Raw genomic sequence first — 114272 nt, forward strand, 5'->3', positions numbered from 1 at the left:
TTCGCCCTCGGCAATGCCTACGCCGACCAGATTTCGCAGGCCACCGGCGGCAAGGTGAAGGCGACCGCGGCCGAAACCGGTGCGTCGGTGCAGAATATCCAGCAATTGGTGGCAGGCACCTATCAGGTCGCATTCTCCCTCGCCGATACCGCCGCCGACGCGGTGCTCGGCAATGCTGGCTTTGACGGGAAAAAGCAACCGGTGCAGGCACTTTCGCGGCTCTACCCGAATTACACCCAGGTGATCGTGCGCACCGGCGCCGATATCGAATCGGTCGCGGATCTGCGCGGTAAGCGGGTCTCCACCGGCTCGCCGAAGTCCGGCACCGAGGTAATCGCCCAGCGGATACTGCAGGCCGCGGGCTTGAACCCGGACAACGATATCGAGGCCCAGCGCTTGGATCTCACCAAGACGGTGGACGGTATGAAGGACGGCTCCATCGACGCCATGTTCTTCTCCGGCGGCCTGCCGACACCCGGTATCACCGATCTATTGACCTCCGCCAACGGCAAGGTGCGTTTCCTCGATATCCCCGAACTCACCGGCAGTATGCACGCGGTGAATTCGGTCTACGAGGAGGGCACGATTCCGGCCACCGTCTACGGGCTGTCCGCCGATGTGAAGACCATTGTCGTGCCGAATCTGTTGCTGGTGCGCGATGATCTGGACGCGAATCTGGCGTGCGTCCTGACCAGGACGCTGTTCGATCGCAAACCCCAACTGGAGCAGGCCAATTCGGCTGCGAAAGGGATCAGCCGCGATTCCGCGACGATTACGGCTCCGGTGCCCTTGCATCGCGGTGCGGCGTACGCCTTGACGAAATAGCTCATGATGCCAATGCTTCCGTTAACGACCGCGCGATATCGACTGTGGCGGATATGAATTCGTCGCGCTCGGATTTGGTGGTCGATGCCCGCAGCGGCCCCGATTGGACTTCATACGCTGCCGTACCTTTCGCATCGAAAACCGGTGCGGCGAGGTAACTCAGCGGGAGTTCGGCATCGGAGTCGAGTTCGGCCTTGGTGAATGGCCGCGAGGTGAGAAATGCGAGGCGGCGTAGGGCCCGCGTGCGCAGGTGCGGTTGTACGAGTTCGGTCCCCATCGCACTCAGTAGGTCGGCGAGGAGTTCGACTGTGCCCGCATCGTCGGTGCGTGGACGGAACAGCGCAACGCCACGATCGCGCACGAGGGTGAGCAGTCCGCTGGCGATGCGGCGGTCGGAGTCGGGTGCGGTGGCCAGCCAGGTGTTCTGCTCGGCCGCCGAACGCCACGGCATCACGCTCGCCCCGGCCGGAAACTGCATCGGGATGCGATGGCCGACGGGGATGCCGGGGACGACGCGTTCGGGTCCGTGGCGCACCTCGAGCACCGTGAGGTGATCGGGCTCTATGCGACTCAATGTCGCGCCGTAGCCGGTTCGGGCGGTGAGTTCGGCGAGGATATCGCCGAGTGCGTGCGGCAGGGCGGGGCCGTGCAGATTCGCCAGTCTCGGACCGAGCCTGTATCCGCGGCTCGAATCGCGTCGAACCCAGCCCGCCGAATCCAGTTCGGCCAAAATCGCTGTTGCGGTCGCGCGGGCGATATCGAGCCGGTCCGCGATGCCCGCGACGCTGATCGGCTCCGGTGTCGCGGCGAGCAGCGACACGATATCGATGACCCGGCGGGTCGGCGGGGAGGGGGACCGGTCGGACATTTGCAACCCCTTGTGCGGTTCAACAGGACAGCTCTACGATGACGAATATTACGACAAGTAGCCGTCGAATATTCGACAGTTGGAGCGCGCATGATCCTGGACAGATTCCGAATCGACGGACAGGTCGCCGTTGTCACCGGCGCGGGGCGCGGCCTCGGAGCGGCGATCGCGGTGGCCTTCGCGGAGGCGGGCGCGGACGTCGTCATCGCATCCCGCACCAAGAGTCAGCTGGATGAGGTCGCCGAGCAGGTGGCGGCGGTGGGTCGCCAGGCCCACGTGGTGCCCGCCGATCTCAGCGATATCGAGGCGACCGCCGGGCTGGCCGCTGCGGCAGTCGAACGCTTCGGGCGGCTCGATATCGTGGTCAACAATGTCGGCGGTGCGCTGCCGTGCCCGCTGCTCGATACCACGCCGGACGCGCTGGTGGAGGCGTTCAACTTCAACGTCACCAATGCGCACGCGCTGGTCCGGTCGGCGGTGCCGAAGATACTCGAAACCGCCGGTGGCGGTTCGATCCTCAATATCACCTCGACCATGGGGCGGCTGCCCGGCCGCGCCTTCGTCGCCTACGGAACGGCGAAAGCGGCGCTGGCGCACTACACCCGGTTGGCGGCGATGGATCTGAATCCGCGCATTCGGGTGAATGCCATTGCGCCAGGGTCGATTCTGACTTCGGCGTTGGAGATCGTGGCGGGCAATGACGCGATGCGCACCGAGCTGGAGGCCAAGACGCCGCTGCATCGCATCGGTGAGCCCGAGGACATTGCCGCCGCCGCACTGTATTTGGTGTCGCCCGCCGGAAAGTACGTCACGGGCAAGGTACTCGAACCCGACGGTGGTCTGATCGCCCCCAATCTCGACCTTCCTCTTCCGGATCTGTCATGAGCTACCGCGTAGTCCAATGGGGCACCGGGAATGTCGGCGCACATGCGCTGGCGGGTGTCATCGCGAATCCGGATCTCGAGCTGGTCGGGGTGTGGGTGTCGGGTCCGAAGAAGGACGGGCTCGATGCGGGAACCATTGCCGGATTGGAGCATTCGGTCGGTGTGACCGCGACGACGGATGCCGAGGCGATCCTGGCCGCGAAACCCGACTGTGTCGTCTACTGCTCGATGACCGACAATCGCCTGCTGGAGGCTGTTGAGGATCTGCGCAGACTGCTGAGCGCGGGCATCAATGTGGTGGCGTGCGCGCCGGTGTTCTTCCAGTACCCGTACGGCGTGCTGCCAGACGAACTGCTGAAGCCGATCCAAGAGGCCGCGGCACAAGGGAATTCGTCGCTGTGGGTCAATGGCATCGATCCCGGTTTCGCCAATGATCTGCTGCCGCTCGCGCTCGCGGGCACCTGCCTGCGCATCGATCAACTGCGGTGTCTGGAGATCGTCGACTACGCCAGCTACGACAACCGCGAGGTCATGTTCGACATCATGGGGTTCGGCAAACCGCTGGACGAGATCCCGATGCTGTTGCAGCCTGGGGTGCTATCGCTCGCGTGGGGCGGCACCGTGCGCCAGCTGGCGGCGGGAATCGGTGTCACCCTCGACGCCGTCACCCAGACCTACGAGCGCATCCCCGCCCCCGAATCCTTCGACATCGCCACCGGCCACATTGCCGAAGGTACCGCTGCCGCACTGCGTTTCGAGGTCCGCGGCATGGTCGGCGACCAGCCCGTGACGGTTCTCGAGCATGTCACGCGGCTACGCCCCGACTTGTGCCCGGACTGGCCACAACCCGCACACCACGAGGGCTCCTACCGCGTCGAGATCACCGGCGAGCCGAGTTACGCGATGGACCTGGTCACCTCGAGTCGCAATGGCGACCACAACCACGCCACCCTCCTGGCGACCGCCATGCGCATCGTCAATGCCGTCCCGGCCGTGGTGCAGGCCCCAGCGGGCATCCTTACCGCCCTCGATCTCCCACTCATCACCGCACCCGCCACTCGCCCGGCGTAGTTCCTCGGGGATTCGCACCTGAGGTGGGACACCTTCGGGTAGCGAATCCCCGAGGGCTGGTTGTTACCGGGCTGCCTGGGCGTGTTACTGAGCGAGGGCGGAGAGGGCGCGGTCGACGTCGGCGGCGCTGTTGTACAGGTGGAACGAGAAGCGGAGGCCGCCGCCTCGCGCGGAGGTGAGTACGCCTGCCTCTTCCAGACGCGCTGCCGCATCGCCCGCACCCGATACGGCGACAATCGCCGAATCGGCGGGCACGGACTGAAAACCCAACTCCGCCAAACCGGTTCGGAATTGTGCGGCGAGTTCGCGATTGTGCGCGCCGATCTTGTCGACGGTCAGCTCTTCGATCAACGACAGCGCCGATAGTGCGACAATGACGCCGAGCCAGTCCGGTGTCGAATCGAAACGCCGGGCGGTGATCGGCAGCGCGATCGGCTCGTACAGCTCGGCCCAGCGGTCGGCCGCCGCGTACCAGCCGGGACTGATCGGGCGCAGCTGCGCGGCCGCTTCCGGCGGTGCGGCGAAGAAGGCCACGCTGCGCGCGCCGATCAGCCACTTGAATGTCGCGCATACCCAGTAGTCGGCATCGACGAAACGCAGTGGCACCCAACCGGCGGCCTGGGTGGCATCGGCGAGCAGTCGGGCATTATGCGAAAGAGTTGCCGCGCGCAGCATCGGCAGATCGACGGCTCGACCGTCCTTCGACTGGACAACGCTGACCGCTACCAACGCTGTCTCGGGCCGGACCTCGTCGGCGATACGCTCCAACGGCACGAACCGGACATTCAGATCGCCACGGTGTACGAATGGCATGGAGACAGAGGAGAATTCGCCTTCCGCGAGCAATACCTCTGCTCCCGGCGGCAGCGCGGCGACCACCGGCGCGATCAACGCGGCCACGGTACCGCCCAGCGCGATATCGTCGGCCGAGGCACCCGGGAGTAGTCGCGCGAATCCGGCCCGCAATTCGGGTACCAGATAGTCCCGCGTCGTCGGTGCCGCACGGCCGGCCGCCCAGAGCGTGTTGAACTCCTGCAATGCCGCCAACGTTCGCGCGGCCGGCAACCCGTGGGAAGCGGTGTTCAGGTAGGCGGTCTCGATCGTGAATTCGGCGGGCGCAAGGGAAGACATGCTCCCACCCTCCGCCGCCGCTGTGGCTCGAGTCGAGTGCCACCGGGAAGATAGTGGCCTCAAATCCGCCGCGCTCTGCTATTTCTGTGTCGCCCACATGTTGGTCAGCAGCTGGTAGCTGGGGGTGTCGGCGAGGGCCTGCATCGATTCGTAGATGCGCTGGTAACTGGTCGAGGTGATGCGCCAGTGGCCGTCCGGATCGAGTCGGTAGGTGTCGGAGTAATAGCCCGCACCGCGGATGAGGATGCCGTATTCGGTGGCGATCACGGTGTCCTCGAAAGCCCATGAGCCCGTTGCGGTATCGCCGTCCACGGTGATCTCCGGATGGTTCGCGATATGGGTCGTGACCACGGAGGGGCCGAGGTTCTCGCGCATGAATGCGGTGACAGCGTCGCGGCCGTCGAGGGTGAGCGGTTCACCGAGGGCGTGGGTGCCGTAGCGACCGGCGACGTCGACGGCGAGGGTATCCCCGAAGTCGTCCCATTGTTTGAGATCGAGGGTCCGGAAATAGCGGTACTTGAGCTGGCGGACGGCTTCGATGGCGGCGAGATCCATCCGTTCAGCTTGGCATTTACCGAGCCCTCAGACAAGAACCTGTTCTACTTTGCTCGGGCTTCGGCGGCATGATTCGCCAACGCGTCGAGTACGGCGATCCGGCTGGCGGGTACCTCGATATCCATCGCAATCGCATCAGGGGCCGCGGCGACGAAGCTGAAGTCGAAGAATCCGCAACAGGAGCTCTCGCGGGCGGCGAGGTCGCGAGCTGTGTCTTCGTGGGCTGCGGCCAGTTCCAGCCGTAGGCGGGTCGGCGCGATGCGTTCGATTCGACGCAGTGCGGCCGCGAAGAGATCGGTGAATTCGGCCACGCGCAACGGCTGCTCGGTCGTGGGCAATGTGCACGCATCGGGCACCCAGAGCAGGTTCTCGCTCATTCCGGCCACCTTCGTAAGTCTGTTGGCATATATCGAAAGGGTAGTCCCGGGTGCGTCCAAAGTCCCGGGTGTTCGTCGCCGACGCATCGGGTACTCGATCGACTGGACACGGCTTTCGACCGCCGTCCTCGCACTGGAAGTCCCCGACCAGGAGTCCGCAATGACCGAAGGTCCAGTTACGCACCCGCCCCTCCACGAACCGTCCCTCGATCAACAGTTCGCACTGAGGGCCGCCGCGCGCCGCCTGGAACGCGAATTCGAAAGCACCCGCGACGAAGCCATCGAACGATGGCTGTACTCCGCTTATGACTACCTCGCGGACCACGCCACCATCGACAACTTCCTGCCCCTACTCGCCGAGCGCTACACCCGTGAACTGCTCCGCGCCTCGACCGAGGAACACGCGGACTAGTCGCATTGCGCCGCCGCTCGCCGCAAGACCTGTTCGGCGTCGGTGCTGATACGCCGCACCAGATCAGCGGCGGATTCGAGACTGTCGATGAGGTCGACATTCTCACCCGCCCAGATCGGCGCACAGTCGAGATCGGCCTGCTCGGCAGCCGCCCGATAGCGTTGCCGGGCAAGGGGATCAGCCGCGAGTTCGGCCTCCCGTCCGGCCCATTCGTCGAGGAAACGGTTGCGCAGTGTGCGTGCGGTGTATTCGGCGGGCCACGGGGATTCGCGAGCGATATCGATAATGCGATTGCGTTCGGTATCGCCGCCACGTGCGGCGATGATGGCCTTGGCCTCTTCGGCCGAGAGCAGGGATTCGTGTGTCGCCTCGAAGCGAGTGCCGATCAGCGCGCCCGCCGCACCGAGTACGAGTGCGGCCGCGAGTCCGCGTCCATCGGCTATCCCACCTGCGGCCAGCACCGGCGTACCCGCTGCCAGATCAACGACCGCGGGTACGAAGGGCAGCGTCGCACGCCCACCGCCGTGCCCGCCCGCCTCCGCACCCTGGGCGATCAGCACATCGGCCCCGGCCTCCAGGGCACGCGCTGCCTCGTCGGTGGTGGTGACCTGGACCAGCAGCGGAATCCCGGATTCCCGGACCACGGCGGCAAACGGAGTGGGATCGCCGAACGACAGCAGGATCGCATGCGGTCGGCGCTGCACCGTCCTGCGCACCGTATCGATATCGATGGCCCAGCTCAACAAGCCGATGCCCCAAGGCTTTTCGGTGCGAGCGGTAAGCAACGCACATTCCTGATCCAGCAGCTTCTCATCCCCGCCGCCGCCACCGATGAGGCCGAGTCCACCGGCCTCGGAGACCGCTGCGGCCAGTTCGCCGCCCGCGACGCCACCCATCGGTGCGAGGACTACGGGATGCTCGATGTCGAGCAGGTCGGTGAACTCGGTGCGCAATGCCATCGCCAAACCCCTTCCGTCGTTATCGACGATAGTCAGGGGTTTCAGGCCGCGAGTCGTCGCATGTGCTTGTCAGTCTCGATTCCAGTCGTGACCCCAATAGCTATCGGCGGTCATTTCCTCCGCGGTATAGGTGTTCTCGTCGACCAGCACGCCCTCAGTGCCGAATTCGAGATCCCAGCCACCGGGGGTGCGGACATAGAAGGAGATCATCTTGTCGTTGGTATGGCGGCCCAGCGTCGAGGACAGGTGATAACCGGCCTTGTTCACCCGATCGAGTGCGCGGCCGACATCGTCGAGACTGTCGACCTCGACCATGACGTGCACCAGCCCCGAGCCCGCCTTACCGCCGGAGGGGATCAGCGCCAGGCTGTGGTGGCGCTGATTCACGCCGAGGAAGCGGATGCGCACCGGACCGTATTCGGGCGGTGCGGGGAGCCGGAACGCACCGCGCGGCAGGAATCCGAGCACGTCGGTATAGAAATGGAAGGCCCCGTCGAGATCGGGGACCGGCAGCACCGCGTGGCCGAGGCCGAGTCCCGTAGTGACGAAACGGTTTCCGTATTCGCCGACGACCGGGCTATGGTCCAGGACCGGGCCGTGGAAGATTTCGACGCTGGTGCCCGCGGGATCGCGGAAGGTGAATGCCGCCTCTACGCTGCGGGCATCTGCCTCCGTCACGGTTAGCGCGGTGACCTCGATTCCGGCCTTCTCCACAGCTTCGCGTGCCGCGGCGAGCGCGCGATGGTCGCGGACCTCCCAGCCGATGGCGAGCACCTGATCGGTGTCGCCGGGCACCAGGACCAATCGTGCGACGTGCTCATCCATGCGCAGATAGATGGCGTCCGGATCCGGACCCGCGCCCTCGGCGAAACCGATCACATCGAAAGCGAAGGTGCGCCAGGCGCCCGGATCGCTGACCGCCACCCGCACATAACCGAGCGAGCTGATGATTGCCATATTCTCCTCATTCATAGGTGACCCGGACCGCATCAGTGACCGGCACCGCCTGGCAGGCCAGTACATAACCGTCGGCCAGGTCTTCGCGTGCCAGAACTTCGTTACTCAGCAACTTCACTTCACCCTCGACGACACGACAGACACAGGCGCTGCAGGCGCCTTCGCGACAGGAGTACGGAGCTGCCATCCCGCGCGCTAGCAGCACGTCGAGTAGTACGGTATTGCGCGGCCAGGCGAATTCTCTTGTGGCGCCGTCGAGCTCGATTTCGACCAGGGCAGCGTCGTCGGTGTCCTCGACCTCGGTTTCGGCGAAGGGATCACCGCAGATCGAGACGAATTTCTCGACGTGCACCCGGGATATGCCCAGGTTGTCGGCGGCTGTGACGACAGCATCCATGAAAGGCGCGGGGCCGCAGATGAATAGCTCGCGACTGATCCACGGTGTGATCAGGGTGGTCAGTGTGGGCACCGACGGTAAGCCCTGAACAGCCTCCAACCAATGCAGCACAACGAGCCGGTTCGGGTGCTCGGCGGTCAATGACTTCAGTTCACCTGCGAAGATCACCGATTCCTCGTCGCGATTGGCGTAGATCAGCGTGCACCGTCCAGCGCCCTGCGCTAGTACCGATTTCAGGATGGACAGCATCGGCGTTATCCCACTGCCCGCAGCCAGCAGCAGCAGATCGGCGTCGAGTGAATCGGGTGTGAAAATTCCCGCGGGCGGCAAGCTGTCGATCGTCATGCCGGGAACAGCGTTGTCGCACAACCAGTTCGATGCGTATCCGCCCACCGTCCGCTTGACGGTGACCTCGAGTCGGCCCTCATGCGGCGCACTGGACAGTGAGTAGGAGCGCGCCACCGAACCCGTTTGTTCGCTGGGTATCCGCAGTGTCAGAAACTGGCCGGGCCGATAGGGAAATGGTCGCTCCGGTTCGGCGACCAACTCCAGTGCGACCGCATCCCGGGTTTCGGCGGTTACTCGAACAACTCGAAGCGTCACCGCCGCGCTCACAACAAATCCCCATCACGGGTAGTCAACCCGACTTCGCCTGCGGTGACCGCTTTTTCGATACTGTCGCGCAATGCCGCGCACCCGCGCACCGGACCGCCGCCCGTGTGGGTGAACTCGGCACACCCCGCGCGAGCGGCGGAACTCCACTGCACACTGATGTGCGCGGGGCTGAATTTGACCACCGACACCTGATTTCGGCAGGTATGGCAGGTGATGCAATCCATTACAGATCCGTTCAGGCGTCCGCGCGCTGCGCGGCCAGATTCTCGGCGACCTCGGCCTCCCACGCCGTGACCGCACGCGTGGTGTCGACCTCGAATTCGAAACGGTCGGTCATCTTCGACTCCACTTCGGCGATATCGGTGTAGAACTGCTCGTACCAGCGCCGCAGCTGATAGACCGGCCCGTCCTCCTCGCACAGCAGCGGATTATCGATGCGGGTCTTGCGTTCCCAGATCGCCACATCCTGCTCGAAACCGCGCCCGAGACCATCGGCGAAGCGCACCGCCATCGCATCGGCCTCTTCCGGCGACAGGCCGGGCAGCTTCTTCACGATCGCGCCGTACTGCAGCACGAATTTGGTGGGCGAAACCGGGTAGTGGCAGTTGATGAGCACGGATTCGACCGTCTGCCCGCTGGATTCGTTGACGAGGTAATCGATCATGTAGGAGGGGCCGTAGTAGTGCGCCTCCGAATGCAGCGTGTTCTCCGCGCCCGCCTCCTTGGCCAATTCGCCCTGCACATCCGCGCGTCCGATCGAGGTCATGTACTGACTGGCGATATTGCCCTCGAAGACATTTTTGAAGTAGGTCGGAAAGGCGAAGTGCACGTAGAAGAAGTGCGCCATATCCACCACATTGTCGATGACCTCACGGCAGTTCGCGCCCTCGATGGTGATCTGGTTCCAGGTCCAGTCGCTCCACTGGTCACTGAACGCGCCCTCGAGGCGGGGGATGGTGATATCCGCCGGCGGCGGGTTGCCTTCGGGATCGTTCCAGACGAACAGCTGCCGATTCTGCTCCAATGTAATCCACGATTTGGTGCGGGCCAGCGGAGGTACACGACGCGCGTAAGGGATTGCGGCACAACGACCATTGCCGCGCCAGCGCCAATCGTGGAACGGGCAGGCGATGGTATCGCCCTTGATAATGCCGTCGCCGAGGTTGCCGCCCATATGCCGGCAATAGGCATCGAGCACATTGAGCGTGCCGTCCGCGCTCGCGAAGACGACCAGTTCGGTGCCGAAGATTTCGACGGTGTGCGGTTTGCCGTCGCGGAAGCTGTCGGCAAGGCCGACGCAGTGCCAACCACGGGCATACCGGGTGGGCGGGGCGCCGGTGTCGATCACGCGCACCTGATCGTCGGTCATTGTTCCTCCACGTTCGTCGGGCTGTCATTTCGATGGTTCGGCGCGCCGATGAGCGCGCAAAGGTGTTGTCTCACTGGTCGGGAGACTGGGTTGATTGTTCGGTCGCTGCGCTCGCTCATGCAGTGGTGAGGCGCTCGAATCCGGAGCGATAGAACAGCAGCGGATCGGCATCGCGGCCCGCGCCGAGTGCGGTGACATGGCCGATGACGATGGTGTGATCGCCGCCGTCGAGCTCCCCGCCGAGCTCGCAATCGATCCATGCGATGGATCCGTCGAGCAGCGGTGAACCGTTGGGGGAGCGGCTCCAGTCGAGACCGTCGAATTTGTCGGGACCGCTGCGTCCGAGCTGTCTGCACACCTGCTCCTGATCGGCGGCGAGCACATTCACGCAGAACTTGTTCGCCGCGCGGATCCGCGGCCACGTGGTGGAGGTCCGCGCCGGGAACAGCGCTACCGCAGGCGGATCCAGCGACAGTGCGGAGAAGGACTGGCAGGCGAACCCGACGGGTTGCGCACCGTCCAGGGCGGTGATCGCGGTGACTCCGGTGGCGAATCGGCCGAGGACGGCCTTGAAGTCGAGCACGACGGCCATGGCGCTCCTAGTTTCTACTAGAAATATTCCGTTTCGCCATGAAGGTAAGCGGCGCGCGCGGTGCGCTGTCAATGACCGGTTCCGGCTACCGAGAAGATCCGTAGCGATCTCCGTAGTTTCCGGGATTCGACGTCGTGCGCCTGACGGCACTGTGATTGGGGACACAAGAAGGTATGCCGAAAACGGACATGCCTAATCGAAATACTTCTAAGCTGTATGGGCTACACAATGGAGGTGCGCCATGACGGTCGAGGTGCTGACCGGTCCGGGATCCGACGAGCTGTTATCGGGTCCGGGGCGTCCGACCGCCCGGCCCGCGCAGCCGCCGGTTTCGATGATCGAGCGAATGACGCTGATCCTAGACGCTTTCGACGGCTCGACGCCGACTCTGACGCTGCTCGGATTGGCCGAGCGAACCGGCCTGCCGCGGTCCACGGTGCACCGCATCCTGGACCAGATGATCCGGCTGCGCTGGTTGGCGCACGCACCCGGCGGCTACCGCCTCGGCCTGCGTCCGCTGGAACTCGGTGGACTCGCCGCCGATCATCATGAGATTCGCGACGCGGTGAGTCCGCTGCTGCACGAGCTGTGTCAGCGGACCGGCATGGTGGGCCACCTCGGCGTGCTCGACGGACGCGAGGTGCTGTACCTGGACAAGGCCGGTGGTCGCTATACCGCCAGCATTCCGACTCGCCTCGGCGGCCGGATGCCCGCGCACAGTACGGCCCTGGGCAAGGCGCTGCTGGCCTCGCTGGAGCCGAGCATTATCGAGACCTCCTACCGAGACCGGTTGCCGCAGTTGACGCCACGCACCATTTGCGACCGGGCGGAGCTGCACCGCGAGTTGACGCGGATCCGGCATCGGCAGGGAATCGCGGTGGACAACGAGGAGTCGGTGACCGGGATCTGCTGCGTCGCGGTGCCGATTCGCGGGCGCGGCGCAGCGGTGGGTGCCCTGTCGCTATCCGGTCAAATCGGCGGGGACCGAACGGCCTTGGATACCGCGCGTTTGGCGCGAGTGCTGGTCGAAGCCGCACACGAGGCGGCCCGCGCCCTCTTCCCCCGTCACGCTCGGTGGCGGTGATTCGAGTCTGCTGCGTGGCGTCGTGGTCGGGGCGAGTCGGGGATTGCCGCGCACGGTTTTGCGCGCCACGCATGAATTGACCGGGCAAATTGGTGCGCGTCGTGTGAAGTTGTGCGCGGGGCCTGCCTGCTTCCGAGAAAGCTCAGTGGGGGATGGAGTCGATGATGGCGCGGGCGCCCTGGCGGAGTAGGTCCGCGCCGACGAAGAAGCCGAGGGCGCTCGGGTCCTCCGGGACGCCCCAGTGTTTGGCGTCCAGCCACTGGCTGCCGTCGAGGTTGAAGACCTTGCCGTGCAACGTGAGTCGACCGGTGGGGTCGGTCGTCGCGTGTCCGGCGATCGGGGAGTTGCAGTGGCCTTGCAGTGCGTGCAGCATTGCGCGTTCGGCGTCCGCATGACGATGGGTGGCCGGATCGTCCAGGCGCGCACCGAGATCGAGCAGTTGGGTGTCGTCGGCGCGGCACTGCAGTGCGATCACGCCAGCCCCGATCGGCGGGCACATGGTGTCCAGGTCGAGGGTTTCGGTGATCCGGTGCGCCTGGTCGACGCGGTGCAGACCGGACACGGCCGCGATCAGCACATCGATATGGCCCTCTTCGAGGCGCGCCAATCGGGTGTTGACGTTGCCGCGCAACGGTTTCACCGCAAGATGCGGATAGTGCAGCCGCAGCTGTGCGGTCCGGCGCACCGAGCTTGTGCCGACGACCGTGCCCTCGGGGAGTTCGGCGAGCGGTGCGCCGGTACGGGTGATCACCGCATCGTGCACATCCTCGCGCGGCAGATAACCGGCGAACGCGAGTCCTTCCGGCACCGGAATATCACCGGGAATGTCCTTGAGGCAGTGCACCGCCAGGTCGGCCTCGTCATCGAGCAGTGCCCGATCGATCTCCTTGACGAAGGCGCCCTTACCACCGAGCTTGGACAGATCGCCCATCCAACGATCGCCTGCCGTGGTTACCTTGACCAGCTCGCTCTCGACGCCGAGCCCGGCCAGCAGTCCGGCGACCTGTTCGGCCTGAGCCAAGGCCATCGGGCTGGATCGGGTGCCGATCCGAATAATGCGCGTGCGCGACATGCGGCGAGACTACTCCCGGCGCCCGCGCCCCGATAACCGGGGCGTGTCCTACTGAGCGGGACTTTGCACCCGAAATATGCCTAAGCGGTATAGTCCCATCGTGACCGAAGCGAAGTCTGCGGCGAGCGCCGAAGTCCCCGACCTGCCGACTACGAGTTGGGCCGTGCTCGGCATGCTCTCGCACGCCGATGAACTCTCCGGCTATGACCTGAAGAAATGGGCCGACTGGAGCCTGCAATTCTTCTATTGGAGTCCATCGTTCAGCCAGATCTACGCCGAGCTGAAACGCCTCGAGAAGCACGGTTACGCGACCTCGCGCACCGTGCTGCAGGACGACGGCGTGCGCGGTAAGCGCATGTACGCCATCACCGAGAGTGGTCGCGCGGCCGCGGCGCAGTGGGTGAACCACGCACCCGTGGAGGCGCCGATACTCAAACACAGCGTCATGCTGCGGGTCTGGCTGGGCCATCTCGCCGAACCGGACCGGTTGCGCGAAATTCTCTCCGAGCACATCGGATACGCGGAGCGGATGCGCAAACTGGCCGAGGTCGATGCCGAGGGCGCCGACGAGAACCCGAATTGGGCCTATCCGGGCGCGGTATTGCGCTGGTGCATACGGCATTACGAGGCCGAACGCGATTTCGCCGAGGAACTGCTCGCCGACGTGGACAGACTCGCGACCAAGACCGCTGCGAAGAAGTCCGCGAAGGGTAAAGGACGTCGCGCTTCCTAGTCCCGCTCACTGAGCGGGATGGCGCTTGCCATGACTAATAGAAATACTTCTACTAGTCATATGCGCACCGAATTCGCACAGCAGCGTTCGCTGGACACGATCGAGACGGCGCTGGCCGCTCTCGCCGCGGGCGGCATGGTCGTGGTCGTAGATGATGAAGATCGGGAGAACGAGGGCGATCTGGTAATCGCCGCCGCACTGGCGACGCCCGAAGCCATCGCCTTCATGGTCCGGCATACAAGCGGCGTGCTGTGCGCGCCGCTGCCCGGCGCAGACCTGGATCGGCTCCAACTGCCACCGATGACACCGATCAACGAGGACCCCAAGGGCACCGCTTACACGGTGTCGGTGGATGCGGCTTCCGGTGTGACGACCGGGATTTCGGCTGCGGACCGCGCCCATACCGTGCGCACGCTGGCGGATCCGCGTACCACTCCGGACGAGCTGACCAGGCCCGGCCACGTCTTCCCGCTGCGCGCACATCCCAGTGGTGTGCTCGGTCGCGCGGGCCACACCGAGGCCGCCGTCGACCTGACTCGGCTGGCCGGGCTGCGCCCGGCAGGTGTCATCGCCGAGGTCGTGAACGACGACGGCTCGATGGCCCGGCTGCCGCAACTGCTCGACGTCGCCGAAACCCATGGGCTACCGATCATCTCGATCGCCGATCTGATCGCCTACCGCCGCCGCGCCGAACCCACCCTGACGAGGGTTGTGGAGACCCGCTTGCCGACCCGGTACGGCGAATTCCGGGTCATCGGCTACTGCGACGAGATCTCCGGAACCGAAACCCTCGCACTGGTTTTCGGTGCGCCCGGCGGCGAGTCCGTGCTGACGAGGCTGCATTCGGAATGCCTCACCGGTGACGCCCTCGGTTCGCTGCGCTGCGACTGCGGCGACCAACTCGACGCCGCATTGCGTGCCGTTGCCGAGGAGGGCAGTGGCGTGGTGGTCTACCTGCGCGGACAAGAGGGCCGGGGCATCGGATTATTGAACAAATTGCGTGCGTACGAATTACAGGATCGCGGCGCCGATACCGTTGAAGCGAATCTCGCACTCGGGTTGCCGGTCGATGCCCGCAGGTATGCGGCGGGTGCGCAGGTATTCGCCGATCTCGGTATCCGGTCGGTGCGGTTGCTCAGCAACAACCCCGCCAAACAGGCGGACCTCGAACAGTATGGGGTCACGGTGGTGCGGCGGCTGCCGCTGCAGGCGACGCCGACCGAACACAACATCCGCTACCTGCGCGCCAAGCGCGACCGGATGGATCATCAACTCTCGGGTGTGGACGCCGAACCGGCAAGGGCCACCTCGTAGTAACGGATCTTTTCCGATCTTCGTCGCCGAATGCTGGCTATTTGCCATGAGATTGCCGACACGTGCATGTTTCACTACGGAGATTTTTCGTTCGAGTCATACGTCGCGGGTCGGCCTGCTTTCCTGATGGGGTCAGGATGGAGAGTCCGCGAGTTGGGTGAGCCGGAAGTCGGGGACAGCGGTGCACCGAATACCGATCCAACAGCAGCACTTCCGCTCGGGGTGGCTGTGGTCGTCCGTCGGCGTAATAGTGACCGCGGTGGCGGTCGCGATCTGGGCCGCGAGACCCGAGCAGCAGTCGTCCTGCGAGGCGACACATGCGGTGCCGGATCCCGGAACCGGCACCTCGCGAATGATGGTGGCCAGCAGTAGCACCGGTATCGCCAACTGGCATACGGTGGACGCGTCGCCACCCACGCGCCCGGGCGAGGCACGGTACTACGCATTCGGCCCCGGCGTCGCGTGTTCATTCACCGGACTGCCGACGAACGGCTTCTACGTGGGCGTCTCTACTCAGGAGTATGGGCTGGCCGATCTGTGCGGTGCGTATCTCGATGTGCACGGCCCGCGCGGCGACGTCCGGGTGCTCATCGCCGACCGCTGCCCGGGATGTGCTCCGGGACAACTGGATTTGAGTACCACGGCCTTCGAACAGATCGCGAATCGGTCCGACGGCGTCGCACAGATCCGCTATACCGTGGTCCGTGATCCGCAGCCCGCACCCGAGCTGATCTACGAGCTGAAGCCCGACTCCTCGGCCTCCTGGCTGGCCATGCTGGTGACCGGATCGGGAAATCCCATCCAGCGCATCGCATTACGGTCCGCGGCGGGCGGCCCGTGGCATGAACTCGACCGCGGCATGGACAACTACTGGACAATCAGCGGCGCCGGGCCAGGACCGTTCTCGGCACAGGTGACCGATGTACACGGGAATCAGGTGAAGATCTCGGGGATCTCCCTGCAGCAGGGCCCGCGATACACCGGAATGCGCCTCTACGCCGAGCCTGCCCCGGAACCGCTGCCCACGCCGATGCCGGAGATCGCGACCACGACACCGCAGCCGCTGTCCCGCGTCGCCGCGACGGGCTGTGCGAACTAACTCGGCTTCGTCGCGATGGCCCGTCCCGCGGCACGGCCGGAGAAAATGCAGCCACCGAGGAAGGTGCCCTCCAGCGCGTTGTAGCCGTGCACGCCGCCGCCGCCGAATCCGGCGACCTCGCCCGCGGCATACAGTCCGGGCAGCGGTGTGCCGTCCGGCCGCATCACCTGCGAATCCAGATTGGTCTGCAGTCCGCCGAGCGTCTTGCGGGTCAAGATATTGAGCCGCACCGCGATCAGCGGCCCGTTCGCCGGATCCAGGATGCGATGCGGTTTGGCCACGCGACCCGCCTTATCGCCGAAGTACTGGCGCGCGTTGTTGATCGCCATCAGCTGCGCGTCCTTGGAGTACTTATTGGCGATATCCCGGTCGCGGGCGACGATCTGTCGCTCCAGCTCGTCGAAGTCCAGCTGCGGGCCGCGCGCGATCTTGTTCATGCCATCGACCAACTCACGCAAGGTATTCGCGACCACGAAGTCGACCCCGTGCTGTTTGAACGCCTCGACCGGACCGGGCGCACCCTTGGCCACCCGGCTCTTGAGGGTGAGCTTGAGATCCTTGCCCGTGATATCCGGATTCTGCTCCGAGCCCGAGAGGGCGAACTCCTTCTCGATGATCGACTGGGTGAGTACGAACCAGGAGTAGTCGTAGCCGGTGGCCAGAATCTCCTTCATGGTCGAATTGGTGTCGAAGCCTGGGAAACACGGTGCCGGCAAACGCTTGCCATTGGCGTCGAACCACAGCGAGGACGGACCGGGAATGATCCGGATGGCATGATCGGGCCAGATCGGATTCCAGTTGTTGATGCCCTCGGTGTAGTGCCACATGCGATCGCGATTGACGATGGCGCCGCCCGCTGCCTCGGATATGCCGAGCATCCGCCCGTCCACATGCGCGGGCACACCGGAGATCATGGTCTCCGGTGCCGGACCGAGTCGCTCGGTGGGCCAGTTCCGGCGGATCAGCTCATGATTGTGGCCGATGCCACCGGAGGTGACGATCACCGCCTTGGCGCGAAATTCGAAGTCGCCGACCACATTTCGCGACGAAGCCCGACCGCGTTCCAGATCGGTCGGCTCGAGTACGCTGCCGCGCACGCCGACCACCGCGCCGTCCTCGACGATCAACTCGTCGACCCGATGCCGGAAACTGAAGCCGACCAGTCCGCGACGCTCACCCTCGAGCACCGGCTCCTGGAACACCCGCACCACCTCGGGCCCGGTACCCCAGGTGAGGTGGAAGCGCGGCACCGAATTGCCGTGCCCATCGGCGAAGGCGCCACCGCGCTCGGCCCAACCGACCAGCGGTGTCACCCGTAAACCCAACTCGCGCAAGTAATCCCGCTTCTCAGTGGTCGCGAAGCGCACATAGGCTCGCGCCCACTGGCGGGCCCAGTAGTCCTGGTCCTCGCGATCGAAGCCCGCCGAACCGAACCAATCCTGCAGTGCCAGTTCGTAGGAGTCCTTGATGCCGAGGCGGCGCTGCTCCGGACTGTCCACGAAGAACAGTCCGCCGAGCGACCAAAAGGCCTGGCCGCCGAGGTTATTGCGATTCTCCTGGTCGAGCACATGTACCTTGCGGCCCGCCTTGACCAATTCGTGGGTCGCCACGAGTCCGGCCAGGCCCGCACCGACGACGATGACATCTGCCTCTTGGGTGAATTCGCGGCTCGGGTCGGTCATGATCATCCTTCGGTTTCGGTGCTGTAGGCCAGCACGATGTGGCAGAAAAGGTCGGTGCGTCGGCTGCGCACTGTGCGGCTGCGGGGTTCCATCAGCACCTGAACGGCGGTGCCGTCGTGTGCCGCGACCAGCGCCTGACCCAGTGCGACGGGATCGGCCACCGTCCGGCCGACGCGGGCCAGTGCGTCGACGATCGTCGGCATCAGTGCAGCGACGATCGCTTCCTCACGTCCGGCCATCACCTGCCGCAGGCCGGGAGTGCGCAGCGCGTGTGAGGTGAATTCGGCGGTGATGCGGAACCAGTCCTCGTCGATCGGCACAGCGCGGTCCAAGCGCTCGATCACGGCGCGGATATCGGCGACGCCGTCGAACGAGAAGCCGTCGAGGGTCGCGCGGATACCGGCGATCATGGCGGCCGATCGCTGCTCCCACATGGCAAGAAACAACTCGTCTAGCGAGGTGAAGTTGGAGTAGAAGGCGCCACGGGTGAACCCGGCCCGCTCACAGACCCGTTCCACCGAGGCGCGGCCGAAGCCCTCCTCGGCGAACACCTGGTACGCGGCGGTGAGTAGGCGTTTGCGGGTCTCGGTGCGACGGCGGGTCACCCGGCGCACCGAGACCTCCGTATCGGTGGTCGATGCCAACGCGCACCTCCTCGTACTCCCGGCCATTTCGATACAGCTATGTATTCAATACAGAAATGTATCAGAAGGGCCGACTCACCTTTGGCGGAACGGGTGAACGAGCGTGGTCGGCGGGGATAATCCGAAGAGACCGTTCTCCCTGTCGGTGAGGAGTGATCGGCATGAATGTGAGTGCGGCGACCACGGGCATGATCGGCTGGCGGGTGCGACGGCCTGGGTCGATCGATGGCGGACCGCTCGACTTCGTCCGCGAGGCGGTGCCCGAACCCCAGGCCGGTGAACTCCTGGTGCGAGTGCTGGCCTGCGGAGTCTGTCGCACCGACCTGCATGTTGCCGAAGGGGATCTGCCGGTGCATCGGCCCGGTGTGGTGCCGGGGCATGAGGTGGTGGGGGAGGTGGTAGCGCAAGGGTTGGGATCGGCTGGGGCACCGGACTCTTCGGCACCCGAGTTCGCGGTCGGTGATCGCGTCGGCATCGCCTGGTTGCGCCACACCTGCGGCAGCTGCCGGTACTGTCTGCGCGGCGCGGAGAATCTCTGCCCGAATTCGGAGTACACCGGCTGGGACGCGGACGGCGGCTACGCCGAATATGCCACTGTCCCAGCGGCTTACGCCCACCGGCTGCCCGATGGATACAGCGATATGGAAACCGCGCCGCTGCTGTGCGCCGGGATCATCGGCTATCGGGCGCTGCAGCGTGCCGATCTGCCCACGGGTGGACGGCTCGGGATCTACGGCTTCGGCGGCAGCGCGCACATCGCCGCGCAGGTGGCGCTCGCGCGCGGTGCCGAGGTGCATGTAATGACCAGGGATCCGGCCGCGCGCGAGTTGGCCGCGGACCTCGGCGCCGCCTCGGTGCAGGGTGCGGCGGATCGGCCTCCGGTGCAATTGGATTCGGCGATCTTGTTCGCGCCGATCGGCGAGCTGGTGCTACCCGCGCTGGAAGCGCTCGATCGCGGCGGCGTCCTCGCCATCGCGGGCATCCATCTCAGCGATATCCCGGTACTGAACTACCAGCGGCATCTGTTCCAGGAGCGCGAGATTCGCTCGGTGACTGCCAATACCCGCGCCGACGCGCGCGAATTCCTCGCGCTGGCGGGCGAACACCGTATACATGTGACCACAACGGGGTACTCCCTCGGTACGGCAGATCGAGCCCTCGCGGATCTCGCACACGGACGTTTCACCGGCGCAGCGGTTCTCATCCCGTAGGCGCCCGAATCGTCGTGCGCTGGACCGGATTCCAGGACACGATTCAGCGCTGAACCGGTCTCGCTTCAGCTGAGTTGCTTGACGCAACTCTCTACCTTCCCTACCTTCGCGAATGTAGCCGAGTGACACTTGTCGCTGACAAGCGTCACTCGGCTTCTCACAACGGCGTGAGAGGTGATCACGATGGAAATCCGGAAGGTAAGAAAATTCGAGAAGTGGCGGCTGGCACCGGTATTCGCTGTGCTATTGCTCGTCGCTACGGCGGGGGTGGTGACCAGCATCGGCGCGCAGGCACGGGCGGACTGTGCTGCGGTCGATGTGGTGGTCGCCAGAGGCACCGGGGAACCCGGCTGGCTCGGCTCCGTCGTCGGCGACCCGCTGTATGACACGCTGCTCCAAGCACTTCCGGTGAGCAGCAGCGCTTACCGGGTGGACTATCCCGCGGACCTGCTCGACCCCACTTCGCTCAGCCGCGGCACCCAGGACATGACCGACCATGTCATTCGGCAGTCGCAAATGTGCCCGGATCAGCAGTTCATCCTGGTCGGCTACTCGCAGGGCGCGGCCGTAGTACACGGTGTCGTCGGCACCGGCATCGTGACCGCGCTGCCCGGGATCTACGTGCTCCCCGGCGATCTCGAATGGAAGGTGTCCGCAGTTCTGCTGTTCGGTGATCCCCTCCGCCTGATCGGCTGGGGGGTCCCCGGCAACTACGCCTGGAAGACCGCCGATTACTGCACCGGCGGTGATCCGATCTGTGGTGGCGGCATCGACCCGAGCCAGCACACGAACTACGGCTGGGCGTTCTGGCCGGCCGCGGATTTCGCGGCGGGCCGGGTGTAACCGGGAAATCCGCGCGGCGGGGTCGAGCACCGACCCCGCCGCCGGTGTGTTCGCACGAGATTCATGCCGATGGCACCCGGGCGTGGGACAGTCTGAATATGACAGCGCAGCGTCGCATCGGCATGATCATTGCGGGACTCATGAGCATCGCCCTGGTTGCGGGCTGCGGTAGCGCATCCGACAGCGGTCGACCGACCGCCTCGACGGCGCCGGGAGTGATCCCGCTCATCTCGACCGACGATCTGCGCGGCGCGCAGACGGATGAGGTACATCTGTTCGGGCTCAACGATTTACACGGCAATCTGCAGCCACCGGCGGGTTCCACCGGCAAGATCGCCGGATACGACGCGGGCGGCGCCGCCTACCTCGCCACCCATCTGGCACGGTTGAAGAAGGCGTATCCGGCCAGTGCCGTGGTGTCCGCCGGGGACAATATCGGCGCGAGCCCCCTGGTCTCCGGACTCTTCCACGACGAGCCGACCATTACCTTCTTGAATTCGATCGGACTGGCCGCTTCCTCGGTGGGCAATCACGAGTTCGATAACGGCGTCATCGAATTGGCGCGACTACAGCAGGGTGGGTGCTCGCCCGCCGGATGCTCGCCCGGCACGCCGTTCACCGGTGCGAAGTTCCCGTTCCTGGCCGCCAATGTCACCGATGCGGGCGGTAAATTGCCGCCGACGCTGCGGCCGTGGACGATACTCGAGCTCGGCGGACACAAGATCGGTGTCATCGGCACGGTGACACCCGAGACAGCGAGCATTGTTTTCCCGGAAGGCATTCGGGGCTACACCTTCGGCGATGAGGTCGCGGCGATCAATCGCTATGTCCCCGAGGTGAAGTCGGCGGGCGCGCAGACCGTGGTGGCGCTGCTGCACGACGGCGGGGTGCAGCAGCCGGCCCAGAATGCGGTGGTCGACTACAACGGTTGCGCGAACATCTCCGCCGAGGTCACCGCCTTGGCGACGGGTGTCGATCCCGCGGTGCGGGTGCTGTTCACCGGACATTCGCACCAGCCGTATGTCTGCACCATCGACGGCAAGGTGGTCACCCAGGCCGCCTCCTACGGTCGGCTGATCACCGATGTCGCCCTGCGCTTCGGCGCCGACGGTGTGCAGGCATCGGCGGTCAACCGGGTGGTCACCAGGGAGGTCACGCCGGACGCGGCCACCACCTCGCTGATCGACTTCTATGCCGCGCAGGCCGAGCCACGCGCGCAGCGGCCGGTCGGCATCGCGGCGGCGTCGCTGCCGCACGAACCGGCGGGCTCCGGTGAATCGCCGCTCGGTGATGTCATTGCCGACTCGATGCTCTCGGTCACCGCGGTGGCGCCCGCTGCGGCGGTCGCGGCCTTCATGAATCCGGGCGGTGTGCGCACCGACCTGAAGGCCGGTCGGATCAGCTATGGCGATATCTACAGCGTGCAGCCGTTCGGCAATCAGGTCGTCACCCTCACCATGACCGGCAGTCAGATCCTGCGCCTGCTCGAACAGCAATGGAGCAATGGCAAGGCGACCGTGCTCTCACCAGCCGGGCTGACCTATACCTACGTCGAGTCGAGTCCGAAGGGTAGCAAGGTCGTCGCCGACAGCGTGCGCATCGGCGGCCAACCCCTCAACCCGGTCGCCACCTACCGCATCACCACCAACAGCTTCCTGGCTTCGGGCGGTGACGGTTTCACGGTCTTCACCGAGGGTGCCGACAAGACGGTCGGGCCCATCGATCTTGATGCTTTCGAGACCTATCTGAAGGGGCGCCCACCGCTGGAATCCCCGTCCGCCCGCACCGAGAAGCGCTGAGCCGGTGCGCAAACGCGGTGTCCTGATTAAGGTTTCGCGTTCGAGCATTATCTGAAAACTGTTGTAACACACAATATTAGCGGCACCCATTGGTGACCATTCACACATCGCTCTGGGCTGCCGTTCGCTTGCCCGCAACTAGCTGCGCCCATTAAAGTTACCGACCAGTAGGGCAATGGTGTTCCCTGCTTTGGCTCAGCAACTACTTGGCTGTAAGCCGAATCAATGATGTCCGCATTCACTGCTGCATGTCGGGCGCGCTTGTGTGACAACTCAATTCGAGTGCGACAGCAGGAGGAAATGCGATGACGACTTTCATCGTGACGGGTGGAACCGGATTCTTGGGCCGACGGGTGGTTCAGGAACTCCTGGCAGCCGATTCCGAAGCCATTGTGCATGTGCTGGTTCGCACCGCATCGGTGGCGAAATTCAGTGAACTCACCGCGGGCTGGGAGGGTGGCGCACGCGCCTTTCCGATGCTCGGTGATCTGACCGCCGAAGGCCTCGGTCTGATCGAGGACGCACCCAAGGCCGACCATGTGATCCACCTCGGTGCGGTCTACGACATGACCGCCGACGAGCAGACCGCGCACGCGGCCAATGTCGCTGGCACTCGCTCGGTGCTGGAGCTGGCCCGCGAATTGGGCGCGGTGCTGCACCACGTCTCCTCGGTGGCCGTCGCCGGTGACCACAAGGGCAAATTCTTCGAGGAGGATTTCGACCTGGGGCAGCAGCTGACTTCGCCGTACCACCGGACCAAATTCGCCGCGGAGAAGCTGGTCCGCGAATCCAAAGGGGTGCGCTGGCGGGTGTACCGGCCCGCGATCGTGGTCGGCGATTCGCGTACCGGTGAGATGGACAAGATCGATGGTCCGTACTACTTCTTCCCGGCCATCTCGCGCCTGGGCGCGCTGCCTGCCGAACTGCCGATGCTGCTGCCGGATCTGGGCGCGACCAATATCGTGCCGGTCGACTATGTGGCAGGTGCGATGGTCGAGCTGGTGCGCCGCAAGGGTCTCGACGGGCGCACATTCCACCTGGTCAACCCGGAACCGCAGCCGTTCGGCGAGATCTATGGTGCGCTCGCGGCCGCCGCGGGTGCGCCGACCGGAATCGGCACGGTGCCCGGCAGCGGGTTCGCGCTGAACGGTCTCGCCCACCTCCCGGGTGTCTCCACCGTTCGCGATTTCCTGTTGGAGCAGTTGGGAATTCCGGCCGAGGTCGCACCGCACACCTCGTTCGCCGCGGAATTCGTCTCCGACTCCACCCGGGCGCAGCTGCGCGGGACGGGTCTGGCGGTGCCGTCGTTCGACAGCTACGCCGAGCGCCTGTGGCGGTACTGGGCCGAGAACCTGGACCCGAACCGGGGTCGGCCCGGCGATAGCGGCGACCCGCTGGACGGCCGCGTCGTGCTGATCACCGGGGCTTCCTCCGGTATCGGACTGGCCACCGCCCATGCCGTCGCGCAGCGCGGTGCGATCGTGCTGATGGTGGCGCGCGGTGTGGACGATTTGCAAGCCGCGGCGGAGTCGGTGCGGGCCGAAGGTGGTGTCGCTCATGCCTATCCGTGCGATATCACCGATTCCGACGGAGTCGAAGATTTGGTCGCCGCGGTGCTCGCCGATCACGGTCATGTCGATTATCTGGTGAACAATGCGGGACGGTCGATCCGTCGTTCGGTGGTCAATTCCACCGACCGCATGCACGATTTCGAGCGGACCATGGCGGTAAATTACTTCGGCGCGGTGCGACTCATTCTCGCACTGCTGCCATCGATGCGGGCACGGCGTTTCGGACATATCGTGAACATCTCCTCGATCGCCGTGCAGACCAAGGTGCCGCGCTTCGCGGCATATGTGGCGAGTAAATCCGCGCTGGACAACTTCAGCGAGATTGCTGCGGTCGAAAATCGGGATGCGGGAATCACTTTCACCTCGGTACGCATGCCATTGGTGCGCACCCCGATGATCGCGCCGACCGATCTCTACCGCTCGCTTCCGGTGCCGGATCCCGACCGCGCCGCCGGCATCGTGGTGCGCGCCATCGAGGATCGCCCGCACCGCATCGACACACCGGTCGGCACCTTCGCCCAGGCGGTCGAACTGCTGATGCCGTCGGTCAAGCGGACGATCATGCACCAGGGGTTCCGCTGGTTCGGTGAATCGCATGCGGCACAGGGGAAGCAGACCGTGGCGTCCGACGCGGTCGAGGAGGCGCAGGCGGATCAGGACTCCGGTCGCACCGCGCTGTCCTATCTCGCGCCTGTGGTCCTGCCGCTGATGGCATTGCCCAGCCCGGCCGCGCGGGTCACCCGGGTAATCCCCGGCCTGCACTGGTGATGGATCCCATGATGGGCTGACCCCCGCACCGACCTGGCTGCCGCGACTGTGGGACGTTCGGCCCTGGTGTGGACGATCGGTGTTTCGTATTCTTGCGGTGCCGACCCGCCGTATTTCCCGCGGCGTAGTTGCGGTCCAGTGCCGGGGTCGTGACGAATCCTTGGACAAGGGGACCGTCGACCTCATGGCGGGGATAACGGTCGTGAGAGTTCGTAGGAATGGTGTGGGGCAGTTCGATCAATTGACCGACGAATTTTTGTCGGCCCTCGAGTTTCTGACGAAGCTGTCGGCCGAAGGCGGTGGGATGACCGCCCTGTGCGGCGCCTGTGTGCGGGTGCTGCCGGTGCAGCGTGCCGCGATCCTGATCCAGGAGCGCGAAGCCGGGCTGCAGCTGTGGGCCACAAGTGATTCGGTGGCGGCGCGGGTGGAGGCGGTGCAGGTCACCGCGGGGCAGGGGCCGGCCGTGGACGCCGTCGTCGCCGGTGTACCGGTGCTGGTGGCCGATCTGGCCGAAACCGATGTGCGGTGGCCGGGTTTCGCCGATGAGTTGAACCGGGTCGCGGTGGCGGGTTCGATGGTCGCGGTGCCCTTGCAGTTGGGTGTGGTGCGGTTCGGCGTGCTCGATCTGTATCGGGCCGAACCGGGCAAGCCGGAACCGTATGTGATTTCGGCGGGACTGCATATCGCCGATCTGGTCATCGCGCAGTTGGTGGCCGGATCGGCGAAATCCGCGCATGCCGCCGCGCAATGGTGGGATCAGCCGCTGACCAGTCGCACGATCCACCAGGCGGCCGGAATCGTGCTCGCGCAGTTGGATATCGGGGCTCCCGACGCCTATGCGCGGCTGCGCGCCTATGCCTTCGCGCACGGGTTGTCGCTGGCCGAGGTCGCGGTGCTGGTCGTGGAAAATCGTATCCGCTTCGATACCTGACTCACTCCGCCGCATCGGCACGCAGATCGATCCGCCCTTCGACGATGTCACCGGCGATATCGGTGAGCCGCCGTCCGGTGCCGCGGGCGTATTCGCGCATGATTTGGAATGCGCGATCCATATCCTGGTCGCCGCGCTCGGCGAGCACACCCTTGGCCTGCTCAATGGCTACGCGCGTGTTCAGCGCGGTCGGCAACTGCGCCTGGATCGTCGCGTCCTGCGCGCGCAGCACGTGCTGCGCGATGCCGATGGCCGCGATATCGGCGAGGATCTGCCCGATGCGCAGATCCAGCTGTCCGAGCGCGGCTGCCGAGCCTGCAAGTCCGGTGAGCGCACCGATGCTGTCGCGGTGCAGCCGCAGCGGCACGGCATAGGTGCACAGATATCCCGCGGCCGCTGCCGCATGTGCGAACTCCGGCCACAGCGCCCCGTCGGCACGCAGATCGGGAGCCGATACGGCGGTCCTGCTCCGATAGGCATCCAGGCTCGGCCCCTCGTGCTGTAACAAACCGAGCAGTCGGGCCGACTCGTTTGTTGAGGCCAGTACCTGTAGCTCACCACGTTGGTCGGCTAGCAACAATCCGGCATCAGTCGCGCCAGTGACTTCGGTACAGGCCTCCAGTAGCTGCTGACATAGTTCGACAACGTCGAAATCGCTAGCCAGCGAGTCGACCGCGCGCACAAGTGATCGTAATAACTGGATCGAATCCGGCAGCGGCTCGGATGATCGGTCGCGCTGCCGATCGTCGAACGGAGGCACCATTGCAGTCTCCCGGTCGCGGTGATTGCTATCGCCGCAATGCGGCACATTTTGAGGGCGAGCATTCAGCGAAAATAAGCCTCACCGGGTACATCTTTGTGGCACGGTCAGGTCGAGTCTGTCGTCCATCGTGGCATCCGAATAGTAGTCATGTCGACCACTATCGGATGGCGGCCAACGGAATCCGATGAGTAGCTGGACAATTCAAAGGAGCAAGGTGGTGTCGAAATTGTGGTGTGCGACTTCGCTTAGCCATACCATGGGAATGTCAGCAAGTGCGGCGCGGGACTTGAGGGGACGACCGACTTTCGCGCGTGCGGGGTGATGCGAGTGTCTGACAATGAGGTGCTGGTGGCCGCGGCAGCGCGGCTGGCCGAGCTGCTACCTGCGATCGGCGACACAGCAGAGATGGTGCGCCAACTGATGAACAGCGCGATTGTCGCGCTCGACTTGGTCGGCTGCACCGTCATGCTGATGCCGGACGAGGCGCTCACGCCCGATGAGCGCTCCCGGATGGCCGCCGCGGCTCCGGAGGAGCTGACGGCCATGGAACTCTGTCAGCATCGCAGTGAAAGGGGTCCGAGCGTGGACGCGTTCCGGTCCGGCAAACCCATCGCGATCGACGATATCGGTCGATATGGCGAGCGCTGGCCGGAGTTCGCCGCCGAGGCGGTCCGGCACGGGCTGTCCTCGCTGGCCGAGATTCCGATGCGGGTCGGTGAGACCACGGTCGGCGCGCTGGGCCTGTACGGTCCGAGCCCACGGGTCTGGACCGATCAGGATCTTTCGGTGGGCGGACTGTTGGCGAGCATGGCGACCGGCCACATCGTCAATTCCAACGTGCTGCGCGAGCAGCAGCGTTTGACCGCGCAGCTGCAGCATGCGCTGGATTCGCGGATCGTCATCGAACAGGCCAAGGGTGTTATCGCCAATGCCAGGCGCACCACGCCGGAGGTGGCGTTCGAACTGATCCGCACGCATGCACGCAAGAATCGGGTCGCGGTACATGCGGTGGCGAAGGGGATCGTCGAACTCGGCCTGCGAGTCTGAGTAAATCCATTACCGCGCGAAAGTACATGATCATTTGCGCGCGGCGCGGTAATGTGAAAGTTGGACTATCGGCCCCTGTCCCCGGCCGGATTCCGTTCTCCGCCAGTGCCGTCCATGCCCTCGACGGTCCGCTTCGACGCAGCTTCATACGTCCAAATCAACCTGCTTGTCGCATCACTTGTTTGTCTGGGGGCAATCGTGATCCTGCTCGTTTCATCTCGGTCCGAACGCATTCCACATCGGCCCGAACGAATTCCAACCACGCTGCGGCCCGTTCCGTGTCAGTTTCGTGATCCGATTGATATCGAATCCCATGATGTCGATGCCGAATTGGTACATCGCATAGCCGACGGCGATCAAGATGCGTTCGCGCAGTTCTATCGCCGCACCCGCGGTCTGGTCTACCAGCGCGTGCTGGCGATCGTCCGTGACCGTGGGTACGCCGAAGAGACCTGTCACGACGTCTACCTCGAGGTGTGGCGCTGCGCGATCCGGTTCGACGAGCACCGCGGTTCGGTGCTCACGTGGCTGCGCATGCTGGCCCATCGTCAGGCCGTGGACCGGGTCCGGCACGAACGCGCCACCGTGGACCACAATCACTCCTGGGGCAGTCGCGATTATCAGCCCCCCACCGATGTGGTGGCCGAGGAGGCGGTGCGTCACGACGAGAGGGACGCCCTGCGCCGCAGCCTCACCCATCTGACCGAACTCCAGCACGAATCCATCGCGCTCGCGTACTACTCCGGACTCAGCTATCCCGAGGTGGCGGCGCGTCTCGGCGTCGGTCTCCCCACGGTCAAATCCCGGATCCGGGCCGGACTCGAACACCTGAAGACCGACCTGTCCGAACCCCTCGACTAGCGCCTGGTCGGACCGCCCGTGCCGACGGTGGACGACGCCGTGCACGTCGGTACCCATCATGATCGAATCCTGCAGATGACCATCGCTGGCGATGGTCCAGGGCTGATCATGTGTTTGCCCGAGCGTCGGCAGGTCTGCGCGGGTCGGTCCACCTCGGCGGTGTCGCCGCGAGCCGGCAGCGTCCAACGGCCGCCGTCCTCGGTGCGTGCGGTGAGCCGATTGTCGTGGTCCGCGGATCGACCGAGCACGACGCGATCCAGCAGCTCCCGCAGAACGGGTCGAGATCAACCCCGTGCGGGGCGAATGACCAGGCTGTTGTCGGTCAGCCGAGGTCGAACAGATTGGGCTGACCGGCCTTATAGCGAGCGGCATCCATTTGCCGGAACGGTTCGAAAGCGGGAATCGAATCGCGCGTGAAGAGTTGGACGCGAGCGGCGGGGGAGTCGGATGCGTCGAGGAGTGCGTTCACCGCGGTGCGACCCGCCTCGTTCGCGCCCTCCATGGTCGCCAGATCGAAGTTGGTCCGCACGTAGTCGGCGGCCAGGAACAGGTTCGGGATCTGCGTGTGCGCGGTCGGTCGATCGGCCCACGATCCGATCGTATTCACAAGCAGCGGTTCGTCATTCGTATTCTGCCCGTCCGCCCATTCGACGCCCGGATCGAGCATCCACTCGCCGACGATGCCGTCCTTCAACTGGATTCGGCCGTCGTCGTTGAGCGCGGCGGTCATCTGCGCCCAGGTCTCCTGGTAGATCTCGTCGCGGGTGCATTCCTTGGCGGTCTTGCCGAAAAGAATGCCCGGGGTATCCCAGTCGGCGATATCGATGGTGAGGCCGTCGACGATCGATCCGTCACCGTATTTCGCGGCGTAATCCACATCCCAGAACGCGCGCTGGGTATAGGAGGTCAGCCGCCACGGTGCGTCGAGGTAGATGTTGTATCCCTTGCCGAGATCCAGCTTTTCGGTGACGAACATCTGCATGCCGTTCATCCAGTCGACGGTCAGCGCATCCATTCGACCGAGCGCCGGATCCAGCTCGCGGATCTCCGGTGACCACAGCCGTCGCGCGCGGTCGGTCGGCACCGCGCAGACATACCAATCCGCGTCGAACACCTCGCTGCTGCCATTGGGGCGCCGAATGCGCGCACCGCCGATGCGACCGTCGGCCACCACGAATTCCTCTAGCGCGTGGCCGGGCCGCAATTGCACACCCATGCCCTCGAGCAGCCCGATCCACGGATCCAGCCAGGCCTCATTGGTTGGTCCGTTGAGCACCTCGTAGACCTTCGGGCCGCCGGTCAGTTCCTGCAGCAGCGCGATGAAGAAGCCCTCCATCATATTGCCCATGGTCCTGGTGCTGGCCACATATTCCTTGGCGGCTACCAGAGCTCGGGTCAGGCCGGTGGCGGCCAGCGCCTGGAACTGTGCGGATCTGCTTGCCGCGCCGACATAATCCCACCAGCTGACATGCTCCCACTGGCCGAAGCGACGCTCCTCGCTCGAGGTCAGATACGTGACCACCCGTCCGGCCATATACATGGCCTCCGGCAGTGGAACGAGATTGTTCTTCATGAACACCTCGACCAGGATGCGCTGCAATCCTTCCGGTGTGAGCGCCTGGGTGGGGTCGAAATAGAACCCGAACATCAGCGGGAAGCCGTCGGGCAGATCGCCCGAGCGCGGATAGCGTGGATCGCTCACCGAGAATGGAATCAGGTTGTCGTACACCGACTTTCGGGTGCCCGGCAGTGGAATGCGACGCATCGTGTCGTGCACATGGCGATAGAACGAGGTGAAACCGCGCGCGCCGTGCTCGCCCGGCAGTGGTGCGCGGCCGCCGATCCCGGTGCCCGGCAGCGGAATCGTGCGGGATTTGCCGCCGAGTTCCTTGCGATCGAAAACGGTTACCGCGTAGCCGCGTTCGGCGAGTTCATGCGCTGCGGTAAGCCCACCGATGCCCGCGCCGAGCACCGCGACGGTATTGCGCGCCGGGCCATTTCGGCGTCGCGGCGTCGGCTGGGCCGCCGCGATTCCGGTCGGTGTCGCCCATCCCGCGGTGCTCGTCACCGCAGCCGCGCCACGTAGCAGCGAGCGTCTGCTGAGCTGGTTGTCCCGATGCTGAGTTGTCATTGCACGACCCCTAAATCTGACTATCTCGATCGTCATATTTATCAGATCGCCGGTCGGGATGGGAGACAATGCAAAGATGACGATGCAGCGGCGCCCGGTGCGGACCTATGGCGGTATCGGCGCGGAGGACCGAGTCGCGGCGCGGCGCGGCAAACTCCTGGACGCCGGGCTGGAGCTGTTCGGTACGCGCGGCTACTCGGCGACCGGCGTCAAGGATCTGTGTCGTGCGGCCGGATTGACCGACCGGTACTTCTACGAATCGTTCGCCGGAACAAAGGGGCTGTTCGCGGCGGTATTCGACCACGTCATCGATGAGTTGTTCGCATCCGTGGCCGCGGCGGTCGGGGCGAGCGAGCCGCGTGGGACGCGCAAACTGCGGGCCGGTATCGGCACGTATCTCACCGCATTGGCCGAGGATCCGCGCAAACTGCGCATCGTTTTCGTCGAACCCACCGCTGCCGGCGCCGAATTTCGAATGCGCGAGGCACTGTGGCGCTTCGCCCGATTGGTCGCGGCCACGGCCACCGAGGCGCTGCCGGACGTTCAGCCGCCCGCGGAAATCATCGATATCTTCGCGCTGTCGGTGGTCGGGACGTTGGAGCGGGTGATCGTGGAGAAGCAGGGCGGTCGGTTGGACGTGCCGATGGACAATCTGATCGACTATTGCGCAGCCTTCGCCGCGGCGTCGTTGCGTGCGGTCCACAGCGGCCAGATCGCCGAGCGGACAACGGATTAGCCAGCTGGCCCGGCGCGGATCATGTACAGGTCAGCGTCGAAGCCCAGGAGATTGTCGGGCGGGTGGTGCGCACCCGCGCCACGGAATTGGACGCCGGGCTGGTGCCACTGATCATCTCCGAATACGCCTCCGAGGAACGGCTTTCGACGTTGCCGCTACTGGCGGGGTGGACAAGGTGCTACCGCCGGTCGGTCGCGGTGGCACGCCAGTGGATGTGTTCCGGCAGGTCGGGCGGTGTCGCGTATTGGTCACCAATGCCTATCATCTGGCGGTTTTCGCACTGTCGCAGGGAATTCCGGCCGTCGGCATCACCGCCTCGGAGTATTACGACGACAATTCCACGGCCTGGCACAGATGTTCGGGAGCGGACTGCGCGTGGTGCATCTGAACGATCCCGAACTGGAACAGGAATTGACCATGGCGCTGGACGAGCTGTGGCAGGATGCACCTGCGCTCCTGGATCCGCTGCAGCGGCGAGCCGTCGAACAGATCGATGCCGGCCGGAGTGGTTTGGCGCGGTATTCGGATTGGTGGAAAACGGACCGCTTCGGCCGGTCCCACGATCAGGGGGATGATTGCCGTGACGCTGTCGGTCTACGTTCCGGCCCATCGCTTCCAGCGCCGCATCGCCAATGACTACCCGGACCTGGTTCACCGCGGCGATGTGCTGGCCGGTGATGCCCGCCTGGCCGAGCCCGCATTGCACCGCCTGCGCGTGCGCAGGGTAGCCACTGTCCGCAACCGCTCGGATTTGCCGGTCTGACAGCTGAACCGGCGGTTTCGCCGAGCTGCCGATGTGGTGAATCCCGAATCGGGAACCTAAAGAGACTGTTAACTAATCCGTTGCGGGTGCGCGCCGCGCGGCGAGTCGAAGTAGACAGGTGCTGGGGACTCGCGGCAGGAAGCGTTGGTGTGGATGGTTATTGATCATGTGTCGCGGGGCACGTTGCTAACGAGCACACTTCCGGACGAGCGCGGGCGGTTCGGCGAGTTCGGCGGCAGATATGTTCCCGAGGGTCTGATGGCGGCGCTGCTGGAGTTGGAACAGACCTATGCGCTGGCGCGGGCCGATGCCGGATTCCACGACGAACTACGCGAATTGTTGCGGAGCCGGGTCGGCCGTCCCACGCTGCTACATCAGGTGCCGCGCTTTGCCGAGTTGCTCGCGGTTCCCGGCGTACGGGTGTATCTGAAACGCGAGGATATGGCCCATACCGGTGCACACAAGATCAATAACGCACTGGGCCAGGGATTGCTGGCCAAGCGGATGGGAAAGACCCGGATCATCGCCGAGACCGGCGCCGGTCAGCACGGCGTCGCGGTGGCGACCGTTTGCGCGATGCTCGGCATGACGTGTGTCATCTATATGGGCGCGCACGATATGCGCCGCCAGGCCTCCAATGTCATGCGGATGACGCTGCTCGGCGCGCAGGTGCGTTCGGTGGAGACCGGCAGCCGCAGGCTCAAGGAGGCCATCAGCGAATCGGTCCGGGATTGGGTGTCGAATCTGGACACCACGCACTACCTGTTCGGCACCTCGGCGGGTCCCGCACCGTATCCGATGATCGTGCGCGATCTGCAAACCGTCATCGGCCGCGAGACTCGATTGCAGATCCTGAAATCCGAAGGCCGACTGCCGGATTACCTCGTGGCGTGTGTCGGCGGCGGCAGCAATGCCATCGGCTTGTTCCACCCCTTCGTCGATGAACCGGAGGTCCAGTTGATCGGTGTCGAGGCGGCGGGCCTCGGCGTCGAAACGGGTGATCACGCCGCCACCCTCAGTGCGGGCAGTCCCGGCGAAATGGACGGCGCCTACAGCTATCTGCTGCAGGACGACGACGGACAGGTCACGCCGACCCACAGCATCGCCGCCGGGCTCGACTATCCGGGCGTGGGCCCGGAACTCAGCTATCTCAAGGACATCGGTCGCGTCACCTACCGCACCGCCACCGACGCGGTGGCCCTGCGAGGTCTGCACGCCCTCACTCGAACCGAAGGCATCATTCCCGCCCTCGAATCCGCCCACGCCGTCGGCTATCTCCTCGAGCTGGCCGAGTGCGGTGAGCTCCCCGCCGATTCGATCGTGGTACTCGGTCTTTCCGGTCGCGGCGATAAGGATCTCGCCATCGCGGCGGAGGGGCTGGCCGGGTAGACAGTTCGCGGATCGGCTCCGCGATGCCAGGATGACCGAATGACAAACGGGGTGAACCGGATTGCCGAGCATACCGTCCAGCTGATGATGGATTACGGCCAGTTCTGCATAGACGGCGGTTTCGGCGATCCGGACAGCGAACTCGACCTACTCGATCAGGCATGTGCGCAGCGGCCGTGCGCGGGCGACGGCACCGCTCTGCTCGTGCTGAGTCCGCATCAGAACAACTTCGAGATGTCGATAACGGTGCAGGTGTGGGATCGCAGGCCGCCGAGCGATCGTGACGACTGGCAGCAAGTTTGCGAGGGTAGGTTGAGCGTGGATTCCGATGGGACGCTGACTATTTCGTCGCCGCCGGGTACCTGGGCCGATCCGTGTCCGGTGCCGCCCGGTGATTATCTGATCGAAGTCAGCGGTCGCGGATTCGTGAGCTACGGATGGCCGGGGACCACGACGCCCGGTGATATCTGGCGGATTCGGTTGTGGCCCGACGACGGTGGTGATCTCCTGCCGCACCGGCAGTGGGATATGCCCGGCTACGGCATCCCGGAAGATGTGCCGCTTTCCGAGCGAAACGCGGCGGAAGATTTCGTGGATGAGCAGTGGGTTCTCCTCATGGACTCCACGGGTTCGCGACGCATCCCGGCCGCTGACCTCGAGGCGGAGATGGCGCGCACGGAATGGAATGGCGAACCGATAGCGGAACTGAGCGAACACTTTTCGGCCGCGGAACTAGCGCGGTTCGACCGCCCGCTCGCCGAGGCGATCGCCGTCATGGATGAGCCGACCTTGCGGCGGCTGGCTCGACAGTGCGCGGTCAAGGCCTGCGAGTTGGCGGGTATCGCCGAAAGAGCGTGGGTGGCAACGGCATTGACGGCATTGAACGAGGGGCGACCGTTACCCCCGCCATTCGATGACATGGCAACCGCCTTCGCGCGTCTGGATGAGGAGGAGTTCGGACCTGCCGAGGACAGGTCGCGCCAACTTGTCGCAACCCTCGGCGCGTCCAGGCGTTCGCAGACGAATCCCTTCGATATCGGTCCCGTGCATCGCCCCCACTTCGCATTGAGCGTCATCGAGCACGCGATGGATCCGGACGCGTTGACCGCGGCGATAGAAGCGCTGCATACCGCCGCGGTCACCTTCGGTGCCGATGCCCCGGTGTTATTCGCCGAAATCGGTAGTGAGTTCGGCTCGGCCGGCTGACCGAAGCAGGGCCAACTCCTCGGCGAGGATCTTGACCGTGTCGCGAATCTGGTCCTCGGTGTGACAGGCAGTAACGAAGAAGCGCAGGCGGGCAAGATTTTCCGGGACCGCTGGGTAGAGGATCGGATTGACATTGATGCCGCGGCGCAACAGCGCGTTCGACAGTGTCAACGTCTGCATCGAGTCGCCGATGATGCACGGGATAATCGGGGTATCCGCGCTGTCGCCGGTGTCGATACCGGCATCGTGAGCGAGCCGCAGGAACAGTTGTGCGTTGTGCCGCAGGCGATTCAGCGGAGCCCGATCGGCGCGCAGCTGGCGGATCGCCGCCACCGACGCGGCCGCATTCATCGGGGTCATGCCGACGCTATAGACGAATCCCGGCGTGGTGTATTTGAGGAAGCGGATCAGTTCGGCGCTACCCGCCACATAGCCGCCGCAGCCAGCCAGCGCCTTCGACATTGTGCCGGACCACAATTCCACGTCGTCGCGATCGACGCCGAAGTATTCGCCGATACCGCCACCGCCAGCGCCGAGCACACCGATGCTATGGGCCTCATCGATCATCAACAGCGCCCGGTGCTTCCGCTTGACCTCGATGATCGCGGGCAGATCCGGAATATCGCCGTCCTGGCTGTAGACGCCCTCGATGAGGATCAGCACACGGCGGTACTGGTGCCGGATCTCGGTGAGCAGCCGGTCGAGCGCCGCGTGGTCGTTGTGCGGGAACGGCCGCCGCGTCGCGCCGGAGAGTTTGCAGCCCTGCAGGATGCTGTCGTGCGCGAGGCTGTCGTGGATCACCAGATCCTGCGGTCCGACGATATGTCCGATGATCGTGACATTCGTCGAATGGCCGCCGACGAGTGCGATCGCATCCTCGGTGCCGAGCAAACCGGCGAGTTCGGCCTCGAGCTCGCGGTGCACCGGCTTCTCGCCGGAGAGCACGCGGCTGGCCGAACACGAACTGCCATAGCGGGCGACCGAATCCTGCACGGCCGTCACGACCGCCGGATGACCGGACAGGCCCAGGTAGTTATAGCTGGAGAAATTGAGCACCGGTGCGCCGTCGATCACCGAGGTGTCCCGGGTGACGCCGTCATTGATCAGGAAGTACGGATTCGACAGCCCGAGTGCCTCGGCACCGGAGAGCCGATCGGCGATCGCCCGCACCTCGGTGAACTCCGAGATCCGATACTCCGGCGCGACGGCGACGCGCTCCGGTTCGGGTTCGGGCGCGGCGGGAGTGGGCGCACCGGTGACCTGATCCGCGACGTAGCCGATGACATCCCCCAGCGTCGTCGCCGCCGTGAACCAGCTCGGATCGATGGTCAGTCCGGGGAGTTTGCGGACGAGTCCGCCGAACAGGTCGGTGAGCATGATCGAATCGAGCCCGAGCCCATCGGTGATCGTCTGGTGGTCCCGCAATCGGTCGGCCGCGAAGCCGCTGACTCTGGCCATCTCAGTGCGCACGATGCCAGCGACCGTCTCCGGGCTGACGGACGACCGGTCGGTATCCGGCAGCGGCGTGCGTATCTCGGTGGATGCCGTTGCGACACTGGCCAATACGGCGGCCTGCTCGCGGAAAAGTGCGATCAATTGATCCATCGTGGTTGTTGCCTCAGGAGTCGTGGAAGTCGTTGTGGGGGTGGGGGGTTCGACCCAGAATCGGTGTGCGGTCGAGAACTCGTAGGCCGGTAGGCGGCGCCGGACACGCTGCGCCGGTCGGTAGAGCTGATCCCAATCGGGGGTGAAACCGTCGCGATACAGTGCGGCAACGGTTTGCGCGAATTCGGTGCCGGTCGCCGCCGGTCCGGGGCTCGGCACGAGGCAGCGCGGTGTCATCTCGGGCCGTGTCCGGCTGACCAGGGCGGTCAGGATCCGGCGCGGTCCGATCTCGATGATATGGCTGGGCTCGGTGTCGAGCGCGGCCTCGACGGCGTCGGCGAAACGTACTGTCGCACGGATGTGTTCGGTCCAATACGCGGCATCCATTGCCTCGGACTCGTCGAGCAGTCGGCCGCGCACGGTCGAGTAGATGGGAATGCTCGGTGTCCGGTAGGTGCAGCGACGGGCGACAGCTTCGAACTCGGCCAGCATCGGTGCCATCAATGGACTGTGGAACGCATGGGAAACGTTGAGCGCCTTGGTGTTCACCCCGTGTGCCTCGAGTGTGCCCCGGATCCGGTCGAGCGCGGCGCCGGGACCGGAAAGCACGAGTTCCGCGCCCGCATTGACGGCGGCTATCGCGACCATGGGTTCGTCGGTGATCAGATCGGCAACCCGGTCCTCGTCCGCGCGAACGGCGAGCATCGCGCCGCCCTCGGGCAACCGCTGCATCAGCCGACCGCGCGCGACCACCAGTCGACACGCGTCGTCGAGGTCGAAAACGCCCGCGACGGCCGCGGCCGCGAATTCGCCGATGCTGTGGCCGATGAGCCATGTGGGCCGCACGCCCGCGTCGGCGAGTGAGCGGGCGAGTGCGTATTCCATCGCGAAGATGGCGGGTTGTGCGAGGTCGGTGCGGTCGATATCGGTGCTCTCATCGAGCAGCAGATCGCGCACCGAGCGATCCAGGTGGTCGAACATGCAATCATCGACTGCCCACAGGGCGTGCTGGAACGATGGGTTCGTCGCCTCCAATGCCCGTGCCATCCCGGCGAACTGCGAGCCCTGACCGGTGAACATCCAACCGGTGCCGACCGCTTGTGCCACACCGATTTCGGGCTCGCCCCGCAGGCGTGCGATAGCGTCGGCGCGATCGGTCGCGACGATCGCCAGTCGCGTGCGTCCGGAAGATTTGACCTGGTTACTGGTCCAGCACAGCTGTGCGAACCGATCCTCCGGCACCGTCGCCAATGCGTCGGCGAGCCGAAGCGCATTGCGACGCAACCCATCCAGGTCATTCGATGACAGCGTGAGCACGCCACCGCCGGACGCCGCCGGAGCTGACTTCGCGGGTGCGCTAGCCAGCACAATGTGCGCGTTCGTGCCACCGATCCCGAAGCTGCTGACCCCGCCGAGTGCCGGTCCGTGCAGCGGCATCGGTTCCGCGACCAAGCGCAGACCATGGTGACTCATCCGCAGCCGGGGGTTTTCCTGCGCGGCGAATCTCGTCGGCGCGACAATACCGTGGTGCAGACCGAGCGCGACCTTGATCAGTCCGGCGACACCGGCAGCGCCCTCGGTATGGCCGAGATTGCCCTTGATCGAACCGATACCGCAGGGTTCGGCTCGGTCGGTCCCGTGCAGTGCGCCGAGCGCCTTGACCTCGATCATGTCACCGAGAATCGTTCCGGTGCCGTGTGCTTCGACGAAGTCCACATCGTCGGCCCGTACTCCGGCCCGCTGATACGCCTCGGTGATCACCTGCTGCTGTGCCCACCGGTTCGGCGCGGTGATGCCGTTGCTGCGGCCGTCGGAGTTGACCGCGCTGCCCTTGATCACCGCGTAGACCGGCAGACCCTCGGCCACCGCATCGGCCAACCGTCGTAGAACGAGCACGGCGACACCCTCGCCGCGCACGATCCCATCGGCGTTGCCGCTGAACGGTTTACACCGGGCATCCGGTGCGGACAGACCCGCCTGGGTGTAGAACACGCCGACAGCCGGGGTGAGAACGAGGTTCACACCACCGGCGACCGCCTGATCGCATTCGCCGGAAGCCAGTGCGCCACAGGCGAGATGGATCGCGACCAGCGATGACGAACAAGCGGTATCGACCGCGATACTCGGACCGCGCAGATCGAGCTGATATGAAAGCCGGTTCGCGGTCATGAAATACCCGTTGCCCGAACCGTGCTGCGGTGTGATGGCGGCATAGTCGCTCATCTGCAGATTCGCCCACTCGTTGGCCATCACACCGACGAAAACCCCGGTGCGCGTGCCGGACTGCGCCCGAGGGTCGAGTGCGGCATCTTCGAAGGCGCGCCAGGTGGACTGCAGTAGTAGGCGCTGTTGGGGATCCATCGCTTCGGCTTCCCGCGGTGCGATACCGAAGAATTCGTGGTCGAACGCGTCCGCGTCGGCGATGAATCCGCCGCTGCGGGTATTGATCGTGCCGGGCGCACCGGCCGGATCGTGGAAGTCGTCGGCATGCCAGCGGTTCGCGGGCACCTCCGAAATCGCGTCTCGTCCTTCGAGCAGCATCTGCCACAGTGCATTCGGATCGGGTGCTTGCGGGAATCGGCAGTCGAGGCCGACGATGGCGATATCGGTCATGCGGCGTGGGCGAATTCGGCGGCGAGGTGGGCGGCGATATCGGCGATGGTGGGGTAGTCGAAGACCAGGGTCGGGTCGACATCGAGTGACCACCGGTCCTCGATCTCACCGCACAGGGTCACCGCTGAAGCCGAGTCGAGACCGAGTTCGGCGAGCGGGACCGCCGGATCCACTTGGTGCGGTGCACGTTCGGTGTAATCCGCGACGCGCTGCACGAGCCAGCCCTGGATCGTTGTCGGGCAGGCGGCGACTGTGTCGAACATATTCGGCTCCTCGGCGATACGGGTCGGTCAGACGGTCAGTGATCGGCTCAGTGCCGGTTCGAGATCTTCGTGCAGGACACCCTCGACGCGATCGTCCAGGAACGCCGCCCGCATCGAGCTGCGTTGGACCTTGCCGCTGGTGGTGTGATGCACCGAACGGGTTTCTACGAGAACGACATTCGGCGCGGGCACATCGAATCCTCGGGCGACCGCGATTTTGATCGCCGAGGTCAGCTCGGTGAGTGTGGCCTCGCCGAGCAGTGCCTTCTTGATGCCATGCAGCACGACCAGTCGTTCCCGGCCACCCGCGTCGACGGATACGGCGACGCCGACGCTGCCGGCGAGTGCCGGATGCAGCGCGCCCACCAGTTCCTCGACGTCCTGGGGATACAGGTTGCGGCCGTTGATGATCAGGAGATCCTTGAGGCGGCCCGCGACGAACAGCTCCTCGTCGTGCAGCAGACCGAGATCCCCGGTGCGCAGGAACGGGCCCTCGGTACCGATGTGCGCGTCGAAGGTCTCGCGGGTCTCCTCGGGGCAGTTCCAATAGCCAGCGGCAACACTGTCGCCGCGAATCCAGATCTCGCCGACAGTGTTGTCCGGCACCTGTTTACGCGTGTGCGGGTCGACAATGCGGATGTCGAGACCGCGCGCCGCGCGTCCGCAGCTGACGAGCCGGGTATCGCGCCCGGCGTCGAGGTAGACCGGTGCCGCGTCGATCCGTCCGTAGCTGGCGAGCAGCGTCACCTCCGCCAGGCCGTAGGCCGGCAGGAATGCAGTGGGCTGCAATCCTGCGACCGAGAACCGCTCGTTTACCGCCGCCACGGTCCGTTCGCGAACCGGCTCGGCGCCGCACAACGCGGACCGCAGACCGCTGAGATCGAGATCGGCCAGCTGCTCGTCGGTTACTCGGCGCACGATCAGGTCGTATGCGAAGTTCGGCGCGCCGGTGTAGGTTGCTCGATACTTGCTGATGGCCTGCAGCCAGCGCACCGGACGCTTGAGGAATGTCATCGGCGACATGAACACCAGATTCCCGCCGGAGTACACCGCCCCGAGCAGAAAGCCGATCAGGCCCATGTCGTGGAAGTGCGGGATCCAGGCGACACCGGTCGCGGTATCGTCCAGCCCGCCCCCGGCGGCGATGGCCGCCTCGTTGTGCATGAGATTGCCGTGCGTCACGACGACACCCTTCGGGGTGCCAGTCGATCCCGAGGTGTATTGCAGGAATGCGATCGTCCGGGAGTCGATATCGGGCATCTGCCAGGCGTCGGGGTCGCCGAGCGGGCCGTCGGTGGCGACGACGACCGCAGTTGTGGTCGCCGCGACCAGTGGCTGGAACTGGGTGGTCGTGAGCACCAACCGGGCGCCGGAATCCGCGATTATGCCCGCTAGCCGGTCGGCGCTGCGCTCGTAGTTCGGCAGCGGCGCGGGAACGGCCACGACACCGGCATACAGGCAGCCGAGAAATGCCCGCAGAAACGCCATACCGTCCTGGTAGAGGAGAACAACGGGCTGCGTCGACTCCGGACGATCGGCCAACCAACCGGCCACGGCTCTGGCGTCGCGATCGAGTTCGCGATAGCTGACAATCTCCTCGACGAGCTCGCGACCGGCCTCACGCAGGTATGTGTAGGACCTCGTATCCCCGTATTCGCATACTTGCTGCCGGACGTGGTGGACGTAACTCGGCTGCATAGTGCGTATTCCTCCGGGGGATGGACGTCATCGGGACTACATATGACTGTCGTCGCTCCGCCCCGCCGAAAGTAGGAACCTCAGGGATCGCCCAGCAAACCCGAGGGTGAGCGATTCTCACCCCAGGATGCCCACGCAGCAGTGGAGCGCCCGGCGCCCCGCTGGCACTGTCGCGGCGCTCATCGAGGCGACCGGCGGCAATCCGGTGTTCTTCAAGATGAAGGACGCTCCGCCGATCACCCGATCGGCAAGACCAATCGCAAGTTCAGCCGCGACGAGCTACCCCAGTTCCCCAACGTGCTGCGCGGTGAGATGGGCATGGTCGGCCCGCGTCCGGAGGTACTGCGCGAGGTCGACACCTACGACAGCAATATGCGGCGCAGGCTGCAGGTGAACCCAGGCATCACCGGTCTGTGACAGGTGATCGGACGCTCGGATCTGTCGTTCGAGGATGCGGTGCGTCCTGAGCTGTCCTCTGTCGAGAACTGGTCGATGATCGTGTATCTGCCGTTGATCGCCAAGACGATTGGTGCGGCGGTCGCGCGCGGAGAGGCGTACTGAGACTCAGCCGGGGCGCCGTGCCGGGAATTCGGCGGCGAGTTCGGCGAATACGGCGGTATTCAGTGCGAAGGCCCGCTGTCCCTCGTCGAGTACGCGGCGGCGTTCGAGATCGTCGAGCGGCAATTGGTCGAGCAGGCCGCGGTATTCGCGTTTGAAGGCCGCCGGATTGCCGAGGGCGTCGAAGACGTAGAACCGCACACCGTCGCCGCGATGCGGGAGGTTCCACAACTTCTCGGCGGTGCCACGGATGACCTGGCCGCCCGAGAGGTCGCCGATATATCGGGTGTAGTGGTGCGCGATATATCCGGCGGGCCACTCGCGGGCGCATTCGTCGATGCGCGCGGCGTAGGCGGCGGTGGCGGGCAGCGCTTCGAGGGCAGCACGCCAGTCGGGTCCGATGAGGTGGGCGAGGTCGCGTTCCAACTCCGCGGTCCTGGCCAGTTCCGGACGGATGAACGGACCCGCGATCGGATCGTCGGCCAGGGCGTCCCAGCGGTCTTCCAAGGCGCGGTAGATGAACCAGAGTTGGGCGGTGTAGCGGTGATAGGAGTCGATGCCGAGTTCGCCGCCGAGCATGTCACTGATGAACGAGGAGTTCTCCGCCGCTTCGTGCTGCTGTGCAGTGGCGGTGCGGATCGCCGTGGAGAACGGGACCGTATCCGACATATCCGAACCACCTCACCGATGCCGACGTTGGCTTTGGGCACCCTAACCATTCCGTATAACCATACCGGCCGCCCCTGCCGGCTACCGGTGCATCATGATCGACGGCCGGATTCGCGACGATGCGGATGGCGCGGAAGTCGGCGCCGGTGCACGATGACCGGTCGGCGGATCGAGCCGAATCGGCTCAGGATGCGCGGACGGCGCACGGTGCGGTCGAACCACTCGCCGAGGGTGACGCCCGCGGCCAGCGCACACCCGACGCCGACCGCGGCGAGAACCTGATTGCCTCCGATCAACAGCTCGTCGTTGAGCAGGGCAAACAGCCCGCGATACACCTTCAGACCCGGGAGCAGTGGCGTGATGCCCGCGAGCGCGACGACCAGCGGTGGAGTCAGCGCCCGCCGTGCCATCAGACCACCGGCCAGACCGACCAGCGTCGCGGCGACCGCGGAGGAGATCACCGGACCGAAGCCCAGATGCTGTACGAGCAGGAAACAGATCGTGCCCGCCGCACCACCGAAGGCGGCCGCGGCGAGTGCGCGGCGTTCGGCGTAGCAGGCGAGTGCGAACGCCAGCGCGGCCACCGCACCAGCCGCGATCTTGATCGGCAGATCGGTGATATCGCGGCTGGAGGTCAGATAGACCGGTGGGATCGTGGCGCCGAGCATATCGCCGATCCGCAGTGCCATCGCGATGCCCGCGATAATGCCGCCGGTCATCATCATGACCTCGAGCATGCGGGCGGTCGCGGTGATCGGCGCGCCGGTTATCGCGTCCTGCACCGCACCGACCAGCTGCAAACCACTGAGCAGCACGGTGATTCCGGCGGCGATGACCAGCGTCGGGTCGACATCGATATGCAGGGTTGCCGCCAGGGTGGCCAGCAGCAGCGCCGGTGTCGCCGCGACGGCGCCGCCCACCACATGCTGGAAGAAGAACGGCAGACCGTAGCGATTCAGCACGCGATTGACGCGGTCGATGGCCAGGGTGGTGCCGAAGCTGACCGCGGCGACCAGCCAGCCGCCGCCGAGCAGCGCCGCGATCGATGCGGCCAGCAGCGACCAGCCGAAGGTGGCGACCCAGCGGTGGTACGGATGCGGCGCTGAGGTGATCGCATCCAAACGAGCGCGCGCGTCCACGGGTGGGACGACCTCATTGCGGATGCGGCGGGTGAGCCGGTCGACCGCGGCCAAACGGGTGAAGTCGAGGGATCGGTATTTGACCACCCGCATGCTGCTGGCGGGCGGCAGCAGTGGACCGCGGTCGGCCCAGATCCTGATCGCGTCATAGGTGACGTCGATATCGCAGCGCGCCAGTCCATAGGTGGCGGCGATGAAACGCACCTGGGTCATCGTGTCGTTGACACCCGTACCCGAGGCGAGCACCACCTCGCCCACCCGCACGGCCAGATCGAGCACCTCGGCGACGCGGGCATCGTCGGTGAGATCGATCGGCTGCAGCGGCGTGGGCGCGGCGACGATGTGATCGGCGGTGGCCGGACGGTCGGCGACCAGCAGATCGACCGCCTGTTTGACGACCGGAACGCGGGGCGCTCGCAGGAAGCGCAATCGCGGCCGCCTGGCCGCCTGATCGCCGGGGGCGGTGTCGTCTCCTCCTGGAAATATGTCCGGACCCATGAGCGCGACCGTAGTCAACCGAGGCCCGGGTTCGCATCCGCAGTGGTCCGAGGGACCGCCTCGAGGGCTGGACGGATGTCCGGACGCTTGGTCGAAGCCGCCAAAAGTGATAGAACTTGTTCTAATTTGCAGATGGGAGCGTGCACGGTGCGGTACGGAATTGTGTTGTTCACCAGTGACCGGGGCATTACGCCCGCCGATGCGGCCGCGGCCGCCGAACAAGCCGGATTCGATGCCTTCTACGTGCCCGAACACACCCATATCCCGGTGGTTCGGGCGGCGGCCCATCCGCGCACCGGGGATGCGAGCCTGCCCGACGACCGGTATCTGCGCACGCTGGACCCATGGGTCGCGCTGGCCACCGCGGCGGCGGTCACCAGCCGGATCACGCTGTCCACCGCGGTCGCCCTACCCGCCGAACACCATCCGATCACCCTGGCCAAAACCCTCGCCTCACTGGATCATCTGTCCGGCGGCCGGGTCAGCCTCGGCGTCGGTTTCGGCTGGAATACCGATGAGATGGCGCATCATGGGGTCCCCGCGAATAAGCGCAGGACGGTATTGCGTGAACATCTGGATGCGATGCGCGCATTGTGGTCAGAGGAGGAGGCCAGCTTCGCGGGGCAATTCGTGAATTTCGGGCCGAGCTGGTCCTGGCCCAAGCCGGTGCAGAAACGGATTCCGGTGATTCTCGGCGCGGCCGGGACAGAACAGTCGTTCACCTGGCTGGCCAAGAATGCCGACGGCTGGCTGACCACCCCCACCGAGGAGGGCCTCGGGGAGAAGATCGCACTGCTGCACCGGGTTTGGCGCGAACACGAGCGCGAGGGCAGTCCGGAAGTCATTGCGCTGGCCGGACGTCACGATGCCACACAACTCGCGCGGTGGGCCGAATTGGGTATCACCGAAGCGGTTTTCGGTCTGCCGGATCGCGATGCCGATGACGTACGCGCATACTTGACCCGTCTCGCCGGGAAACTCGGTCTCGAAGCAGCCCGCTGACACCCGATGGTGCCAGCGGGCTTTCGGCTAACCGCGTCGCCTGCGTGTGACGAGCAATCCGATCAGCACACCGGCCACGCCGATGATCACAACGCAGATCACACCGGTCATGATCCAACCGGTCGGCGAATCCGATTCGGACGCCCGCGATTCCGCGACCGCGGGGGCCGCGCCGGGCGTGCGGCTCGTCGGTGTCTTCACACCGGTGGAATTCTCACCGAAAACGCCCTCGCCGATCGTGCTCGCATACTGCGGGCCGTTCTCTTTGGTGTCGGTGACGGTGAGATCCAATTGCACCGATACCGGGCGGTTTTCACCCTGTTCGAAGGTCGAGCCGAGTTTGACGGCGATGTAGTACCAACCGGCCACCGCCTCCCGCCGTGACTCCAGCTGGTCGGCCTTGCGGTTGTTGTACCGAATCGGCACCGTGGCTATCGCCTTATTGGTCGGCAGGACACCCTCGGTGCCGGTATAGGAGGAGAAGTCCGAATCGATCTCCTCGCGGATCGGGCTGTAGAGGGTGGTTCGGATATTGGAGAGGTTGTCGAGTCCGCGAACGCCGTTGGCCCCGAACCGAACTCGATAGGCGAGGCCCTGACCCCAGTCCAATCTGACGCGATAGAACACGAATTCACCCGGCTGCAGCGCATCGGTGTAGCGACCGCTGCCCGGCAGCGTACCTGCCACGGTGAACGATGAGCCGCCGGATACCGGCGTACCCGCACCGCTCGCTTCAACGAAGGTCGTCGGCGGTGCGACCGCGACCGGACCGGCATCGGTCACCGCGGGTTCGATACCGACGATGAGTTCGATCGGAAGTCGTTCCGGCACACCGGCGGATACCTTCTCCCAGGTCAATTGGAAGTAGTAGCGGCCGCCGCCCTTGCATTTATCGGAGCCGCTGTTGCCCTTGCGTTCCTTGGTCGCACCGTCGAAGGCCTTCGCCACGGTGAGCGCGACACCGTCGCTGGATTTGGTGGAGCTCTCGAATTCGAAGACATTGCAGTCCTCGCCATCCGCACCGTAGACCCGCATTTGCAGCACGTTCAGATCGTCGGTCGGGGAAATATCGCGCAGTCGCGGAAAGGACAGGGTGCCACTGAAGTACGTGGTCGCTCCCGCCGGGACATCGACTGCCCAGTAGCGCTTTTCCTGCTGCCCGATGGTGTCCAGATACTGGCCCGGGGCGGCGACCGGCGCGGCGGCGTAGGTCGGCGCGCCGGTGATCGGTATGCCGACGGCCTTGTAATTGCGCAGGGCGGCCGATGATATGCGCGGCAGTGTCCGTTCGAGTGCGGGACCGTCGGCGGCGTCGCTGTAGGTACCACCGGTGGCCTGCGCCATGCAGGTCAGCTGGGCGCGGGCCTTGGCGTCGACGGCGAATCCGATGGTGTGCACGATGAGATCGAGCCCCTGCTTTTTCAATTCGCGAGCGACTTCACAGGGATCGGGTGGGGAGCAGGTGTCGTCTCCGTCGGAGACGAGGACGATCGAGCGCGGTCCCGATTTCGGCAGTGTCTCTGCGGCCTGGCGCAGTGCCGTGCCCATCGGTGTCCAGCCGCTAGCTTTGATCCCGTCGACCGCGCTGGTCAATGCGGTCCGGTCCAGGGTTTCGGGTTTGTGCAGGACCCGGACGTCACGGCAGCCGGATGCCTTCTCCGCCTCGGTATTTCCGGTGCTCGTGCCGTAAACGGTCAGCCCCACTTTGGATTCCGCGGGTGCCGAACCGACGAAGTTTCGCACGGCGGTCTTGGCGGCATCCATCATGGTGCCTGCCGGATCGGGGCGCTGCATGGAACCGGACGCGTCCAGAATGAGCATTGTCGGCGCGTACTGCGGGTTGTCCGGACTCTGCTGTGCCTGCGCGGGCAACGCCGCCACGGCAAGTCCGATCAAACCCGCGGCAGCGCCCGCGGTCAGCCGGGTAAAGCTTCGGGTAATCCTCGACATATGCCTCGTCTGCTTATTTCGCTTTGATAACGGAGCAGACGTTACCCACAGCTGGTAGGTGTTCCCATTGGTGACACGAACACTTGCATACCCGAATGTCTGTATCGGCTGGTCAAGATGTCAGGGAGAGATTCCAGAACTCGGCGTAGCGGCCGGCGCGGTGCAGGAGTTCGTCGTGCGTGCCCTGTTCGACGATCCTGCCGCCGTCCAGGAAGACGATGCGATCGGCGCGTTGGACGGTACGCAGCCGATGCGCGACCAGCACGACCGTCCGCCCCGCCATCAAGCGCTCGATACCTTCGTGGACGGCTGCCTCGTTCACCGGATCCAGTGCCGAGGTCACCTCGTCCAGCAGCACGATGGGCGCATTCTTCAGCAGTGCTCGCGCGATCGAAACCCGCTGGCGTTCACCACCGGAAAGCAGTGCGCCGCCCTCGCCGACATGCGCTGCCCAGCCGCCGGGCAATCGCTCGATCACCTCGTCCAACCGCGCTGCGGTCGCTGCCGCCCGCACTTCGGCGTCCTCGGCGTCGGGACGGCCGAGGCGCACGTTTTCCTCGATGGTGCCGTCGAAGAGATAGACATCTTGGAAGACGATGGCGATCTGGTCCATCAGCACGTCGGTGGCGATCGCGCGTACATCCACGCCACCGACCCGGACTGCGCCCGCGTCCACGTCGTAGAACCGCCCGAGCAATTGCAGCAGGGTGGTTTTTCCCGCGCCCGACGGTCCGACGACGGCAAGCCGTTGGCCCGCTGGTACCGACAGCGACACATCGTCGAACACGGTGCGATCGCCCCGGCGGAAGGTGATGGATTCGAACTCCAGGTCACCACCCACCGGCTGGATCGGGTCGGGAGCTTGCGGTAGCGGTTCGGTGCGCAATACCGTCTCGAGTCGCGTGAGCACCGAACGCGCGCTGCGGAGTTTGCCGCCGATTTCCGATAGCGACAGCAGCGGCTCCGCGCAGCGGGCGGCCAGCACCAGGATCGCCAAAAGCTCTGCCGCGCCGATGGGAGCGGAGGTTGCGGAGCGACCGGGTAGCCCAGCTCCGCCGAGGGCGAGGTAGGCACCCAGGGTGAGTAGGGCGGTGAATGTCGCCTGCACCGTGATCGCCAGGCCCAAGATGCCCGGTAGCGCCGACAGCGTGGTGCGGCGGGATGTGCGCTGGACTTCGTGCAGTGAGTCGTCGAGCAGCCGGAAGCGTTCGGCGGTCCGCCCGCCCGCCCGCAGCACCGGTTGGGCCTGGAGATATTCGATGACGCGTCCGGTGGCGTCGTGGTCGCGTTCGTGGCGCTGCGCATCGTCGGCGGCCATTGAGCGTCCGGTCCAGATCTGGATCGCCGCAATGATCGGGGCGGCCAGCAATGCGGCCGACCCCAGTTGCCAGTTGAAGGCGAACATCACGGCGACGATTGTCAGAGGAGTCACCGCGGCGGAGATGAACGGGGCCAGCAGATGCGCGATCACGCTCATCGCCTGCAGCACACCGCGGCTGGCCAGGACGGACACCTCCCCGACACGGCCCGGGCCGTACCAGCCCAGCGGCAATCGGGCCAGATGGTCGCCGAGCCGGTGATACATACCGCGCAACAGGGTGGTCCCGACCCGGAAGCCGGACAGATCGCTGCGATAGCGCAGCGCCGCGTAGACCGCGACGGCGGCCGCGAATGCGATCAGCCAGGGCAGGGCGGCTGTGGGTGTGCTCCCGAACAGTTCCCGCAGTACGGGAACCAGCAGTGCGTAGGACAAACCCTCGGCTATCGCGGTCGTCGTCATAAGGACCAAGGTGCGACGCACTGGCTTGGCATACTCGGGTCCCAGCACGCGCAGTAGCATTCGAATCATCGCTCGTCTCCTTGTGGGGCGCCGTAATTACCCGCCCCGCCGGTTGGCATCCCCCAAGGGGTTTCGGTGTCGATTGCCGATCGTTGTGATTGCCAGAACGCCGCGAACTTTCCACCCTGTGCGAGGAGTTCGGTGGGCCTGCCATGCTCGACGATGGACCCGTACTCCAGCATCACCACGGTGTCGGCGTCGGCGATCGTCTCCATGCGATGGGCGATGACCAGAATGGTCCGATCGCCCTGCAACGTCGCCAAGGCCTGACGCACCGCCTGTTCGGTCTGCGGGTCGGCGAAAGCGGTCGCTTCGTCGAGTACCAGCACGGGTGTGTCGGCGAGCAGTGCACGCGCGATCGAAATCCGCTGTGCCTCACCGCCGGACAATCCCGCCTGCGCATCGATCACGGTGTCGTATCCGCGCGGCAGCTCGAGAATTCGATCGTGGATATTCGCCAGCCGGGCGGCGCGCATCACGTCATCGAGGTCGGCATGCGGAACCGCGAGCGCGATATTGTCCGCGACCGACGCACGCAACAGTCGAACATCCTGGAAGACGAAGGAGACCATCCGATAGAGCTCCCGACTGCCGATTTCGCGAAGATCGACACCGCCGAGGGTGACCGAACCGTGCGTCGGATCGAAGAACCCCGGCAAAAGCTGAACCAGCGTGGACTTTCCGCTGCCCGACGGCCCGACGATCGCGGTGACCGTCCCGGGCGCCAGCACCAGGTCGATCCCGCGCAGTACCTCGTGCTCGTCGTCGTAACCGAATCGAACCTCGCGCAGTTCCACCCGATGCCCCTGTGGTGCGACCGGGTGCGCGGGCTCCGGAAGTGACTGCACCGCAAGCACTTCCTGGATTCGTCCGAGCGCACGCCGGGCGGCCTGCACATCGTCGAAGCCGTGGCCGAGGGCCGCCACCGGAGCGGTCAGGCCGAGTCCGAGCAGCAGGAACGGCAGCAGATCGGCCGGGGCCATGCCGCCGTTGGTGATCAGAACCGCACCGCCGATCAGCACGACCAGCAGCACGAAAGGTGGTGACAGCGCCAGCTGCATGCCCGCGGCGATCACGGAGACACCGTGCACCCACCGGTAGAAGGCGGCGACGAAATCGTCTGCGGCCGTGCGGAATTTACTGTGCGCGCGCCCGGATCCGCCGAACGCCTTGACCACCGAGATGCCCTGTACGAATTCGACGACGGAATTCGAAATCCGTCCCATGGCCGCATCGAACTCTTCCTGCTCGCGCTGCCGCGTCGGGGTCATCATCAGCGGGACCAGCGCCACCGCCAACACCACCGGTATCAGCGTGATCAGGGTGAGCCGCCAGTCGATGGTGAACAAATAGATCAGTGACGCCAGTGGCACCACGAAGGCGGCGATGAGCTCGCCCGGGGCGTGGGCGATGAACGGGTGCACGGCACTGACGTCCTCACCCACCACCTTTGCCAATTCGCCGGTCCGGCGCCGGGAGAACCAGCCGATAGGTACGTGCCCCAACCGTGCCGCCAATTGCCTGCGGAACGACAGCTGCACCCGGCCATCGACAATATGCCCGATTCCCGATGATGCGGCCGTGAACAACAGCCGGATCAACAACCCGACCGCACCCGCTATCACGACGATCCAGACGTGACCGTGATCGATCGGTAAGGGCGACAAAAAAATTCGACCCAATTCGACAACAGCCAGCAAAGGCGCCAGACCCGCGACAGCACCGATCGCCTGAAAGATGACAAGAGCGCCGAAACTCCCCAGATAAGGACGCAGCAACCCGGCCACGCTGTGGCCCGCCACGGCATCGGCATCAGGTGATGGTGGGGACTGCTCTCTCGTCTCGGCAACGTCGATGGTGGTCATTGCTGTCCCGTCTTCGACGAACTGTTCACCGACCGCTGCTCCAGCAAGGGGAACTTTGCCTCGCATGATGTGCCCTCCGGGCTGTTCGTGATGCTCTTCATCGGCCGCTGTGTTCCGAACGACGCAGCGATACCCTGGCAGCTGTGACGGTGGGTGCGCTTTCGGAAATATGCGGTCCGGCAATATCGCCGATGGTGTGGCTGCGGCCGGGGCATGTCGGGTACATCGGGCCAGAGCTGGGCGTAGACCCGCATTCGGTCTCGGTAGCGGTGCTCAGCGTGGGCCTGCATGGGCCGTTCATCCTCGAGACAGCCGCACACGGGGACGTACGCACCGGTAGTTCGTTCGCCCCCGCCCACTCGGTGCACCGCGTCCTCGCACCGGGAGAGTGGATCCTGCTGCTGTTCGTCGATCCCGCCGGCGCGCCGGCAACCGCCATCGCGGACGAGATGACGGTGACCACCGGGCCTTACGGTCTCGGCCACCGACGGGAACAGGAGCTCGTCGAGCTGTGCCGTGGCGATGACGTGGATCCGGACCAGATCTTCGCTCGGGCCAGTGCAGGTCGGGCGCCGATTGCCGATCCGCGGATCGAGCGGGTCGCCACCGCGATCCGCCGGGATCCGAATCGCACCTTCCGTGCCGATGCGGTCGCCGCGAACCTGGGCCTGTCCACCCCCCATTTTCTCCGCTTGTTCGCCCAGCGCAGCGGCACCACATTTCGCGGCTACCAGCGGTGGGCCCGGGTCATCCACGCACTGCGAGACGCCGCGGACGGCCGCGATCTCACCCGATGCGCCACAGATGCCGGTTTCGCCACCCCGTCGCACTTCAGCGAAACTTTCCACCGCATGTTCGGGCTGTCCGCCACCGCGCTGCTACGTTCCGGTATCCGCTTCGACCTCGGAACCTAGCCTGCGCCTCCGATTCTGGCCAGACACCGCGTGGCGGTTCCTCGACGACTCCGAACGCGCAACAGCGCCCCGCAACGAGCGGTGAACTCGTTGCGGGGCACTGGTCCGAATCTCAGCGCAGATCGCGGCGGCGGAAGCCCGCGATCCCGACCCCGAGCAGCACGACCACGATCCCGAGCAGCCACAGGATCGGCGTGGCCTCGAAGGATGAGCCGGGCAGCTTCGGCGGGTGGGTGAAGGGAACCAGATCGCGCGTCCACTGGGGGAGCCCGTCGAGCGCGCCGACGACGAAGATGATGATCATCGTGCTCAGCACGCCCCAGGCAACCGGCGTATAGCGGGGCGCGAGACCGTAGACCGCCACAGTGATGGCGGTGAGCACCCACACCGCAGGCAGTTGCACTGCCGCCGCGCCGAGGCAGTCGCCCACCTTGCCCGCCAGATCGCCATCCGAGATGCCATAGATGACTCCGACCGCCGCACCCGCGAGGAACAGCAACACCACCGGTCCGAGCAGCGCGATGCCGATGTGGCTCATCGCGTAGCGTTCACGGCTCACCGAACCGGCCAGCGTGGCCTCGGCGCGCTGGCTGGATTCCTCCTCGTGCAGCCGCAGCACGGCCGAGATCGAGTAGGCCGACGCCGCGATGGCCAGCATGCTGAGGGCGAACGTGATGAACGAATTCTGCAGCATATCGGTGCCGCCCATCCGGTTGATCACGTCGCGGACCTGCTTACTGTTGTCGAGCATATCGCCGACGCTGTTGATGGCGCCGCCCATCAGCGATCCGTAGAGCAGGAAACCGACGGACCAGGCCAGCAGCGAGCCCCGCTGCAGCCGCCAAGCCAGTCCGGATGGACCGGAGAGCGTGGGCGCCGCTACCGGCGCGCCGGGTCGCTCGGCGAGCAGACCCGAGCCCGTATCACGTTGCCGCAGAAGCATATACGCGGCGACGGTGGTAACAATGGCGACGGTGAGCAGCGGAATCAACACCCACCAGCGCTCATTCGCATACGGCCGCAGATTGATACACCAGCCGAGCGGCGAAAACCACGACAGCACACCGTTTCCGGCGTCGCCGACCGCGCGCAGCGCGAAGGCCGTGCCGAGTGCCCCGAACGCCACCCCGCGCGCGACCCGTGCGCCCACGCTCACCTGCGCCGCGATCGCGGCGACCCCGGCCCAGACCAGACCGGAACAGCCGAGAGTTGCACCGTAGGCCAGCGAACCGGCGGCGGGTAGGTCACTGCCGGAGAGCGCGAGGGCACTCAGGATGGCGACGATCAGACAGCCGGTCGCCGTCATGATCATGGCGGCGGTCAACCCGGCATAGCGGCCGATGCTGGTGGCGCCGACCAATTCCGCGCGACCGGTCTCCTCCTCGACCCGGGTGTGCCGGATGACGGTGAGGATTGTCGCGATCGCGATCATCGCGTAGAACGGCCCGGCCTTCCACAGTCCGACCGAGCCGAGATCGGTGCTGAAGACCGGCCCGTACATGGCAACGAGCGCCGGGCTTTCCATGACCGACTTCGCGGCATGATCGAGGTCGGCCTGCGTGGTGTAGACGGCCTTGGCGCTGCCGACATAGGCGGCGGGCAGCAGTCCGAAAGCAAGTACCCACAGCGGCAACACAATTCGGTCGCGGCGCAGCAACAGTCGCAGTAATTGCCCGGTACCGGCGAAGTCGGCCGATCCGCGCACGGCGGGTGTGGCGTAATGCCTGCCGCCCGCGGTTGCGGTTGTCATGATCCCACCTTCTCCATGGTCGCCCTGGCCTGCTCGGATGTCGCGCCGTCGACGTGGTAGTGCCGCATGAACAGTTCCTCCAGCGTCGGCGGCGCACTGGTGAGGCTGCGCACTCCGACATCGCCGAGGATCCGGATCAACTCGCCGAGATGTTCGCCGTCCACCTGGCAGCGCAGCGTCGAACCATCGCGTTCGATGTCCTCGACACCCGTCATTCGGCTGAGATCGCCTGGGTCGCCGAGCAATTCGGCGGTAATGGAGGTACGCGAAAGGTGCCGCATATCCGACAGCGATCCGCTCTCGACGGTACGTCCGGCTCGGATAATGGTCACCCGGTCACACAGCACCTCCACCTCGGACAGGATGTGACTCGACAGCAGAACCGTGGTGCCGCGCTGATTGGCCTCCTCGACGCATTCGCGAAAAACCTGTTCCATCAACGGATCCAGACCTGAGGTCGGTTCGTCGAGCAGTAGCAGGCGCACATCGGAGGCGAGCGCGGAGATCAATGCGACCTTCTGCCGGTTGCCCTTGGAATAGGTGCGCGCCTTCTTGCGCGGATCCAGATCGAATCGCTCGATCAATTCGGCACGGCGCTGCGCATTGATTTCCCCGCGCATTCTGGCCAGTAGGTCGATGGTTTCCCCGCCGGATAACGACGGCCATAGTGTGACGTCCCCTGGTACATAAGCGATTTCACGGTGCAGCTCGACCGCATCGGTCCACGGATCGCGCCCGAGCAGGTGGACTTCGCCGGAGCTGGCCCGCAGGATGCCGAGCAGGATGCGGATGGTGGTCGACTTACCCGCGCCGTTCGGGCCGAGGAAGCCATGGATTTCGCCCTCGCGGACCGCGAGATCCAGCCCGTTCAGGGCGGCGAAGTGGCCGAAGTTCTTGTGCAGATCGCGAACTTCGATGATGTCGGACATCAGGTCTCCTTGGTAAGGGTGTCCAAAATCGTTGGGTCGGTTAGGAATCCCTGGGTGTAGAGCTCCGCGGCGGGCAGCACGAACTCCTCGGTCAAGGAGCGAACGAGCTTGCGGTAGTCGAGCTTTTCGCCGCGGTTTTGCAGCAGGGTGAAGTACAGGACGGTCGCGCCGACATTGAGTGTCGTCAGATATCTGGCCCGCGCGGCCGGGTCACGGCTCGGTTTGATGGTGCCCGCCTCGACGCCTGCCTGGATGTACTCCTCGGCATCGGAGATCATGTGCTCGAGCAGTGACTCGGCCAACGGCCCGCCCGCCTGCAGGCTGCGCACCATGTAGGCGACCAGCGGGCCGTATGTCTCGATCTCGGACATGGCCGCGAGCATGCTTTTCGCGACGTTCGTCTCGGTGGCGGTCTTCCACTTCTGGTCCCGGATCAACTCCAGCACCCGCTCGTCGCAGGCGGCCCGCAGGCCGTCCTTGGAGCCGAAGTGATGGTTGACCAGTCCGGGGGATACACCGGCCGCTGCGGCGATCGCGCGCACTCCGACCTGGAATCCGTTGTCACCGAACACCTCGATCGCGATGTCGCGAATGCGGGCTGCGGTGCTGAGATCCGAATTCGGGGCCGGCGTCACGCGGCGCCTCCTAGTTCGGCGGGTCCTTGCGATACGGCTCTCTGGTTGAACACATGTTTAGTATATTAAACACGCGTTCAATGGTAAAGCAAGAACTTTACGAAGATGTCGTGTCATGCTGTTTCTGCGGACTGAATCCGCTGGTCAAACCTCCGGCAGCGGTCGATGTCCGGAGCATCCGCTCGGTTCGAACGGCCCGCCGGATGCCCGCGAAACGCTACTGTCGGGGTATGCCTGACACCGAGAACGTCTCGACATCGGACCACCTCCGCGACGCACTCGACGGCCCATGGCGCGCGGTACGCGCCGAGGCCAGGGTGCAACTGGCCGGAGATCAGTTCACCGGCGATCCGTCTCTGGACTACCGCGCGGCACGGGCACGGGTGCTCGAGCAGATGCGGGCGATCGCATCGATGGGCTACGCGGAGCGTGGTTTCCGACGCGAGAACGGGGGCACGGGGGAACCGGGGGAGGCAGTGGTCGCACTGGAGATGTTGGCGTACGCCGACCTGTCGCTGTGGGTGAAATCGGGTGTGCAGTGGGGGTTGTTCGGCGGCGCCGTGGAAAACCTGGGGACCGAACGGCATCGCGATGTGGTCAAGCGGCTGATATCACTGGATCTGCTCGGTTGTTTCGCGATGACCGAATCCGGACACGGCAGCGATGTCGCGAATCTCGAGACGACCGCCACCTACGATCCGCAGACCCAGGAGTTCGTCGTCCATTCGCCGACACCGTCGGCGCGCAAGGACTACATCGGCGGTGCGGCCGAACATGCCAGGATGGCAGCGGTTTTCGCGCAGTTGATCACCGAGGGGAAGAGTCAGGGCGTGCACTGCTTCCTGGTGCCGATCCGGGATGAAAGCGGCGCCGATCTGCCGGGAGTGACCACCTACGACGACGGCCTCAAGGGCGGTCTGCTCGGTGTCGACAACGGACGGATCACCTTCGATCAGGTCCGCATTCCCCGGGAGAACCTGCTCAACCGGTATGCCGATGTCGCACCGGACGGCACCTACCGCTCCGATATCGAGAATCCGAGCCGCCGATTCTTCACCACCCTGGGCACTTTGGTGCGCGGGCGGGTCAGCGTCGGAGGTGCCGCCGCGGCCGGTGCCCGGGTCGCGTTGAGCATTGCCACGCGATATGCGCTGAAGCGTCGCCAATTCTCGGATCCGGACAGTGGCCAGGAGACCCTGCTGCTGGACTACCGCAGTCATCAGCGACGGCTACTGCCCTTGATCGCCCGGTCGTACGCACTCGCGTTCGCACAGAACGACCTGGTCCGTCGCATGCATCTGGTGCAGACCGGTCAGGACCTCGATCCGGGTGCGCAGCGCGCCCTGGAGAAACGGGCCGCGGGACTCAAGGTCGCACAAACCCGATTCGCCACCCGCGCCATCCAGGAATGTCGCGAAGCCTGCGGCGGCGCAGGCTATCTCACCGAGAACCGCCTCGTCACGCTCAAGGGCGATACCGACGTGTTCACCACCTTCGAGGGCGACAATGTCGTGCTCACGCAATTGGTGGCCAAGGAAGTGCTCACCGCCTACTCCGATGAGATCCGCGATCTGGACGCGCTGGGCTGGGTGCGCTTCGCCGCCACCATGGCCGGTGATGTGGTGCGCAAGCGCTCCGGTGTGCGCCAACTTATTCAGACGCTGCGCGACCGCAGTGATGACACGGTCGACGACGGCGACCTGTCCCGCCGCTCGGTGCAGCTGCAGCTGTTCGCCGATCGCGAGGACTATCTGGTGCGCACCGCCGGACATCGGCTGCAGGCCCGCGCGAAGGACACCGCACCGTTCGAGGCGTTCAACAATGCGCAGGACCATATCCTCGCCGCGGGCGCCGCGCATATCGACCGGCTGGTCCTCGAGGCGTTCATCGAAGGCATTGCCGGGATTGCGGATCCGGCGGCTCGCGAGCTCGCCGAGACCGTCTGCGATCTGTACGTCTACTCGATGCTCGAGGAGAACCAGGCGTGGTTCATCATGCACCGGTTCATGTCGGTCGAGCGTGCGAAGGCGGTGCGTCGCGGTGTCAATGAACTGGTCGACCGGCTGCGACCGGATGCGCTGACACTGGTCGAGGGCCTGGGGGTGCCGGAGAACATGCTGCGTGCGGCGCTGCTGGATGATGCGAGCGTGTTCGATCGGGTCGGCAGTCATACGACGGTGTCGATCTAGGAGTCGACGCGCAACCGCTGCGTGAGAAATCGTCCGGTGAGCTTCCAGCACACGACGACCAGCGCGATCGCTACCGCCGTACCGCCGAGAATGTCGGTCGGCAGATGATAGCCGAGGCCGATCATGCCGACCGCGGCACAGACCAGTGCGACGGTGGCGATCAAGCTGGTGACGACACGCGCCCGCATCGAGTCGGTCAGCACGACGAACGCGGCGGCGATCGCGACCAGATGCACGGTATGTCCGCTCGGATACGCGAGATAATCGTGCAGCGGTCGATCCCACAGCGGTTTGAGCACCCAGCTGTTGAGCCCGACCACGACCTCGGGAATCACCACCATCGCCACGGCCCGCCGCCACTGCCGCCGAAAGCCGAACCAGGCGGCGCCCGCGAGCAATAGCGGGATCAGGATGTAGCCGTTGCTCGGGATCACCAGCACTTCATAGCCACCGGAATGGTCGTCCATCGCCGAGTGGATCGGCCGGGCGAGTGCGCGATCCAGATCGGTGGCCGCGCCGTCGCGGGGAAAGGTCAGCGGCAGCGCGACCGCGACGCCGAGGCCGACGAGCACCACGCACAGCACGACGAGGTTCGCCCGGACCCGGCCGAGCCACCCCTCCCATTTGACGATCACCGCTCGACGATAGGGCACTCGCGAACAGACCCCGTCGGTCGCTGGCGCACGGTCGGATGCCGGATCGGATCAGCAGCCCGTCGAATCGCCGCTGGACGCACTCACCAACCGACAGCGCGAAACCGCGGTACTGGTCGCGACCGGCATGACGAACCGAATGATCGCGACCCAGCTGCAGATCTCGGAATGGACCGTGGTCGATCACGTCCGGCAGGTGATGCAAAAACTGCACTGTCGGTCGCGATTACACCTCGCACTCGTGGTCGAGCGCGGCCCCACAGTCCGGAGCAGTCGACCCCCGTCGTCACCCCGGCCCGTAAGTCAATATCGCGATGACCACAAACCAGATCACCCAGGCGAAGGCGATCAGCATGCCCACTGCCAGGGTGATCCGCATGAACGCCCGCCCGAGATCCATATCGCCCGCCTGCCGCGGATACAGCTTCCACGGGCTGTACCAGGGCGATTCGATGACCAGCCCCGATGCGTTGGCATCCCTTTCGGCCTGCGCCAACTCCTCGGCATATGCCTCCGCCTGCGCCTGGTTCGGGCCACCGTGCCACAGCGTGATATCGATCGGGCCGAGGAAGCCCTCGTTGATCAGCTCCTGCGGGGCGGGCAGATAGGGCAGGATGCCCAGGCTGCGGAATGCCACCGCGACATCGTTGGCCGTCCACAGGTGGATATTCTTCTCGGAATCGGCCAGCGTCTCGAAATAGTGCCGCAGCCGTTCCGGATCGCTGCCGAGGATCACATCGAAACTCGGATCGCTCCACTCCTGTTTGATCGATAGTTCGGCCCCGCGCAGCGGCACGATCAGTGCGACACCATGCACCGCGCGCTGGCCGAGACCGCGCGCGGCCAGCCAATTCTGCAGTGCGAGTGTATGTTCGCGCGATTTGTCCAGCGGCGTGCGCCGATCGCGGCCCTCCACGGCGACCGGTTCGCCGGAAATCGTCCACGGCCCGCTGAGCGGTACCTCCAGTACGCCGTCCTGGCGCGCGACCAGCGCCTCGGCCTCGATCACCACGCAACTGGTCGGGGTCCAGACCACGGCGTCGAACTGATGCAGCCGATCATTATGGAACAGACTGCAATTCACCGTGGCGACACCGTGTGGGCTGGCCGGATCCTTCCAAGTGCGCAGCCAGTCGATCAGCGCCCGCTCGGCATTGGTGCCTGCCGGGTTCTGTACTCGCACGAGCATTCGCGACCGCCCTTCACGTCATCACTCGATGGTGGCAAGGATACGGACAACACGGCCCGATTCGCCGCGCCTACGACCAGACGCGGCGTGTTACTGCGGTTGTTCGGCGGCGATCTTTCCAGCCCGCACCGCATCTGCCAATTCGGCGTGGTCGGCCTCGGTCCGATCGGCATAGCGCACCGCGCAGCGCGCGACGGCATCCTCGAACGACTCGTCACCGTCGAAATACCCGGCGAGCAGGCGCGGATCGAGCGAACGCGAATGTGCGCGGGCCAGCAGCGCGCCGGCCAGCCTGCCGTAGTCGTCGAGATCGTCCGAGGACAGCTCCGCCGGATCGATGCTGCCCTTCATATTGCGGAACTGGCGCACCGTGAACGGCAGTTCGCCGGTCTCCGAGCGCAGTGTGGTCCAGCCGAGCAGAATATCGGTCTCGGACTGAACCAGCCTGGCGCCCTGCACGATTCGCTCGCCCTCGTGCGCTGGCGGCGGCGCGGGCAGGAACGGTGCAAGGGCCGACGGATTGGCCTGTTTCAACTGCAGCACCAGTGCCTCACCCGCATTACCGTGCAGCAGCGCCACATAGCTGTGCAGTCCGACGCTTCCGGTGCCGACAATGCGGAAGGCGGTGTCGGACACCGCGAATCGGGCCAGCAGGTTGCGCCGAGACTCGCGCAGGGTATCGCCGTAGCGCTCCAGACCGTCGATGATCTCCTCGGCGACCTTTGCGTCGACCGTCGTGAGAATCGGCGGGTCACTGACGAATCGGTGCTTGCTGATCCCGGTCTCGTGGTCCTCCAGATGTTCGGTCCACTTCTCGACCACCTTGGCGCTGGTATTCTTGCGCGCCTTCTTCGCGGCCTTCTTGAAGTCGTCGAGCAGATCATCTGCCCTTGCCCTACTGATGATCGACTCGTCCGGCAGCGCGCTCCACGATTCCATGAACGGTTGCTCGGCCAGATGATCGATGGCGAGGCGATAGGACCGGGCCGCATCCCGCGCGGCCCGCAGGCAATCGTCTTCGGCCGCACCGCCTTCGCGGCCCGCCAGCACCAGACTGGCCGCCAAGCGCTCCAGATCCCACTCCCACGGGCCGACGATCGTTTCGTCGAAATCATTGATGTCCATGACGATTTCGCCGCGCGGCGTGCCGTACAGGCCGAAATTCGCGGCGTGCGCGTCCCCGCAGATCTGCGCGGGCACCCCGGTGTCCGGACTGCCCGCGAGATCGGCGGCCATCAGCCCGGCAGCGCCGCGATAGAAAGTGAACGGCGAGGCGAGCATCCGACCGATCCGCAGCGGTATCAGATGCGGCAACCGACCAGCATTGCTCGCGGCGATGAAGTCGAGCACGTCCGGTCGCGTCGACGAGGTGACCGCTCGATCCCGGGCCGAGACCGGAACCCGTTGACGCAGCGTCCGCCCGCGGGCACGGACGTCCTCCGCAGGAACATATGAGCGAAGATCGATACCACTGTCCAGCACAACGGTCCAGGTTAGTCAGACGCGTGCGGGAGCGCCGAAGTCCGGGTTCGCGGTCAGGTTGCGGGCACCGCGGGATCGACCGGCGTGATCGGCAGTCGCAGCGCGCCGGGGGCGGAGGCGGGCACCGTGGGATGCTTCGGGGCGACGGGGGAGATCCGCCGGTACGCCGAACCCAGTTCCGGACGCGGGTCGGCCTCGTCCTTATTGGGCCAGAAGGCCATTGCGCGCTCGGCCTGGGCGGTGATTGTCAGCGACGGATTGACACCGAGGTTGGCCGTGACCGCCGAACCGTCCGCGACGTGCAGTCCAGGGTGGCCGAATACCCGCTGATACGGGTCGACCACACCGGCCTGCGGCCCCTCTCCGATCACGCAACCGCCGATGTAGTGCGCGGTGGCCGGGATATTCAGCACATCCATGATCAGGCCGTGGGTATCGCCGTTCACCTTGGCGCTGAACCGGCGTCCGATATCGTGCGCCATCGGAATCCAGGTCGGATTCGGTTCGCCGGTGCCCTGTTTGGTCTTCAACTGCCCGCGTTTGCGGTAGGAGGTCAGCGAATTGTCCAGTGACTGCATCACCAGCAGGATCACCGACTTCTCCGAGGCGCGGTGGGCATTGAGGCTGCGCAGGAATACCAACGGGTGCAACACGATTGCCAGCAGGAAGCGCAGGAATCGGAACGCGCCGCCGTCCACGATCGGCACCGACATCGGGAACAGCGCGTTCTGGCCTTTCCCGTAATGGCAGACCTCGATGTGGGTATCGGCCTCCGGATGGATCGAGGAGGTGATAGCGATGCCCTCGGCGAAATCGCTACGCGAGCGGCTGACCACATTGAGGATCGCCTCGGAATTGCTGCGGGTCAGTTCACCGAGGCGCGGTGACAGATTCGGCAGTATCGCCTCATCGCGCATTTTGTGCAGCAACTTCTGCGTGCCGAGCGCCGCACCGGCGAATACCACCTGTCCGGTGGTAAAGGTCTTGCGCTGCTTGCGGATCCAGCGATCCGAACGCTCGGTCTCGACCGCATATCCGCCGCCGGACAGCGGCCGAACAGCGGTCGCGGTGGTCAGCGGATGTACCTCGGCTCCGGCCTTTTCGGCCAGGTAGAGGTAATTCGTCGTGGTGGTGTTCTTGGCATTGTTCGGGCAGCCGGTGAAACATTGCGCGCAATGCACACAGCCGCGCCGGTGCGGACCCGCGCCGCCGAAGTACGGATCCTCGACCTCGGTGCCCGGATCGGCCTCGTTGAAGAAGACGCCCACATTGGTCGGGTGGAAGGTATCGCCGACGCCCAGATCGTCGGCGATCTCCTTGATCACCTCGTCGGCGGGCGTCATCCGCGGATTCGGGGCAACGCCGAGCATGCGCTGCGCCTGGTCGTAATACGGCGCCAGTTCGGCCTTCCAATCGGTGATATGGGCCCACTGCTTATCGGTGTAGAAGTTCGGCAGCGGCTCGTAGAGGGTATTGCCGTAAATGAGCGAACCGCCGCCCACACCCGCGCCGGAAAAGACCGCGCATTTGCCGAGCACACTGATCCGTTGCGGCCCGGTCAAACCGAGTCGCGGCGCCCAGATCGATTTGCGCACATTCCAATTCGTCTTCGGAATATCCTCGGTGGGCCAGCGCCGTCCGGCCTCGAGCACTCCGACCCGGTAGCCCTTCTCGGTCAGGCGCAGCGCACTGACGCTGCCGCCGAATCCGGAGCCGATCACTACCACGTCGTAGTCGAATGCTGGCATGCTTTCCCTCTCTGAACCGTGCGACAACTGTGTGAGATGGTTTTGCACTCATTCTGTCACTCGGGTCGGTGCGGCGTACCGCACAGCAGGTAAGTACCGAATATATGCGCGACGGCGTGCCCGGATGGCGTGAACCGGGGTCGGTGCGGTATGCACGGGCTGTGACAACCGAATCGGGGAAAACGGAACCGGGCGAACGCTCCGGCGCGGACAACCCGGGAAATGCGGGCGATCCGGCCGCGGGCGGCGTCTTCGCCGACCGCATCTTCACCGTCCCCAATGTCCTGAGCGTGTTGCGACTGGCTGGTGTGCCGCTGTTCCTGTGGTTGCTGCTGGTGGTGCGCGCCGACGGCTGGGCATTCGCGCTGCTGGTGCTCAGCGGCGTCACCGACTTCCTGGACGGCAAGTTGGCCCGCCTGCTCGACCAGTCCTCACGACTGGGCGCACTGCTCGACCCGTTCGTGGATCGGCTGTACCTGGTGACCACACTGGCCGCATTCGTGATCCGCGGTTTGCTGCCCTGGTGGGTTGCGGTGATCCTGATCAGCCGCGATGCCGTCCTGGCCTTGACTCTTTCGGTGTACAAACGCCGCGAACTGGATCCGCCCGAGGTCATCTACCTGGGTAAGGCGGCTACCTTCGCGCTGATGTCCGCGCTGCCGTGGTTGCTGGCCGGTCAGATGGATTGGGCGCTGGCAGGTTTCGGCCGTGCCTTCGGTGGGGCATTCCTGGTCTGGGGCACGGCGGTGTATGTGTGGACCGGCGTGCTCTACATCTGGAAGGCTTTCGCCGTCGCGCGAGCGATACCGGCTGTGCCACACCGCGGGGAGTAGCGATTAGAGTTGCGTCGAGTCGACGACGAAAGGACGGCCTGTGACCCAGACCCCCGAGGATCTGCGCTACACCGAAGAGCATGAATGGGTGCAGCGGATCAGCCCGACCCGGGTTCGGGTGGGAATCACCGACTACGCCCAGTCTCAACTCGGTGACGTTGTGTTCGTGCAGTTGCCTGAAGTCGACAAAGAGGTGGCCGCCGCGGACAGCATTGCCGAGGTGGAGTCGACCAAGAGCGTGTCCGATATCTACGCCCCGCTGGCCGCGAAAGTCGTTGCGGTGAATGGTGTTCTGGACTCGGCGCCGGAAACGCTGAACAACGATCCCTATGGTGAGGGGTGGATCTTCGAGCTCGAATTGAGCGACGAGGCCGACGTGGACGCCGCGCTCGGTGAACTGCTGGATGCCGCAGGTTATCAAGGAGTTATCGGGGGCTGACCCAGCCTTCCCAGTTCTACCTGCACGGGTACGCCCAGGCAGGGTACGGTCAATGCCAACAGATGTGCCGGTGCTTGGCAGCCGGTGTTCTAGCGCCAGGATCCCCAGGTCGTGGCGGTGAAGGCAGCACCTGCTTGCATGGATAATCAGGTTCGAGGAGGAGAGAAACGGTGAGCGAGAACAAAGACCCGGGTTACGGGGAGACCGCGGCCGAGACGACGTCGGTCTTCCGCGCGGATTTCCTGAACGAGGTCGACGCGTCGCGCTCCGCTGAGGCGACCGGCGAACAGCCGGTCCAAGGGGTCGAGGGTCTGCCGGTTGGTGCTGCCCTCTTGGTCGTGAAGCGAGGCCCGAATGCGGGCTCGCGGTTCCTGCTCGATCAGCCGACCACGTCGGCGGGCCGCCATCCCGACAGTGACATTTTTCTCGATGACGTCACCGTCAGCCGTCGGCATGCCGAATTCCGGCAGGACGACGATTCCTTCCAGGTGGTCGACGTGGGCAGCCTCAACGGCACCTACGTCAACCGGGAGCCGGTGGACTCCTCGGAGTTGCAGAACGGTGACGAGGTACAGATCGGCAAGTTCCGCCTCGTGTTCCTCACCGGACCGCGGGTCGAGTCGAGCGATTCGTCGGCGGGTGCGGGCAGCCTGTGACATCAGCGGCACGGATTTCGCGTGTCGGGGCTGTTGACAGGCAAGAACGCTGTGTCATGAAAGACTCGGTGCTATGACGGGCGCGGCGCAGTGGGCTCGCGGAGGTATGTCGATCGGCTCCGTGCTCGACCTGCTGCGACCGGACTTTCCGGATATCACCATCTCGAAGATCCGTTTCCTCGAGGCCGAGGGGCTGATCCGACCCGAGCGCACCCCGTCGGGTTATCGCAGGTTCTCGATCGCGGACTGCGAGCGGCTCAGATTCGTGCTGACCGCACAACGCGATCAGTACCTGCCCTTGAAGGTGATCAAGGAGCAGCTCGAAGCGATCGACAGCGGTGCGGCGACGCTCGGTGTGCGGGAAGCCCGCGCCCGGGCGCACTCCGGCCGCAACGGTGCGCCGGAGCCCGGGCATGCCATGTCCGACTCCGAGCTCACCGCCACACCCGTGGCGCACAGTTCTGCACGCACCGCGCCTCCGCGCAGACTCGGCGTCGTGCCCGGTGAAATCTCGCCCGACGAGCTGCGATTCGATCACGAAATTCGGCTCACTCGGGCGGATCTATTGGCCAGGGCGGAGATCGATGAGAAGTTCCTCGCCGATCTGATCCGGGCCAATCTGATCACGCCGGGCGTCGCCGGTTTCTTCGACGAGGATGCGGTGACGCTGGCCAAGACCGCTAAGGCGATGGCCGAATTCGGCCTGGAGGCACGGCATTTGCGCGCCTTCAAGCTGGCCGCGGACCGCGAGGCCGCGCTGGTAGCGCAAATCGCCGCCCCGATCGCCAAGAGCCGCGATGCCGGTGCGCGGGCCCGTGCGGAGGAAACGGTGCGCGAGTTGGCCGCATTGTCGCTGACACTGCACACCTGCCTGGTGAAAGCGTCGGTGCGGTCCTCACTCGGCGGCTGAGTTCGGCGGGTACATCGGAAGTTCGCTTTGCGTTCCAGACGGACAACACGCCGATTTCGGCTGTGCACAGGGAATGCTGCACGCCTCGAGCTTCGCTTAGACTCGTGGTACGGCGAGCTCTGCAGCGGTCATGCCGGGCGGCCGGCGAGTCATTGGGAGGCAGTGCGATGAGTGAGATGCGCGTAATCGGCATTCGTGTCGAGCAGCCACAGAACCAGCCCGTGCTGTTGCTCCGCGAGGCGTCCGGAGACAGGTATTTGCCGATCTGGATCGGGCAGGCCGAGGCGACCGCGATCGTGCTCGAACAAGAGGGGGTGACTCCGATCCGTCCGCTGACTCACGATCTGATCAAGATCTTGATCGCTGACCTCGGGCACACCCTCAAGGAAGTGCGGATCGTGGATCTGCAGGAGGGCACCTTCTACGCGGATCTGGTTTTCGAGAACGATCTGCGGGTCTCGGCGCGGCCGTCGGATTCGATAGCGATCGCCTTGCGGGTCGGTTGCCCCATCTATGCCGAGGAGCCGGTGCTCGAGGAGGCGGGGCTGGTTATGCCGGATGAGCGCGAGGACGAGGTGGAGAAGTTCAAGGAGTTCCTCGAGTCCGTCTCGCCGGACGATTTCAAGGCCACCGATAGCTGAGTTGACCTGGCGGACTGGCATTGTCGGTTAGGCGCGCCCATATTTCCACTGGCCCTAAAGTAGAGGTCGAGACTCTCACCGCGCGTCGCGTTTGGTCGGATGATGCCGCTCCCGGGACAATCAGGGGGAGTAATCTCGATAGTTGGACCACGTCCGTTATGGCCGGTCGTTGGTCGTTACGGAGCCGGGTCATCGATGAGGCAAGGCGTCGGCGAAGCAAGGGAGTGGTCAGTGGCAGAGCAATCGCAGGATGTGGTACAGCCAGGCCTGTTCCCGGATGACTCGGTACCCGACGATTTGGTCGGCTACCGCGTTCCCAGCGCATGCCAGGTGGCCGGGATCACCTACCGCCAGCTCGATTACTGGGCGCGGACCGGACTGGTCGTGCCCTCCATTCGAGGCGCGGCGGGGTCGGGCAGCCAGCGGCTGTATTCGTTCAAGGACATTCTGGTCCTGAAAATCGTGAAGCGGCTATTGGACGCCGGCATCTCGCTGCAGAACATCCGCATCGCGGTCGATCACCTGCGCAGCCGTGGCGTACAGGATCTGGCGGGCATCACGCTGTTCTCCGATGGCACCTCGGTGTATGAATGCACCTCGCCCGAGGAGGTAGTCGATTTACTGCAGGGTGGGCAGGGCGTCTTCGGAATCGCGGTCAGCGGCGCCATGCGGGAGCTGACCGGAGCCATCGCCAACTTCCCGGCCGAGCGGGCGGTGAGCGGCAGTGCGAGCGAACGTCCGGAGGACGAACTGTCCTTCCGTCGTAAGGCTCGGATGAACGCGAAGACCGGCTAGAGATCGTATCGGGTGCCCGTCGCTACCGCGGCGGGCACTTGTCATATGCGCCGGAGTGATGAGCGCTACACGCCATTCCGGGGTCCAGTGGCGTCATTCGTCGGGTGCGCGACATAAACTGACGATGCGTCGCCGCCGTGCGGGAGAGTTCCGGACTTCACAAGAGTTCGGGCGCCGAAGGAGCAGCACCTCCCCGTCAATCTCTCAGGCAAAAGGACCGTACGGGCTTCGACGTCTCTGGAAAGTGGTGTTCGGCGCACAACGCGGCGATCGCCCGCCCATGGGGAAAGGGGCCCGGAACCTGTCCGTTCGCGGCAGGGTGTCGCGGCGTCCGAATCTCTCAGGCTCCACGACAGAGGGGGAGGGCTGGTACCTGTCGGCACCGTTGGCCGACCCGCCCGACCCTGGAGCTGCCGTGACTCGATCATTCGCCGACCGCCATATCGGACCCGACCGGGACGAACTCGCCCGGATTCTGGACGTCGTCGGCGTCGGTTCGCTGGACGAGCTCGCCACCGCGGCACTGCCCGCGAGCATTCTGGACGACTCCGGCCTGGACGTGCTGCCGCCGGCGGGCACCGAGCATGGGGTGCTCACCGAACTCGCCGAGCTCGCGCAGTCGAATTCCGTGGCCACCTCGATGATCGGGCTCGGCTACTACGACACGCTCACCCCGCCGGTGCTGGTGCGCAGCCTGCTGGAGAATCCGGCCTGGTACACCGCCTACACGCCATATCAGCCCGAGATCAGCCAGGGGCGGCTCGAAGCGCTGCTCAACTTCCAGACCATGGTGTCGGATCTGACTGGCATGGAGGTGGCCAATGCGTCCATGCTGGATGAGGCCACCGCCGCTGCCGAGGCGATGACGCTGCTGCGCCGCGCGGGCAAGTCCAAGTCCGCACGTCTGCTGATCGATGATGATTTGTTCCCGCAGACCAAGACCGTGCTGTACACCCGGGCCGAGCCGCTGGGCATCGAGATCGTCTCGGCGGATCTGTCCGGTGGCGAGTTGCCCGAGGGCGAGTTCTTCGGCGTGCTGGTTCAGGTTCCGGGTGCGTCGGGCCGGATCGTGGACTGGCGGCCGGTGATCGACGCGGCACATGCGCGTGGCGCGTTGGTTGCGGTGGGCGCGGATCTGCTTGCGCTGACGTTGATTACGCCGCCGGGGGAGCAGGGGGCCGACGTATGTTTCGGCACCACACAGCGTTTCGGGGTGCCGATGGGTTTCGGCGGTCCGCATGCCGGATACCTTTCTGTGCACACCAAGCACGCGCGGCAGCTGCCCGGCCGGCTGGTCGGTGTGTCCGTGGACGTGGACGGCAACAAGGCATACCGGCTCGCACTGCAGACCCGGGAGCAGCACATTCGCCGGGAGAAGGCAACCTCCAACATCTGTACCGCACAGGTGCTGCTCGCCATTGTTGCCGCGATGTACGCGAGTTACCACGGCGCCGACGGGCTGCGTGCGATCGCCCGCCGCGTTCATGCCCGCGCCGCGGCCATCGCGGCCGGACTCGATGGTGTTGTAGTGCACGAGAATTTCTTCGACACCCTGCTGGTGCGCGTGCCCGGCGGCGCGGAATCCGTTGTCGCGAAGGCGAAGTCGAGCGGGATCAATTTGCGGTTGGTGGATGCCGATCATGTCGGCATCGCCTGTGACGAGGCCACCACCGAGGCGCATGTCACCGCGGTGCTCGAATCCTTCAGCACCGGGCTGCCGTTGGGCGTCAGCGATCCGAGCGGGGCGCCTAACGTGCCCGGCGGTTCGATCGAGACCCGTACCTCGGAATTCCTCACCCATCGGGCCTTCACCAGCTACCACACCGAAACCGCGATGCTGCGCTATCTGCGCAGGCTCTCCGATAAGGACATCGCACTGGACCGCAGCATGATTCCGCTGGGGTCCTGCACCATGAAGCTCAATGCCACCGCCGAGATGGAGGCCATCACCTGGCCCGGTTTCGCGCGGATCCATCCGTACGCGCCCGTCGAGGATGCGCCCGGACTGCTGCGGGTGATCACCGATCTGGAGGGCTGGCTCTCGGCCATCACCGGGTACGACCAGGTGAGCCTGCAGCCGAATGCGGGCAGTCAGGGTGAGTACGCCGGACTGCTGGCCATTCGGCGCTATCACCTGGATCGTGGTGACACACACCGGGATACGTGCCTCATTCCGTCCAGCGCGCACGGCACCAATGCCGCCTCGGCCACCATGGCCGGCCTGCGCGTGGAGGTCGTGAAGTGCCGGGAGAACGGCGATGTGGATCTCGATGATCTGCGTGCCAAGATCGCCGACCACGCCGACCGGTTGGCGTGCATCATGATCACCTATCCGTCGACGCACGGCGTGTACGAGCACGAGGTGGCCGAGTTGTGCGCGCTGGTGCACGATGCGGGCGGTCAGGTGTACGTCGACGGCGCGAATCTGAATGCGCTTGTGGGCCTTGCTCGTCCGGGCCGGTTCGGCGGCGACGTCAGCCATTTGAACCTGCACAAGACCTTCTGCATTCCGCACGGCGGCGGCGGTCCGGGCGTCGGGCCGGTGGCGGTGCGCTCCCATCTCGCGCCGTATCTGCCCGGTGACCCGCTCGAGCACGGCTCGCACGCGGTGTCGGCGGCGAAGTACGGTTCGGCGTCGATTCTGCCGATCACCTGGGCCTATATCCGGATGATGGGTGCGGATGGTCTACGTAAGGCCACATTGACCGCGATCGCCTCGGCCAACTACATCGCGCGCCGGTTGAACGAGCACTTCCCGGTGCTGTACACCGGTGAGAACTCGATGGTCGCGCACGAGTGCATTCTGGATCTGCGCGAGATCACCAAGCGGACCGGTGTGACCGTAGATGATGTGGCAAAGCGGTTGGCGGACTATGGATTCCATGCGCCGACCATGAGCTTCCCGGTGGCTGGCACGCTGATGGTGGAGCCCACCGAGAGCGAAAACCTCGCCGAACTGGACGAATTCATCCTCGCGATGACGGCGATCCGGGGCGAGATCGATCAGGTCGCCGCGGGTGTGTGGCCGGTGACGGACAACCCGTTGCGCGGTGCGCCGCATACCGCGGCCTGCCTGGTCGGGGAGTGGGACCGCCCGTACAGCCGGGAGGTCGCGGTGTATCCGCAGGGTCTGGATCCGGCGCGGGGCAAGGTGTGGCCCGCGGTGCGGCGCATCGACGGCGCCTACGGTGACCGCAACCTCGTCTGCTCCTGCCCGCCGTTGGACGCGTACTGACGGCTACCGAGCCGCGCCTCGACCCGTCGCAGGTGCGGCTCGACAGCCATCTTCACTGTGCGGCAGCCGCATTAGCGTAGGTTTGACCAGATCCGGCCAGCAGCCCTCGCTCTGCACGCAGTCGCGCATGGATTCCCAACCCCAGCGTGCTTTTCGAAGCGTGATTGGTCGGACTACCGGACATGTGCGACCGGTTGCTCCGGGTGATGAATTTCTGTCGGACACGCCGAAGGAAGACGTCGTGAAGGGTGCCGCCGTGGCCGCGAACGTTACGCAACGCCAGTGCGGCGGCCGAAGTGGCCGACTCTGGTCAACAGTAGATCGCGGCGGGGATCACCAGGGGCGCGAGACAGCGCGGTGTACTCGGCGATTCCGGGACGCAGGCAGACCGCGTCCGCCGCGGTCGCTGCGCGCTGCGGATTCGCAGGTTACCGCCCCGGACCGAGGCGGCGGTTGTGTCGGATTCGGACTCAGGCCGAATTGATCACGCCGGGTCCGCAGGAGCCTCGGGTTCGAGTTCCGGGATCTCGCTGAGGGCTTCGATCCCAAGTTCTGAGCGCGTTGCGTCGATGACAGCGCGTTCGTCTTGGACGGTATTGGCAATTGCCTTATGCCACAGTGCGCGGATCGCGTTCACGTCGTCCATGGTTGCTTCGTCGTCGAGTTCGACCTTGAGGCGCTGCACGGTGATGCTCTGAGCTGCGGAGAGGGTGCGGAGCAGATCTTCGCAGCGCTGCGGGATCTTGAGGTTCGACAGGACGCGGAGTCGGGTGATGTAGCCATTGCATGCGGAGATGCTCTGCTGTACTTCCTTGCCGAAACTGTCCACATCCTCGACCGATTCGGCTTTCCAATCGAGTGTGTCCCACAGGGTTTGGCGAACGTCGGCGGCGGAGAGCAGTACCGAGGAGATCGCGGTCAAGATCGATTCGCGCCGCCATTTGTCCTGTTCGCGGTGTTCTGCGGCGGCATTCGCGTTGTCGATGTTGCGTTGCGCGGCGGCGTGGGTTGTCTCGATATTGCGCTGAGCGGCATCGAGTGTGGTCCGGTTGCGCTCGTCGGCCGCGGTGATCGCGCTGCGGTTCGTCCGGTTGTTGATCAGGACGCCGATGAGCGCCGCGGCGGCGACGATGAGCGAGCTGAGAAGCGGAAGCCAGGAAGTCACCGGGTCATCATTGCATTGCGAGGTGCTCCGCTGCGCCCCGATCGGCCGTCGGACTGCGCTGGCGCGCGCTGCGACCAAGTGCGACATCGGCCGTGCGGACGGTGTCTTGCATGGTCACCGGTTCGTAAGTGATGACAGGCGGTGGTAATTCGGCGCCACGGCGAAGTGAATTTCCTACTCGACTCGACCGTGCCGCGAGGTCGCCGCGGGCGATCTCACGGCGAATGACCCCGGCGGACTGGGCGTGCCCGGCCGTCTAACCGAATCCCACAGTCGCACGGCAAGCCCGGACGGCTTCATCTGGGTAGCAATGGAATCCGGCGCTCTCGTACGATTGTCGATCGCGTGAAATTGCAGGTGCCCTGACCGAATCGTAAACGGCCAGTCCTCACGGCGTCGTCAACGCATGCATTACCGCGGTCCCGAAGTTGATGTCATCCGACGTTGCCAGCCGCGTGTAGGTCCCTCCGGTTCGCTGAGCGGCGGTTTGGAGGGTTTCCGTGCCGTTGCCGCCGATGACGATCACATCGATGCGAACCGGGTGGGCCGGATCGGCGGCGGAGGTCAGCTCGGTCAGCAGTTTGGCTCCGGTGACGGTGGAGTCGTCATCCGGGCCGTCGGTGATGAGCAGGACCGAATTGGTGAGCCCCGCGGTGTATCCGCGAACAGCCGAGCGGTAGGCGGCGATCAGTGACGGATACGCCTGGTCGGTGCGAGATTCGGTGGGTTTCAGTGCCTCCAGCGCCGTATCCAAGGCGGTGCGCTGCTGATCGTTCAGTGGCGCGGTGGGAGTTTGGATCTTGTACGGCGTTGTCCCGTCGAGGTTCTTGCCGAATGTCCATATGCCGAGTCCGAAGTCCGGCGGCATCACATTCATCGTGGAGCGGATCGCGCCGAGTGCATTCGCGAGCCGGGCGACGGATCCGTCGCTATTGCCCATCGAGGACGATACGTCGAGCAGCACCGTAGCCTGCACGCCGAGAACAGGATTGGCGAGTGTGGCACGGACCTTGTCCAGTGCCGCTCGCGGTGCTGCGGGTGCGGCGGTGGCCGGTGCGGCGGCGAATCCGGCGGCGGTGAAGGCCGAGGACTGCTGAGGTGCGCGCAGGTAGTCGGCGAACAGTGACGCGATCAGATTCTGGGTCTTGTCCACCCACGCTCCGGACATCAACGCGGCGGGGTGATCGGCGACCGGTGCAGTCCCGGCAGGCCGAAATGCCGACGTACCGCCAACAGCTTTCAGTTGCTGCTCAGTAGCGGCGACCGCGTGAATGGGCGAATTCGTCCCTCCGATCGCGGCCAAAGCCGCCGTGGTGTCCGCCGCCTGCGGCGCTGTCGCGGCGAGGCCGGAGATCGCGGCGACAACCTGACCGGACTTCGCGACCTGATCGGTGAGCGGATCGGTCCCCGACACCGCGGAGCCGACCGCTGCCGCCGTCGCGAGGGTCGAGTCCCCAGCAGGCAGCGCCATCCGCAGCCCACCCCACCCGGACAGCCCGAGCTCATTCAGCGAACCCTGTTGCAGCCGTGGCAAATCCGCCCAGGTGATCTTGGACTGCTCGAGGGCGTTGCGCAGCTCCTCGGGAACAGCGACCACGATCGGAGTCATCGCGACCGGTGCGGGTGTGCCCTCGATCAGGCCGGGCACCCGCATCGATTCGATGGACCGCATCGAGTCGGCGATCCACAGCCCCGGCTGCGGACCCAGCGCAGCATTCCACGGCGTGCCCGCGGTGAACCCGGCGACGATCGCCGCCGACGGCTGGGCCGTCACCACTACTTTCGCGCAATGGTCGCGCACCTTCGGATTGGTCGCGTTGTAGCGCTCGGCCGCGGCCCGCACCGGATCGGTGATATCCGGATCGACCGTCACGAACAGCGTCGACGGCCCCTGCTTACATTCCGCCGCGGCCGACTTGTCCCGGTTCGCGGCGCGATCACTGAGTTGAAAAAACGCGAAGACCGCCGCGACTAGCAGCAAAACGGCAACCACTGCGATAACCGGACCTTTGCTGACGCCCCGGGATCTGGTTCCGCTGCGATGTGTGCCCACGATCCTCAGTGTATGTTCACGCGAGATTTGCCGTGCCGGTGTGTCCGGTGCGGCGCACCGGCACGGCGTGGCGCGAACATCCGATCAGGGTCGGATCATCCGTCCGCGATCGAACTCGTGGCCGCCCCAAACTCCGGACTGTCCGGTGCGCGCGGCGAATTCACCGCAGGCATCGCGGATCGGGCAGCCCGCGCAAACTTCCCGTGCGTACTCGAAGTCCTGCGACGGATACGGGAACCAGGCTTCGTGATTCGGATCACCTCGACAGGCGGCCCGATGCCACTCTCGGGAATCCGAGAGCGGGAGCAGGTCGGTCAGATCGACAAGTGCGCTGGTCTCCAATTCGACGGTCATTTCGAGCCTTCTCCTTTCTCTCTCGGCTCAGGTGGCGGCCAATTGCTTCCAGATCCGCCGCTGGCTTCGGGCCAGGTGGGCGGGCGCTTTCGGCTGCCACAGCAACCGCATGCCCGCCTCCTCCGGCGTCCGGTCGGCCTTGTTCGAGTTGCACAGTGCGCACGCGGCGATCAGGTTGTCCCAGGTGTTCGCACCGCCCCGGCTACGCGGCCGGATGTGATCGACGGTGCGCGCCCAGGACGCGCAGTACCCGCACCGGTGGTTGTCCCGGCGCAGCACACCGGCCAGCGTCGCGCGACTACCGTCGTGTATTCGCGTCACATGGTCGAGGTACACGTAGCGCAGCAGCCGGATCGTCTCCGGCAGCGCGAGCTCGAGGTGCTTGGACCGAATCGGGAAGTGCGGCTCCCGATCCGCGATCGACTCCGCAGCACCGCCCATGAGCAGCACCACGGCCCGGTCGGCGCTGATCTCGGTGAGCGCCTCGTAGCTGGCGTTCAACACCAGTACCCGGGTGTGTATCCAGTTGTCGACAGTCGACGCCACCGGATCGGTGGCACGGTGGAACGTCATGGGAGTCACCATGTTTCGAGAGAGCGAGCGGATTCGGAAAGCGAGGGTCGGTCAGTTACCGGCCGGGAGGCGGCGCAGTTCCTGCTCGACGCGCACGCCATACCGACGCGGGCTCGATACGACAATGGTCACGGCCGCCGCCTCCTTCCGCATGCTCGTGAGCACCCGCGCAATCGGGTGATCATCATCGAAATCCATGGTGGCACAGCGCACCTACCGCTGGCGAAGGGTTTTTCAGACCAGGCCGACCAGCCACTGCCGCAGCCACGAGGTGGCGGTGGCACCGTTGGAATCCACGACGTAGGTCGGATAGTTCTGATGGACGAACGAGTTGTAGAACCGCTCGAATTCCTGCTTACGTTCGTTCATTTCCGGATCGGCGAGCTGGTTCTGGATGAGCGGGGACACTCCTGTCGCCATCAGGTCGTTGAAGATGGCGAACGCCTCCTGCTGATAGCGCCACAGCTGAGCTGGGTCGGCATCGGAGGCCTGAGCGAGGAATCCGGCGAAGCGGGTCGCGAAGTCGGTGGGCGGAGCGGCGCAGTACAGGTCACCGACGGCGCAGATGGTTCGGGTCTTCGGGGTGAGGAAGCCGAAGCCTTCGATGCGCGAGCCGCCCGCACCGGCGCCGTTTACCGGCGGACCGACGAGGGTGTCGGCCGGCGAGCGACGCGGATCCGAGATGAGACCGACCGCGGCGATGCGTTCGGGTCGAACGGGACTGAGCCCGGTACCGATTTCGGCGGCGAGATCGCCCGCCGCATCCGCGCCCTGGCTGTAGCCGATCAGCGCGATCTTGGTCTCGGCGCACTGCTGGGCCATGGCTGTGACCAGGCCGCGGGCATTATCGATGGCCTGTCGCTTGGACCGGCCGTAAACATCGGTCTCCCAGGGGAAGGCGGTCGCCGCGTAGGTCACGTAGTCGGTGCGGGTATTTCGCGGCAGGTTATCGGTGACACTCGCGAGCATGCCCTCGCCAGGCTTGGCATCGGAGGTCTCCCACGTTCCAGGTATCGCCACTACATAGAGGTCGGGGCAGCCACCGGGGGCCGCGGTTGTGGTGCCGGCGCCGCCGACGGCGCCGACCGCACCTACCATGACGGTTCCCGCCACGGCGCCGATCATCTTGCGCATAAACATGGTCCACACCTCGGTGTTGCTAGTTCCGAAGCGGCCGGGGGCCGTACGCGACTTCCTGTCGTCGCGTCGGAGACAACCGTACGGTCTGACCAGCGGTTGATGCGGGAACACCCCGTGACAAACGCCGAACATTTCTTAACAGAATGTGCAATGCCGGGGATTTGCCCGGTGTAGCGGGATGAAGGAGCCGCGGGCGAGGGGGTGCGCGACTCCTTCATCGTGTCCGAGGGGCAGTCACCGCCTCGTCCACGGTTGTGATGATGATCTCCGACACCAATGACTCCCTCCCGCGGATCATCGTGTCCATCCATTGAACCCCGATCGGCAGGCCTGCGTCCCGGCTTCGAGCATTGCCATTCGAGAAGGTCGATCAACCGATGGGCGTGCGGCCCAACAGAACTCGGCCGGTGAATCGCGTCTGCTTGGCACGGGGCAGCGGGTGGAACAGGCAACCGTGGATGTCGCGATACCACATCTCCAGCTCACAACTGCGCGAAAACCCCTCGCCGCCAACGGTTTCGATGGCCAGTCGAACGGCATCGACGAGCGCTTCGGCGGCCACGGTCTTGCGGCTGAGGGTGCGCGCGCCGTAACTGTCGATATTGTCGAAGTGCAGATTGTCCGAATCGGTGAACATGGCGGCGATCAGATCCGCGGCGGTGGTGTATGCGTTCATCATTTCCCCCGCGAGCTGGAAGGTATGCGGTTCGCAGCGGTCGGCGACCAGTGCGGCGGTCAATTCGACCGCGGCGTCGGCGATGCCGAGATAGGCCGCCATTACCAGCGGCATGGCCGCGCCGATCACCACATTCAGCACCGGGGGCCATGCGTCGGCAGGGCGGGTCAGCGAGATCGCGGCATCGGGGACGAAGACATCCTCGAAGACCACCGTATGAGAGCCGCTGGCCCGTAAACCGAGAGTGTCCCAGGTCTTTTCGATGCGAATACCGGGCGCGTCCAATGGCGACGCGAAGTGCAGCACCTGGGGTCCCTCCGGTGCATCGCCGCGGCGGATGCTGGTCACCACCACATCGCCGACCTCACAGCCGCTGGCGGGCGCCTTGCGCGCACTCACCCGGAAGCCACCGTCGACGCGCTCGGCCCGGCCGTTGGATTCGACCCAGTCCGAAGCGCCGGTGCTGACCAGAATCGCGCCCGCGGCCACCTTGCCGAAGACCGCCGTGGCGTCGATGCCGTGGTTGTGCCGCCAGACCTGTGCGGCGACCAGATGGGTGTGCATGGCGAACGCGACGGCCGTGGACGGATCGTGGCGGCCGAGTTCGCGCAGGATCTCGCCCATCTCGCGGTGCGACACACCACCGCCACCGAACTCGATGGGTACGAGTGCGGCGGACAATCCGGTGGTCCGCAGCAGGTCGAAGGCGGCGACGGAGATCTGGCCGCCGCGGTCGCGGGCGGCCACATCGGCGCGCAAGGTTTCCCCGATCCGGCGTGCCAGGGCGATCCAGTCGGTGGTGGTGATGTCATGGGCAATAGTCGTCATGTTTCGAAGTTAGGAACGGCAGCGATAACCGAATAGTCCAGAAAGTGGACTTCCACGGTCCAGAAAATAGACCCGGTTCGCGAGGTAACCATGACCAGCACGACCGCAAGCTATGGCCAATATTGTCCGATCTCCCGTGCACTCGATGTGCTCGGCGAGCGTTGGTCGCTGCTCATCCTGCGCGATCTGCTCATCGGTACAACTCGCTTCAACGATCTGGCCCGCGGTCTGCCCGGGCTTTCGCGGAGTCTGCTCACCAAGCGGCTGCGCCAATTCGAGCGGGCCGGATTGATCGACAAAGTGGGCAGCGAATATCTGCTCACCGCGGCCGGTCAGGAATTGGAGCCGATCCTGTTCGGCCTCGGCGAATGGGGTGCGCGCTGGACCTTCGGTGAACCGCAGCCCGAGGAGTTGGATGCCGGGTTGCTGGTGTGGTGGATGCACTCCCGGCTGGATACGTCCACGTTTCCGGGTAAGCGCCATGTGCTGTGCGTACGGTTCACCGATGATTTTCGGCGCTATTGGATCGTCATCGAATCGGGTGTTCCTTCGGTGTGCGATGCCGATCCGGGCTACCCGGTCGATGTCACCATCAGCTCCGATGTCGAATCGCTGTACCAGGTTTGGCTGGGACGCATTCCGCTCTCGCACGCAATGCGAAGCGGCCGAGTGGAATTCACCGGGCCGAGTGCCCTCACCCGGCGGATGCCGTCGGTGTTGCAACTGAGTCCTGTTGCGGGATATACGGATCCGGTCGTGCGCGCCTCGTGACCATTACGCGGTAGTCTCCCGCGCGTAGATGTAGTAGCGATAGACGCCGTCGCCGGGATCCGAGTTCAGCGGCCACTCGCCGTCGGCGAACCATGCCCATTCGAGAGCGAGGCCCGCGTCGTGTTCGGCGATCGACTTCGCCCGGTCCAACGAGCTGTCGGTACCGAGGGCCTGGTCGTCGGTGCCGCAGAACTCGCAACTGTGCACCCGCCGCACCTCGTATGCGATCACTCGGTTACCTCCGGGCATCCAGGTTAGACCCGGTTTATCCGGGTGTGCACCGATAACGTTCGGCGGATGCGGCCGATAACCAGCTCAACAGGCTCGTCCGCCGGGGTGACCGCGTGGCGAATGGGGAGTTCCGGAAGTGGCGTCCGCATACGCTGAGCGTCCACCCCGTGGCCGCCGAATTGTGAGATTTCAGAGGTTGCCGACGATGTGTTCGAGGCGGCGGGCCACCAGTTCGCGGGCCTGTTCGCGCAGGGCGGGGCGGTAGCCGCTGGGGTAGACCGGGTCGCCGGGGGTGTAATCCTTCAGCACTTCCTTGGCGAGGGTGATCTTGTGGACCTCGGTGGGGCCGTCGGCGATCGCCATGACCTCCGCGTAGTTCATCATGTCGACGAACGGGAGGTCCTGGCTGACGCCGATGGCGCCGTGCAGATGCAGTGCGCGCTGGGCGATATCGTGCATCACCTTCGGCATCGCCACCTTGATGGCGGCAATATCCTTGCGCACCTTCAGATAGTCCTGCTCCTTATCGATGCGCCAGGCGGTGCGCAGGACGAGCAGGCGGAACTGCTCCATCTCGATCCAGCTGTCGGCGATGCGTTCCTGGGTCATCTGCAGACTCGCGAGCGGCCCCTTGCGCATCGGCCGCGAGACGGCGCGTTCTGCCATCATGTCGAAGGCCTTGCGCACCAACGCGACTGTGCGCATGGCATGGTGCACCCGCCCGCCGCCGAGGCGGGTCTGCGCGACGATGAAACCCATCCCCTCCTGGCCGAGCAAGTGATCGGCGGGCACCCGGACATCGGTGAAGCGCAGATGTCCCTCGTGCTCGCTGAAACCGTGCACGTGGAAGTTCTTCACGATCTCCAGGCCGGGTGTGTCGGCGGGCACGATGAACATCGACATGCCCTGGTACGGACTGACATCCGGATTCGTGATCACCATGACGATATGGAAGCTGGCGAACTGCGCGTTCGAGTTGAACCACTTCTCGCCATTGATGACCCAGGAGTCGCCGTCGCGCACCGCGTGGGTCTTGAACAGCGTCGGATCCGAGCCGCCGGTCGGTTCGGTCATGACGTAGCAGGAGCCGATCTCACCAGCCAGCAGCGGCTCCAGGTACTTGGCTTTCTGCTCCGGGGTGCCGTAGTGCGCGAGGATTTCCGCATTGCCGGAATCCGGTGCCTGGCAACCGAATACCGACGGCGCCCACACCGAAGTACCGAGTACCTCGTTGAGTAGGCCGAGCCTGAGCTGCCCGTAGCCGGGTCCGCCCAGCTCCGGTCCCAGATGGCAGGCCCACAGGCCCTGTTCCTTAACCTTCTCCTTCAGCGGCCGCATCAGCGCCATTGCCTCGGTATTGGTGCGGTCGTAGGGATTCGGGTAGAGCAGGTCGAGGGGTTCCACCTCGGTGCGGACGAACTCCGACGCCCAGTCCAACTTCTGCTGGTACTCCGGGTCGGTTTCGAAATCCCAAGCCATGGTCAGCCTTTCGTGTCGGTGATGCCGTCGAGAATGGTGGAAGCCACAATGTCGGCGATTTCGTCGGGGGAGCGGCCGCCGTGCGGGCGGTACCAGAAGGTCACCATGTTCAGCATGCCGAGCACACTGTTGGTGACCACGTGATCGTCGGTGCGCAGTAGGCCCGCCGCATGACCGGCGTCGATGACGCGCTGCCAGCAGGCCTGTATTTCGTCCCGCATTTCCTGCAGTTCTTCGCCGCGCTCACCGGTCAGCGCGGTGACATCGCGCAATTGGATGGCGACCTCGCGGCGGTGCTCGATGATCAGCCCCACGTGGCTGTGGATCAGCTTGCGCAACTTGACGATCGGGTCGTCGGTGCCGCGGGAGATCCGCCGTGCGTCGGTGAGCATGAGCTGGATGTAATCGCGCAGGATCTGCCAGAGCAGCTCTTCCTTGGAACCGATGTGGTAGTACAGCGCGCCCCGCTGCACCCCGGCTCGATCACCGATTTCCGCGACGCCGGTGCCGTGAAAGCCCTGCTCCGCGAACAGTTCCACCGCGGCTGCCACGATGCGCGCCCTGGTCGCCTCGGCGGTGGTCTCCGCGGCCGGTGGACGACCGCGACGACGAGGCGAGGCCAATTCGGGCCCACCCGTCACTCGGCCACCGCCACTCATCGAATCGCTGCGCGATGCGGCCGTCATTTGCGCGGATCCAGGACGACCTTGGACACCCCGTCTGCACGGTCGGCGAACATGCGGTAGGCGTTCGCGCCCTCCGACATCGGGAATCGGTGTGTGACAACGGCTTCGGGTCGAATTCGCCCCGCCGCGGTGAGCCGCAGCAGTGCGGGCAGCTCGTATTGGATCGAGCAGAGTCCGATATGGAATTCGAGCTCCTTGACCTGCGCCAACTGCATATGAAATGGGAAGGCGCGGTTGTGACTGACGCCGACCACGCCGACCCGGCCACGGTGTCCGACGGCGCTGATGGCGAGACTGATGGTCGCATCGGCGCCGACCGCCTCGATCGCGACATCCGCACCGCCGCTGAGCATTTCTCGGATGACGGTCTTGGGTTGCTCGGATTCGACTATCTCCGCGCCCAATTCGGCGGCACGCTTGCGGCGCTCGGCCACCAGATCCACCCCGAGCACCCGCGACGCGCCCATCGCGAATGCCGACTGCACGGCCATCAGCCCGACCGGTCCGAGTCCGATCACCACTACGGTCTCACCCGGCGCGATGCGGGTGCGGCGCGCGCCGTACCAGGCGGTCGGCGCATTATCGGTGAGCACGATCGCCGCCTCATCGCTGACCGTATCGGGCAGCTGTACCAGATTCCCCTCGGCATGGGGGACGGCGAGATATTCGGCCTGCGCACCCGCGAGCGAGCCGCCGAGTCCGTAGCAGGCGTCCGCAGGCATTGGATGGCGTTCGCAGGCCGCCACGATGCCTGCCTTGCACTTCGCGCAGCGGTTACAGCCGACGGATGCGGAGACCAGCACCCGGTCACCGATCGCGAACCCGCGGATATCCGAACCCAGTTCGACGATCTCGCCGACCGCCTCGTGCCCGACGCTGTATCCGGTGCCGTCGGTGAAGCCGTGCCCGGCGTAGATGTGCAGATCGCTACCGCAGATTCCGGAGGCGGTCACCCGAACAATGGCCCCATCACGGCCGGGCAGTACCGGATCGGGGAACTCGGTGTAGGAGATCTGCTGTGGTCCTTGGTAAGTCAGAGCCTTCATCGCCAGCCGCCGTCCAGTGCCAGGGTTGCGCCGGTGCAGTAGGCCGAGGCGTCCGTCGCGAAGTACAGTGCCGCGCCGACGATTTCCTCCGGGCGGCCGACCCGCCCGAGGGCCATATGTCGAGTCAGCTCCGTCCGCAACTCATCGGGCCATGCCTTCGAAATATCCGTCTCGAACGGACCGCATTGAATCGTGTTGACCCGCACCGCCGGTGCGAAACTCTGCGCGAGTCCGCCGGTGAGGTTGGCCAATCCGGCCTTGGCGGCCGCATAGGGGACCGCGAGCGGTTCCGGTCGTGTCGCCTCGATCGAGGAGATATTGATGATCGACCCGCCACCGGCAGCGGCCATCCGGGTACCGATCAAGGTCGACAATCGAAACGGCCCCTTGAGATTGACCGCGATCACCTTGTCGAACATCTGCTCGCTCACCTGATCCAGGCTCGGATACAGCAGCGACATCCCGGCATTGTTGACCAGCACGTCGACCTTGCCGAACTCCGCGTAGGCCGTCTCGGCCAGCGCATCGCACTGCGCCCAATCGCTGACATTGCACGCCACCGGCAATGCGCGCCGACCATGGGTGTTCTTCACCTCATCGGCGAGTTCGACGCACCCGTCGAGCTTGCGACTGGCGATTACCACATCCGCGCCGGCCGCGGCGAAGGCCAGCACCATCTCCCGACCGAGCCCGCGGCTACCACCTGTGACCAGCGCGACCTTCTCCGCTAACGACTGTCCTGGCATTGCGCTCCATAGCTTCGGCTGCCGGTAATGTTCCAATCAGTACATTAATTCCGCCGGACGATACAATCAAGGCCCCGACAGACCGTCACATCACTACCGATGGGTAACATTGGTTGCGATTTTTCCCACCCGGCTTTCTCAGAAGTGAGGCAGTAGATGACAGAGCGGATTCAGGTCGGCGGGCTCCAGGTGGCCAGCGTTCTCCACGAGTTCATCGAGAACGAGGCGCTCCCCGGAACCGGCGTAGATTCCGCCGCGTTCTGGGCCGGAGCCGAGCAGGTCATCAACGACCTCGCTCCGCGCAACCGCGCCCTGCTGGCCGAACGCGACGAGATCCAGGGCAAGCTCGATGCCTGGCACGCCGAGCACCCCGGCGCGAACTATGACAAGGCCGCCTACAAGAGCTTCCTCGGGGATATCGGCTACCTGCGCGCGGAACCGGCCGATTTCGAGATCGCCACCCAGAATGTGGACGACGAAATCGCCACCACCGCGGGCCCGCAGCTGGTGGTGCCGGTGATGAACGCCCGCTTCGCGATCAATGCCGCGAATGCGCGCTGGGGTTCACTCTACGATGCCCTCTACGGCACCGACGCCATCTCCGAGGCCGACGGCGGCGAGAAGGGCACCGGTTACAACCCGGTCCGCGGTGGCCGCGTGATCGAATTCGCGCGCAAGTTCCTCGATACCGCCGCCCCGCTGGCCAACGGCTCACACCGCTCCTCGACGCACTACGCGATCGACGGCGGCAAGCTGGCGGTCACGCTGAGCAACGATGAGGTCACCACGCTGGCCGCCGATGGCGCGGAACTGGTCGGCTACCTGGGCGATCCGGCCTCGCCGACCTCGATCCTGTTGAAGCACAACGGTTTGCACATCGACGTCCAGATCGACCCTGCCTCGCCGATCGGCAAGACCGATCCGGCCGGTGTCAAGGATGTAGTGCTGGAGTCCGCGGTCACCACGATCATGGACTTCGAGGATTCGGTCGCCGCGGTGGACGCCGAGGACAAGGTGCTCTGCTACCACAACTGGCTCGGCCTGATGACGGGCGAGCTGGCGGAGAAGGTGACCAAGGGCGATAAGACCTTCACCCGCACCATGAACCCGGACCGCGTCTACACCGCGCTCGGCGGTGGCGAGCTGGTGCTGCACGGCCGGTCGCTGCTGTTCGTGCGCAATGTCGGTCACCTGATGACCTCGGACGCGATCATTGATGCCGAGGGCAACGAGGTGCCCGAGGGCATCATGGACGGCCTGATCACCTCGCTCATCGCCAAGCACAGCCTGCTCGGCGATAAGAAGCTGAAGAACAGCCGCACCGGTTCGGTGTACATCGTGAAGCCGAAGATGCACGGCCCGGACGAGGTCGCCTTCACCAACGAGCTGTTCGGCCGGATCGAGGACGTGCTCGGCCTGAGCCGCAACACCCTCAAGGTCGGCATCATGGACGAGGAGCGCCGCACCACGGTCAACCTCAAGGCCTGTATCCAGGCCGCCGCGGAGCGCGTGGTGTTCATCAACACCGGCTTCCTGGACCGCACCGGCGACGAGATCCACACCTCCATGGAGGCCGGACCGATGGTCCGCAAGGCCGAGATGAAGACCCAGCAGTGGATCCTGTCCTACGAGGACTGGAACGTCGATACGGGGCTGGCCGCCGGGCTGCCGGGTAAGGCGCAGATCGGCAAGGGCATGTGGGCCATGCCGGATCTGATGCACGACATGCTCGAGCAGAAGATCGGCCACCCGCGTGCGGGCGCCAACACCGCCTGGGTGCCCTCGCCCACCGCGGCCACGCTGCATGCGACGCACTACCACCAGGTCGACGTGTTCGAGCGGCAGCAGGAGATCGCCGGCGGTGGTCGTCGCGCCACCGTCGATCAGATCCTGGAGATCCCGCTCGCGGCCGATCCGAACTGGACCGATGAGCAGAAGCGTCAGGAGTTGGACAACAACTCCCAGAGCATCCTCGGTTATGTGGTGCGCTGGATCGACCAGGGTGTCGGCTGCTCCAAGGTGCCCGACATCCGCGATGTCGGTCTCATGGAAGACCGCGCAACCCTGCGCATTTCGAGCCAGCTGATGGCGAACTGGCTGCGCCACGGGGTGGTCACCGCCGATGAGGTGGTGGCCAGTCTGCAGCGGATGGCGCCGGTGGTCGACAAGCAGAATGCGGGCGATCCGAACTACCAGCCGATGGCGCCGGACTTCGCGAGCAGCATCGCGTTCCAGGCCGCGAAGGAGCTCGTGTTGGAAGGCGCCAAGCAGCCCAACGGCTACACCGAGCCGATCCTGCACCGTCGTCGCCGGGAGGCCAAGGCGCTGGCTTGCGTCTAAGGCATTGCGCGTCTGAGTAACTCGTGAATCCCCCGCCCGGGAGCCTGCCGGGCGGGGGATTCCTAATATCACGCGACGGCCCGTCGGCGGGGTGGATGACTGGTTTCGACCCGCATAACGATCCGTTACCCTGGGCGCTGCACGAGGTACTCGGATGTGAGGAAGTTTTATGGGAAGCGTTGTCCTTGATGTATTTGCCCTGGTTGTGAACCGCGCGGCACAGTTCTGGAACTGGATGGCAACCGGTTCGGCCGGTTTCCCGCCGCTGTAATAACCGAGCTGAACGTCTGGTACGACGGCCCCCGGTCACGGCCCCTCTATAGGAGGCCGAGGCCGGGGGCCTTCCTTCGTCCAGTGAGATATTTCCACCAGATGGTGAACCGATTCCCTTCGGGGACAGGGCAGGTCGACGTATCTTCTTTGGCATGAGCAGCGCCACCCGACCGACACCGTTGTGGTTCGAACTCTGGATGGGCGCGATCACCACCGTCATCGCGCTACTTTGCGCCGCGCTATGCTGGGAATTGGCTGCTCAGGGCAGCTTTCCGGCCAAAGTGCTGCTGTGGGTGGGACTTTCGGTTGTCGGTCTGGTCGCGATCATCTTCGCCATCCTCGGCCTGATCCGCTATCACGCCGTCCTCGTGAGCCTGACCGCGCCGCTGCTGATCGTCGCCCTCGCCGCGCTGGTGTGGTACGAAGTCCCCGAAACCACCGGTTGGCGCCTGTCCCGCCCCATCCTCGAGGATCAGGCCGCCGCCTGCGCCAACCCGGGCCATCGCACCCGTCTGGGCGTCTACACCGTCACCTATATCACCCGCCGCGACGGCGCCTGCCTGTTCTACGTCAGTGGCGGAGCCACCAATTCCGAAGGCTTCGCCTATTTCCCGGACAGCGCCCCGAGCACCGGTTCCGCCGGACACGGCGGGATCGGCTACGAACCCTTCCACGGCTCCTGGTACCGGTTCACCGAAAACACCTGACGGATATCGGCCGAGGTGCCACTCAGTGCCAGACACCAACCAGTGTCCGGATGATCATGAAGATGGCGGTCACACCGAAACAGCCCAGTCCGACCACCCATACTGTGAACATCTGCCGCATCGGTATCAGGTTGTTCAGCCAGCCGACGTCGAGCTCGACGTTCTGTTGTTGCGTTTCGAAGAAGCTGCCGTGGGCGCCCCCGGCGCCCGCGCCGATCTGCTGCTGTTCGAACCGCTCCAGCCATAGCCTGTCCTTGCGTTCGGCGAGGCGATGGCTCGCCATCAGCATGATCGAAATGATCGACACGATCAGTGCGAGTAGCGACGAGGCTATTCGGGCCATGGAATCGTTCGCGGCTGCCATCGAGATGCTGAACAAGAATGCCTGGGCGGTCAGACTGAGGGTGGGAACCTGCCAGAGCAGGTTCTCGTATTGCAAACGTCGGTCCGCGACGGCCTGGTAGACCATCTCCAGATCGGCCGAACGGCGAGGAACTGGCTCCTCCACAAAGGTACTGTCGCACAGTCGCGCAGACCTGGTGGGTGTTTGTCACGTTCGGGACGGGGAGCGAACCAGGATGAGGACGCTGACCACGAGCACCCACGCCGGAAAGGCAAGGGTCATCCATCTGCTCGTTTCGCTGGCGACCAGCAGCGCCACGGCTGCCAGATAGCTGAGACCCGCGAGCCAGCGGGGCATCAGCCCGGTCTTCAGCCAAATCGTCGCGAGCGAGATCATGAACACGGCCGCCATCCGCAGTGCGTAGGTCTGGCACGCCGAAACCACGACCATCGTGCCGAAGTCGACCACTTCGGCGCGGGCGCCCGGGTCGGTGACGTCGGTGTCGCTGGACACCAGACCGGCCGCGACGGCGGTGCCGACGAACATCATCGCCAGGAACAGCAGTCCGCTGCCGAGGAATACCGATAGGAAGAACCGGTCCTCGTAGCGCCCGAATCCGTCACGGACGACGCCGATGAACCATAAGAAGCTGATTCCGGCGAAGGGCATGAGCACCGTCGCTATTCGGATCGCGCTCCGCTGGCTGTTCAGCCAATGAGTCGAGCCTTCGATGCCGTCGGGCATGTCGATGCGGATCAAGATCAGCGTTGTGCCGAACAAGACAGCAAAGACCACTCCGGCGAGCGCGGCGGCTCGCGGCGTAGATAATCGGCGCGGGGTCGGCGCCGACTCGGTGTGTTGCGGCGATGTCGACATGAGGTAATTCTGTCAAATCCGAGCGTCAGCGGTGGGAATTCCAATCAAGTTGAATTTTCTACGATGTCACCCGGCACTTGCACTGAAACTACGTGGGTGATTACTGCTGTCTCGATTACCGGGCTATCAGGGGTTTCGAGGTGATGCGCCGAAGGCATAACATGAGCCAAGGTCCAGCCTTACTGTCGCGGAAGGTGGGTGCAGGTATGTCGATAACCGAGCATGACTGGAGTAAACCGGCGGCGATGGCCATCCCGGCGGAGGGCTATTTCGAGCTCGAGCGGGGAAGATACGGTCCGGTCTATCCCCGGACGCCTGCGTGTTATGGGTTCTCGATCATCGCCAAGGTGAAACCCGGTCGGGAAGAAGCTATTCGCGCGCACGGCAAGGATCTCGAGGCTGCGGTCGCAGCTGATCCAGAGGTGCTGGCACCGCTGCGACTGCACTATCTACGGTGGCTGTTATTCGATGTCGGATTCGGTCTGCATTTCCAATATCAAGGCATCTTCGATACCGATTTCGACAAATACACCGAGGATGCCGTTACTCTGTTCTCGCAGACCGGCATAACAACGGTTTTCACGAATCTGGAAGGATTCCCCGAGGATTGGAAGGAAAATCCGGAGTCCTTCGTGAAATATGTTCGCGAGCACCACTTCCCGAGCTTCCTCGAATACGGTGAGTACCCCTACGTCACCGGCATCGAGATCAAAAAGGCGCTGCGACTGAAGGCAGCGTTCTCCGAAATGCTCGATCAGATGCAGTAAGTACCTTGACCCATGCTAGAACTCGACGATATTCAGCACATCCTGCTGACCCGGACCCCGGCGGTGACCGGCCGCTATGAGTTCCTGTCCTTCGATGATCCCGTGGGGGCTCGGGCTTGGTTGACGCCGCTGATAGACCGCGTGCAATCGGCGGCAGATGCGAGCGCAACGATGGACAGTTCCGACCGCTGGGTCACGCTGTCCTTCACCTGGCACGGGCTGCGGGCGCTCGGCGTGCCGGAGCAAGTGCTCAGCACCTTCCCGGACGAGTTCCGCGAAGGGATGGCCGCACGCGCGGACATCCTGGGCGACACGGGCGCTGCTCATCCCGACAACTGGGTAGGCGGGCTGGCCGGTGAGGACCTGCACGCCATCGCGATCCTGTTCGCCCGCACCGATGCCGAGCGTCAGCGCTGCATCACCGAACATGACAAGCTAGTGGCCCGCTGCCCCGGTGTGCGCGTGTTGTCGTTCCTGGATCTGAACGCGACGCCGCCCTTCGATTACGCCCACGATCATTTCGGGTTCCGAGACCGGTTGTCCCAGCCCGTGATCGACGGATCCGGCGAAACACCGACCCCCGGGTCGGGAGCCGCGCTGCAACCCGGCGAATTCATCCTGGGCTATCCCGACGAGGAGGGACCACCGCGAGCGCTGCCACAGCCGGAGGTGTTGTTCCGCAATGGCAGCTATATGGCCTACCGGCGGCTGCAAGAACATGTCGGCGCGTTTCGGAACTATCTGCGTGAGCACGCGGACACCCCGGACGGGCAGGAGTTGCTCGCCGCGAAGATCATGGGACGCTGGCGCAGCGGCGCACCGCTGGTGCTGGCCCCGGACCGGGATGATCCGGCGCTGGGTGCGGATCCCATGCGCAACAATGACTTCAACTATAAGGAGATGGATCCACACGGCTACGCTGTACCACTCGGCGCGCATGCACGGCGCCTCAATCCTCGCGACACCGCGGCAAATATGAACCGCCGCAGAATGATTCGACGCGGCGCCACCTACGGCCCCGCGCTACCCGAGGCGGCCCCCGATGACGGAGTGGATCGCGGGATCGCCGCGTTCATCATCTGCGCCAGCCTGGTACGCCAATTCGAGTTCGCCCAAAACGTCTGGATCAACGACAAGACATTCCACGAACTCGGCAACGAACACGACCCCATCTGCGGCACCCAGGACGGCACCTTCGACTTCACGATCCCCAAGCGGCCCATCCGCAAGGTGCACCCGGGACTGCCTGCGTTCACCACGCTCACCGGCGGCGCGTACTTCTTCCTTCCGAGTATCAGCGCCCTGCGATACCTGGCCACGCTCGACAGCCGAGAGGTCACATCATGAGCACGCTGCCGCTGGCCCGCACCTACAACCAGACCCACATTCCACGCAGCCACGACGGGCGGCGACGGATGAGTATCTATTGGACCTGGAGCTATCCATGGGAGGCCCAACGCGATCCCGCCGAGATGTACAACCGCTTCTCGACGATGACGGAGGTCCGCAATGTGCTGTGGCCGGGCTACGAGACTCCGGAATACGACGCCGCGCACTTCCTACAGGGCATTGCAGGCACGTTGGAGTTGTTCCATCGCTCGACGCTGGCGTTTCAGCAACTTGCCGAAGAGGCCACCGGTCACCCCGTCGCGGTGTTCCAGCGTATCGACCAGGCAGGCTACACCTTGCCGATCGACGAGCGGATCCTGGCGGACACCGACACCCTGATGGTGTTCGGGCTCGATCACGTTCTCTCAGAGCAGCAAGCCACAGCGGAAGAGTGCGAGGCGATCCGCGACTGGCTGCAACGCGAAGGCACCTGCCTGCTGCTGGCACCGCACCACGACGTCGGCTGCACCGACGACTATGCGCAGCGGCAAATGGAATACGAGCATCACGGCGATCCCCTGGTGCCGCGGCAGCAACGATTCGGCCAGTACACGCGCTCGCTCATGCGGGCCCTCGATGTTCCGGTGCACAACAAATGGGGCCTTCGACCCGCCGTCGTCGACGGCACCGATGAGATCGCACCCTTGACCGGGTTCCGCGATCTGGACGCGCCCCGGTTACTGGACAACGTCACGACATTCAACTTCCACCCCCATCTACCGCACTACGAGCTCACCGCGCCGGAAACCGATACGCTTCGTGTCCTGGGCCGCCAGCGTGTCGATCCCGAGCGGCCCCATCCCTTCACCGCCGCCGGCAACACGGAATTCAATGCGCTGATCTGGATGCCACCCGCAGGCAGGCGAGCCGGCGATATCGTGCTCATCGATTCCACCAACTTCACCACGCTATTCGGCGGCACCGACAGCCTGCGAAACCTCTGGCACAACCTCGCCACTATGAAGTAAGTGCCCACCGCGACGGAGTTGGCTCAGGGTTTGGGCTGAATCCAGAGGGCTTCGGCGACGGCGCAGAGATCGCCCGAGGGCGTTGCGAGGGCTATGCCGACAGTGTATTTGCGGCCCTGATGACTGACGGGCCAGGCGTAGGAGATGTAGGGGGAGTCGGGATAGATGGGCTGAAGTTGGGTGGCGGTGAGGGCTGCGGTCACACCGCCGAAGCCCATGCCTTGTTTGCGCATGGCGGTCCAGCCACCGGGGCAGTCGAGGGCGGACCAGACGACTTCCGGTGGGAGTCGGCCGGATTCGTCGGCCAACTCGGGATCGGGAGTCCACGCGGCGAGGACGAGGTCGTGATCCGCTGTGTCCCATGTGAGCAGGCGCAGGCCGCGGCCGGGTGCACATGCGGCGCCGCAGCCATAGCAATCGGTGACACGGCGCGACACCATGGCGGCGTCGGTGACGGACTTCGCCTCGGCCCAACTCGGTGCGCTCGGCGGATCGATGGTGAGCACCGCCGGAGTCGATTCGGCGAGTAACGTACCGTCGGTGTCGGTGAGCGCATATCCACCTGATCTAGTGGGGCGCAATGACATCGGGGTCTCGAGCGGCACCCGTGCGCGGAAGTCGACACGTATCTCGGTGGCCTCGCACGGCCCGGCCACCAGACCCGCGACGTATCCGCCGAACGCGACGTCGGGATATCCGTGCACGTGTTCGGGGACGGTGACTGTCTCGGTCCGGATCACGTGTCGCTCGAGCCTTTCTGTGCCGTCGATCTGGATCGACCTTACCTCCGCAGCTGCCGACAGGCGCACACCGTCTACGACCCGGCCGGACCCCTCCGAAAACCGAGGCACTCTGGCAAAACTCTGAGTTGGCACCGTGTGTTCGACCCGCATCCGGTGAGCGGGCTCGGGTCGGCTAATGCGGGGCCTGACCACCGAGTTGGGTGAGCAGCACGCTGATCACACCGGCCTCCTGGCTCTGACTCTGGAACATCGAGCGGGCGGTTTCCTTGACAGGTCCGGAGGCCAGTAGTTCGTCGGCGGCACGAGCCATCACCAGTCCGCCCTGGTGATGACGGAACATCAGTTGCAGAAAGAGGATTTCGGCGTCGTGACCGCGCGCTGCGGCCAGCGCGTCGAGTTCGGCGGTAGTCGCCATGCCCGGCATCGCATCGCTATTCGCCTGGCTCGCACTCGGATGATGTTGCGTGGCAGCGGCATCGGTGTGCATCCACGCCATTGGGTGCGACGACAGTGGCGACGCATCGGCCAACCGCAGCCACCCCAGCATGGTCCCGATCTCGATGCGCTGCGCGTCCGAAAGCTGTTGCGCCAACCGCAGCACGGTCGGGTCCACGCCACGATCCAAGCGCTGCACCATGATCAGCGCTTGCTGATGATGTGCCGTCATATCCTGCGCGTAGCCGATCTCGACCGCATTGAGAACCGGTGCGGCCGTATGCTCTTCGGGCAGCAAGAGTGGACGCAGCGCCGCCCCGAGCACCACCAGGACGAATGCGACAGAGGCGAGCGCGCCGACTCGGAACCAACGGGACACGGCTACGACCCGACGGTCGATTGCTGATTCTCGGGCGCCGTATACACATCGTTCTCCAGTTGCAGCACCATGAATCCGTTATCGGAGCAGGCGACATACAACTGGTTGCCGCGCCACTCCGGCGGCGATAAGCACCAATCGGTGGAGACGTCGCCGAAGGCGAGCTTGCCGGTGCGCGGGGTGAGCGCGTCCAACGGATCGAATTGCCCCTCCAACACCGCGCGTGCGGCCGGTGGTGTGCTCATCAACGGCACGCCGATGATCGAGGCGAGGGCGTGCGGTGAGTTCCACAGGCTCAGGTTCTGGCCGGTCCGTGCGGGCGGATTGAAGTAGGCGATCTCACGGATATTGTGCGGATCACGGACGTCGAAAACCCGGATGCCGGAGGAGATCCAGCCGCATGCGAGTGCGGTCGGATTGTCCGGGCGGTCGGCGGCACAGTAGTGCGATTCGTAGGCGAAGACCGAACCGCCCATCGAACTACCGATATTGCTGTCGATGTTCTGCAACAGGTTGATCTCCAGCTTTACCTTCCCGGCGACCTTCGGTGCGGTGTCGTTGGAGATATCGATGAGTTTCACACCGCCGGAACCGCCTTCGTCGACGGTGTAGAGGTAGGGCTTGCCGTCGTAGGTCACCGGGATGCTGTGCTGGGTGGCCCAGCCGTCGGTCCAGAAGGTGCGGCCGATATGGGTGACCTGCGGGTCGGGGTCGCGGCGCTGAACGGAGCTGATATCGAGGACGGTGAATCCGCCCAGCGCGGATAGGTACATGCGGTTGCCGTCCGGACTGATGCCGAATCCGTGCGCCTCGATCCCGGTCAACCCCTGCCAGATGACGTGCGGATTGGTGGGATCGGTGAGATCGACCGCGCTGACGAAACCGGGCGCGACGCCCGAGGCCCAGTAGGTGCGGCCGTCGGGAGACCAGCCGCCCTCATGCGTGGTGATCGGTAGCGGCATCGCGAGATTCGTGCCTGGTCCTGGATTGAGCAGCTTCGGATACGCACAATCGGAGATGTCGTAGACAGATAGGTAGCCTGCGCCTTCGCCGAGCGGCACACCTGTCCCGACGAGCAGTTTGCGTTCGGTATTGACCTTGAGGCTCTCCCAGGTGCCGGCGAGCATCGCGGGTTCGGTCAGGGTGACCGTTGGGCGCGGGTGTGCCGGATCGGAGACGTCGAGTACCTGGACGCCGCGGCCCTCGCTGATCAAGTCGCCGGGGAAGAACGAACCCATATACGCGCAATGGTCGAAGCTGGTGGAGGTGATGCCCGCGCCGCGCCCGGCGTAATTGCCGACCATCGACATATTGCACGAGTAGCCCTGGGTGCTGCGCCGACTATCGCGGTCGGCGGCCGGAACATCGCCCTGCAGCCCGGTTTCCGGCATCGCCCCCGGTCCGCAGTCCGCCCGGGGCACCGACGTCCGACCGACATCGAGGAACTCCTGAACCGCGGTGGCGATATCGTCTTGCAGATCGGCCGATGCGCTGCTCGGCAACATCATCGCGGCCACGATCGTGGTGGCGAACAAGGCCAAGGGCCGCGCGCGGCGCAGTGTCAGCTTCGGGTGCATCGTTGCATCCCAACTTCCTCATCATGGGCACAGGCCGCGCCGACTCAGACGGAGCATTAACTGACTGAATGGTATTAACAGGCGGTAACTTAAAGGTGGGTTTTGGCGGAAATGCCAGGTAATCAGCCTGGTTCGGCGCCACGCTAGCTGGCGGTGAGTGGCTCGGTGTCGTATCTCAGTAGCGATGTGCAGACGTCGAGCAGGGACTGTCTGAGTCCCGACGACCGCTCGGCCAATTCCGATTGCGCCCGGACGTATTCGGCACGCCCCGCCGGTGTTTCGATGCGGACCGGATCGTAGCCGTAGTCGGTGAGGTCGTACGGGCTGGCGCACATGTCGAGTTCGCGTGCGGCGCAGGCGAATTCGAAGTAGTCGAGCAATAGGTCGGAGGAGAGGAGCGGGGTCAGTTTGAAACCCCATTTGTAGAGGTCCATATTGGCGTGCAGGCAGCCGGGCTGTTCGCGGGCGACCTGGTCGGCGCGCGTCAATGGCTCCGCGTTGCGGCCGACGGCGTCCGGGGTGAAGAAACGGAATGCGTCGAAGTGTGTGCAGCGCAAAGACATAGATTCGACGACCGCGTCGGTGCCGGTGCCGCCCAGTCGCAGCGGCACCTGTTGGTGGCGGACCTCGTCGGTTTTGTACACCATTGCCCACTCGTGCAGGCCGAAGCAGGACAGCTGTGCTGGCCGGGATGCGGTGGCGTGCAGCAGTTTTGCGATGAATTCGATGGTGCCGCGACGCCGCTGGATGAATGCGGGGTCGGCAGTGTAGACAGCCGCGCCGTGCTGGTGATACCCACGAGCCCCGTCGTACTCCCGCGCGCCTGTCAAAGCGATACCGAATCCCGGGTGCCAGCGCCGCAATTGGGCAGGCTTATGTCCGTAATACGTGAACAGAAAATCGATCACCGGATGTGACGAGCCCGCCGCGCGCCGTTCCAGATACGGTCCGACGAGCTCGTCCAGCCGAGCCCGGTGCGCGGCGGCACTGGCCCGCCACTCGGACTCGGCCAGCACGATCATTCGATCACCCGGTGCGTCCCGTCGCGCACGGTGCCGACGAACTCTTCCACCAGATCCTCCAGCGCCACAATGCCCACCGTATTGCCGCGGGTATCCACGACACGGCCGAGATGTGAGTTCGTGCGCCGCAAGCGGGCCAGCGCCTCGTACAGGGGAGTACCGGCGCTCACCGTCGGCAGTGGGCGAATATCGGTGCGCGGGATGGGCGTATTCGGTCCCGCGCTTTCGTCGGCGACCTTGTCGAGCACATCCTTCACATGCAGATACCCGACCAGCGAACCGTCGCTCGCGCGCACCGGATACCGGGAGAAACCGGTTTCGGCGACCGCGGTTTCGATATCACCGAGCGTGGTGCCATTGCCGCGCAGCGGAACCGAGCGGGCCGTCGCCAACTGCACCATTACATCGCCGACCACCCGATCGGAGGTACCGAGCGCCTGGGTGAGGCGGCGGTGCTCCTCTTCGTCGAGCAGTCCCTCCGAACGCGATTCACCGATCATCTCGGCGAGCTCCACACTGGAGACCGTCGCCTGCAGCTCGTCCTTCGGCTCGATCCGCAACATGCGCAGCGACAGATTCGCGGCCAGGTTGTAGAGGGCGATGAGCGGACGCGCCAACCGCAACCACATCAGATGCACCGGAACCAGCAGCAGCGCACTGCGTTCCGGTCCGGCCAGCGCGATATTCTTCGGAATCATCTCGCCGAACAGAATGTGCAGGATCACCACGATCGCCAGCGCGATGGCGAAGGCCACCGGATGCAGCAGCTGTTCGGGCAGGCCGACCAGCTCGAACGGCCCCTGCAATAGATGCGCCACCGCGGGTTCGCCGACCCGGCCGAGCAGGATCGAGCAGATGGTGATGCCGAGTTGCGCGGCGGCCAGCATCATGGACAGGTTCTCGCCGGCCCGGATCACCGTGTGCGCCTTGCGCTTTCCCTGAGCGGCGAGCGCCTCGAGCCGGTCCCGACGGGCCGAGATGAGCGCGAATTCGGCGGCGACGAAGAAAGCATTGCAGGCCAGCAGTACCACCGTGAACAGGACGCCGAGGAGATCAGCCATGGCTGTTCTCCTTCAGTGCGGCGGCCGCGACCGGGACCAGCCGGATCCGATCGATGCGCCGCCCGTCCATCCGTTCGACCTTTGCGATCCAGCCGCCGTCATCGTCGTTCGAATAGCGGTGCGTGGACCGTGGATTCGGCAGCACCACCTCATCGCCCATGACCGGAATGCGGCCGAGTCGGGTGAGCACCAGACCGCCGAGGGTTTCGTATTCGCCCTCGGGCGCGTCGTAGCCGGTGGCGCGGGAGACCTCGTCGATGCGTAGCAGCCCCGAGCAGTCCCAGCCGTCGGCGACCCGGCGGACATCGCGTTCTTCCTCATCGTGCTCATCGCGGACATCGCCGAGGATTTCCTCGATGAGATCCTCCATGGTCACGATGCCCGCGGTGCCGCCGTATTCGTCCACCACCAGCGCGACCTGCATGCCGTCGGCGCGTACCCGTTCGAGCACCTCGTCGCCGTCGAGGCTGGCGGGCACGATCGGCACCGGCCGGGCGAGCAGATGCAGCGGGATGGTGTTGCGGACATTCGCCGGATGGGTGAACGCCTGTTTGACGTGCACCACGCCGAGGGTGTTGTCCAGATCGCCGTCGATTATCGGGAAGCGCGAGTAACCGGTGCGGCTGGCGGCCGCGATCAGATCGGCGATGGTGTCGGACTTGTCCAGGGATTCGATCTTGACCCGCGGTGTCATCAGCTCCTCGGCGCTGCGCTCACCGAATTGCAGTGAGCGGTCGACCAGCTGCGCGGTGCGGTGATCCAGCGCGCCGCGCAGCGCGGAAGTACGCACCAGCGAGCCGAGTTCCTGCGGGGAGCGCGCCGAACGCAACTCCTCGGCCGGTTCCACACCCAGCCGGCGGACCACCCAGTTGGCGGTGCCGTTGAGGAAGTGAATCATCCACTTGAACACCACCGAGAAGGCGATCATCGGGCCGGCGGTCACCCGCGCGGTGCGCAGCGGCTTCGATATCGCGATGTTCTTCGGGACCAGCTCGCCGTAGATCATCGACAGCGAGGTGGCGAGCAGCAGCGCCAAGGTGAGCGAGATGCCCTGCGACGCACCTTCGCTCAGACCGAGCGCGGTGAACAGCGGCGATAACAGTCGGGCCAGCACGGGTTCGGCGATATAACCCGTGATCAGCGTGGTGATGGTGATACCGAGCTGGGCCCCGGAGAGCTGGAACGACAACGTGGTGTGCGCCTGCCGGACCATGCGCGAGCGGGCATCCCCGACCGTGCGCGCATGCGACTCGACGGTGCTGCGTTCCAATGCGGTGAGTGAGAATTCGGCGGCAACGAACAATGCGGTGCCGGCGGTGAGGGCGATGAACCCGATCAGGCTGAGCACGGTGAGCACGACGGACATCGTCAGCACCACCTGCGAAACATACGATGAGCTGAATCGGATCGGGCGGCTGTGGGACGGAGAGCGCCGGGTTTGTCACCCGGCTCGGTAGAGGAGCCCTCCTGTGCGGCGCCCTCGGACGCGGGTGACAACTTGTTCCTCTCGGCAAATGGGTTCGTGAAGCCGGAAACCGGCAACCCCTATGCTACCGGCTCTGTCTAATGGCAGCGCCTTCGGCGCTGCGGGTTCGCGGCCCCCTGGTGTCTCGCGTCCGAGCCGTCGAGACTCGCGACTTCGTCGCATGCGCTTCGACGGCTCGGACGCGAGACGGGCCGCGAACGGGTCGCTCGTAAGACTCGCTCCGTGGTGGTTGGTGATGACGGGACGTTCGGCACCTGATGCACGCGTGCTGGAAGGGCGAGTCTCGCGACTTCGTCGCATGCGCTTCGACGGCTCGGACGCGAGACGGGCCGCAAACGGTCGCTCGTAAGACTCGCTCCGTGGTGGTCGCCCGCGACGGGGCGTTCGGCACCTGGTGCACGCGTGCCGAAAGGGCGAGTCTCGCGAGTTCGTCGCATGCGCTTCGACGGCTCGGACGCGAGACGGGCCGCGAGCGGTTGCTGGTAAGACTCACTCCGTCGTAGTTGGTTGTGGCGGGAAGCCGCCGTCGTCAGCCATCGCTGAGCAGGGAATATTGACTGTTGGGTGAGCTGCCTGTTCGTGAGGGGGTTATCGGTTGTTGGGGCGAGCTGCCCTTGCGCGAGGGGCTACCGGCTGTTCGGCTGGGCTGCCCGTTCGCCAGGGACTACCAGCCGCTCGGCAGTGGGCGCCCTTCCGCAAAACCCGCTGCTGACTGGACGCCGAGGACCGCCTTGTCGTGGAACTCCGAGAGGCTGCGGGCACCCGCATAGGTGCATGCACTGCGGACGCCGGAGCAGATGTGGTCGATGAGATCCTCGACGCCGGGGCGTTCCGGATCCAGGCGCATGCGCGAGCTGGAGATGCCCTCCTCGAACAGTGCCTTGCGGGCGCGGTCGAAGCCGCTGTCGGTGGCGGTGCGTGCGGCGACGGCGCGCTTGGAGGCCATGCCGAAACTCTCCTTGTAGGCATTGCCGTCGCGGTCCACGCGCAGGTCGCCGGGGGATTCGTAGGTACCGGCGAACCAGGAGCCGATCATCACATTGGACGCGCCCGCGGCAAGTGCGAGAGCGACGTCGCGCGGGTGCCGGACGCCGCCGTCGGCCCAAATGTGCACGCCGAGTTCCTTTGCGGCGGTGGCGCATTCGGCCACCGCGGAGAACTGCGGACGGCCGACGCCGGTCATCATGCGGGTGGTGCACATGGCACCGGGGCCGACACCGACCTTGATGATGTCCGCGCCCGCGGCGGCCAGATCGCGGGTGCCCTGTGCGGAGACCACATTGCCGGCGACCAATGGCACACCGAGGCCGAGATCGCGGATGGTGCTGAGGGTTTCGAGCATCTTGGCCTGGTGGCCGTGGGCGGTATCGATGACGAGCAGGTCCGCGCCCGCGTCGACGAGCGCCTTGGCCTTGGCCGCCACATCGCCGTTGATGCCGACCGCGGTGGCCACCCGCAAATGGTTATCGGCATCGACATTCGGCTGGTAGATCCCGGCGCGGACGGCGCCGGTACGAGTCATCACGCCCGCGAGGCTGCCGTCTTCGGCGATGAGCACGGCGAGCTGCGCGTGCTCGGCCTCGAGCAGATCGAACAGATCGCGCGGCGAGGTGCTGGCCGGTGCCTGCACGAAATCGGTGACCGCGACATCGCGCAGTCGGGCGAACCGGTCGACATCGGTGCAGGACGCCTCGGTGACCACGCCGACCGGCTTACCGCCGTCGACGACAACCACCGCGCCGTGGGCGCGCTTGTGCATCAGGGCGACGGCCTCGGAGACCGAACGCTCCGGATCCAGCGTGACCGGGGTATCGGCGGTGAGCGAGCGGCTCTTGACGAACGCGATGGTTTCCGATGCCGCGGCGATCGGGAGATCCTGCGGTAGGACGACAATGCCGCCGCGACGAGCGACCGTCTCGGCCATCCGACGTCCGGCGACCGCGGTCATATTCGCGACGACAATGGGAATGGTGGTGCCGGACCCGTCAACGGTCGACAGATCCACATCGAACCGTGACGCGACATCCGTCGGATTCGGGACGAGGAAGAGGTCGTCGTAGGTCAGGTCGTACGGCGGCTGATGACCAGGGAGAAACTGCACTTAACCGATTCTAACCGGTGCGCCGTACTCCCGTGCAATCACCCAGCATTCGGTCCCGGCCCAGCTCGAGATGTGAGGCGCGGCACCGGAATCAAGATCAGGTGGAATGGCGGCGGCGCTTCTCGGCCGATGCCGCCATGGTTTCCACGTGATCCCGAGCCGTGTGTCATGCCTCGGCTTGGATGCGGGACAGTTGGATTGTGGTCGCGCACATGATGATTACGGCGACGGTGATTACGGCGAGTCCGATGTGATTGGTGCGGAGGCGTTCGTCGAGGACGGTGATGCCGATGAAGGCGGCGGCCAGGGGTTCGGCGATGGTTACGGCGGGCAACGATGCGACCAGGGGGCCGGATTGGAAGGCGCGTTGCTGCAGATAGAGGCCGATCAGGCCGGAGGCCAACAGGGCCCAGGTCTGCCAGCTGCCCGTTACGTGAGTCAGGCCGCCATCGAAGAGTTCGGTTACATACTCGGTGAGCGCGGCGGCCAGACCGAACAGGGCCCCGCCAACGACGCCGAACAGGAGTGCGCGGCGGGTCGGGTCGGAGGTACCGAGGGCGGCGACGACGGCTACCGCCAGCAGACCGACCAGGCCGACCAGCGGCGGGATCCAATCACGCAGGGGCGCATTGGTATTGCCCTCGGACGGATCGCCGACAATCAAGAAGCAGGCAAGCGCCGCCGCGAGGGCGATGGCGGTCGCCCACGTGCGCGGCGTGACGCGGCGGTGGTTGATCCGGGCGGAGAGCGGGAGCGCGAAGACCAACATGCTCACCAGAATTGGCTGGACGAGCAGCACCGCACCCAGAGCCAGGGCGGCGACCTGCATCGCGAAGCCGCCCGCGTCACCGACGATTCCGGCCCACCAGCGCGGATTGCGGATCAGCGAACGAATGAGCGACTCGTCCTCCGGAACCGCGGACGCCGCATGCTGCTGCGTGACCGCGGCCACTGCGAAGAGCAATGCCGAGATCAGTGCACAGACGACCGCACCCACCTGATGATTCGCCACCAGGCTAGTTTGCCCCCCGATTGCGGCCGCCCGGCACCCCCTGCGCGCGTCCGGCGCGTCGACGCGTACGGCCGGGCGTGTCGCCGCTGGTCGCAGCGGTGCGGCCGGACGCGGCACCGCGACCGGAGGTGGCTCCTGTGCCATGGCTGGCCGATGCGCCACGCGCGGATGAGCCCGTTCCGTGGGCTGTCTTTACCGACCCGGCAGCACGACCCGGCGCGGCTGATGCCGCGCTCGCGGTCCGCGCTGGAGCCGTCTTCGCGCCGCGGCCCGGGGCCGCCGTTGCTACGCCTGCGGTTCGACCCGCGGCAGGCGCGGCCGTCGACCCACGTCCCGGCGTTCCGGCTCCGCGCCGACTCGACGTCGCGGTCGATCCGGACGAACCACCCGAAGATTTCTTCGCATCCCCGGCGCGAGCGCTCGAACCGGCACTACGCCGCCCGGCACCAGCTGAGCCCGCACCGCCCGAGCGTGCGCCACGACCACGACCACCCGCGCCTGCACCACCCGACCGGCGGCTCGACCTACCGACCTGCAACTCACCTTCGTCGCCCACCGTGACTGCCGAGTTCGCCGCCACGATCGGCACACCGGATGGCTGCTTCGCACCGGTGATCTGGATCAACCGCCGATCACCCGGACGGATCTGCACGCCGTCGACATCGACGCCCGCCTTGCGGGTCATCTTCTCGACCTCGGCGCGCTCCTCCTCGGTGACCAGCGTAACGACGACGCCGTCCTCACCGGCGCGGGCGGTGCGGCCCGCGCGATGCAGGTACGCCTTGGATTCCGCGGGCGGATCCACGTGCACGACAAGGGATATCCCGTCCACGTGGATGCCGCGCGCGGCCACGTCGGTGGTTACCAGTACCGGTGTCGTACCGTCGGCGAATGCGGCCAGGGTCCGCACGCGGTTGTTCTGTGCCTTACCGCCGTGCAGCGCGCCCGCGGCGATGCCCGCCGCGCGCAACTGCTTGGCTAGTCGGTCCGCACCGTGTTTGGTGCGCACGAACATGATCGTCAGCCCGTCGCGGGCGGCGATCTGCGCGGTGATCTCGCGCTTGTCGGCCTTGCGCAGGTACAGCAGGTGATGCGACATCGTCGCGACCGAGGCCGACGGCGGCGCGGTGGAATGGGTGACCGGGGAGCGCAGGTAGCGCTTGACCAGCTTGTCGACCTCACCGTCGAGGGTGGCCGAAAACAGCAGGCGCTGACCATCTTTCGGTGTCCGGTCGAGCAGCTTGGTGACCTGTGGCAGGAAGCCCATATCGGCCATGTGGTCGGCCTCGTCCAGTGCGATGATCCGCACATCGGACAGGTCGGCGGAGCGCTGGTTGATCAGATCTTCCAGCCGTCCAGGCGTAGCGATGAGCAGGTCCACGCCGCGTGCGAGCCGGTCGGCCTGCCGCTTGATCGGCGCGCCGCCGACCACCGAGGCTATCCGCAGCCCAAGCGACAGTGCCGCACTATCCAGCGCCTTTTCGATCTGGGCCGCCAGTTCCCGGGTCGGTACAAGCACCAGACCGCGCGGACGGCCCGGCTTGGACTGGGCACCCGCGAGCAGCGTGAGCATCGGCAGCCCGAAGGCAAGCGTCTTGCCGGAGCCGGTCGGGCCGCGCCCGAGCACATCCTTACCCGCCAGCGCATCGGTCGCGGTCGCGGCCTGGATCGGGAACGGCATCTCGATGCCGTCGCGGCGCAGCGCCTGGACGAGCACTGCGGGTAGGCCCAGATCCGCGAAGGTGGTGGCAGGGGTGGAGGAGGTCAACGGGGTTGTGTGCCTTTCGTGTCTCGGCGCGGGTAGATCCGGGCACGCGTGGTGCCGCCGAGATGGTTGGGCCCGGTCATCGGGTTGCGGTAGGACCGGGTGTGTCGGGGAGAACCGGAGGAATCAGTTACGCAGCAGTCGATCCAGTTCGACCAGCCAGGGTACCGCGACGGCCATGGTCGGGACCACCAGGATGGCCGCCGACCCCAGATACGCCGCCGAGGCGATCCGCAGATCGCCGATCCGTCCACCCAGGCGCTGGATGCGGATCAGGGTGGTCGGTCCGCCTGCGGCGAGCGCACCCTGCGGAGCGGTGGACTTGGCGCATGCGACCAGCGCGCGGGCCAGCGGCTTCGGGCCGGTCACCTTTACCGCCGAGTCATCGGCGAGCAGTTCGATCAGCAGTTTGACCGAGCCGAGCGCGGCCTTGCTGCGCACCACCAGGGGGAAGGCCTCGTGCACTGCGGTGAACGCCTCGAGTACCAGGTCGTGCCGGGCGCGCAGATGCGAGCGCTCATGGCTGACGATGGCGGTGACCTCGGCGTCCTTCAGGCTGGTCAGCGTGCCTTCGCTCAGTACGACCCGCTGGCGCAGGCCGGGTAGGCAGTAGGCGATCGGTTCGGTCGAGGCGAGGACCCGGATATCGGCGGCGCGGCGCTGCGGTCCGCTCTGGTCGAGCAGATCGACGAGCATGCGGTGGCGTGCCCGACGCCTGCGGGTGTGCACACCGACACGCACGATCGCGTACATCAGCCGCGCGCCGACCAGCAGGGTCAGCGCGAAGACGAAGACATAGGCCAGCCACAGCGGCAGTCCGAGCACGTCGATTTCCCGGGCCGGGGAGGTAGTCGGGCGACCGTTCGGTCCGGGAACGAGTAATTGTGCGGCGATGGCCAGGCCCGAGCCGAATGCGCTGAGCACGGCTGCGAGCGCGATGGCCTGCCATAACACGAGCGCGGCGCGCGGTGTCCGATACGGCCAGGTCGCGCGGCTCAGCAGCGCTGGGGCAGGCCCCGCGAGAAGCAAAGCGAGACCGGCGAAGACCGGCGCGGTTGCGTTCATCGACTCAGCTCACTGCGTTGTGGGGCCAGGGCACTCACCTCATTGTGAGGCCAGAATCCCAAGACTACTGCTTCGGCGGCGCAGTATCTTCGGATGCCTCGAGCTTAGCGAGTGCTTCTCGCAACGCATCCGTATCGTCCCTGCCGACCTGTTCGACGAAGTGCACCAGCGCCGCCGCGCGGCTGCCCGCCGCATCGGCCTGCTGCAATGCATCGACCATCAAGCTGGCCACAAGTTCGTCGCGGGTATGCACCGGCGCGTAGCGATGGGCGCGGTCGTCGCGGCGCTGGACCACCAGATTCTTCTTCGCCAGCCGTTGCAGCACCGTCATCACCGTGGTGTACGCGAGCTCACGGCGGGCGGCCAAAGCCTCGTGTACCTGCCGTACGGTTTGCGGCTCGTCATTGGACCACAGTTGGTCCATGACTGCCCTCTCGAGTTCACCAAGTCCTGCCATTCTTCAAGCTTACGGACTCAACGACACAATTGCGTACTACACGCCGTCGTAACTGCCTGATAGCTGTGTGTCATTTGTCATACCCCGGCAAAACGTGCCGGGTACCGATGGGGACGATCATCGGACGGCCGGAGACCGGATCCTCGAGCACCGAGGCGTCGAGGTCGAAGACCTCACGCAGCAGTGTGACATTGATGATATCGGCGGGCGCGCCCTGGGAGACGATGCGCCCGTCGCGCATGACGATGAGCTGGTCGCTGTAGCGAATGGCCAGGTTGAGATCGTGCAGCACCATCACCACGGTGCGCCCGAGGTCGTCGTGCAGTCGGTCGATCAGGTCCAGGACCTCGACCGAATGCGCGAGGTCGAGGTAGGTGGTCGGCTCATCGAGCAGCAGGATATCGGTGCCCTGGGCCAGTGCCATCGAGATCCAGGCGCGCTGGCGCTGACCGCCGGACAATTCGTCGAGTGAGCGATCGGCCAGCTCCGCGATGCCCGTCGCCGCCAGTGCGGACATGAACTCGGCCTCGTCGGTGGCCGACCACTGCCGGATCCAGGACTGATGCGGATGACGCCCACGCGTAACAAGATCCGCCACGGTGAGCCCCTCGGGCGCGACCGGCGATTGCGGGAGCATACCGATGATGCGTGCCACATCCTTGGTCTTCATCGTCGAAATCGCCTTGCCGTCCAAGAGGATTCGGCCCTGACGGGGACGCAGCAGGCGGCCGAGGGAGCGCAGCATGGTCGATTTGCCGCAGCCGTTCGGGCCGATGACGGTGGTGACGACGCCGGGTGCGATATCGATATCGAGTCCGTCGACGATGACGCGGTCGCCGTAGCCGAGGGTGACTTCCTGTGCGGAGAGCCGCGTATCGCTGGTCATGACAGGGTCGCCTTCCGATTCATACGCACGAGCAGGTAAAGCAGGAAGGGTCCGCCGAAGGCGGCGGTCACGACACCGACCGGCAGATCGACCGGAAACAGCGTGCGCGAGGCCACATCCGCGCCGACTACCAGGATGGCACCGATGAGCGCCGAGCCGATGAGCGGTTCGCCAGGAGTTCGCAGTAGGCGGCGGGCGATCTGCGGTGCGGCGAGCGCCACAAAAGTGACCGGACCGACGGCCGCGGTGGCGACGGAGGCGGCCACGACAGCCGCGCCGATCAATAGCGTCTGCTGGGTCTGGATCCGCACGCCCAGCACCCGGGTGGTATCGGTGCCCAGACGCAGTGCGGCAAGGGTTCTCGCGGAGGTCACAGCGGTCACGAGGACCACGGCCAGTGCTACTGCGGCCGGGACGAGTTCGGTCCGATCCGCGCTGTTGAGTGAGCCATTGAGCCAGAGTTGGGCACGGGCCGCATCCTGCAGGCTGGCGCGGGTGAGCAGAAAGCTGATGCCGGACAACAGCAATGCGTTCACACCGATGCCGATCAGCACCAGTCGCATCGGCGTGACCCCGCGGTCGCCGGTCACGCTGCGACCCCAGGCGAGGAGGTAGATCACGACCGCAGTGAGCAGACCGCCGGTCAGTGCCGCCAGCGGCGCGCCGACGCTCGCGGCGAGTCCCGTTGTCGCGCCCCCGGTTCCGACCAGGACTGCGACCGCGCCGAGGCTCGAGCCGGTGGTGATGCCGAGCATATCCGGTGCGGCGAGCGGGTTGTGCAGGATCGATTGGGTGATCGCGCCCGCGATGCCGAGTGCCGCACCGACTACCGCGGCCGTGAGCGCGCGCGGCAATCGGGACTCCAGCACGATGAAGCGCTGGGATCGGGTGCCGCCGCCGCTGAGCACATCCAGTACCCGGCCGATCGGAATGTGGGTGTCGCCGAAGGTGATATCGAGGCAGAACAGCGTGAGCACTGTCGCGGCCAACACAAGAACTATGAGCGCCATGGTTGGGCGCAGCACAATCGACACCGGACCGACGCGCAAGGCGGGACGAATACGTCCTGAAGGTGCTGTTTCGGCCGGAGACCGGCTGGTGCCGGTCGCGGTGCCAGCCGGAGAGGTTTCGTCCATGATTCGTTCGGTCATGAATGTTTCCCGGCGGCCCGCAAATCCGTTCGCGACGATCGCCGTGAGATCTGCTTCACAGGCTCACCAGCTTCTTGCGACGAACGAGCAGGATGAAGAACGGTGCACCGAGGGCCGAGATCATCACGCCGACCTGTAATTCGCCCGGTCGCGCGACAATTCGTCCAACCACATCGGCGAAAAGCAGCAGCAGTGCACCGAGCAGTCCGGAGTACGGGATCAGCCAGCGATAGTCGGGCCCGGTGAAAACCCGTGCGACGTGCGGCACTATCAATCCGATGAATGTGATCGGGCCGACCGCCGCCGTCGCGGCACCACACAGCAATACGATCGCGGCCAGGCCGAGCGCACGACTGCGTCCGATATGCACGCCGAGTCCGCGCGCGACCTCGTCACCGAGGCTCAGCAGATTCAGTCCCGGCGCAGCCGCCACGGCCAGCGCCACGCCGATCGCCAAGAACGGCAGCACCTGCCAGAACACCTCGGCATCGCGCCCGTTCACCGTGCCGACCACCCAGAATCGGTAGGTGTCCAGCGCCGCATTGTCCATGAGCACAATGGCATTCGTCATCGCCTGCAGGAGTGCGGTCACGGCGGCACCGGCCAGTACCAGACTGAGTGGACTCACCTTGCCGCCGCCGATCGCGGATACACCGAACACCACAAGCCCCGCGATCAGCGCCCCCGCGAAGGCGAACCAGATGTATTGCTCGGGTGCGGTGAGCGCGAACAGGTAAATGCTCAGTGCCGCAAGCAAGGCCGCGCCCGCATTCAAGCCGAGCAGGCCCGCGTCGGCGAGTGGGTTGCGGGTATAGCCCTGGATCAGCGCACCCGCGATTCCGAGCGCGAGCCCGGTGACCAGTCCAAGCGCGGTGCGCGGCAACCGAAGTCCGCGCACGATCTCCGCTGCGGTCGAGTCCGCGGGGCAGGTGAACGGCCCGCCCGGGCAGGTGAGGGCGTTGTGCACGGCGTCGTAGACGGTGCCGGGGGACAGCGATCGGGTGCCGATGGCGATGCTGGCCGCCGTGGCGACGAGGAGCAGTGCGGTCAACGCGACGAGTCCGAGCTGATGACGGCGCGCCGTATTTGTTCGTCGCGCTCCCAGCGCGATGGTGCCTGATGCCGTCACAGCGACGAACTACTCCTGACTCGATAGGTGGTGTCCGGGTTCTAGGTCTGGTAAGCCTAACCTATCTTTTCAATCCGACCCATCACGGAGCCGACCCGAGGAGGTTCGATGTCCGAGCCAGTCACGACCTACATGCCTCGCCAGTCCCAGGTGGCATTCGGTAGGGCCAGTGCCCGGTTGCGCTCGTTGCAACCAGAACATCCACGGGTATATGCGGTGGCCGCCATGTCCGAGCAGGGCAAACGGAGATGGTGGCGGCTGGCCGACGGGTTGCGCGAGGGACGGATCGAACTGATGTATCGGCGGCACGCCGCGGAGATGATCAGCGCCGATACCGCCGCCGAGGTGGTGGCGACCGCGTTGATCCACGCGGTGATCGGCCGGGTGGTCGCCCTGCTGGTGGCCGAGGGGCGGGTGTGGGATCCGGGTCTCGAGAATCTGTGGCTCCATACCGACAACGACGGCGGAATCGATTGGGCAGGGTTGGCGGACACCACGATTCGCGTGCTCGACGGTGATCGGCTGACCGGGGAGACCGGGGTGGTCACGTTGCCGTGCGAGCAGGCCGTGTACGTCTGGCTCGCGCATCGGTGTGAACCGTCGCTGCGGTTGATTCAGCGGACCTTGGCCGGTTGCGCGGGGCTCGGCGAGCGTCGATTCTGGTCGCTGGTCGGCGAATCCATTGTCGGTGCGGCCACTTACGTGCCGGATCTGGCGCGGACGGATTCGCTGGTCGGTGCGCGCCGGGGTGATGGATTGCTGTCGGCGCTGGAAGAGCGCGGTCTGCCCGTGCGACGCGTTGTGGGTTGCCTGGTTCGATAGCGACGGTCAAGCCCAGGTCAGCAGGGTTGGTCCGGGCAGTCGTCCGGTCGGGATCGCTGATGGACTGCGGTGCCGTTGTGGATCGCGGCGGCCGATGGCAATGGCATGGCGCGGTAGCCACCCGGGTTCGATATCGAGCAGTGCCGCCGCTCGGACGACATTGTCGCCGGGGTGAATTGTGGTCACGCAGGTGCCGAGTCCGTACTCATGGGCTGTCAAGCACAGCGACTGGCAGACGCGACCCATATCGAACTCGGTGTCGGTGAAACCGTTATCCGCCGAAAGTAATACGAGGACCAGCGGCGCCTCGGCCAGATGGCCCGCGTAGTGGCCGAGTTTGCTCAGCTGTATCCGCAGCGTCTCGGTATTCACCGCGATGAATCGCCATGGTTGCCGGTTGCGTGCCGAGCCGGTCCATCGGGCCGTGTCCACGATCTCGGCGATGGTCGTGCGTGGAATGGGTTCCGGCAGAAAGTGTCTGGTCGCCCGCATGGCCTTGATCGAATGCATCACCGCGAGCGTAGTGCGACACGGCAGAAGTTGCTCACTTAGGTAAGCCTGACCTATACTGATTTCGGCGTTGGGATCGGCCGAGTGTTCCGGAGGGCTGCCGTGAACCCCCGATCCACTGCCGCGGCGGGCTCCATGTGCGTGTGGAGCCCGCCGCTCTGCCTCGGCTAGTGAACGCCGAGAAGTAGCCGAGGTGCGAGGGTCGGGACACCCTGTGTCAAGGTGAATGCATGACACAGCAGGAAGTTGCCCAGATTCAGGGGCTGGCCGACGTGACGCCCGAGCTGATGACCGAGCTCAGCAAGAACACCTTCACCGATCTGATCGGACTCGAATTCACCGAGGTCACGCCGGATCGGGTGCGCGGTCAACTCACCGCCGGACCGCAGTTGCTGCAGTTGGCAGGCATTATCAACGGCGGCGTGTACTGCACGATCGTCGAAACGCTGGCCAGCGTCGGCGGCGGCGTCTGGTACAACGCTCAGGGCGATAAGGGCACCGTGGTGGGGGTGAACAACAACACCGACTTTCTGCGTTCGGTCCGCGAGGGCAAGGTCTTCGGCGAGGCGACACCGCTGCACCGCGGCCGCCTGCAGCAGTTGTGGCAGGTCGTGCTGACCGATGACGAGGGTCGCACGGTGGCGCACGGCCAGGTGCGTCTGCAGAATCTGCCCGCCCGGGATTGATCGGCGCTCCCGGAACGGGCGTGCCAGAATTACCGTCACCCTGATCCACGAGCACTGAGGAGCCCGGATGCGACTGTCGCCGCATGAGCAGGAACGGCTGCTGCTGAGCTACGCGGCCGAACTGGCCCGGCGCAGGCAGGCGCGCGGGCTCGCGCTGAACCATCCGGAGGCGATCGCGCTGATCACCGATCATGTGCTCGAGGGTGCGCGCGACGGCCGCACCGTCGCGGAGCTGATGTCTTCGGGGCGGACGGTTCTCACACGCGCCGATGTGATGGAGGGTGTGCCGGAGATGATCCATGACGTCCAGGTCGAGGCCACTTTCCCGGACGGTACCAAGCTGGTCACCGTCCACCATCCGATCGGCTAGGGCGACAATGATTCCGGGCGAATACCTCTGCGCCGAGGGCACCATCGAGTTGAACGCGGGCGTGGACCGCATCGAGCTCGACGTCGTGAATACCGGTGACCGTCCGGTGCAGGTCGGCAGCCATGTGCATTTCCCGCAGGCCAATGTCGCACTGCGTTTCGATCGGTCAGCCGCGCACGGACGTCGGCTCGATATCCCCGCCGGTACCGCAGTGCGCTTCGAACCCGGTCTCGGCCAACGGGTTTCGCTGGTTCCGCTCGGCGGCAGCCGCGAGGTCCACGGCATCAGCCGTAATCCCCCCGGACGTTTGGATGGTGCGTCATGAGTGAGCTGAGCCGGGCGCGCTACGCGGAGCTGTTCGGTCCGACCACCGGGGACCGAATTCGCCTGGCGGACACCGATCTGCTGATCGAGATCACCGAGGACCGCTGCGGCGGACCGGGACTCGCGGGCGACGAGGCCGTCTTCGGTGGCGGCAAGGTGCTGCGCGAATCCATGGGCCAGGCCCGCGCGACGCGCGCCGATGGCACCCCCGACACCGTGATCACCGGCGTGGTCATCATCGATCACTGGGGAATCATCAAGGCCGACGTCGGAATTCGCGACGGGCGCATCAGTGCGATTGGTAAAGCGGGCAATCCGGACACCATGAACGGAGTGCATCCGGATCTGGTGGTCGGCCCGAATACCGAGATCATCGCGGGCAATGGCCGCATCCTCACCGCGGGCGCGATCGACTGTCATGTGCATTTCATCTGTCCGCAGCTGATGGACGAGGCGCTCGGCGGCGGTATCACGACATTGATCGGCGGCGGCACCGGCCCGGCCGAGGGTAGCAAGGCGACCACCGTGACGCCCGGATCCTGGCATCTGGCCCGGATGCTGGAGGCTACCGACGCCTGGCCGCTGAATATCGTGTTGCTCGGCAAGGGCAATACCGTCAGCGCCGAATCCATGTGGGAACAATTGCGTGGTGGCGCAGCGGGTTTCAAGTTGCATGAGGATTGGGGCTCGACCCCCGCCGCGATCGATGCGTGCCTCACCGTCGCCGATGCGGCGGGCGTCCAGGTGGCGCTGCACTCGGACACCCTGAACGAGGCCGGATTCGTCGAGGACACGCTCGGCGCCATCGCGGGCCGCGGCATCCACGCGTATCACACCGAGGGGGCGGGCGGCGGGCACGCGCCAGACATCATCACCGTCGCTTCGCATCTCAATGTGCTGCCCAGCTCGACCAACCCGACCCGACCGCATACGGTCAATACTCTGGACGAGCACTTGGACATGCTCATGGTGTGCCACCACCTCAGCGCGTCCATTCCGGAGGATCTCGCCTTCGCGGAGAGTCGAATCAGGCCATCAACCATCGCCGCCGAGGATCTGCTGCACGATCTGGGCGCTATTTCCATGATCGGCAGCGACTCCCAGGCGATGGGCCGCATCGGCGAGGTCGTCATGCGTACCTGGCAGACCGCGCACGTCATGAAGCGCCGCCGCGGCGCGCTGGACGGCGACGGCGCCGCCGATAACGCCCGTGTACGGCGCTATATCGCGAAATACACCATCTGCCCGGCCATCGCCCATGGACTCGACCACGAAATCGGTTCGGTGGAGGTCGGCAAGCTCGCCGACCTCGTGCTGTGGGATCCAGCGTTCTTCGGTGTTCGCCCGCATGCCGTCCTCAAGGGCGGCGCGATCGCCTGGGCCGCCATGGGCGATGCCAATGCCTCCATACCGACCCCGCAACCGGTGCTGCCGCGACCCATGTTCGGTGCCGCACCACTGGCGGCTGCCGCGACCTCGCTGCACTTCGTCTCCGAACAGGCCATCGAGGACGGCCTCGCCGAACGCTTGGGCCTGCGCCGAAAACTGGCTCCGGTCAAGAACGTTCGTCACGTCACCAAGACGGATATGCCGAACAATGGCGCCATGCCACGGATCGAAGTCGATCCGGATACCTTCACCGTGCGCATCGACGGCGAGGTCTGGACCGAGCAGCCCGCCACCGAGTTGCCCATGGCCCAGCGCTACTTCCTGTTCTGATTGTCGGCGCGAGAAGGGCTGGTTGCCGGGCGCCCTCGTTCACAGCGTAAGTGACACGCATTGGTCTCAGTTCTGCGCACGCGACTGTGTGGGCGGTATGCCCCGCCAGGTTTCCGGGAACGTGGGTGTCGGCCGATCAGTTTCGGCGGTATGCCGGCACCCGGTGGCAGACTTCATGGCATGACGACGTTCGAGTGGGCCGACGTAGACAGCTTCATCGTGGACTCTCTGGTGGGAGGCGAGGATTCGACCGCGACGGTATTGGCCGCCAATGCGGCGGCCGGACTGCCTGCTATCGATGTATCGCCGGCGCAAGGGAAGTTCCTGCATCTGATAGCGCGGTCGATCGGGGCGCGGCGGGTGCTCGAAATCGGCACGCTCGGCGGCTACAGCACGATTTGGTTGGCGCGGGCGGTGGGGAAGGATGGCCAGGTCATCACCCTGGAATTCGAGCCGCGGCACGCGCGGGTGGCGCGGGAGAATCTGGATCGGGCCCAGGTCGGGGATCGGGTCGAGATCCGAGTGGGTGCGGCGCTGGACAGTCTGCCGGTGCTGGCGGAGGAGGATCCGGAGCCGTTCGATCTGGTGTTCATCGATGCCGACAAGGTCAACAATTCGAATTATGTGCTCTGGGCGCTGCGCTTGACCCGCCCGGGCTCGGTGATCATCGTCGACAATGTCGTGCGCAATGGCGCTGTCGCCGACGATCATTCGGACGATCCGGCGGTCCAGGCCAGCCGCGATCTGGTCGACCTGCTCGCCGCCGAACCCAGCCTCGACGCCACCATTGTGCAAACCGTCGGCAGCAAGGGTTGGGACGGTTTCGCTTACGCAGTGGTCAACGGTGAGGCCCTCGACTGAACACAGCCGCTCGGATCTCCGGTGCTCGGTTTCGCCGGAGATCCAGGCGTGGGGGCGGGGAATGGGCGTCATTGGATGGATCGAACAGCGGCGGGGTTGGGATTCCGCGCGCAGAACGATCCAGGTGGTCGCTCCTACGCCTGAAGCACCACCTTGCCGACGGTGCCCCGCGTCTCCAGCGCGCGGTGCGCCTCGGCCGCATCGGCAAGCGCGAAACGCTGGACCGCGGGCCGCATTCGACCTGCTGCGGCCTCGGCCATCGCCTTGTCTTCGAGGGGGCGCAGGTCGCCGTCCACGCGCTGGAGCATGCGCGGTCCGACGACCATTTCGGAGGTGATGTCGCGGGTGGCCAATTCCTCCTCCGAAAGCGATAGCGGAGCGCCGTCGGCCGCGCCATAGATCAGATGCTGACCGCCCTTGCCGAGCAGATCGACCGCCGCGCGGCTTATTTCGCCGCCGACTCCGTCGAACAACACAGTGGCCCTGCGGTCGCCGAGCTCGGCGCGTACCTGTTCGGGCCAGTCGGGGCGTAGGTAATCGATCGCGATATCCGCGCCATTACGTTGTACGAGTTCGACTTTCGCGGGCCCACCCGCCAGTCCGACCACCGTCGCCCCGACATTCTTCGCGTGTTGAACCAGCAGTGTCCCGATGCCGCCCGCAGCGGCGGTTACCAGCACAACGCTGTCCGGACCGAGTTCGGTGAACAATAAGATCCCCATAGTCGTTCGCCCGGTACCGACGATCGCGACCGCCTCCGCCGGATCGAGTTCGGCCGGAATCTCGTGCAACCGAGGGGTTTCCGTTACGGCCAACTCGGCATAGCCACCGGGGGCCTGACCGAGATGCGCGACCACTCGCTTTCCGAGCCAGGACGCATCGACGTCCGGACCGATTCGCGCCACAGTCCCGGCGACCTCACGACCCGGGATGGTCGGCAGCGCGGGCAGTGGATAGGGGCCGGGCGTGCCCCGGCGCAGCGCCGTATCGATGACGTGCACGCCCGCCGCCGCGACCCTGATGAGCACCTGCCCCGGCCCGGGCACCGGATCCGAAACCGTTTCGTAGCGCAGATTGTCGGCTGGCCCGAAGGCATGAAGGCGGATGGCGTGCACGGTGGCTCCTAATCGTCGGCGAACCAACCCACCCTGCGACCTGAACCGCCGTTCAGGTCAAGAGGTGGCGGACTTCGCGCACCGTGCCTCGAATCCATCGCAGAGCGCGGACAATCCGATATACAGCAAATCCTCCGAGGTCAGATCGCTGACACCACTGCCGTTCAGATCCGCGAGCGCGGGCGGTATGGGCAGTTGTGATTTTCCTTCCAGCAGCGCCCGCAGTCCGTTCGAGCCCTCCGGATTCATGCCTTTACGCGCGACCAGCGCACCGCTGATATGCGGCAGCGTGGCCCCGGAGATGTAGTTCCATACCGCGAAGGCCATGGTGGACGCCTCGCGGGTGGAGACATTCAGCTCGCGCAGCCCCTCGACCAGCCATGCGAAACAGGCCAGACCCTGCGGGCCGAAGCTGTAGCGGGGCATCGCGAAGGTGAGCAGCACCCACGGATGCTTCTGGTAGAGCGCCCAATCGATCTCTGCTGCGATGCGCACCCGGTCGCGCCAGGTCCAGTTCTCGCCCTCCGGTGACGGATACGGATTGCGGGCCGAGATCTCGTCGGTCATCAGCGCGAGCAGTTCGTCCTTGTTCGCGACGTGCCGGTACAGCGACATCGCGCCGACACCCAGCTGCTCGGCGATATGTCGCATGGACAACCCGTCCAAGCCCGCCTCGTCGGCAAGGGCGATCGCGGTATCGACAATGGCCGCTCGAGTGAGCTTGGGTTCGGTCATCCCATGACTCGCTTCCAGTTTTCAGACCGCATGCGTACACTGTACCCGGACTGATGCGTACACCGTACGCGACGCGGGAGAGGAATCGACATGACACAGGTGGAGGTCGCGCATGCGGCGGCGTCCGGTTCGCGGCGTGCTCGGCTCGGTCTGGCGGTATTGCTACTGCCGGTGCTGCTGGTGTCGATGGACATTTCGGTCCTTTTCCTTGCCATGCCGACGCTCACCCTAGATCTCGACCCGTCGGCCGCGCAGCAACTGTGGATTCTCGATATCTACGGGTTCCTCATCGCAGGCCTGCTGATCACCATGGGCAATCTCGGTGACCGGATCGGGCGGCGCAATATTCTGCTCGCTGGTGCGTCGGTATTCGGTATCGCATCGATCATGGCGGCCTTCGCGCCGAGCGCCGCGGTGCTGATCATCGCGCGGGCGCTGATGGGTATGGGCGGGGCGACGCTGCTTCCGTCGAGTTTGGCGCTGATCTCCAGTCTGTTCCCCAACGCCCGCGAACGCGCCGCCGCGATCGGTGTGTGGACCGCATTCTTCGCGGGCGGGTCCGCGGTCGGCCCGATCCTCGGTGGCGTGCTGCTGCACCACTTCTGGTGGGGCTCGGTATTTCTGATCAATATTGCGGTCCTGCTGATCCTGCTCGCCTTCGGTCCGTTCGTACTGCCGGAACATCGCGCCGGTGTTGTCGGTCCGCTGGATATTCCGAGTGTGCTGCTGTCCATCGGCGGCATTCTGCCGGTGGTGTACGCGGTGAAACAGATCGCGGCCGAAGGGTTCGATATCGAACCGCTCGTGATCGGACTCGTCGGTGCGGTGCTGCTCGCGATCTTCGTGCGGCGGCAGCGGCAGCTGGCCGAACCGCTGCTGGATCTGCGCCTGTTCCGGCGTGCGCAGTTCTCGGTCGCCATCGGCTCCAGCCTGGTCGGCATGATGTCGCTGGCGGCAATGAGCTACCTCACCAGCGTCTACCTGCAATCGGTGACCGGACGTGACCCGCTGGCGGCCGCGCTGCTCGGGATTCCGATGGCGATCGCGGTATTCGTGTGCTCGATGGGTGGTGCGCGGATCGGGCACACGCTCGGGGTGCGTCCCACCTTCGTGCTGGCGCTGCTGGCCTCGGCTATCGGCAATGTGATGCTGATCGGTGTCGGCGTGGACGGCGGTATCGCCTGGTACCTGGCGGGATCTACGATTGCGGGCATCGGTTACGGCTTGGCGTTCACCCTGGTGTCGGATGTGGCGGTGTCCTCGGTGCCGCCGGAGCGGGCCGGATCCGCGGTCGGGATCTCCGAGACCAGCTTCGAATTGGGCAATGCGCTCGGCCTCGCACTGCTGGGTTCGGTTGCGGCACTGGTCTTCCGGTCCGGTGGCGACTATGCGGACACGCTCGGTGAGACCGTCCAGCATGCGGGTGACAATTCCGCGCTGATCGATTCCGCACGCGAATCCTTTGTCTCCGGAATGCATGTCGCGACTTCGGTCGGCGCAGCGCTTTTGGTGGTGATGGCGGCGGTCGCCGCATTCGCACCACGGCGCTGACCGGCGCGCCTCCCTCGATTCGGATGGGCTTCGCGATATAATTAGATGTCATGATTTCGCATGACATCACCTCGATCGAGGGTTTCATCCGCAGCTACGACGAGATCGTCGCGACATCGGATTTCGCCGCACTGCCAAGCCTTTTCGAGCCAGTGATACTGGTGACCACCCCGACATCGAGTCGCTGTGTGAGCCGGGAGGAATTCGTGGCCGCCGCCCGAGCGCGGGCGTGCCAGTTCGATGCCGGGTCCGTGCCGCGCACCCGGCTGGTCGAGCAAACCACCTTCGAACTGGGCGGACACTGCTGGCTGACCTCGGCACGGTGGGCGCTGTCGCTCGGCGAACGGTCCCTCGACGTATACAGCGACTTCCTGGTGCGCCGTGCCGAAGACGGGTTGCGGATCGCGGCCTATCTGCCCCGACAAGATCTGCCCGAGCTGCTGCGTGCCTCGGCAAATGATCGCGAATAGGGCAGGTCGGCGCATACAGTCGGGAGGGTGAACGACACTCCCGCTTCGAGCAATGGCCGCCCGCTCGCGGAG

Annotated in this window: 106 protein-coding genes, 2 pseudogenes and 1 riboswitch (2 of these 109 running past the window's edge); of the genes and pseudogenes, 48 read left to right on the plus strand and 60 right to left on the minus strand. The window is 65.3% G+C overall.

What is annotated here, in order from left to right:
• On the plus strand, positions 1-825 hold the 3' portion of the coding sequence (locus ACIBI6_RS05820; RefSeq protein WP_396955605.1) for a TAXI family TRAP transporter solute-binding subunit. The gene continues 138 nt to the left of window position 1, outside the view; only the last 825 of its 963 coding nucleotides appear in the window; the start codon falls outside the window, past its left edge; the stop codon is at positions 823-825.
• A 1-nt stretch (position 826) separates the two neighbouring features.
• On the opposite strand, the gene ACIBI6_RS05825 is transcribed toward ACIBI6_RS05820, so the two are convergent.
• Positions 827-1693 carry a helix-turn-helix domain-containing protein gene (locus ACIBI6_RS05825; protein WP_396955451.1) on the minus strand — a complete coding sequence of 289 codons (867 nt, stop codon included), beginning with the start codon at positions 1691-1693 and terminating at the stop codon, positions 827-829.
• Between the two features lie 90 nt (positions 1694-1783).
• Between ACIBI6_RS05825 and ACIBI6_RS05830 the strand changes: the two genes are divergently transcribed.
• Complete coding sequence (locus ACIBI6_RS05830) at positions 1784-2578, plus strand: SDR family oxidoreductase (RefSeq protein WP_396955452.1); 795 nt, start codon at positions 1784-1786, stop codon at positions 2576-2578.
• Positions 2575-3648 (plus strand): diacylglycerol kinase, encoded by a 1074-nt coding sequence (locus tag ACIBI6_RS05835; protein WP_364343365.1) that lies wholly within the window; start codon positions 2575-2577, stop codon positions 3646-3648. The genes ACIBI6_RS05830 and ACIBI6_RS05835 overlap by 4 nt, the downstream gene beginning before the upstream one ends.
• 84 nt (positions 3649-3732) lie before the next feature.
• On the opposite strand, the gene ACIBI6_RS05840 is transcribed toward ACIBI6_RS05835, so the two are convergent.
• From ACIBI6_RS05840 to ACIBI6_RS05850, 3 genes are all read right to left on the minus strand, one after another.
• Positions 3733-4779: an aminotransferase class V-fold PLP-dependent enzyme gene (locus tag ACIBI6_RS05840; protein WP_396955453.1), complete on the minus strand. Its 1047-nt coding sequence runs from the start codon at positions 4777-4779 to the stop codon at positions 3733-3735.
• Positions 4780-4857: 78 nt separating this feature from the next.
• A complete protein-coding gene (locus tag ACIBI6_RS05845) occupies positions 4858-5334 on the minus strand; it encodes a nuclear transport factor 2 family protein (RefSeq protein ID WP_364343358.1) in 477 nt (158 codons plus the stop codon).
• Positions 5335-5378: 44 nt separating this feature from the next.
• On the minus strand, positions 5379-5711 hold the full coding sequence (locus ACIBI6_RS05850; protein WP_364343355.1) for a hypothetical protein: 333 nt from the start codon (positions 5709-5711) through the stop codon (positions 5379-5381).
• Positions 5712-5871: 160 nt separating this feature from the next.
• Between ACIBI6_RS05850 and ACIBI6_RS05855 the strand changes: the two genes are divergently transcribed.
• The gene (locus ACIBI6_RS05855) at positions 5872-6123 is read left to right on the plus strand and encodes a three-helix bundle dimerization domain-containing protein (protein ID WP_364343352.1); all 252 of its coding nucleotides are present in this window, start codon (positions 5872-5874) and stop codon (positions 6121-6123) included.
• Here ACIBI6_RS05855 and ACIBI6_RS05860 read toward each other — a convergent pair.
• The 5 genes from ACIBI6_RS05860 to ACIBI6_RS05880 form a co-directional block, all read right to left on the minus strand.
• A complete protein-coding gene (locus tag ACIBI6_RS05860; RefSeq protein ID WP_396955454.1) occupies positions 6120-7082 on the minus strand; it encodes an NAD(P)H-dependent flavin oxidoreductase in 963 nt (320 codons plus the stop codon). The genes ACIBI6_RS05855 and ACIBI6_RS05860 overlap by 4 nt on opposite strands.
• Positions 7083-7151: 69 nt before the next feature.
• A complete protein-coding gene (locus ACIBI6_RS05865; protein WP_364343346.1) occupies positions 7152-8039 on the minus strand; it encodes a VOC family protein in 888 nt (295 codons plus the stop codon).
• Positions 8040-8046: 7 nt separating this feature from the next.
• Positions 8047-9051 (minus strand): ferredoxin--NADP reductase, encoded by a 1005-nt coding sequence (locus ACIBI6_RS05870; RefSeq protein WP_364343343.1) that lies wholly within the window; start codon positions 9049-9051, stop codon positions 8047-8049.
• 235 nt (positions 9052-9286) lie between these two features.
• Entirely contained in the window at positions 9287-10420 is a 1134-nt protein-coding gene (locus ACIBI6_RS05875; RefSeq protein WP_364343340.1) for a Rieske 2Fe-2S domain-containing protein, read from the minus strand.
• Positions 10421-10535: 115 nt separating this feature from the next.
• Complete coding sequence (locus ACIBI6_RS05880; RefSeq protein ID WP_364343338.1) at positions 10536-11012, minus strand: flavin reductase family protein; 477 nt, start codon at positions 11010-11012, stop codon at positions 10536-10538.
• A 241-nt stretch (positions 11013-11253) separates the two neighbouring features.
• On the opposite strand from ACIBI6_RS05880, the gene ACIBI6_RS05885 reads away from it, so the two are divergent.
• On the plus strand, positions 11254-12096 hold the full coding sequence (locus ACIBI6_RS05885; RefSeq protein ID WP_364343335.1) for an IclR family transcriptional regulator: 843 nt from the start codon (positions 11254-11256) through the stop codon (positions 12094-12096).
• A 142-nt stretch (positions 12097-12238) separates the two neighbouring features.
• Here ACIBI6_RS05885 and hemC read toward each other — a convergent pair whose 3' ends face one another.
• A complete protein-coding gene (hemC, locus tag ACIBI6_RS05890) occupies positions 12239-13168 on the minus strand; it encodes a hydroxymethylbilane synthase (RefSeq protein WP_364343332.1) in 930 nt (309 codons plus the stop codon).
• 100 nt (positions 13169-13268) lie between these two features.
• Here hemC and ACIBI6_RS05895 point away from each other — a divergent pair, with 100 nt between their 5' ends.
• The 3 genes from ACIBI6_RS05895 (at position 13269) to ACIBI6_RS05905 (ending at position 16314) form a co-directional block, all read left to right on the plus strand.
• On the plus strand, positions 13269-13901 hold the full coding sequence (locus tag ACIBI6_RS05895; protein WP_364343329.1) for a helix-turn-helix transcriptional regulator: 633 nt from the start codon (positions 13269-13271) through the stop codon (positions 13899-13901).
• Positions 13902-13961: 60 nt separating this feature from the next.
• Positions 13962-15215, plus strand: coding sequence for a bifunctional 3,4-dihydroxy-2-butanone-4-phosphate synthase/GTP cyclohydrolase II (locus ACIBI6_RS05900; protein WP_364343326.1), 1254 nt, complete (start codon positions 13962-13964; stop codon positions 15213-15215).
• A 259-nt stretch (positions 15216-15474) separates the two neighbouring features.
• Complete coding sequence (locus ACIBI6_RS05905) at positions 15475-16314, plus strand: expansin EXLX1 family cellulose-binding protein (RefSeq protein ID WP_364343323.1); 840 nt, start codon at positions 15475-15477, stop codon at positions 16312-16314.
• Here the strand turns inward: ACIBI6_RS05905 and ACIBI6_RS05910 are convergent.
• On the minus strand, positions 16311-18002 hold the full coding sequence (locus tag ACIBI6_RS05910; protein WP_364343320.1) for an FAD-binding dehydrogenase: 1692 nt from the start codon (positions 18000-18002) through the stop codon (positions 16311-16313). The two genes, ACIBI6_RS05905 and ACIBI6_RS05910, sit on opposite strands and share 4 nt — an antisense overlap.
• On the minus strand, positions 17999-18667 hold the full coding sequence (locus ACIBI6_RS05915) for a TetR/AcrR family transcriptional regulator (protein WP_364343317.1): 669 nt from the start codon (positions 18665-18667) through the stop codon (positions 17999-18001). The genes ACIBI6_RS05910 and ACIBI6_RS05915 overlap by 4 nt, the downstream gene beginning before the upstream one ends.
• 134 nt (positions 18668-18801) lie before the next feature.
• Between ACIBI6_RS05915 and ACIBI6_RS05920 the strand changes: the two genes are divergently transcribed.
• The 5 genes from ACIBI6_RS05920 (at position 18802) to ACIBI6_RS05940 (ending at position 25763) form a co-directional block, all read left to right on the plus strand.
• A complete protein-coding gene (locus ACIBI6_RS05920; protein ID WP_364343314.1) occupies positions 18802-19851 on the plus strand; it encodes a zinc-binding alcohol dehydrogenase family protein in 1050 nt (349 codons plus the stop codon).
• A gap of 183 nt (positions 19852-20034) precedes the next feature.
• Complete coding sequence (locus ACIBI6_RS05925) at positions 20035-20694, plus strand: cutinase family protein (RefSeq protein WP_364343312.1); 660 nt, start codon at positions 20035-20037, stop codon at positions 20692-20694.
• 98 nt (positions 20695-20792) lie between these two features.
• The gene (locus tag ACIBI6_RS05930; protein WP_364343309.1) at positions 20793-22493 is read left to right on the plus strand and encodes a 5'-nucleotidase C-terminal domain-containing protein; all 1701 of its coding nucleotides are present in this window, start codon (positions 20793-20795) and stop codon (positions 22491-22493) included.
• Between the two features lie 305 nt (positions 22494-22798).
• A complete protein-coding gene (locus ACIBI6_RS05935) occupies positions 22799-24832 on the plus strand; it encodes an SDR family oxidoreductase (RefSeq protein ID WP_396955455.1) in 2034 nt (677 codons plus the stop codon).
• A gap of 223 nt (positions 24833-25055) precedes the next feature.
• Positions 25056-25763 (plus strand): GAF and ANTAR domain-containing protein, encoded by a 708-nt coding sequence (locus tag ACIBI6_RS05940; RefSeq protein ID WP_364343303.1) that lies wholly within the window; start codon positions 25056-25058, stop codon positions 25761-25763.
• A 1-nt stretch (position 25764) separates the two neighbouring features.
• On the opposite strand, the gene ACIBI6_RS05945 is transcribed toward ACIBI6_RS05940, so the two are convergent.
• Entirely contained in the window at positions 25765-26526 is a 762-nt protein-coding gene (locus ACIBI6_RS05945) for a GAF and ANTAR domain-containing protein (protein WP_396955456.1), read from the minus strand.
• Between the two features lie 327 nt (positions 26527-26853).
• Between ACIBI6_RS05945 and ACIBI6_RS05950 the strand changes: the two genes are divergently transcribed.
• Both ACIBI6_RS05950 and ACIBI6_RS05955 read left to right on the plus strand, forming a co-directional pair.
• Positions 26854-27573, plus strand: coding sequence for a GAF and ANTAR domain-containing protein (locus ACIBI6_RS05950; RefSeq protein ID WP_396955457.1), 720 nt, complete (start codon positions 26854-26856; stop codon positions 27571-27573).
• Positions 27574-27771: 198 nt separating this feature from the next.
• Complete coding sequence (locus ACIBI6_RS05955; protein ID WP_364343295.1) at positions 27772-28434, plus strand: sigma-70 family RNA polymerase sigma factor; 663 nt, start codon at positions 27772-27774, stop codon at positions 28432-28434.
• A 322-nt stretch (positions 28435-28756) separates the two neighbouring features.
• Here the strand turns inward: ACIBI6_RS05955 and ACIBI6_RS05960 are convergent, their stop codons facing one another.
• Positions 28757-30565, minus strand: coding sequence for an FAD-dependent oxidoreductase (locus ACIBI6_RS05960; protein ID WP_396955458.1), 1809 nt, complete (start codon positions 30563-30565; stop codon positions 28757-28759).
• A gap of 76 nt (positions 30566-30641) precedes the next feature.
• On the opposite strand from ACIBI6_RS05960, the gene ACIBI6_RS05965 reads away from it, so the two are divergent.
• The 5 genes from ACIBI6_RS05965 to ACIBI6_RS05985 all read left to right on the plus strand — a co-directional run bounded on the left by ACIBI6_RS05965 (position 30642) and on the right by ACIBI6_RS05985 (position 34659).
• A complete protein-coding gene (locus tag ACIBI6_RS05965) occupies positions 30642-31301 on the plus strand; it encodes a TetR/AcrR family transcriptional regulator (RefSeq protein ID WP_396955459.1) in 660 nt (219 codons plus the stop codon).
• A 166-nt stretch (positions 31302-31467) separates the two neighbouring features.
• Positions 31468-31689, plus strand: coding sequence for a polysaccharide pyruvyl transferase family protein (locus tag ACIBI6_RS05970; RefSeq protein WP_396955460.1), 222 nt, complete (start codon positions 31468-31470; stop codon positions 31687-31689).
• A gap of 183 nt (positions 31690-31872) precedes the next feature.
• Entirely contained in the window at positions 31873-32064 is a 192-nt protein-coding gene (locus ACIBI6_RS05975) for a hypothetical protein (RefSeq protein ID WP_364343283.1), read from the plus strand.
• A gap of 153 nt (positions 32065-32217) precedes the next feature.
• The gene (gene trpB / locus ACIBI6_RS05980; RefSeq protein ID WP_364343280.1) at positions 32218-33453 is read left to right on the plus strand and encodes a tryptophan synthase subunit beta; all 1236 of its coding nucleotides are present in this window, start codon (positions 32218-32220) and stop codon (positions 33451-33453) included.
• Positions 33454-33492: 39 nt separating this feature from the next.
• Positions 33493-34659, plus strand: coding sequence for a hypothetical protein (locus ACIBI6_RS05985; protein WP_396955461.1), 1167 nt, complete (start codon positions 33493-33495; stop codon positions 34657-34659).
• On the opposite strand, the gene ACIBI6_RS05990 is transcribed toward ACIBI6_RS05985, so the two are convergent.
• Genes ACIBI6_RS05990 through ACIBI6_RS06000 form a run of 3 tightly spaced genes read right to left on the minus strand, consistent with a single transcriptional unit; the run spans position 34618 to position 40838 of the window.
• Entirely contained in the window at positions 34618-38877 is a 4260-nt protein-coding gene (locus tag ACIBI6_RS05990) for a type I polyketide synthase (RefSeq protein ID WP_396955462.1), read from the minus strand. The genes ACIBI6_RS05985 and ACIBI6_RS05990 overlap by 42 nt on opposite strands.
• On the minus strand, positions 38874-39140 hold the full coding sequence (locus tag ACIBI6_RS05995) for an acyl carrier protein (protein ID WP_364343271.1): 267 nt from the start codon (positions 39138-39140) through the stop codon (positions 38874-38876). Before ACIBI6_RS05995 ends, ACIBI6_RS05990 begins: the two co-directional genes overlap by 4 nt.
• Before the next feature lie 27 nt (positions 39141-39167).
• Positions 39168-40838, minus strand: coding sequence for a fatty acyl-AMP ligase (locus ACIBI6_RS06000; protein WP_364343268.1), 1671 nt, complete (start codon positions 40836-40838; stop codon positions 39168-39170).
• Between the two features lie 141 nt (positions 40839-40979).
• On the opposite strand from ACIBI6_RS06000, the gene ACIBI6_RS06005 reads away from it, so the two are divergent.
• Both ACIBI6_RS06005 and ACIBI6_RS06010 read left to right on the plus strand, forming a co-directional pair.
• Complete coding sequence (locus tag ACIBI6_RS06005; protein ID WP_396955463.1) at positions 40980-41255, plus strand: sugar transferase; 276 nt, start codon at positions 40980-40982, stop codon at positions 41253-41255.
• Positions 41256-41258: 3 nt separating this feature from the next.
• Positions 41259-41399, plus strand: a complete 141-nt coding sequence (locus ACIBI6_RS06010) for a hypothetical protein (RefSeq protein WP_396955464.1) — start codon at positions 41259-41261, stop codon at positions 41397-41399.
• Positions 41400-41402: 3 nt separating this feature from the next.
• Here ACIBI6_RS06010 and ACIBI6_RS06015 read toward each other — a convergent pair whose 3' ends face one another.
• Both ACIBI6_RS06015 and ACIBI6_RS06020 read right to left on the minus strand, forming a co-directional pair.
• Positions 41403-42065: a biliverdin-producing heme oxygenase gene (locus ACIBI6_RS06015; RefSeq protein ID WP_364343265.1), complete on the minus strand. Its 663-nt coding sequence runs from the start codon at positions 42063-42065 to the stop codon at positions 41403-41405.
• A 92-nt stretch (positions 42066-42157) separates the two neighbouring features.
• Positions 42158-43702: a threonine/serine exporter family protein gene (locus tag ACIBI6_RS06020; protein WP_364343262.1), complete on the minus strand. Its 1545-nt coding sequence runs from the start codon at positions 43700-43702 to the stop codon at positions 42158-42160.
• 147 nt (positions 43703-43849) lie between these two features.
• Here ACIBI6_RS06020 and ACIBI6_RS06025 point away from each other — a divergent pair, with 147 nt between their 5' ends.
• Positions 43850-44704, plus strand: a complete 855-nt coding sequence (locus ACIBI6_RS06025) for a TIGR03619 family F420-dependent LLM class oxidoreductase (protein WP_364343260.1) — start codon at positions 43850-43852, stop codon at positions 44702-44704.
• A 27-nt stretch (positions 44705-44731) separates the two neighbouring features.
• Here ACIBI6_RS06025 and ACIBI6_RS06030 read toward each other — a convergent pair whose 3' ends face one another.
• The 3 genes from ACIBI6_RS06030 to ACIBI6_RS06040 form a co-directional block, all read right to left on the minus strand.
• Positions 44732-46654: a VWA domain-containing protein gene (locus tag ACIBI6_RS06030; protein WP_396955465.1), complete on the minus strand. Its 1923-nt coding sequence runs from the start codon at positions 46652-46654 to the stop codon at positions 44732-44734.
• A 112-nt stretch (positions 46655-46766) separates the two neighbouring features.
• Positions 46767-48503, minus strand: coding sequence for an ABC transporter ATP-binding protein (locus ACIBI6_RS06035; RefSeq protein WP_396955466.1), 1737 nt, complete (start codon positions 48501-48503; stop codon positions 46767-46769).
• Positions 48500-50425 carry an ABC transporter ATP-binding protein gene (locus ACIBI6_RS06040; protein ID WP_396955467.1) on the minus strand — a complete coding sequence of 642 codons (1926 nt, stop codon included), beginning with the start codon at positions 50423-50425 and terminating at the stop codon, positions 48500-48502. Before ACIBI6_RS06040 ends, ACIBI6_RS06035 begins: the two co-directional genes overlap by 4 nt.
• A 77-nt stretch (positions 50426-50502) precedes the next feature.
• Between ACIBI6_RS06040 and ACIBI6_RS06045 the strand changes: the two genes are divergently transcribed.
• Complete coding sequence (locus ACIBI6_RS06045; protein WP_364343248.1) at positions 50503-51273, plus strand: AraC family transcriptional regulator; 771 nt, start codon at positions 50503-50505, stop codon at positions 51271-51273.
• A gap of 112 nt (positions 51274-51385) precedes the next feature.
• Here ACIBI6_RS06045 and ACIBI6_RS06050 read toward each other — a convergent pair whose 3' ends face one another.
• The 3 genes from ACIBI6_RS06050 to ACIBI6_RS06060 are packed head-to-tail and all read right to left on the minus strand — an operon-like array spanning position 51386 to position 54587.
• A complete protein-coding gene (locus tag ACIBI6_RS06050; RefSeq protein ID WP_396955468.1) occupies positions 51386-53023 on the minus strand; it encodes an ABC transporter permease in 1638 nt (545 codons plus the stop codon).
• Complete coding sequence (locus ACIBI6_RS06055) at positions 53020-53952, minus strand: ATP-binding cassette domain-containing protein (RefSeq protein ID WP_396955469.1); 933 nt, start codon at positions 53950-53952, stop codon at positions 53020-53022. The genes ACIBI6_RS06050 and ACIBI6_RS06055 overlap by 4 nt, the downstream gene beginning before the upstream one ends.
• Positions 53952-54587, minus strand: a complete 636-nt coding sequence (locus ACIBI6_RS06060) for a TetR family transcriptional regulator (protein WP_364343239.1) — start codon at positions 54585-54587, stop codon at positions 53952-53954. The genes ACIBI6_RS06055 and ACIBI6_RS06060 overlap by 1 nt, the downstream gene beginning before the upstream one ends.
• A 230-nt stretch (positions 54588-54817) precedes the next feature.
• Between ACIBI6_RS06060 and ACIBI6_RS06065 the strand changes: the two genes are divergently transcribed.
• Positions 54818-56776, plus strand: a complete 1959-nt coding sequence (locus ACIBI6_RS06065) for an acyl-CoA dehydrogenase (RefSeq protein ID WP_364343236.1) — start codon at positions 54818-54820, stop codon at positions 56774-56776.
• On the opposite strand, the gene ACIBI6_RS06070 is transcribed toward ACIBI6_RS06065, so the two are convergent.
• Positions 56773-57411 (minus strand): phosphatase PAP2 family protein, encoded by a 639-nt coding sequence (locus tag ACIBI6_RS06070; RefSeq protein WP_364343233.1) that lies wholly within the window; start codon positions 57409-57411, stop codon positions 56773-56775. The genes ACIBI6_RS06065 and ACIBI6_RS06070 overlap by 4 nt on opposite strands.
• Before the next feature lie 91 nt (positions 57412-57502).
• Here ACIBI6_RS06070 and ACIBI6_RS06075 point away from each other — a divergent pair.
• Positions 57503-57661 (plus strand): annotated as a pseudogene (locus ACIBI6_RS06075) (helix-turn-helix transcriptional regulator); the annotation flags it as partial.
• A gap of 54 nt (positions 57662-57715) precedes the next feature.
• Here ACIBI6_RS06075 and ACIBI6_RS06080 read toward each other — a convergent pair.
• The 3 genes from ACIBI6_RS06080 to ACIBI6_RS06090 form a co-directional block, all read right to left on the minus strand.
• Entirely contained in the window at positions 57716-58618 is a 903-nt protein-coding gene (locus ACIBI6_RS06080; RefSeq protein WP_364343230.1) for a nuclease-related domain-containing protein, read from the minus strand.
• Between the two features lie 90 nt (positions 58619-58708).
• Entirely contained in the window at positions 58709-60100 is a 1392-nt protein-coding gene (locus ACIBI6_RS06085; RefSeq protein WP_396955470.1) for a DUF2252 domain-containing protein, read from the minus strand.
• Between the two features lie 53 nt (positions 60101-60153).
• The gene (locus tag ACIBI6_RS06090; protein ID WP_364343224.1) at positions 60154-61848 is read right to left on the minus strand and encodes a GMC family oxidoreductase; all 1695 of its coding nucleotides are present in this window, start codon (positions 61846-61848) and stop codon (positions 60154-60156) included.
• Positions 61849-62111: 263 nt separating this feature from the next.
• Here ACIBI6_RS06090 and ACIBI6_RS06095 point away from each other — a divergent pair, with 263 nt between their 5' ends.
• The 7 genes from ACIBI6_RS06095 (at position 62112) to gcvP (ending at position 69357) form a co-directional block, all read left to right on the plus strand.
• The gene (locus ACIBI6_RS06095) at positions 62112-62681 is read left to right on the plus strand and encodes a CDP-alcohol phosphatidyltransferase family protein (protein ID WP_364343849.1); all 570 of its coding nucleotides are present in this window, start codon (positions 62112-62114) and stop codon (positions 62679-62681) included.
• A 40-nt stretch (positions 62682-62721) separates the two neighbouring features.
• Positions 62722-63120, plus strand: coding sequence for a glycine cleavage system protein GcvH (gene gcvH / locus ACIBI6_RS06100; RefSeq protein WP_364343221.1), 399 nt, complete (start codon positions 62722-62724; stop codon positions 63118-63120).
• 170 nt (positions 63121-63290) lie between these two features.
• On the plus strand, positions 63291-63776 hold the full coding sequence (gene garA / locus ACIBI6_RS06105) for a glycogen accumulation regulator GarA (protein WP_062985688.1): 486 nt from the start codon (positions 63291-63293) through the stop codon (positions 63774-63776).
• Positions 63777-63849: 73 nt separating this feature from the next.
• On the plus strand, positions 63850-64686 hold the full coding sequence (locus tag ACIBI6_RS06110; protein ID WP_364343217.1) for a MerR family transcriptional regulator: 837 nt from the start codon (positions 63850-63852) through the stop codon (positions 64684-64686).
• Positions 64687-64853: 167 nt separating this feature from the next.
• Complete coding sequence (locus tag ACIBI6_RS06115; RefSeq protein ID WP_364343214.1) at positions 64854-65327, plus strand: bifunctional nuclease family protein; 474 nt, start codon at positions 64854-64856, stop codon at positions 65325-65327.
• Between the two features lie 195 nt (positions 65328-65522).
• Positions 65523-66122 carry a MerR family transcriptional regulator gene (locus tag ACIBI6_RS06120; protein ID WP_364343211.1) on the plus strand — a complete coding sequence of 200 codons (600 nt, stop codon included), beginning with the start codon at positions 65523-65525 and terminating at the stop codon, positions 66120-66122.
• 130 nt (positions 66123-66252) lie between these two features.
• Positions 66253-66352, plus strand: a riboswitch (glycine riboswitch).
• 185 nt (positions 66353-66537) lie between these two features.
• Complete coding sequence (gcvP, locus tag ACIBI6_RS06125; protein WP_396955471.1) at positions 66538-69357, plus strand: aminomethyl-transferring glycine dehydrogenase; 2820 nt, start codon at positions 66538-66540, stop codon at positions 69355-69357.
• A 484-nt stretch (positions 69358-69841) separates the two neighbouring features.
• Here gcvP and ACIBI6_RS06130 read toward each other — a convergent pair whose 3' ends face one another.
• The 7 genes from ACIBI6_RS06130 to ACIBI6_RS06160 all read right to left on the minus strand — a co-directional run bounded on the left by ACIBI6_RS06130 (position 69842) and on the right by ACIBI6_RS06160 (position 76146).
• Positions 69842-70522 carry a hypothetical protein gene (locus tag ACIBI6_RS06130; RefSeq protein WP_364343205.1) on the minus strand — a complete coding sequence of 227 codons (681 nt, stop codon included), beginning with the start codon at positions 70520-70522 and terminating at the stop codon, positions 69842-69844.
• A gap of 388 nt (positions 70523-70910) precedes the next feature.
• Complete coding sequence (locus tag ACIBI6_RS06135) at positions 70911-72575, minus strand: VWA domain-containing protein (RefSeq protein ID WP_396955472.1); 1665 nt, start codon at positions 72573-72575, stop codon at positions 70911-70913.
• An 84-nt stretch (positions 72576-72659) separates the two neighbouring features.
• Positions 72660-72929 (minus strand): WhiB family transcriptional regulator, encoded by a 270-nt coding sequence (locus tag ACIBI6_RS06140; RefSeq protein WP_364343199.1) that lies wholly within the window; start codon positions 72927-72929, stop codon positions 72660-72662.
• A 27-nt stretch (positions 72930-72956) separates the two neighbouring features.
• Complete coding sequence (locus tag ACIBI6_RS06145) at positions 72957-73502, minus strand: HNH endonuclease (RefSeq protein ID WP_396955473.1); 546 nt, start codon at positions 73500-73502, stop codon at positions 72957-72959.
• 51 nt (positions 73503-73553) lie between these two features.
• Positions 73554-73700 carry a hypothetical protein gene (locus ACIBI6_RS06150; protein ID WP_396955474.1) on the minus strand — a complete coding sequence of 49 codons (147 nt, stop codon included), beginning with the start codon at positions 73698-73700 and terminating at the stop codon, positions 73554-73556.
• A 36-nt stretch (positions 73701-73736) separates the two neighbouring features.
• Positions 73737-74642 (minus strand): cutinase family protein, encoded by a 906-nt coding sequence (locus ACIBI6_RS06155; protein ID WP_396955475.1) that lies wholly within the window; start codon positions 74640-74642, stop codon positions 73737-73739.
• Positions 74643-75012: 370 nt separating this feature from the next.
• Positions 75013-76146 carry an acyl-CoA dehydrogenase family protein gene (locus ACIBI6_RS06160; RefSeq protein ID WP_396955476.1) on the minus strand — a complete coding sequence of 378 codons (1134 nt, stop codon included), beginning with the start codon at positions 76144-76146 and terminating at the stop codon, positions 75013-75015.
• Between the two features lie 90 nt (positions 76147-76236).
• Here ACIBI6_RS06160 and ACIBI6_RS06165 point away from each other — a divergent pair, with 90 nt between their 5' ends.
• A complete protein-coding gene (locus ACIBI6_RS06165) occupies positions 76237-76917 on the plus strand; it encodes a winged helix-turn-helix transcriptional regulator (protein ID WP_396955477.1) in 681 nt (226 codons plus the stop codon).
• Positions 76918-76920: 3 nt separating this feature from the next.
• Here ACIBI6_RS06165 and ACIBI6_RS06170 read toward each other — a convergent pair whose 3' ends face one another.
• The 5 genes from ACIBI6_RS06170 to ACIBI6_RS06190 all read right to left on the minus strand — a co-directional run bounded on the left by ACIBI6_RS06170 (position 76921) and on the right by ACIBI6_RS06190 (position 81105).
• Positions 76921-77148, minus strand: a complete 228-nt coding sequence (locus tag ACIBI6_RS06170; RefSeq protein ID WP_364343184.1) for a hypothetical protein — start codon at positions 77146-77148, stop codon at positions 76921-76923.
• Between the two features lie 189 nt (positions 77149-77337).
• Positions 77338-78627: an acyl-CoA dehydrogenase family protein gene (locus ACIBI6_RS06175; RefSeq protein WP_364343181.1), complete on the minus strand. Its 1290-nt coding sequence runs from the start codon at positions 78625-78627 to the stop codon at positions 77338-77340.
• Positions 78628-78629: 2 nt separating this feature from the next.
• The gene (locus ACIBI6_RS06180) at positions 78630-79313 is read right to left on the minus strand and encodes a TetR/AcrR family transcriptional regulator (protein ID WP_396955478.1); all 684 of its coding nucleotides are present in this window, start codon (positions 79311-79313) and stop codon (positions 78630-78632) included.
• The gene (locus tag ACIBI6_RS06185) at positions 79310-80359 is read right to left on the minus strand and encodes an alcohol dehydrogenase catalytic domain-containing protein (RefSeq protein ID WP_396955479.1); all 1050 of its coding nucleotides are present in this window, start codon (positions 80357-80359) and stop codon (positions 79310-79312) included. Before ACIBI6_RS06185 ends, ACIBI6_RS06180 begins: the two co-directional genes overlap by 4 nt.
• Complete coding sequence (locus ACIBI6_RS06190) at positions 80356-81105, minus strand: glucose 1-dehydrogenase (RefSeq protein WP_364343175.1); 750 nt, start codon at positions 81103-81105, stop codon at positions 80356-80358. The genes ACIBI6_RS06185 and ACIBI6_RS06190 overlap by 4 nt, the downstream gene beginning before the upstream one ends.
• 156 nt (positions 81106-81261) lie before the next feature.
• Between ACIBI6_RS06190 and ACIBI6_RS06195 the strand changes: the two genes are divergently transcribed.
• Positions 81262-83445, plus strand: coding sequence for a malate synthase G (locus ACIBI6_RS06195; RefSeq protein ID WP_396955480.1), 2184 nt, complete (start codon positions 81262-81264; stop codon positions 83443-83445).
• 425 nt (positions 83446-83870) lie between these two features.
• Positions 83871-84425, plus strand: a complete 555-nt coding sequence (locus tag ACIBI6_RS06200) for a hypothetical protein (protein WP_396955481.1) — start codon at positions 83871-83873, stop codon at positions 84423-84425.
• Between the two features lie 22 nt (positions 84426-84447).
• Here the strand turns inward: ACIBI6_RS06200 and ACIBI6_RS06205 are convergent, their stop codons facing one another.
• The gene (locus ACIBI6_RS06205) at positions 84448-84933 is read right to left on the minus strand and encodes a hypothetical protein (protein ID WP_396955482.1); all 486 of its coding nucleotides are present in this window, start codon (positions 84931-84933) and stop codon (positions 84448-84450) included.
• A gap of 42 nt (positions 84934-84975) precedes the next feature.
• Entirely contained in the window at positions 84976-85644 is a 669-nt protein-coding gene (locus ACIBI6_RS06210) for a hypothetical protein (RefSeq protein WP_396955483.1), read from the minus strand.
• A gap of 206 nt (positions 85645-85850) precedes the next feature.
• On the opposite strand from ACIBI6_RS06210, the gene ACIBI6_RS06215 reads away from it, so the two are divergent.
• Genes ACIBI6_RS06215 through ACIBI6_RS06225 form a run of 3 tightly spaced genes read left to right on the plus strand, consistent with a single transcriptional unit; the run spans position 85851 to position 88768 of the window.
• A complete protein-coding gene (locus ACIBI6_RS06215; RefSeq protein WP_396955484.1) occupies positions 85851-86411 on the plus strand; it encodes a hypothetical protein in 561 nt (186 codons plus the stop codon).
• Between the two features lie 12 nt (positions 86412-86423).
• Entirely contained in the window at positions 86424-87758 is a 1335-nt protein-coding gene (locus ACIBI6_RS06220) for a Dyp-type peroxidase (protein ID WP_396955485.1), read from the plus strand.
• Complete coding sequence (locus ACIBI6_RS06225) at positions 87755-88768, plus strand: hypothetical protein (RefSeq protein ID WP_396955486.1); 1014 nt, start codon at positions 87755-87757, stop codon at positions 88766-88768. Before ACIBI6_RS06220 ends, ACIBI6_RS06225 begins: the two co-directional genes overlap by 4 nt.
• Before the next feature lie 23 nt (positions 88769-88791).
• Here the strand turns inward: ACIBI6_RS06225 and ACIBI6_RS06230 are convergent, their stop codons facing one another.
• The 14 genes and pseudogenes from ACIBI6_RS06230 to ACIBI6_RS06295 form a co-directional block, all read right to left on the minus strand.
• Positions 88792-89508 carry a hypothetical protein gene (locus tag ACIBI6_RS06230; RefSeq protein ID WP_396955487.1) on the minus strand — a complete coding sequence of 239 codons (717 nt, stop codon included), beginning with the start codon at positions 89506-89508 and terminating at the stop codon, positions 88792-88794.
• Positions 89509-89683: 175 nt separating this feature from the next.
• Positions 89684-90325, minus strand: coding sequence for a DUF305 domain-containing protein (locus tag ACIBI6_RS06235; RefSeq protein ID WP_364343148.1), 642 nt, complete (start codon positions 90323-90325; stop codon positions 89684-89686).
• Between the two features lie 2 nt (positions 90326-90327).
• Positions 90328-91902, minus strand: a complete 1575-nt coding sequence (locus ACIBI6_RS06240; protein WP_396955488.1) for an LVIVD repeat-containing protein — start codon at positions 91900-91902, stop codon at positions 90328-90330.
• Positions 91903-92045: 143 nt separating this feature from the next.
• Positions 92046-92924, minus strand: a complete 879-nt coding sequence (locus tag ACIBI6_RS06245; protein ID WP_396955489.1) for a 3-methyladenine DNA glycosylase — start codon at positions 92922-92924, stop codon at positions 92046-92048.
• Entirely contained in the window at positions 92921-93985 is a 1065-nt protein-coding gene (locus tag ACIBI6_RS06250) for a hemolysin family protein (RefSeq protein ID WP_396955490.1), read from the minus strand. The genes ACIBI6_RS06245 and ACIBI6_RS06250 overlap by 4 nt, the downstream gene beginning before the upstream one ends.
• The gene (locus ACIBI6_RS06255; protein ID WP_364343837.1) at positions 93978-95351 is read right to left on the minus strand and encodes a hemolysin family protein; all 1374 of its coding nucleotides are present in this window, start codon (positions 95349-95351) and stop codon (positions 93978-93980) included. The genes ACIBI6_RS06250 and ACIBI6_RS06255 overlap by 8 nt, the downstream gene beginning before the upstream one ends.
• A gap of 784 nt (positions 95352-96135) precedes the next feature.
• The gene (locus tag ACIBI6_RS06260) at positions 96136-97572 is read right to left on the minus strand and encodes a GuaB1 family IMP dehydrogenase-related protein (RefSeq protein WP_396955491.1); all 1437 of its coding nucleotides are present in this window, start codon (positions 97570-97572) and stop codon (positions 96136-96138) included.
• Positions 97573-97738: 166 nt separating this feature from the next.
• Entirely contained in the window at positions 97739-98584 is an 846-nt protein-coding gene (locus ACIBI6_RS06265) for a DMT family transporter (RefSeq protein WP_364347875.1), read from the minus strand.
• A gap of 385 nt (positions 98585-98969) precedes the next feature.
• Positions 98970-100352, minus strand: a pseudogene (locus tag ACIBI6_RS06270) (DEAD/DEAH box helicase); the annotation flags it as partial.
• Between the two features lie 123 nt (positions 100353-100475).
• Positions 100476-101414: a M56 family metallopeptidase gene (locus ACIBI6_RS06275; protein WP_396955492.1), complete on the minus strand. Its 939-nt coding sequence runs from the start codon at positions 101412-101414 to the stop codon at positions 100476-100478.
• A gap of 64 nt (positions 101415-101478) precedes the next feature.
• Complete coding sequence (locus ACIBI6_RS06280) at positions 101479-101871, minus strand: BlaI/MecI/CopY family transcriptional regulator (protein ID WP_364347868.1); 393 nt, start codon at positions 101869-101871, stop codon at positions 101479-101481.
• Between the two features lie 70 nt (positions 101872-101941).
• A complete protein-coding gene (locus ACIBI6_RS06285; protein ID WP_396955493.1) occupies positions 101942-102757 on the minus strand; it encodes an ABC transporter ATP-binding protein in 816 nt (271 codons plus the stop codon).
• On the minus strand, positions 102754-103908 hold the full coding sequence (locus tag ACIBI6_RS06290) for a FecCD family ABC transporter permease (protein WP_396955494.1): 1155 nt from the start codon (positions 103906-103908) through the stop codon (positions 102754-102756). The genes ACIBI6_RS06285 and ACIBI6_RS06290 overlap by 4 nt, the downstream gene beginning before the upstream one ends.
• Before the next feature lie 55 nt (positions 103909-103963).
• Complete coding sequence (locus tag ACIBI6_RS06295) at positions 103964-105037, minus strand: FecCD family ABC transporter permease (RefSeq protein ID WP_396955495.1); 1074 nt, start codon at positions 105035-105037, stop codon at positions 103964-103966.
• A gap of 108 nt (positions 105038-105145) precedes the next feature.
• Between ACIBI6_RS06295 and ACIBI6_RS06300 the strand changes: the two genes are divergently transcribed.
• Positions 105146-105859: a hypothetical protein gene (locus tag ACIBI6_RS06300; protein WP_396955496.1), complete on the plus strand. Its 714-nt coding sequence runs from the start codon at positions 105146-105148 to the stop codon at positions 105857-105859.
• Positions 105860-105865: 6 nt separating this feature from the next.
• On the opposite strand, the gene ACIBI6_RS06305 is transcribed toward ACIBI6_RS06300, so the two are convergent.
• The gene (locus ACIBI6_RS06305; protein ID WP_396955497.1) at positions 105866-106369 is read right to left on the minus strand and encodes a nitroreductase family protein; all 504 of its coding nucleotides are present in this window, start codon (positions 106367-106369) and stop codon (positions 105866-105868) included.
• Between the two features lie 287 nt (positions 106370-106656).
• On the opposite strand from ACIBI6_RS06305, the gene ACIBI6_RS06310 reads away from it, so the two are divergent.
• The 5 genes from ACIBI6_RS06310 to ACIBI6_RS06330 all read left to right on the plus strand — a co-directional run bounded on the left by ACIBI6_RS06310 (position 106657) and on the right by ACIBI6_RS06330 (position 110329).
• The gene (locus ACIBI6_RS06310) at positions 106657-107055 is read left to right on the plus strand and encodes a PaaI family thioesterase (RefSeq protein WP_396955606.1); all 399 of its coding nucleotides are present in this window, start codon (positions 106657-106659) and stop codon (positions 107053-107055) included.
• A 67-nt stretch (positions 107056-107122) separates the two neighbouring features.
• Complete coding sequence (locus tag ACIBI6_RS06315; protein WP_364347853.1) at positions 107123-107425, plus strand: urease subunit gamma; 303 nt, start codon at positions 107123-107125, stop codon at positions 107423-107425.
• Between the two features lie 7 nt (positions 107426-107432).
• Entirely contained in the window at positions 107433-107750 is a 318-nt protein-coding gene (locus tag ACIBI6_RS06320) for an urease subunit beta (protein WP_396955498.1), read from the plus strand.
• Positions 107747-109468: an urease subunit alpha gene (locus ACIBI6_RS06325; RefSeq protein ID WP_396955499.1), complete on the plus strand. Its 1722-nt coding sequence runs from the start codon at positions 107747-107749 to the stop codon at positions 109466-109468. Before ACIBI6_RS06320 ends, ACIBI6_RS06325 begins: the two co-directional genes overlap by 4 nt.
• 180 nt (positions 109469-109648) lie before the next feature.
• Positions 109649-110329: an O-methyltransferase gene (locus ACIBI6_RS06330; RefSeq protein WP_364347845.1), complete on the plus strand. Its 681-nt coding sequence runs from the start codon at positions 109649-109651 to the stop codon at positions 110327-110329.
• A gap of 134 nt (positions 110330-110463) precedes the next feature.
• Here ACIBI6_RS06330 and ACIBI6_RS06335 read toward each other — a convergent pair whose 3' ends face one another.
• Positions 110464-111444 (minus strand): zinc-binding dehydrogenase, encoded by a 981-nt coding sequence (locus ACIBI6_RS06335; protein WP_396955500.1) that lies wholly within the window; start codon positions 111442-111444, stop codon positions 110464-110466.
• Between the two features lie 57 nt (positions 111445-111501).
• Positions 111502-112179 (minus strand): TetR family transcriptional regulator, encoded by a 678-nt coding sequence (locus tag ACIBI6_RS06340; protein WP_364347839.1) that lies wholly within the window; start codon positions 112177-112179, stop codon positions 111502-111504.
• A gap of 90 nt (positions 112180-112269) precedes the next feature.
• Between ACIBI6_RS06340 and ACIBI6_RS06345 the strand changes: the two genes are divergently transcribed.
• The 3 genes in view from ACIBI6_RS06345 to ACIBI6_RS06355 are tightly spaced (at most 50 nt apart) and all read left to right on the plus strand, a layout consistent with a single transcriptional unit that may run on beyond the window.
• Positions 112270-113730, plus strand: a complete 1461-nt coding sequence (locus tag ACIBI6_RS06345; protein WP_396955501.1) for an MFS transporter — start codon at positions 112270-112272, stop codon at positions 113728-113730.
• Between the two features lie 50 nt (positions 113731-113780).
• Positions 113781-114200 (plus strand): hypothetical protein, encoded by a 420-nt coding sequence (locus ACIBI6_RS06350; protein WP_364347833.1) that lies wholly within the window; start codon positions 113781-113783, stop codon positions 114198-114200.
• Positions 114201-114227: 27 nt separating this feature from the next.
• Positions 114228-114272, plus strand: partial view of an SDR family NAD(P)-dependent oxidoreductase gene (locus ACIBI6_RS06355; RefSeq protein WP_364347830.1) — the 5' portion only. 867 nt of this gene lie beyond the right edge of the window; only the first 45 of its 912 coding nucleotides appear in the window; its start codon is at positions 114228-114230; its stop codon lies beyond the right edge, outside the window.

This window comes from Nocardia sp. NPDC050412, from assembly GCF_044458825.1.
GTDB lineage: Bacteria > Actinomycetota > Actinomycetes > Mycobacteriales > Mycobacteriaceae > Nocardia.

What these genes read in the sequence shown, in the direction of transcription:
- ACIBI6_RS06255 (WP_364343837.1), bottom strand. Translation starts at nt 95,351, where the DNA reads ATGTCCGTCGTGCTCACCGTGCTCAGCCTGATCGGGTTCATCGCCCTC.
- ACIBI6_RS06020 (WP_364343262.1), bottom strand. Translation starts at nt 43,702, where the DNA reads ATGGGTCCGGACATATTTCCAGGAGGAGACGACACCGCCCCCGGCGAT.
- ACIBI6_RS06065 (WP_364343236.1), top strand. Translation starts at nt 54,818, where the DNA reads ATGCCTGACACCGAGAACGTCTCGACATCGGACCACCTCCGCGACGCA.
- ACIBI6_RS06220 (WP_396955485.1), top strand. Translation starts at nt 86,424, where the DNA reads ATGCTAGAACTCGACGATATTCAGCACATCCTGCTGACCCGGACCCCG.
- trpB (WP_364343280.1), top strand. Translation starts at nt 32,218, where the DNA reads ATGGTTATTGATCATGTGTCGCGGGGCACGTTGCTAACGAGCACACTT.
- ACIBI6_RS05930 (WP_364343309.1), top strand. Translation starts at nt 20,793, where the DNA reads ATGACAGCGCAGCGTCGCATCGGCATGATCATTGCGGGACTCATGAGC.
- ACIBI6_RS06215 (WP_396955484.1), top strand. Translation starts at nt 85,851, where the DNA reads ATGTCGATAACCGAGCATGACTGGAGTAAACCGGCGGCGATGGCCATC.
- ACIBI6_RS06160 (WP_396955476.1), bottom strand. Translation starts at nt 76,146, where the DNA reads ATGACGACTATTGCCCATGACATCACCACCACCGACTGGATCGCCCTG.
- ACIBI6_RS06035 (WP_396955466.1), bottom strand. Translation starts at nt 48,503, where the DNA reads ATGATTCGAATGCTACTGCGCGTGCTGGGACCCGAGTATGCCAAGCCA.
- ACIBI6_RS06225 (WP_396955486.1), top strand. Translation starts at nt 87,755, where the DNA reads ATGAGCACGCTGCCGCTGGCCCGCACCTACAACCAGACCCACATTCCA.
- ACIBI6_RS05855 (WP_364343352.1), top strand. Translation starts at nt 5,872, where the DNA reads ATGACCGAAGGTCCAGTTACGCACCCGCCCCTCCACGAACCGTCCCTC.
- ACIBI6_RS05975 (WP_364343283.1), top strand. Translation starts at nt 31,873, where the DNA reads ATGATTGCCGTGACGCTGTCGGTCTACGTTCCGGCCCATCGCTTCCAG.
- ACIBI6_RS06345 (WP_396955501.1), top strand. Translation starts at nt 112,270, where the DNA reads ATGACACAGGTGGAGGTCGCGCATGCGGCGGCGTCCGGTTCGCGGCGT.
- ACIBI6_RS05900 (WP_364343326.1), top strand. Translation starts at nt 13,962, where the DNA reads ATGCGCACCGAATTCGCACAGCAGCGTTCGCTGGACACGATCGAGACG.
- ACIBI6_RS06015 (WP_364343265.1), bottom strand. Translation starts at nt 42,065, where the DNA reads ATGTCGGATACGGTCCCGTTCTCCACGGCGATCCGCACCGCCACTGCA.
- ACIBI6_RS06140 (WP_364343199.1), bottom strand. Translation starts at nt 72,929, where the DNA reads ATGACCGTCGAATTGGAGACCAGCGCACTTGTCGATCTGACCGACCTG.
- ACIBI6_RS05880 (WP_364343338.1), bottom strand. Translation starts at nt 11,012, where the DNA reads ATGGCCGTCGTGCTCGACTTCAAGGCCGTCCTCGGCCGATTCGCCACC.
- ACIBI6_RS05990 (WP_396955462.1), bottom strand. Translation starts at nt 38,877, where the DNA reads ATGACCGATATCGCCATCGTCGGCCTCGACTGCCGATTCCCGCAAGCA.
- ACIBI6_RS05850 (WP_364343355.1), bottom strand. Translation starts at nt 5,711, where the DNA reads ATGAGCGAGAACCTGCTCTGGGTGCCCGATGCGTGCACATTGCCCACG.
- ACIBI6_RS06245 (WP_396955489.1), bottom strand. Translation starts at nt 92,924, where the DNA reads ATGATCGTGCTGGCCGAGTCCGAGTGGCGGGCCAGTGCCGCCGCGCAC.
- ACIBI6_RS06350 (WP_364347833.1), top strand. Translation starts at nt 113,781, where the DNA reads ATGATTTCGCATGACATCACCTCGATCGAGGGTTTCATCCGCAGCTAC.
- ACIBI6_RS06180 (WP_396955478.1), bottom strand. Translation starts at nt 79,313, where the DNA reads ATGACGGCCGCATCGCGCAGCGATTCGATGAGTGGCGGTGGCCGAGTG.
- ACIBI6_RS06145 (WP_396955473.1), bottom strand. Translation starts at nt 73,502, where the DNA reads ATGACGTTCCACCGTGCCACCGATCCGGTGGCGTCGACTGTCGACAAC.
- ACIBI6_RS05965 (WP_396955459.1), top strand. Translation starts at nt 30,642, where the DNA reads ATGACGATGCAGCGGCGCCCGGTGCGGACCTATGGCGGTATCGGCGCG.
- ACIBI6_RS06250 (WP_396955490.1), bottom strand. Translation starts at nt 93,985, where the DNA reads ATGGCTGATCTCCTCGGCGTCCTGTTCACGGTGGTACTGCTGGCCTGC.
- ACIBI6_RS05995 (WP_364343271.1), bottom strand. Translation starts at nt 39,140, where the DNA reads ATGTTCGACACAGTCGCCGCCTGCCCGACAACGATCCAGGGCTGGCTC.
- ACIBI6_RS06190 (WP_364343175.1), bottom strand. Translation starts at nt 81,105, where the DNA reads ATGCCAGGACAGTCGTTAGCGGAGAAGGTCGCGCTGGTCACAGGTGGT.
- ACIBI6_RS05960 (WP_396955458.1), bottom strand. Translation starts at nt 30,565, where the DNA reads ATGACAACTCAGCATCGGGACAACCAGCTCAGCAGACGCTCGCTGCTA.
- ACIBI6_RS05910 (WP_364343320.1), bottom strand. Translation starts at nt 18,002, where the DNA reads ATGATCATGACCGACCCGAGCCGCGAATTCACCCAAGAGGCAGATGTC.
- ACIBI6_RS06120 (WP_364343211.1), top strand. Translation starts at nt 65,523, where the DNA reads ATGAGGCAAGGCGTCGGCGAAGCAAGGGAGTGGTCAGTGGCAGAGCAA.
- ACIBI6_RS06050 (WP_396955468.1), bottom strand. Translation starts at nt 53,023, where the DNA reads ATGACAACCGCAACCGCGGGCGGCAGGCATTACGCCACACCCGCCGTG.
- ACIBI6_RS05945 (WP_396955456.1), bottom strand. Translation starts at nt 26,526, where the DNA reads ATGGTGCCTCCGTTCGACGATCGGCAGCGCGACCGATCATCCGAGCCG.
- ACIBI6_RS06330 (WP_364347845.1), top strand. Translation starts at nt 109,649, where the DNA reads ATGACGACGTTCGAGTGGGCCGACGTAGACAGCTTCATCGTGGACTCT.
- ACIBI6_RS06300 (WP_396955496.1), top strand. Translation starts at nt 105,146, where the DNA reads ATGTCCGAGCCAGTCACGACCTACATGCCTCGCCAGTCCCAGGTGGCA.
- ACIBI6_RS05865 (WP_364343346.1), bottom strand. Translation starts at nt 8,039, where the DNA reads ATGGCAATCATCAGCTCGCTCGGTTATGTGCGGGTGGCGGTCAGCGAT.
- ACIBI6_RS05925 (WP_364343312.1), top strand. Translation starts at nt 20,035, where the DNA reads ATGGAAATCCGGAAGGTAAGAAAATTCGAGAAGTGGCGGCTGGCACCG.
- ACIBI6_RS06305 (WP_396955497.1), bottom strand. Translation starts at nt 106,369, where the DNA reads ATGCATTCGATCAAGGCCATGCGGGCGACCAGACACTTTCTGCCGGAA.
- ACIBI6_RS05915 (WP_364343317.1), bottom strand. Translation starts at nt 18,667, where the DNA reads ATGGCCGGGAGTACGAGGAGGTGCGCGTTGGCATCGACCACCGATACG.
- ACIBI6_RS06290 (WP_396955494.1), bottom strand. Translation starts at nt 103,908, where the DNA reads ATGACCGAACGAATCATGGACGAAACCTCTCCGGCTGGCACCGCGACC.
- ACIBI6_RS06310 (WP_396955606.1), top strand. Translation starts at nt 106,657, where the DNA reads ATGACCGAGCTCAGCAAGAACACCTTCACCGATCTGATCGGACTCGAA.
- ACIBI6_RS06325 (WP_396955499.1), top strand. Translation starts at nt 107,747, where the DNA reads ATGAGTGAGCTGAGCCGGGCGCGCTACGCGGAGCTGTTCGGTCCGACC.
- ACIBI6_RS05920 (WP_364343314.1), top strand. Translation starts at nt 18,802, where the DNA reads ATGAATGTGAGTGCGGCGACCACGGGCATGATCGGCTGGCGGGTGCGA.
- ACIBI6_RS06320 (WP_396955498.1), top strand. Translation starts at nt 107,433, where the DNA reads ATGATTCCGGGCGAATACCTCTGCGCCGAGGGCACCATCGAGTTGAAC.
- ACIBI6_RS06080 (WP_364343230.1), bottom strand. Translation starts at nt 58,618, where the DNA reads ATGCTCGTGCGAGTACAGAACCCGGCAGGCACCAATGCCGAGCGGGCG.
- ACIBI6_RS06175 (WP_364343181.1), bottom strand. Translation starts at nt 78,627, where the DNA reads ATGGCTTGGGATTTCGAAACCGACCCGGAGTACCAGCAGAAGTTGGAC.
- ACIBI6_RS06185 (WP_396955479.1), bottom strand. Translation starts at nt 80,359, where the DNA reads ATGAAGGCTCTGACTTACCAAGGACCACAGCAGATCTCCTACACCGAG.
- ACIBI6_RS05885 (WP_364343335.1), top strand. Translation starts at nt 11,254, where the DNA reads ATGACGGTCGAGGTGCTGACCGGTCCGGGATCCGACGAGCTGTTATCG.
- ACIBI6_RS06280 (WP_364347868.1), bottom strand. Translation starts at nt 101,871, where the DNA reads ATGGCAGGACTTGGTGAACTCGAGAGGGCAGTCATGGACCAACTGTGG.
- ACIBI6_RS06090 (WP_364343224.1), bottom strand. Translation starts at nt 61,848, where the DNA reads ATGCCAGCATTCGACTACGACGTGGTAGTGATCGGCTCCGGATTCGGC.
- ACIBI6_RS06340 (WP_364347839.1), bottom strand. Translation starts at nt 112,179, where the DNA reads ATGACCGAACCCAAGCTCACTCGAGCGGCCATTGTCGATACCGCGATC.
- ACIBI6_RS06110 (WP_364343217.1), top strand. Translation starts at nt 63,850, where the DNA reads ATGACGGGCGCGGCGCAGTGGGCTCGCGGAGGTATGTCGATCGGCTCC.
- ACIBI6_RS06195 (WP_396955480.1), top strand. Translation starts at nt 81,262, where the DNA reads ATGACAGAGCGGATTCAGGTCGGCGGGCTCCAGGTGGCCAGCGTTCTC.
- ACIBI6_RS06030 (WP_396955465.1), bottom strand. Translation starts at nt 46,654, where the DNA reads ATGTCGAGGATTACCCGAAGCTTTACCCGGCTGACCGCGGGCGCTGCC.
- ACIBI6_RS06150 (WP_396955474.1), bottom strand. Translation starts at nt 73,700, where the DNA reads ATGGATTTCGATGATGATCACCCGATTGCGCGGGTGCTCACGAGCATG.
- ACIBI6_RS05875 (WP_364343340.1), bottom strand. Translation starts at nt 10,420, where the DNA reads ATGACCGACGATCAGGTGCGCGTGATCGACACCGGCGCCCCGCCCACC.
- ACIBI6_RS06115 (WP_364343214.1), top strand. Translation starts at nt 64,854, where the DNA reads ATGAGTGAGATGCGCGTAATCGGCATTCGTGTCGAGCAGCCACAGAAC.
- ACIBI6_RS06285 (WP_396955493.1), bottom strand. Translation starts at nt 102,757, where the DNA reads ATGACCAGCGATACGCGGCTCTCCGCACAGGAAGTCACCCTCGGCTAC.
- ACIBI6_RS05840 (WP_396955453.1), bottom strand. Translation starts at nt 4,779, where the DNA reads ATGTCTTCCCTTGCGCCCGCCGAATTCACGATCGAGACCGCCTACCTG.
- hemC (WP_364343332.1), bottom strand. Translation starts at nt 13,168, where the DNA reads ATGTCGCGCACGCGCATTATTCGGATCGGCACCCGATCCAGCCCGATG.
- ACIBI6_RS06240 (WP_396955488.1), bottom strand. Translation starts at nt 91,902, where the DNA reads ATGCACCCGAAGCTGACACTGCGCCGCGCGCGGCCCTTGGCCTTGTTC.
- ACIBI6_RS06165 (WP_396955477.1), top strand. Translation starts at nt 76,237, where the DNA reads ATGACCAGCACGACCGCAAGCTATGGCCAATATTGTCCGATCTCCCGT.
- ACIBI6_RS06000 (WP_364343268.1), bottom strand. Translation starts at nt 40,838, where the DNA reads ATGCAGCCGAGTTACGTCCACCACGTCCGGCAGCAAGTATGCGAATAC.
- ACIBI6_RS05830 (WP_396955452.1), top strand. Translation starts at nt 1,784, where the DNA reads ATGATCCTGGACAGATTCCGAATCGACGGACAGGTCGCCGTTGTCACC.
- ACIBI6_RS06200 (WP_396955481.1), top strand. Translation starts at nt 83,871, where the DNA reads ATGAGCAGCGCCACCCGACCGACACCGTTGTGGTTCGAACTCTGGATG.
- ACIBI6_RS06155 (WP_396955475.1), bottom strand. Translation starts at nt 74,642, where the DNA reads ATGTTTATGCGCAAGATGATCGGCGCCGTGGCGGGAACCGTCATGGTA.
- ACIBI6_RS06210 (WP_396955483.1), bottom strand. Translation starts at nt 85,644, where the DNA reads ATGTCGACATCGCCGCAACACACCGAGTCGGCGCCGACCCCGCGCCGA.
- ACIBI6_RS05845 (WP_364343358.1), bottom strand. Translation starts at nt 5,334, where the DNA reads ATGGATCTCGCCGCCATCGAAGCCGTCCGCCAGCTCAAGTACCGCTAT.
- ACIBI6_RS05935 (WP_396955455.1), top strand. Translation starts at nt 22,799, where the DNA reads ATGACGACTTTCATCGTGACGGGTGGAACCGGATTCTTGGGCCGACGG.
- ACIBI6_RS05985 (WP_396955461.1), top strand. Translation starts at nt 33,493, where the DNA reads ATGACAAACGGGGTGAACCGGATTGCCGAGCATACCGTCCAGCTGATG.
- ACIBI6_RS06055 (WP_396955469.1), bottom strand. Translation starts at nt 53,952, where the DNA reads ATGTCCGACATCATCGAAGTTCGCGATCTGCACAAGAACTTCGGCCAC.
- ACIBI6_RS06040 (WP_396955467.1), bottom strand. Translation starts at nt 50,425, where the DNA reads ATGCGAGGCAAAGTTCCCCTTGCTGGAGCAGCGGTCGGTGAACAGTTC.
- ACIBI6_RS05835 (WP_364343365.1), top strand. Translation starts at nt 2,575, where the DNA reads ATGAGCTACCGCGTAGTCCAATGGGGCACCGGGAATGTCGGCGCACAT.
- ACIBI6_RS06275 (WP_396955492.1), bottom strand. Translation starts at nt 101,414, where the DNA reads ATGAACGCAACCGCGCCGGTCTTCGCCGGTCTCGCTTTGCTTCTCGCG.
- ACIBI6_RS05860 (WP_396955454.1), bottom strand. Translation starts at nt 7,082, where the DNA reads ATGGCATTGCGCACCGAGTTCACCGACCTGCTCGACATCGAGCATCCC.
- ACIBI6_RS06315 (WP_364347853.1), top strand. Translation starts at nt 107,123, where the DNA reads ATGCGACTGTCGCCGCATGAGCAGGAACGGCTGCTGCTGAGCTACGCG.
- ACIBI6_RS05825 (WP_396955451.1), bottom strand. Translation starts at nt 1,693, where the DNA reads ATGTCCGACCGGTCCCCCTCCCCGCCGACCCGCCGGGTCATCGATATC.